Annotated in this window: 102 protein-coding genes and 17 pseudogenes (1 of these 119 running past the window's edge); 48 read left to right on the top strand and 71 right to left on the bottom strand. The window is 58.2% G+C overall.

The window, feature by feature from the left end; all coding sequences use genetic code 11:
* The 6 genes from OKW38_RS02030 to OKW38_RS02005 all read left to right on the top strand — a co-directional run.
* A protein-coding gene (locus OKW38_RS02030) for an amidohydrolase family protein (RefSeq protein WP_429359754.1) crosses the window boundary here: on the top strand, nt 1–78 show its end. Its footprint begins 1275 nt before the window's first position; only the last 78 of its 1353 coding nucleotides appear in the window; its start codon lies off the left edge, out of view; its stop codon occupies nt 76–78.
* Nucleotides 75–1271 carry an ABC transporter ATP-binding protein gene (locus OKW38_RS02025; RefSeq protein WP_429359753.1) on the top strand — a complete coding sequence of 399 codons (1197 nt, stop codon included), beginning with the start codon at nt 75–77 and terminating at the stop codon, nt 1269–1271. Before OKW38_RS02030 ends, OKW38_RS02025 begins: the two co-directional genes overlap by 4 nt.
* A gap of 140 nt (nt 1272–1411) precedes the next feature.
* On the top strand, nt 1412–2371 hold the full coding sequence (locus OKW38_RS02020) for an extracellular solute-binding protein (RefSeq protein ID WP_429359752.1): 960 nt from the start codon (nt 1412–1414) through the stop codon (nt 2369–2371).
* 145 nt (nt 2372–2516) lie between these two features.
* Nucleotides 2517–3329: an ABC transporter permease gene (locus tag OKW38_RS02015; protein WP_429359750.1), complete on the top strand. Its 813-nt coding sequence runs from the start codon at nt 2517–2519 to the stop codon at nt 3327–3329.
* Between the two features lie 25 nt (nt 3330–3354).
* Nucleotides 3355–4170 carry an ABC transporter permease gene (locus tag OKW38_RS02010; protein ID WP_187630302.1) on the top strand — a complete coding sequence of 272 codons (816 nt, stop codon included), beginning with the start codon at nt 3355–3357 and terminating at the stop codon, nt 4168–4170.
* A gap of 37 nt (nt 4171–4207) precedes the next feature.
* Nucleotides 4208–5707: an amidohydrolase family protein gene (locus OKW38_RS02005; RefSeq protein WP_429359748.1), complete on the top strand. Its 1500-nt coding sequence runs from the start codon at nt 4208–4210 to the stop codon at nt 5705–5707.
* Between the two features lie 423 nt (nt 5708–6130).
* Here OKW38_RS02005 and OKW38_RS02000 read toward each other — a convergent pair.
* Nucleotides 6131–6619: pseudogene (locus tag OKW38_RS02000) on the bottom strand (transposase); the annotation flags it as partial.
* A gap of 54 nt (nt 6620–6673) precedes the next feature.
* On the opposite strand from OKW38_RS02000, the gene OKW38_RS01995 reads away from it, so the two are divergent.
* The 4 genes and pseudogenes from OKW38_RS01995 to OKW38_RS01980 all read left to right on the top strand — a co-directional run bounded on the left by OKW38_RS01995 (nt 6674) and on the right by OKW38_RS01980 (nt 11557).
* Nucleotides 6674–7394 (top strand): IS6 family transposase gene (locus OKW38_RS01995; protein ID WP_429359747.1). Its coding sequence is split into 2 segments (ribosomal slippage): nt 6674–6856 and nt 6858–7394, totalling 720 coding nucleotides; the frame shifts between segments, so codons are not numbered across the junction.
* 369 nt (nt 7395–7763) lie between these two features.
* A pseudogene (locus OKW38_RS01990) lies at nt 7764–9189 on the top strand (hydantoinase/oxoprolinase family protein); the annotation flags it as partial.
* Between the two features lie 99 nt (nt 9190–9288).
* Nucleotides 9289–9876 carry a hypothetical protein gene (locus OKW38_RS01985; protein WP_429360666.1) on the top strand — a complete coding sequence of 196 codons (588 nt, stop codon included), beginning with the start codon at nt 9289–9291 and terminating at the stop codon, nt 9874–9876.
* A 1-nt stretch (nt 9877) separates the two neighbouring features.
* On the top strand, nt 9878–11557 hold the full coding sequence (locus tag OKW38_RS01980) for a hydantoinase B/oxoprolinase family protein (protein ID WP_187630298.1): 1680 nt from the start codon (nt 9878–9880) through the stop codon (nt 11555–11557).
* A 23-nt stretch (nt 11558–11580) separates the two neighbouring features.
* Here the strand turns inward: OKW38_RS01980 and OKW38_RS01975 are convergent, their stop codons facing one another.
* Complete coding sequence (locus OKW38_RS01975; RefSeq protein WP_429359745.1) at nt 11581–12516, bottom strand: LysR substrate-binding domain-containing protein; 936 nt, start codon at nt 12514–12516, stop codon at nt 11581–11583.
* Nucleotides 12517–13053: 537 nt separating this feature from the next.
* Between OKW38_RS01975 and OKW38_RS01970 the strand changes: the two genes are divergently transcribed.
* A complete protein-coding gene (locus OKW38_RS01970) occupies nt 13054–14199 on the top strand; it encodes a branched-chain amino acid ABC transporter substrate-binding protein (protein ID WP_429359743.1) in 1146 nt (381 codons plus the stop codon).
* A gap of 51 nt (nt 14200–14250) precedes the next feature.
* Here the strand turns inward: OKW38_RS01970 and OKW38_RS01965 are convergent.
* Nucleotides 14251–14382 (bottom strand): annotated as a pseudogene (locus OKW38_RS01965) (serine hydrolase); the annotation flags it as partial.
* Nucleotides 14383–14397: 15 nt separating this feature from the next.
* Between OKW38_RS01965 and OKW38_RS01960 the strand changes: the two are divergent.
* The 5 genes and pseudogenes from OKW38_RS01960 to OKW38_RS01940 form a co-directional block, all read left to right on the top strand.
* Nucleotides 14398–14559: pseudogene (locus OKW38_RS01960) on the top strand (M20/M25/M40 family metallo-hydrolase); the annotation flags it as partial.
* Nucleotides 14560–14760: 201 nt separating this feature from the next.
* A pseudogene (locus tag OKW38_RS01955) lies at nt 14761–15426 on the top strand (IS66 family transposase); the annotation flags it as partial.
* 66 nt (nt 15427–15492) lie between these two features.
* Nucleotides 15493–16209, top strand: coding sequence for an IS6 family transposase (locus OKW38_RS01950; RefSeq protein ID WP_429359741.1), 717 nt, complete (start codon nt 15493–15495; stop codon nt 16207–16209).
* 889 nt (nt 16210–17098) lie between these two features.
* Nucleotides 17099–17260 carry a hypothetical protein gene (locus OKW38_RS01945; RefSeq protein WP_429360664.1) on the top strand — a complete coding sequence of 54 codons (162 nt, stop codon included), beginning with the start codon at nt 17099–17101 and terminating at the stop codon, nt 17258–17260.
* Between the two features lie 259 nt (nt 17261–17519).
* A complete protein-coding gene (locus OKW38_RS01940) occupies nt 17520–17783 on the top strand; it encodes a hypothetical protein (protein WP_429359740.1) in 264 nt (87 codons plus the stop codon).
* A 7-nt stretch (nt 17784–17790) separates the two neighbouring features.
* Here OKW38_RS01940 and OKW38_RS01935 read toward each other — a convergent pair whose 3' ends face one another.
* The 15 genes and pseudogenes from OKW38_RS01935 to OKW38_RS01865 form a co-directional block, all read right to left on the bottom strand.
* Complete coding sequence (locus OKW38_RS01935; RefSeq protein WP_429359739.1) at nt 17791–18375, bottom strand: AraC family transcriptional regulator ligand-binding domain-containing protein; 585 nt, start codon at nt 18373–18375, stop codon at nt 17791–17793.
* A 156-nt stretch (nt 18376–18531) separates the two neighbouring features.
* Nucleotides 18532–19170: a GntR family transcriptional regulator gene (locus OKW38_RS01930; protein WP_275426078.1), complete on the bottom strand. Its 639-nt coding sequence runs from the start codon at nt 19168–19170 to the stop codon at nt 18532–18534.
* Between the two features lie 228 nt (nt 19171–19398).
* Nucleotides 19399–22971, bottom strand: coding sequence for an indolepyruvate ferredoxin oxidoreductase family protein (locus OKW38_RS01925; RefSeq protein WP_429359738.1), 3573 nt, complete (start codon nt 22969–22971; stop codon nt 19399–19401).
* 147 nt (nt 22972–23118) lie between these two features.
* Nucleotides 23119–24351: a porin gene (locus OKW38_RS01920; RefSeq protein ID WP_429359737.1), complete on the bottom strand. Its 1233-nt coding sequence runs from the start codon at nt 24349–24351 to the stop codon at nt 23119–23121.
* A gap of 169 nt (nt 24352–24520) precedes the next feature.
* Nucleotides 24521–25189 carry an RraA family protein gene (locus OKW38_RS01915; protein WP_429359735.1) on the bottom strand — a complete coding sequence of 223 codons (669 nt, stop codon included), beginning with the start codon at nt 25187–25189 and terminating at the stop codon, nt 24521–24523.
* A gap of 33 nt (nt 25190–25222) precedes the next feature.
* Nucleotides 25223–25525, bottom strand: a complete 303-nt coding sequence (locus OKW38_RS01910; RefSeq protein WP_429359733.1) for a hypothetical protein — start codon at nt 25523–25525, stop codon at nt 25223–25225.
* 2 nt (nt 25526–25527) lie between these two features.
* Complete coding sequence (locus OKW38_RS01905) at nt 25528–26040, bottom strand: hypothetical protein (protein WP_429360719.1); 513 nt, start codon at nt 26038–26040, stop codon at nt 25528–25530.
* A 94-nt stretch (nt 26041–26134) separates the two neighbouring features.
* A pseudogene (locus tag OKW38_RS01900) lies at nt 26135–26560 on the bottom strand (LLM class flavin-dependent oxidoreductase); the annotation flags it as partial.
* Between the two features lie 96 nt (nt 26561–26656).
* A complete protein-coding gene (locus OKW38_RS01895; protein ID WP_429359732.1) occupies nt 26657–27172 on the bottom strand; it encodes a flavin reductase family protein in 516 nt (171 codons plus the stop codon).
* 70 nt (nt 27173–27242) lie between these two features.
* On the bottom strand, nt 27243–28091 hold the full coding sequence (locus OKW38_RS01890) for a fumarylacetoacetate hydrolase family protein (RefSeq protein ID WP_429359730.1): 849 nt from the start codon (nt 28089–28091) through the stop codon (nt 27243–27245).
* 67 nt (nt 28092–28158) lie between these two features.
* Entirely contained in the window at nt 28159–28815 is a 657-nt protein-coding gene (locus OKW38_RS01885) for a polysaccharide deacetylase family protein (RefSeq protein WP_429359728.1), read from the bottom strand.
* Between the two features lie 2 nt (nt 28816–28817).
* Nucleotides 28818–29381: a carboxymuconolactone decarboxylase family protein gene (locus OKW38_RS01880; protein ID WP_429359726.1), complete on the bottom strand. Its 564-nt coding sequence runs from the start codon at nt 29379–29381 to the stop codon at nt 28818–28820.
* 21 nt (nt 29382–29402) lie between these two features.
* Nucleotides 29403–29912: a flavin reductase family protein gene (locus tag OKW38_RS01875; RefSeq protein ID WP_429359724.1), complete on the bottom strand. Its 510-nt coding sequence runs from the start codon at nt 29910–29912 to the stop codon at nt 29403–29405.
* Nucleotides 29902–31278, bottom strand: a complete 1377-nt coding sequence (locus OKW38_RS01870; protein ID WP_429359722.1) for an MFS transporter — start codon at nt 31276–31278, stop codon at nt 29902–29904. The genes OKW38_RS01875 and OKW38_RS01870 overlap by 11 nt, the downstream gene beginning before the upstream one ends.
* A 1148-nt stretch (nt 31279–32426) precedes the next feature.
* A pseudogene (locus tag OKW38_RS01865) lies at nt 32427–32943 on the bottom strand (IS3 family transposase); the annotation flags it as partial.
* A gap of 361 nt (nt 32944–33304) precedes the next feature.
* Here OKW38_RS01865 and OKW38_RS01860 point away from each other — a divergent pair.
* The 7 genes and pseudogenes from OKW38_RS01860 to OKW38_RS01830 all read left to right on the top strand — a co-directional run.
* Nucleotides 33305–34123, top strand: a complete 819-nt coding sequence (locus OKW38_RS01860; protein ID WP_018420249.1) for a LuxR C-terminal-related transcriptional regulator — start codon at nt 33305–33307, stop codon at nt 34121–34123.
* Nucleotides 34124–34351: 228 nt separating this feature from the next.
* Nucleotides 34352–35743 (top strand): MFS transporter, encoded by a 1392-nt coding sequence (locus OKW38_RS01855; RefSeq protein WP_429359720.1) that lies wholly within the window; start codon nt 34352–34354, stop codon nt 35741–35743.
* Nucleotides 35744–35848: 105 nt separating this feature from the next.
* Nucleotides 35849–37546 carry an FAD-dependent oxidoreductase gene (locus OKW38_RS01850; protein ID WP_429359718.1) on the top strand — a complete coding sequence of 566 codons (1698 nt, stop codon included), beginning with the start codon at nt 35849–35851 and terminating at the stop codon, nt 37544–37546.
* Nucleotides 37547–37572: 26 nt separating this feature from the next.
* Nucleotides 37573–37764: a hypothetical protein gene (locus OKW38_RS01845; RefSeq protein WP_429359716.1), complete on the top strand. Its 192-nt coding sequence runs from the start codon at nt 37573–37575 to the stop codon at nt 37762–37764.
* Nucleotides 37765–37835: 71 nt separating this feature from the next.
* Nucleotides 37836–39131: a homogentisate 1,2-dioxygenase gene (hmgA, locus tag OKW38_RS01840; RefSeq protein ID WP_429359714.1), complete on the top strand. Its 1296-nt coding sequence runs from the start codon at nt 37836–37838 to the stop codon at nt 39129–39131.
* A 20-nt stretch (nt 39132–39151) separates the two neighbouring features.
* Nucleotides 39152–40420, top strand: a complete 1269-nt coding sequence (fahA, locus tag OKW38_RS01835; protein WP_429359712.1) for a fumarylacetoacetase — start codon at nt 39152–39154, stop codon at nt 40418–40420.
* Between the two features lie 13 nt (nt 40421–40433).
* Nucleotides 40434–40580: pseudogene (locus tag OKW38_RS01830) on the top strand (maleylacetoacetate isomerase); the annotation flags it as partial.
* 183 nt (nt 40581–40763) lie between these two features.
* Here the strand turns inward: OKW38_RS01830 and OKW38_RS01825 are convergent.
* The 4 genes and pseudogenes from OKW38_RS01825 to OKW38_RS01810 all read right to left on the bottom strand — a co-directional run.
* A pseudogene (locus OKW38_RS01825) lies at nt 40764–41015 on the bottom strand (transposase); the annotation flags it as partial.
* Nucleotides 41016–41057: 42 nt separating this feature from the next.
* The gene (locus tag OKW38_RS01820; RefSeq protein WP_429359710.1) at nt 41058–42431 is read right to left on the bottom strand and encodes an IS30 family transposase; all 1374 of its coding nucleotides are present in this window, start codon (nt 42429–42431) and stop codon (nt 41058–41060) included.
* Between the two features lie 15 nt (nt 42432–42446).
* Complete coding sequence (locus OKW38_RS01815) at nt 42447–43052, bottom strand: IS3 family transposase (protein ID WP_429359708.1); 606 nt, start codon at nt 43050–43052, stop codon at nt 42447–42449.
* Nucleotides 43049–43366 (bottom strand): transposase, encoded by a 318-nt coding sequence (locus OKW38_RS01810; protein WP_429332140.1) that lies wholly within the window; start codon nt 43364–43366, stop codon nt 43049–43051. Before OKW38_RS01810 ends, OKW38_RS01815 begins: the two co-directional genes overlap by 4 nt.
* Nucleotides 43367–43421: 55 nt before the next feature.
* Between OKW38_RS01810 and OKW38_RS01805 the strand changes: the two are divergent.
* The 7 genes and pseudogenes from OKW38_RS01805 to OKW38_RS01775 all read left to right on the top strand — a co-directional run.
* Nucleotides 43422–44180: pseudogene (locus OKW38_RS01805) on the top strand (transposase); the annotation flags it as partial.
* Between the two features lie 113 nt (nt 44181–44293).
* A pseudogene (locus OKW38_RS01800) lies at nt 44294–44431 on the top strand (transposase domain-containing protein); the annotation flags it as partial.
* A 112-nt stretch (nt 44432–44543) separates the two neighbouring features.
* A complete protein-coding gene (locus tag OKW38_RS01795) occupies nt 44544–44705 on the top strand; it encodes a hypothetical protein (RefSeq protein ID WP_429359706.1) in 162 nt (53 codons plus the stop codon).
* Nucleotides 44706–44807: 102 nt separating this feature from the next.
* Nucleotides 44808–45833 (top strand): IS630 family transposase, encoded by a 1026-nt coding sequence (locus tag OKW38_RS01790; RefSeq protein ID WP_429359560.1) that lies wholly within the window; start codon nt 44808–44810, stop codon nt 45831–45833.
* A gap of 442 nt (nt 45834–46275) precedes the next feature.
* Nucleotides 46276–47459, top strand: a protein-coding gene (locus tag OKW38_RS01785) for an IS3 family transposase (RefSeq protein WP_429359704.1) whose coding sequence is annotated in 2 segments (ribosomal slippage) — nt 46276–46531 and nt 46531–47459 — 1185 coding nt in all. Because the reading frame shifts where the segments join, the coding sequence is not laid out codon by codon here.
* Nucleotides 47460–47555: 96 nt separating this feature from the next.
* Nucleotides 47556–47966: a transposase gene (locus OKW38_RS01780; RefSeq protein WP_429359702.1), complete on the top strand. Its 411-nt coding sequence runs from the start codon at nt 47556–47558 to the stop codon at nt 47964–47966.
* 92 nt (nt 47967–48058) lie between these two features.
* Nucleotides 48059–48475, top strand: a pseudogene (locus OKW38_RS01775) (integrase core domain-containing protein); the annotation flags it as partial.
* 121 nt (nt 48476–48596) lie between these two features.
* Here the strand turns inward: OKW38_RS01775 and OKW38_RS01770 are convergent.
* Together OKW38_RS01770 and OKW38_RS01765 are read right to left on the bottom strand one after the other, a co-directional pair.
* Nucleotides 48597–49118: a DoxX family membrane protein gene (locus tag OKW38_RS01770; protein ID WP_027197785.1), complete on the bottom strand. Its 522-nt coding sequence runs from the start codon at nt 49116–49118 to the stop codon at nt 48597–48599.
* Between the two features lie 31 nt (nt 49119–49149).
* Nucleotides 49150–49680: a hypothetical protein gene (locus OKW38_RS01765; protein ID WP_051374403.1), complete on the bottom strand. Its 531-nt coding sequence runs from the start codon at nt 49678–49680 to the stop codon at nt 49150–49152.
* Between the two features lie 372 nt (nt 49681–50052).
* Between OKW38_RS01765 and OKW38_RS01760 the strand changes: the two genes are divergently transcribed.
* Nucleotides 50053–51165 carry a porin gene (locus OKW38_RS01760; RefSeq protein ID WP_429332272.1) on the top strand — a complete coding sequence of 371 codons (1113 nt, stop codon included), beginning with the start codon at nt 50053–50055 and terminating at the stop codon, nt 51163–51165.
* A 1005-nt stretch (nt 51166–52170) separates the two neighbouring features.
* Here the strand turns inward: OKW38_RS01760 and OKW38_RS01755 are convergent.
* The 19 genes and pseudogenes from OKW38_RS01755 to OKW38_RS01665 all read right to left on the bottom strand — a co-directional run bounded on the left by OKW38_RS01755 (nt 52171) and on the right by OKW38_RS01665 (nt 71178).
* Nucleotides 52171–52434 (bottom strand): DUF4148 domain-containing protein, encoded by a 264-nt coding sequence (locus tag OKW38_RS01755; protein WP_429359700.1) that lies wholly within the window; start codon nt 52432–52434, stop codon nt 52171–52173.
* A 772-nt stretch (nt 52435–53206) separates the two neighbouring features.
* Nucleotides 53207–53483 (bottom strand): annotated as a pseudogene (locus tag OKW38_RS01750) (IS66 family transposase); the annotation flags it as partial.
* A 268-nt stretch (nt 53484–53751) separates the two neighbouring features.
* Nucleotides 53752–55107, bottom strand: coding sequence for a DHA2 family efflux MFS transporter permease subunit (locus OKW38_RS01745; protein WP_429359698.1), 1356 nt, complete (start codon nt 55105–55107; stop codon nt 53752–53754).
* A gap of 89 nt (nt 55108–55196) precedes the next feature.
* The gene (gene dctP, locus OKW38_RS01740) at nt 55197–56258 is read right to left on the bottom strand and encodes a TRAP transporter substrate-binding protein DctP (RefSeq protein ID WP_429359696.1); all 1062 of its coding nucleotides are present in this window, start codon (nt 56256–56258) and stop codon (nt 55197–55199) included.
* 240 nt (nt 56259–56498) lie between these two features.
* Nucleotides 56499–56969, bottom strand: a complete 471-nt coding sequence (locus OKW38_RS01735; protein WP_429359694.1) for a hypothetical protein — start codon at nt 56967–56969, stop codon at nt 56499–56501.
* A gap of 214 nt (nt 56970–57183) precedes the next feature.
* The gene (locus tag OKW38_RS01730; protein ID WP_429332276.1) at nt 57184–57375 is read right to left on the bottom strand and encodes a hypothetical protein; all 192 of its coding nucleotides are present in this window, start codon (nt 57373–57375) and stop codon (nt 57184–57186) included.
* Nucleotides 57376–57386: 11 nt separating this feature from the next.
* Nucleotides 57387–57905 carry a hypothetical protein gene (locus OKW38_RS01725; protein WP_429332277.1) on the bottom strand — a complete coding sequence of 173 codons (519 nt, stop codon included), beginning with the start codon at nt 57903–57905 and terminating at the stop codon, nt 57387–57389.
* Between the two features lie 307 nt (nt 57906–58212).
* Nucleotides 58213–58725 carry a hypothetical protein gene (locus tag OKW38_RS01720; RefSeq protein ID WP_429332278.1) on the bottom strand — a complete coding sequence of 171 codons (513 nt, stop codon included), beginning with the start codon at nt 58723–58725 and terminating at the stop codon, nt 58213–58215.
* 71 nt (nt 58726–58796) lie between these two features.
* Complete coding sequence (locus OKW38_RS01715; RefSeq protein ID WP_429359692.1) at nt 58797–59969, bottom strand: mandelate racemase/muconate lactonizing enzyme family protein; 1173 nt, start codon at nt 59967–59969, stop codon at nt 58797–58799.
* A gap of 66 nt (nt 59970–60035) precedes the next feature.
* Nucleotides 60036–61373 (bottom strand): MFS transporter, encoded by a 1338-nt coding sequence (locus tag OKW38_RS01710; protein ID WP_429359690.1) that lies wholly within the window; start codon nt 61371–61373, stop codon nt 60036–60038.
* Between the two features lie 31 nt (nt 61374–61404).
* Nucleotides 61405–62970: an FAD-dependent oxidoreductase gene (locus tag OKW38_RS01705; protein WP_429359688.1), complete on the bottom strand. Its 1566-nt coding sequence runs from the start codon at nt 62968–62970 to the stop codon at nt 61405–61407.
* A 50-nt stretch (nt 62971–63020) separates the two neighbouring features.
* Complete coding sequence (locus tag OKW38_RS01700; protein WP_429359686.1) at nt 63021–64085, bottom strand: Rieske 2Fe-2S domain-containing protein; 1065 nt, start codon at nt 64083–64085, stop codon at nt 63021–63023.
* Nucleotides 64086–64322: 237 nt separating this feature from the next.
* The gene (locus OKW38_RS01695) at nt 64323–65168 is read right to left on the bottom strand and encodes an amidohydrolase family protein (protein ID WP_429359684.1); all 846 of its coding nucleotides are present in this window, start codon (nt 65166–65168) and stop codon (nt 64323–64325) included.
* A gap of 44 nt (nt 65169–65212) precedes the next feature.
* The gene (locus OKW38_RS01690; RefSeq protein ID WP_429359682.1) at nt 65213–66316 is read right to left on the bottom strand and encodes a zinc-dependent alcohol dehydrogenase; all 1104 of its coding nucleotides are present in this window, start codon (nt 66314–66316) and stop codon (nt 65213–65215) included.
* Between the two features lie 27 nt (nt 66317–66343).
* Nucleotides 66344–67138, bottom strand: a complete 795-nt coding sequence (locus OKW38_RS01685; RefSeq protein WP_429332282.1) for an amidohydrolase family protein — start codon at nt 67136–67138, stop codon at nt 66344–66346.
* A 7-nt stretch (nt 67139–67145) separates the two neighbouring features.
* Nucleotides 67146–68399 carry a Rieske 2Fe-2S domain-containing protein gene (locus OKW38_RS01680; protein ID WP_429359681.1) on the bottom strand — a complete coding sequence of 418 codons (1254 nt, stop codon included), beginning with the start codon at nt 68397–68399 and terminating at the stop codon, nt 67146–67148.
* 65 nt (nt 68400–68464) lie between these two features.
* Nucleotides 68465–68770 carry a hypothetical protein gene (locus OKW38_RS01675; protein ID WP_429332284.1) on the bottom strand — a complete coding sequence of 102 codons (306 nt, stop codon included), beginning with the start codon at nt 68768–68770 and terminating at the stop codon, nt 68465–68467.
* A 9-nt stretch (nt 68771–68779) separates the two neighbouring features.
* The gene (locus OKW38_RS01670; protein ID WP_429359679.1) at nt 68780–69964 is read right to left on the bottom strand and encodes an acyl-CoA dehydrogenase family protein; all 1185 of its coding nucleotides are present in this window, start codon (nt 69962–69964) and stop codon (nt 68780–68782) included.
* Between the two features lie 71 nt (nt 69965–70035).
* On the bottom strand, nt 70036–71178 hold the full coding sequence (locus OKW38_RS01665; protein WP_429359678.1) for a glycosyl hydrolase: 1143 nt from the start codon (nt 71176–71178) through the stop codon (nt 70036–70038).
* A gap of 216 nt (nt 71179–71394) precedes the next feature.
* Here OKW38_RS01665 and OKW38_RS01660 point away from each other — a divergent pair, with 216 nt between their 5' ends.
* From OKW38_RS01660 to OKW38_RS01615, 10 genes are all read left to right on the top strand, one after another.
* Entirely contained in the window at nt 71395–72351 is a 957-nt protein-coding gene (locus tag OKW38_RS01660) for a PDR/VanB family oxidoreductase (protein ID WP_429360662.1), read from the top strand.
* Nucleotides 72352–72407: 56 nt separating this feature from the next.
* A complete protein-coding gene (locus OKW38_RS01655) occupies nt 72408–73421 on the top strand; it encodes an amidohydrolase family protein (protein ID WP_429332288.1) in 1014 nt (337 codons plus the stop codon).
* Between the two features lie 26 nt (nt 73422–73447).
* A complete protein-coding gene (locus OKW38_RS01650; protein WP_429359676.1) occupies nt 73448–74449 on the top strand; it encodes a protocatechuate 3,4-dioxygenase in 1002 nt (333 codons plus the stop codon).
* A gap of 15 nt (nt 74450–74464) precedes the next feature.
* On the top strand, nt 74465–75127 hold the full coding sequence (locus OKW38_RS01645; RefSeq protein WP_429359674.1) for an RraA family protein: 663 nt from the start codon (nt 74465–74467) through the stop codon (nt 75125–75127).
* 2 nt (nt 75128–75129) lie between these two features.
* Nucleotides 75130–75807 carry an RraA family protein gene (locus OKW38_RS01640; RefSeq protein ID WP_429359672.1) on the top strand — a complete coding sequence of 226 codons (678 nt, stop codon included), beginning with the start codon at nt 75130–75132 and terminating at the stop codon, nt 75805–75807.
* The gene (locus OKW38_RS01635) at nt 75804–76475 is read left to right on the top strand and encodes a 4-carboxy-4-hydroxy-2-oxoadipate aldolase/oxaloacetate decarboxylase (protein WP_429359670.1); all 672 of its coding nucleotides are present in this window, start codon (nt 75804–75806) and stop codon (nt 76473–76475) included. Before OKW38_RS01640 ends, OKW38_RS01635 begins: the two co-directional genes overlap by 4 nt.
* Before the next feature lie 93 nt (nt 76476–76568).
* Nucleotides 76569–77114 carry a flavin reductase family protein gene (locus tag OKW38_RS01630; protein WP_429359668.1) on the top strand — a complete coding sequence of 182 codons (546 nt, stop codon included), beginning with the start codon at nt 76569–76571 and terminating at the stop codon, nt 77112–77114.
* A 133-nt stretch (nt 77115–77247) separates the two neighbouring features.
* A complete protein-coding gene (locus OKW38_RS01625) occupies nt 77248–77793 on the top strand; it encodes a tripartite tricarboxylate transporter substrate-binding protein (RefSeq protein WP_429332294.1) in 546 nt (181 codons plus the stop codon).
* Nucleotides 77794–78850: 1057 nt separating this feature from the next.
* Nucleotides 78851–79549: a GntR family transcriptional regulator gene (locus tag OKW38_RS01620; protein WP_429359666.1), complete on the top strand. Its 699-nt coding sequence runs from the start codon at nt 78851–78853 to the stop codon at nt 79547–79549.
* 143 nt (nt 79550–79692) lie between these two features.
* The gene (locus OKW38_RS01615; RefSeq protein ID WP_429332295.1) at nt 79693–80364 is read left to right on the top strand and encodes a GntR family transcriptional regulator; all 672 of its coding nucleotides are present in this window, start codon (nt 79693–79695) and stop codon (nt 80362–80364) included.
* A gap of 184 nt (nt 80365–80548) precedes the next feature.
* Here the strand turns inward: OKW38_RS01615 and OKW38_RS01610 are convergent, their stop codons facing one another.
* From OKW38_RS01610 to OKW38_RS01585, 6 genes are all read right to left on the bottom strand, one after another.
* The gene (locus OKW38_RS01610; protein ID WP_429359664.1) at nt 80549–80764 is read right to left on the bottom strand and encodes a hypothetical protein; all 216 of its coding nucleotides are present in this window, start codon (nt 80762–80764) and stop codon (nt 80549–80551) included.
* Nucleotides 80765–80790: 26 nt separating this feature from the next.
* Complete coding sequence (locus OKW38_RS01605; protein WP_429360661.1) at nt 80791–81072, bottom strand: helix-turn-helix domain-containing protein; 282 nt, start codon at nt 81070–81072, stop codon at nt 80791–80793.
* A gap of 218 nt (nt 81073–81290) precedes the next feature.
* Nucleotides 81291–82856 (bottom strand): methyl-accepting chemotaxis protein, encoded by a 1566-nt coding sequence (locus OKW38_RS01600; protein WP_429359662.1) that lies wholly within the window; start codon nt 82854–82856, stop codon nt 81291–81293.
* Nucleotides 82857–83228: 372 nt separating this feature from the next.
* Nucleotides 83229–83768, bottom strand: coding sequence for a MarR family winged helix-turn-helix transcriptional regulator (locus OKW38_RS01595; protein WP_429359660.1), 540 nt, complete (start codon nt 83766–83768; stop codon nt 83229–83231).
* 454 nt (nt 83769–84222) lie between these two features.
* Nucleotides 84223–85410: a porin gene (locus OKW38_RS01590; protein WP_429359658.1), complete on the bottom strand. Its 1188-nt coding sequence runs from the start codon at nt 85408–85410 to the stop codon at nt 84223–84225.
* A gap of 532 nt (nt 85411–85942) precedes the next feature.
* Nucleotides 85943–86203, bottom strand: coding sequence for a hypothetical protein (locus OKW38_RS01585; protein ID WP_429359656.1), 261 nt, complete (start codon nt 86201–86203; stop codon nt 85943–85945).
* A gap of 380 nt (nt 86204–86583) precedes the next feature.
* Here OKW38_RS01585 and OKW38_RS01580 point away from each other — a divergent pair.
* Nucleotides 86584–86804: pseudogene (locus tag OKW38_RS01580) on the top strand (DDE-type integrase/transposase/recombinase); the annotation flags it as partial.
* A 405-nt stretch (nt 86805–87209) separates the two neighbouring features.
* Here the strand turns inward: OKW38_RS01580 and OKW38_RS01575 are convergent.
* From OKW38_RS01575 to OKW38_RS01565, 3 genes and pseudogenes are all read right to left on the bottom strand, one after another.
* A complete protein-coding gene (locus OKW38_RS01575; protein ID WP_429359654.1) occupies nt 87210–87746 on the bottom strand; it encodes an IclR family transcriptional regulator domain-containing protein in 537 nt (178 codons plus the stop codon).
* A gap of 37 nt (nt 87747–87783) precedes the next feature.
* A complete protein-coding gene (locus OKW38_RS01570; protein WP_429359652.1) occupies nt 87784–87990 on the bottom strand; it encodes a hypothetical protein in 207 nt (68 codons plus the stop codon).
* 683 nt (nt 87991–88673) lie between these two features.
* Nucleotides 88674–88835: pseudogene (locus OKW38_RS01565) on the bottom strand (ABC transporter substrate-binding protein); the annotation flags it as partial.
* A 43-nt stretch (nt 88836–88878) separates the two neighbouring features.
* On the opposite strand from OKW38_RS01565, the pseudogene OKW38_RS01560 reads away from it, so the two are divergent.
* Nucleotides 88879–89608: pseudogene (locus OKW38_RS01560) on the top strand (IS6 family transposase).
* A 35-nt stretch (nt 89609–89643) separates the two neighbouring features.
* Nucleotides 89644–90009 carry a bacteriohemerythrin gene (locus OKW38_RS01555; protein WP_429332302.1) on the top strand — a complete coding sequence of 122 codons (366 nt, stop codon included), beginning with the start codon at nt 89644–89646 and terminating at the stop codon, nt 90007–90009.
* Between the two features lie 197 nt (nt 90010–90206).
* Here the strand turns inward: OKW38_RS01555 and OKW38_RS01550 are convergent, their stop codons facing one another.
* The 3 genes from OKW38_RS01550 to OKW38_RS01540 form a co-directional block, all read right to left on the bottom strand.
* Complete coding sequence (locus OKW38_RS01550) at nt 90207–90455, bottom strand: hypothetical protein (protein WP_429332303.1); 249 nt, start codon at nt 90453–90455, stop codon at nt 90207–90209.
* 292 nt (nt 90456–90747) lie between these two features.
* Nucleotides 90748–90936: a hypothetical protein gene (locus OKW38_RS01545; protein WP_429332304.1), complete on the bottom strand. Its 189-nt coding sequence runs from the start codon at nt 90934–90936 to the stop codon at nt 90748–90750.
* Nucleotides 90937–90950: 14 nt separating this feature from the next.
* Entirely contained in the window at nt 90951–91418 is a 468-nt protein-coding gene (locus tag OKW38_RS01540; protein ID WP_429332305.1) for a hypothetical protein, read from the bottom strand.
* A 409-nt stretch (nt 91419–91827) separates the two neighbouring features.
* Between OKW38_RS01540 and OKW38_RS01535 the strand changes: the two genes are divergently transcribed.
* The gene (locus OKW38_RS01535; protein ID WP_429359650.1) at nt 91828–92544 is read left to right on the top strand and encodes an IS6 family transposase; all 717 of its coding nucleotides are present in this window, start codon (nt 91828–91830) and stop codon (nt 92542–92544) included.
* 76 nt (nt 92545–92620) lie between these two features.
* On the opposite strand, the gene OKW38_RS01530 is transcribed toward OKW38_RS01535, so the two are convergent.
* The 15 genes and pseudogenes from OKW38_RS01530 to OKW38_RS01460 all read right to left on the bottom strand — a co-directional run bounded on the left by OKW38_RS01530 (nt 92621) and on the right by OKW38_RS01460 (nt 109009).
* On the bottom strand, nt 92621–93214 hold the full coding sequence (locus OKW38_RS01530; RefSeq protein ID WP_429332306.1) for a plasmid pRiA4b ORF-3 family protein: 594 nt from the start codon (nt 93212–93214) through the stop codon (nt 92621–92623).
* 2 nt (nt 93215–93216) lie between these two features.
* Complete coding sequence (gene tnpC, locus OKW38_RS01525; protein ID WP_429334996.1) at nt 93217–94758, bottom strand: IS66 family transposase; 1542 nt, start codon at nt 94756–94758, stop codon at nt 93217–93219.
* 41 nt (nt 94759–94799) lie between these two features.
* Nucleotides 94800–95147 (bottom strand): IS66 family insertion sequence element accessory protein TnpB, encoded by a 348-nt coding sequence (gene tnpB / locus OKW38_RS01520; RefSeq protein WP_090801994.1) that lies wholly within the window; start codon nt 95145–95147, stop codon nt 94800–94802.
* On the bottom strand, nt 95144–95557 hold the full coding sequence (tnpA, locus tag OKW38_RS01515; RefSeq protein WP_090801995.1) for an IS66-like element accessory protein TnpA: 414 nt from the start codon (nt 95555–95557) through the stop codon (nt 95144–95146). The genes tnpB and tnpA overlap by 4 nt, the downstream gene beginning before the upstream one ends.
* A 391-nt stretch (nt 95558–95948) precedes the next feature.
* Nucleotides 95949–96193: pseudogene (locus tag OKW38_RS01510) on the bottom strand (dihydrolipoyl dehydrogenase); the annotation flags it as partial.
* A gap of 128 nt (nt 96194–96321) precedes the next feature.
* Nucleotides 96322–97743: an NAD(P)/FAD-dependent oxidoreductase gene (locus tag OKW38_RS01505; RefSeq protein WP_090811247.1), complete on the bottom strand. Its 1422-nt coding sequence runs from the start codon at nt 97741–97743 to the stop codon at nt 96322–96324.
* On the bottom strand, nt 97743–98099 hold the full coding sequence (locus OKW38_RS01500) for a (2Fe-2S)-binding protein (protein ID WP_429332313.1): 357 nt from the start codon (nt 98097–98099) through the stop codon (nt 97743–97745). The genes OKW38_RS01505 and OKW38_RS01500 overlap by 1 nt, the downstream gene beginning before the upstream one ends.
* On the bottom strand, nt 98080–99222 hold the full coding sequence (locus OKW38_RS01495) for an NAD(P)/FAD-dependent oxidoreductase (RefSeq protein WP_429359648.1): 1143 nt from the start codon (nt 99220–99222) through the stop codon (nt 98080–98082). The genes OKW38_RS01500 and OKW38_RS01495 overlap by 20 nt, the downstream gene beginning before the upstream one ends.
* Nucleotides 99223–100228: 1006 nt before the next feature.
* The gene (locus tag OKW38_RS01490; RefSeq protein WP_090811254.1) at nt 100229–101161 is read right to left on the bottom strand and encodes a LysR substrate-binding domain-containing protein; all 933 of its coding nucleotides are present in this window, start codon (nt 101159–101161) and stop codon (nt 100229–100231) included.
* Nucleotides 101162–101624: 463 nt separating this feature from the next.
* A complete protein-coding gene (locus tag OKW38_RS01485; RefSeq protein WP_429359646.1) occupies nt 101625–102995 on the bottom strand; it encodes an MmgE/PrpD family protein in 1371 nt (456 codons plus the stop codon).
* 311 nt (nt 102996–103306) lie between these two features.
* Complete coding sequence (locus OKW38_RS01480) at nt 103307–104032, bottom strand: ABC transporter permease (RefSeq protein ID WP_090811259.1); 726 nt, start codon at nt 104030–104032, stop codon at nt 103307–103309.
* Nucleotides 104032–104748, bottom strand: coding sequence for an ABC transporter permease (locus OKW38_RS01475; protein WP_429332317.1), 717 nt, complete (start codon nt 104746–104748; stop codon nt 104032–104034). The genes OKW38_RS01480 and OKW38_RS01475 overlap by 1 nt, the downstream gene beginning before the upstream one ends.
* Before the next feature lie 49 nt (nt 104749–104797).
* Nucleotides 104798–105649: a transporter substrate-binding domain-containing protein gene (locus OKW38_RS01470; RefSeq protein ID WP_184010321.1), complete on the bottom strand. Its 852-nt coding sequence runs from the start codon at nt 105647–105649 to the stop codon at nt 104798–104800.
* 74 nt (nt 105650–105723) lie between these two features.
* The gene (locus OKW38_RS01465) at nt 105724–106500 is read right to left on the bottom strand and encodes an ABC transporter ATP-binding protein (protein WP_429332824.1); all 777 of its coding nucleotides are present in this window, start codon (nt 106498–106500) and stop codon (nt 105724–105726) included.
* A 1108-nt stretch (nt 106501–107608) separates the two neighbouring features.
* On the bottom strand, nt 107609–109009 hold the full coding sequence (locus tag OKW38_RS01460) for an MmgE/PrpD family protein (protein ID WP_429332318.1): 1401 nt from the start codon (nt 109007–109009) through the stop codon (nt 107609–107611).
* Between the two features lie 1110 nt (nt 109010–110119).
* Here OKW38_RS01460 and OKW38_RS01455 point away from each other — a divergent pair.
* From OKW38_RS01455 to OKW38_RS01445, 3 genes are all read left to right on the top strand, one after another.
* A complete protein-coding gene (locus OKW38_RS01455) occupies nt 110120–111193 on the top strand; it encodes an NAD/NADP octopine/nopaline dehydrogenase family protein (RefSeq protein WP_429332319.1) in 1074 nt (357 codons plus the stop codon).
* 114 nt (nt 111194–111307) lie between these two features.
* Nucleotides 111308–111970 carry a transporter substrate-binding domain-containing protein gene (locus OKW38_RS01450; protein ID WP_429332320.1) on the top strand — a complete coding sequence of 221 codons (663 nt, stop codon included), beginning with the start codon at nt 111308–111310 and terminating at the stop codon, nt 111968–111970.
* A 96-nt stretch (nt 111971–112066) separates the two neighbouring features.
* Complete coding sequence (locus tag OKW38_RS01445; RefSeq protein ID WP_429359645.1) at nt 112067–113218, top strand: porin; 1152 nt, start codon at nt 112067–112069, stop codon at nt 113216–113218.
* Nucleotides 113219–113608: 390 nt separating this feature from the next.
* Here OKW38_RS01445 and OKW38_RS01440 read toward each other — a convergent pair whose 3' ends face one another.
* Nucleotides 113609–114721, bottom strand: a complete 1113-nt coding sequence (locus tag OKW38_RS01440; protein WP_167368798.1) for an NAD/NADP-dependent octopine/nopaline dehydrogenase family protein — start codon at nt 114719–114721, stop codon at nt 113609–113611.
* Nucleotides 114722–115343: the final 622 nt, after the last annotated feature.

Raw genomic sequence — 115343 nt, 5'->3', positions numbered from 1 at the left:
ACCCGTTGCGACGCCGATGCGGTCATCGCCGCCGCACAACACGCCGCCGCGCAATTATGGAAAAGGGCCAGCGCATGAGCACCCCGCACAGTATCGGTTCGCAGGCGAAGCACGGCGGCACAGGCGTCGCGGCCGCCGCATTTGCGCCTCCACGCGCCAGCACTTCACAAGCTGGTGCTGCCGTGCAGATGCGCGGCATCAGACACCGCTTCGCAGCGGTGCCCGTCATCGAAGACGTCACCCTCGAGGTTGCGGCCGGCGAACTGGTTGCGTTGCTTGGCCCCTCGGGGTGCGGCAAAAGTACCCTGCTGCGTATCCTCGCCGGTCTGCAGGTGCAGTCCGAGGGCGAAGTCCATATTGGCGGACAACGCGTGGATAGCCTCGCGCCGCGCCAGCGCGGTGTGGGCATCGTCTTCCAGAACTACGCGCTGTTTCCGCACATGACGGTGGCCGCGAACGTGGCCTACGGTCTGGAAGCCAACGGTGCGGCCCGTCGCGACGCCGCGCACAAGGCCATGCAGATGCTCGAGATGGTCCGCATGGATGCGTTTGCGAAGCGCTATCCCCGCGAGTTGTCGGGCGGCCAGCAACAACGCGTTGCACTGGCCCGCACACTCGCCGTCGAACCCCGCATCCTGCTGCTCGACGAACCGTTTGCGGCCCTCGACAAAAACCTGCGACTCGACATGCAGATCGAAATCCGACGTCTGCAGCGCGAACTGAACATCACGACCGTGATGGTGACGCACGACCAGGAAGAGGCGATGAGCATGGCCGACCGGGTCGCGGTTCTCAATCGCGGGCGTCTCGAACAATACGACACGTCGGTCGCGATCTACGACCAGCCCGCCACCTCGTTCGTCGCCACCTTCGTCGGCACCGCAAACCTGCTGCCGGTGACGCTGCGCCTGGATGGCAACCAGTGCCTGGCAGAGTTCGCCGATGGCGCCGTGCTGTCCGTTCCCCAGCCGGGCCCGTGGCGCGATCCCGGCGCGGCGTTGCTGGCGGTTCGACCCGAACAATGGGACTGGCAGTTGCCACAGCCTGGCGCCAACGCGCGGCAGTTGCTTGCTACCGTTCAACTGGCCATGCCGATCGGCCCAACGCTGGTTGTCGATCTGCAGACCGATGCTGGGCAGCCCGTGAAGATATCGCTCCCACGTGCCGAGGGTGCCGCCTTGCAGCCACGCCTGCGCGTGGCGCTCGATTTCAAACCGGATGCGCGGGTGCGCACCTTCAGTGCGCCGACGCACGGCGCCGCCGGCGTTTAGCGGATGCTCACGTCTGTCTTTATCCAACCGAGCGCGCGCGGCAGCGACGCCGTACGGCGCCGATCCTGTCCGCGGCGCGTGCACGTCGCCCTCTTCCCTATCACCCGTCTATCCACTTCAATCGTTCATCCGGAGGTCCTATGTCGCTGATCGATCACCAACGTCGCAAGCTCCTGCAACTGATGGGAGCGGCTGGGGCCGTTGGCCTGTCGCTCGGCAGCCCGCTTGCCATGGCTGCCTCGGAGTCCCTCGCGGCCACCACCTTTCCTGGCGCGTGGGAAGAGTCACAACGCAAGATCCTGTTGCCCGCGTTTCGCAAGGCTGCGGGTGTCAACGCCGTGCTCACTGCCTCCCAGGCGCTCGACACCCTGACCAAACTGGTGGCCGCGCGCAACAATCCGCCATTCGACGTGGTCATGATGGACGAGGGACCCTACCTGCAGGGCATCGCGCAAGGCGTGTTCGAACCCATTCCGGCGGCCCGCGTGCCGAACCTCGCGAATCTGCCCGCTCACTTCATCGACCCGAAGGGCCTCGGCGCGTATGTGTCCGCGCAGGTGTATGGCATTGCGTACAACACCGAGCGCGTGAAGAGCACGCCGAAATCCTGGAACGATCTGCTTAAGCCGGAATTCAAGGGCCGCGTCGGCCTCGTGAGTCTCGACTCGACCTTGGGCACGGTATGGATGGTGGCGCTCGCCAAGATGCTCGGCGGCGACGAAGACCACATGGACCTGGCATTCGATTACATCAAGCGCCTGATGCCCAACGTCGGCGCGGTCGCTGCCAATCCCGGCGCACTGGGGCACGCTGTTCCAGCAAGGTCAGGTGGATATTGCGTGCCACTACATCAACAACGTCGAGTCACTCAAGGCCAAGGGCGTACCGATCGCGCTCGCGCGACCGGAGAGCAACTGGGGAATGGTGCGCAGCACGATGAATATCGTGAAGAACACCCAGGCGCTGGATCTCGCCGCGACCTATATCAACACCGCGCTGAGTGTAGAAGTGCAGCAGCAGATGACGGCTGCGCCTTACTATGTTGCGCCAACCAACACGAAAGTGCCGTTCGGCGCAGCGCTCGCCGCCATCGCCCATAACGCAAATGAAATGGCCTCGTTCGTACAGGTGGACTGGGCACGGATCAACCCGCGCCGTGCCGAGTATATTGACCGTTTCAACCGTCTGGTCAAGGCCTGACGCATCATGAACGCGAACCACCGGATGTCACGCGACTGGCTCCTCGTGCTGCCGCTGGGCCTGTTCTTCGTCGCGTTTGTGGGCGTGCCGCTCGCACTCGTCGCGTTGATCAGCCTGCACAGCGACACCGCCATGACGCATTTCGGCATGCGCCAATACCTGCTGTTTTTTGGCGACAGTTATAACCGGGGCATCCTCTGGCAAACGCTCATGCTGGGCGTGGCAACCACGCTTGCGACGATCGTACTTGGCTATCCCGTCGCCCATCTGTACGTGGTGAGCCGGCCGCGGTGGAGGCGTCTGCTGATGGTGCTGATTCTTCTGCCGCTTCTGACCAGCTCGGTGGTCCGCACGTTTGCATGGGTCGTGATCCTCGGCAATGAAGGGCTGGTCAACGCGCTACTCGTGGCGTTCGGGCGAACGGGCGAACCGGTGCGGCTCTTGTATACACCGCTGGCTGTTATCCTGTCGCTCGCGCAGATTGAATTGCCGTTGATGGTGTTACCGCTCGTCACCACGCTCATGTCGCTCGACACGCGCCTGCCCGAGGCATCGCACGCGTTGGGGGCGAGCAGTTGGTGCACCTGGTGGAAGATCACGGTGCCGCTCGCCATGCCGGGCCTGCTCAGCGGCACCTTGCTGGTATTTACCGGCGCGGTCAGCGCGTTCGTAGTTCAGACGCTGGTCGGGGGCGGCCAGTTGATGTACATGCCGTTCTACATCTACGAGCAGGCGATCCAGACGCAGAATTATCCATTTGCCGCCACACTCGCTGTGATTTTGCTGTTGAGCGTGCTCCTGGTCGTGACCTTGCTCAACTATTTCGGCCGCAAGACCCGGGGATTTGTCCATGGCTAAATACACCGCCGCCGCGGCGCAGGTCATGCCGACGCGCCGCACCCGGCCTGGGCGCTTGTCGTTCAATGCCGTGATGGGAGCGATCGGCGGCATCGGACTCCTGATGCTGATCGGGCCCACGCTGATCGTGCTGATAACCTCGCTCACGTCGGGCTACTCGCTGAAGTTTCCGCCGCCGGGGTTCTCGCTGCGGTGGTATCACGCACTGATCTTCGATTCGCCCGAGATCATCGACGACCTGCTGCTAAGCCTGAGGCTCGCCGCCGCCGCGACCGCCTGTGCGACCGTGCTGGCGGTGGCGGCCGCGGTCACTCTGGCACGCCGCCGCACGCTCGCTGCGCGACTGCTCGACTCTTTTTTCATGGCACCGCTGACCATCCCGTCACTCGCGCTCGGTTTGGGTATCCTGATCTTGTTCAACCTGGAAAGTGCCGGCCTGTCGTTCTACAGCCTGCTCGCCGGACACATCGCCCTGTGCGCGCCCTATGTGCTGTACACCACGTCGGCCAGTTACGCGCAGCTCGATCCAGCGCTACTCGACAGCTCGAAATGCCTCGGGGCAGGCGGCTGGTTCACGTTTCGCCGCGTCGTGCTGCCGGCGCTGGTACCCGGCATCGCGTCGGGGGCGTTCATTGCGTTCATGAACTCGTTCGACAATGTCGCGCTGTCGCTGTTCCTGTCGGACGCCCGCTCAGAAGTGCTGCCCATCCACCTATGGCACATCATCGAGGACAGCCTCGACGTGCGGGCGGCTGCGGCCTCCGGCGTGCTGATTGTCGTCACCTTGATCTCCATGCTGCTGATGGAGCGGCTCGCCGGATTGTCGCGGCAGTTCCGCTAGCCCCTGCAGCTAACGTTCCTTCAACCGGGTGAAATCCTTGCGCAAGATCCTCTCCAACGTCAGAGCATTACACGGCGCCGGGCAGCGTTATGAGCCTCGGCGCGTCGACGTCGTGATCGAAGGCGAGCACATCGCCGCAGTCGTGCCGGGCGGCAGCGCGACCGACGGAGAGTGCGTGCCCCTTGACGACTGCCTGCTGGTGCCGGGGCTCATCAACGGCCATCAACATTCGCACGAGCATTTTCATAAGGGTCGGCTCGAAAACCTCCCGCTCGAATTGTGGATGCACTACGTGCGCGCCCCCCGCCCGGTCAAGCTGACGCCGCGCCAGGTTTACCTGCGGACCCTGATCGGTGCGCTCGAGTCGCTGCGCAGCGGCGCGACCACCCTGGTCGACGACGTGAGCCTTGGGCAGGCCATCGACCCCGCCATCGTCGAAGCGATTTTCCAGGCTTACGAAGACGCGGGTATTCGCGCGCTCGTCGGGTTCTCGATGATGGATCGCGCGATCGTCGATAACTTCCCTGACGTCGACACAATTTTCCCGCCCGCTCTGCTCGCGCAACTACGCGCCCAGCCGCGGCCCTCGCCCGATGCGTTCTTCGCGCTGCTGCAAAGCCAGTTGGCGCGGCACCATCCTCTGCATGACCGGGTCGGCATGCTGATCGCACCTTCGGCGCCGCAGCGCTGCACGTCTGAATTTCTCGCGCGTTGCCGCGCGTTCGCCGACACGCACGCGCTGCCGGTCATCATCCACGTTCAGGAAACGCGGCTGCAGGTGGTAACGGCACAAGCGTTCTATGGAAAGCCCATGGTGATGCGCCTCGCCGAATTGGGATTTTTGCAACCGGGCACCTCGCTGATCCACGCGGTCTGGCTGTCGGACGCGGAGATCGACTGCCTGGCGCAGTCTGGCGTCAGCGTCCAGCACAATCCGTGGAGCAACCTGATGCTCGGCTCCGGCGTGCAACCGGTACGTGAGCTGCTCGACGCGGGCGTCAACGTGAGTCTCGGGTCAGACGGCTGCGCGTCGACCGTCACCTGCAATATGCTCAACGTGCTTGGCAGCGCCGCGGCTTTGTCGAAGATACGCGGCGACGATTATTCGCGCTGGTTGTCGGCCGCCGAAGCGCTACATGCAGGGACGATCGGCGGCGCGACGGCGCTCGGACTAGGCGGGCAACTAGGCGCGATCGCTCCGGGTTATCGCGCCGACCTGGTCGCCTACCGGACCGACACCGTAGGCTTCACTCCCTTGACCGATCCGGTGCGGCAACTCGTGTATGCCGAGCGCGGCGCCGCCATCGACAGCGTGTTTGTCGCGGGCGAGGCAGTCATACGACAAGGCCGGCTCACGCGCGTCGATGAAGCCGCGCTAATGCGGGAAATTAGTGCGGCCTACGAGGCGCTCAGCGCGGAGTTTGGCCTCGCCGATGAATCAGTCGCACCACTGCGAGCGGAAATGGAGAAGGTCTACGCGCGAGCCCAGACGCTGCACGCCGATTGGCAGACCTGCGTGGCAAAGCTGCCCGGTTGACGGTGCGGCCAAGGGTGCGGTAGCCGTACGCCCCGATCCGTGGAGACAAATCACGAATCACCGGTGCAAGATAATCGCCGGTTCAGCAGAAACTCGCCGCTCGAAATCGCCAGTCATCAAGCCGCCCATACCATTATTCTTGGCGTTAGCTCTCCCTGCAAATGGCGGCTTCCCGCGTCCCAAGGACCCGGACCGAACCCTGCCGGCGGTATGGCAAGATGCCCCGGACAGATATTTAACGTCGTTTGTGTGTCCACCTTCGGTCATTCGATCGGGCGACATGGATGTCCCTTGATGGCCCAGACTGTGTCAAAACGAGCAGCCGCTGGGAATCGACGAAGCCTGTCTCGGCGCACCTCGCGGCTTGTCGGTTACGGCAACCCGAACGTCAAATCGGAGCACAACAACCCCGTGCGGGCGGCACGCCCTCATCGCGTTCATAACCGCTTCTGAACCGAGTATCTTGATCACCCGCTTCATGTTGTACGCCAGCACGTGCAAGCTCTTTTCCGTGCCCACCCGCCCGAGGGTCCGTGTCAGGAAATGAGTGGCGCCCATCCATGCCTTGATCGTGCCGAACGGGTGCTCGACAGTCTGTCGCCGGATGCGCATCATCTCAGGTGCATGATCAAGTCGCGCCTACATGTCATCAAGAACAGCTTCGTGCTCCCGGCGTGTCACGCGACGTTGAGGTCTTGGCGTGCAGCCCCCTTTTTGCGGACATTGCTGGCAATTCGAACTCCAGTACTTACTGATCTTCAGGCCGCGCTCAACGGTTGAGAACTGCCAGATGAGCCTCTCGCCTGCTGGGCACCGGTATTCGTTCGTCGTTGCGTTGTATATGATGTCTTCCTTGCCGAAGCGACCATGGGTCGTTGCACTCGATGTCACCGTCTTCGGAACGGTTGTGGTGCAATTCCGGCGCATCGGTCTGTTACTCTTGAGCTTTTGACGACCACGAGCCAAATGAGCAAGCTGAAAGATCTCGAACGGTTGTTCAACGGGCGTCATTTCGACCGCGAAGTCATCGTCCTTTGCGTGCGTTGGTATCTGCGCTACAAGCTCAGTCTGCGTGATCTTGTCGAGATGATGGCTGAGCGCGGCCTGTCCCTCGCCCACACTACGATCCTGCGTTGGGTGAAGCGGCTACACGCCGGAGTTCGTCAAACGCTGGAATCGGTTGGCTACGACAGCCGGTCAGTCGTGGCGAGTCGACGAGACCTACGTGAAGATTCGCGGCAAATGGGCCTATCTCTACCGCGCCGTTGACCGAGCGGGAAAGACGATCGATTTTCGCCTCAGCGCGAGGCGCGACGTGGCGGCAGCAAAGGCGTTCTTCGCGAAGGCAATCAGAACTCAGGGACGCGCTCCTGAGACGATTACGCTGGACGGCTACGCGGCATCTCATCGGGCGGTCCGCGAGATGAGGACCGACGAGTCGCTACCCAGGCGAACGAAATTGCGATCCTCGAAGTACCTGAATAATCTCATTGAGCAGGATCACCGCCACATCAAATCGCGGGTAAACGTGATGCTTGGGTTCAAGCGGTTCCACAGCGCCGCCGTTACCCTCTCCGGTATCGAACTGATGCATCGCATTCGCAAAGGCCAGTTCGATCTCACCAGCATGCACCTCAAAGATACCACTTCGCCCTCGATTCGGATGGCGGTTCTTTCAGCTCGTTGAGGTCTCCGAAACATGGGCGATTTCTCGCCCGCCTACCCAGTTTGCACCACAGCCGTACACCGCGCCGGTCTTGCCCAGTCTTCGCATCTCGTCGATGTGTGCGCCCCGCGCGCTCTGATGCCGGGCGATTGCTTCGCCCAACTTCGGCGCGAGCCTGCGCCTGCGCGCTTTTTGTTCTGGCGCGAAACGGGCGAATAACCGAATCCACACGTTAATACGGGTTTACCCGCAACAAGCTTGGCTTGTCCTGGCGGAATTGTTTTCTTGTTTGTCTTTCGATTCCCGAATAGCGAAGATCAATCGAACCAGTGACAGGCCGCGACGCGCTTCCTGTCGCACCCCCGCGTATTCACAGTAAGAGAGCCGCGCATGCATAACGGAAAACAGACGATTCGGGCGGGTGTCGACATTGGCGGCACGTTTACGGACGTCGCACTGGAGTACGGCGACCGACTCTACTCGGCCAAGGTTCTGACTGATTACGAAAAGCCTGAACGCGCGATTGTCGAAGCTCTGCGGCGTGCGGCGGCCCAGGCGTCGATCGAACCCGCGCAGATCGGAGCGATCGTTCACGGCACCACGCTCGCCACCAATGCCCTGATCGAACGGCGCGGCGCGCGCACCGCCTTCATCACGAGCGAAGGCTTTCGCGACGTCATCGAGATGCGCACCGAAAGCCGCTTTGAGCAATACGACCTGAGCATCGCACTGCCCAAGCCGCTCGTGCCGCGCTGCGACCGCTTCGCCGTGGGCGGCCGCATGGACGCGCAAGGCAACGAGCTCGTGCCGCTCGACCTCGATGGCCTCGAGCGGATCATTGCGGCGATTCGCATTGCTGAATTCCCGAGTGTGGCAGTGGGCCTGTTGCACAGTTATCGCAATCCAACCCACGAACGCGCGGTGCGCGAGCATCTACAGCAGCACTTGCCCGGCGTCGCCATATCGCTGTCCAGCGAGGTTTCGCCACAAATTCGCGAGTACGAGCGTTTCAACACCGTCTGCGCCAACGCCTATGTCAAGCCGCTGATGTCGTCTTATCTCAACCGGCTGGCCACGGCGCTCGAAAGCGAAGGCATGCGCTGTCCGCTCTACATGATTCACTCGGGCGGCGGCCTGATGTCGCTGAAAAGCGCCGCTGAGTTTCCGGTGCGTCTGCTCGAATCCGGCCCCGCCGGTGGTGCGCATTTACGCGAGCGACGTTGCGGCCCGCTTCGGGCTCGACAAGGTGCTTTCCTTCGACATGGGCGGCACGACCGCGAAAATCTGTCTGATCGAGGAACAGCATCCAAAGACCGCGCGCACTTTCGAAGTGGCGCGCACCTATCGTTTCAAGAAAGGCAGCGGCATGCCGATCTCGATTCCCGTCATCGAGATGGTCGAGATCGGTGCAGGCGGCGGGTCGATTGCGCATGTCGACGATTTGCGCCAGGTGCGCGTCGGCCCTGAAAGCGCCGGCTCGGAGCCGGGGCCGGCCTGCTACGGCCGCGGTGGCCGACGGCCGACCGTCACCGATGCCGATCTTCTGCTGGGCAAGCTCGATGCGAACCGCTTCGCAGGCGGCAAGATCCAGTTGGACACCGCTGCGGCGAACGGCGCTGTCGAGCGCGATATCGCGCAGCCGCTGCAAGGCGATCCAGTGCAGGGCGCCTTCGCGGTGGCGGAGATGGTCGACGAAAACATGGCCAATGCCGCCCGCGTGCATGCGGTCGAAAACGGCTGCGAGCTGGCCGAATACACGATGATCGCTTATGGCGGCGCGGCGCCTCTGCATGCAGCGCGCCTGTGCGAGAAGCTCGGTATCGCGCAACTGTTGATACCGCCCGGCGCGGGCGTGGGCTCCGCAATCGGTTTTCTGCGCACGCCATTCGGCTACGAGTCGCTGCGCAGTGCGGTGATGCGCCTGAGCGAATTCGACAGCGGCATGGTCAACACGCTGATAGATGAAATGAACGTCGAAGTTGCCGCGTTTTTGCGCGAGACTGGCCACACAGGCGAACTGCGACGCGAGTTACGCGCCTATATGCGTTACACCGGACAGGGCTGGGAGATTCCCGTCAGCGTCGCGGCTGAGCGTTTCACGGCATTCGACGTGGCCGCCTTGCGCCACAGTTTCATCGAGGCCTATACGCAGCTGTTTGGACACGAGGTGGCAGGGCTCGACGTGGAAGTGGTCAGTTGGGCGCTTTCCTTATGCACTGTAGAGGCGCGTCCCAAGCGCATCGAGCCGAGCGCCGGCTCGGCAGCGCCAGACCACGGCGGTATTGCCGCGCTCGAACACCGGCCGGTATTCGATGCGAGGAGCGGCCGCTTTCACGATTGCGCGGTCTATGCGCGCGCAAGCTTGCCGCGCGACATACGTATCGATGGCCCTGCGATCATCGTCGAGGACGAAACGTCGACGCTCGTCACCCCGGGTTTTTGCGTCGTCCTGCAACAGGACGATTGCCTGCTCATTCAACGTCGTCGTGAAGGAGATGCATAACATGAACACCACTAACGCCACTATTCATGTTCGTGAGCAGATCATGTGGAACCGGCTCATTTCGGTGGTCGAAGAGCAGGCCGTTACGCTGATCCGCACTGCGTTCTGCACTAGCGTACGTGAAGCCGGCGATCTCTCGGCCGGCGTGTTCGACGCGCAGGGGCGCATGATCGCCCAGGCAGTGACCGGCACGCCCGGGCACGTCAATTCGATGGCGGAATCGGTCGGCCATTTCCTTGCGCGTTTCCGCCCGGATCAACTTGCGCCCGGCGACGTGCTGGTCACCAACGACCCTTGGCTCGGCACCGGCCATCTGCACGACATCACCACGGTGACGCCGGTATTTCGTGGCGCGGGACACCCGATTGGCTTTTTCGCAGCGACTGCGCACGTGGTCGACATCGGTGGGCGCGGCTTTGGGCCGGACGCCGGCGAAGTCTACGAGGAAGGGCTGTGCATTCCGCCGATGAAGCTGTTCCGGTGCGGCGAGCTGAATGCCGATCTCATCGGGATTCTGCAAAGCAACGTGCGCGAGCAGGATCAGGTGATCGGCGACTTCCATTCGCTTGCGGCATGCAATGAAACCGGCCGCAAACGGCTGACAGCGATGATGGACGAGTTCGGTCTCGATAATCTGGCAGAGCTCGCGAATTTCATCTTCGAGCATAGCGAACGCGCGACCCGCGAACGCATTGCGGCGCTGCCACGCGGTCAGCATCGCTATGCGATGACGGTGGACGGTTACGAGCATCCGGTCGAACTGGCAGTCACGCTCGAAGCACGCGACGACGCGATGCTCGCCGACTTCGCCGGTACGTCGGGACCGAGCACATATGGCATCAACGTGCCGCTGACTTACACCAAGGCCTATGCGTGCTACGCGCTCAAATGCGCGATTGCGCCGGACATCCCGAATAACTGGGCCTCGCTGCGGCCGTTCGAAATCATTGCGCCACAGGACTGCATTCTCAATGCACCACGGCCGCTGCCGGTTTCCGTGCGGCATGTGATCGGGCATCTGATTCCCGATGTGGTGCTGGGTGCGCTGCAGGATATGTGTCCCGGCATCGTCCCCGCCGAAGGCGCGAGCGCCTTGTGGAACCTGCAGATGAAGTTTCAGGGCGCGCGCGACGATAACCGCGAGACACGCAACGAACTGCTCGTCTTCAACAGTGGCGGCACCGGGGCCCGGCCGGCGAGCGACGGCCTCAGCGCGACGGCATTCCCAAGCGGCGTGCATACGATGTCAGTCGAGGTCACGGAGAGCATTGGCCCTATCGTGATCTGGCGCAAGGAACTGCGGCCGGATTCGGGTGGCGCGGGCAGATGGCGTGGCGGTCTCGGTCAGAACATCGAGATCGGCGCTCGCGAGGGCTTTCAGTTCAGCCTGAATGCGATGTTCGACCGTGTCGCGTTTCCCGCACGCGGCCATCGGGGGGGCGGTAACGGGGCGGCGGGCAAGGTGCACCTGGATGACGGCACGGCGCTGCGCGCCAAGGGCCGCCAGGCGATTCCCGAAGGCCGCCGGCTGGTGCTCGAGCTGCCGGGCGGCGGCGGCTATGGCCGGGCGGAGGAGCGTCCCGCTGAGCAGGTGGAGCGCGACGTCGCATACGGTTATCTGAGCCCGGAGCAGGCCGAGCATGATTATCCCGGGGTCTTCACGCAGCGGCCCCGCACCTGAGCATGCTGCGTTTCGCTATGGGATCAGCGGCACCTGGACGGATAGCCGATGATTTCCTCGCGACATACATCTTCCAGCAGCCACTCGGCGAAATTCATCAGGGTGTCGGAGTTCTTGCGGTCGTTTTTGTAGAGCAGGAAAAATTTTGGTGTTTTTTCGAGTGGAAGCCTGCTCAGCAGATCGACGCCGAACGGCGCGATCAGCCGGCCGGAACGGATTTCAGTGAGTGCATCGAGATACGAAATGAAGCCGACGCCGAGACCCGCGAGCGTCGCTTCGAGCATTGCGCTGTGCGTGTGCAACAGTAATGTCGGTTGAGCATGTCTTTCTTCGATACCGAGCAGCGCGAGCGTGTCGTGCCACAGGCTGTTACCGCCAAGTGGTGAGATCAGCGTATGCCTCAGCAGGTCTTCGGGTTTCTCCACGGGATTCTGCTTGAGCAGCGCCGGGGCCGCGGCAAGTACCTTCAGGTCCTCGATCAACGGCACTTCCGTGAAATCGCTGTTGCCGCCATAACCCCAGTGAATCGCGGCATCGAGGCCGAGATCGTCGAAGTCCACCAGGTCCACACCGATCGACATTCTGAAATCGAACTCGGGAAACTGACGGGTGAAATGACCAAGGTGGCGGATCAGGCATGCGGTTGCGAAGTACGGGCTGACATGCAGAAACAGCTTGGGTGTGGCGCGTGCCCTCTTGATCAACGTCACGCCTTCGGAGATCTGGTCGAGTCCCCGCCGCACATATTCCACCAGCATTTCAGCGGATTCCGTGGCTGCCACGCTGCGCACGTGACGATCGAATAGCGGCCTGTCAAGCGATTCTTCGAGCAGTTTCAACTGGTGACTGACCGCTTGCGGGGTAATGCAGAGTTCGTCGGCAGCCTGTCGTATCGAGCCGCGGCGCATGACCGCTTCAAAGATCCGGAACGTGTTCAGCGGCGGAAGCCTATAGCGCATGGGCAGCAGATGTTCGTGTTCAGAGTGAGGGCTGGCGAGACGGTCGGGTGCACGACGCAACAGTCGAAGAAACTGACCAGCGCGGCCGCCGGTACGTGAGTATAGGTGGAACAAAAAACGGCCGCAGAACCCGGCGATTTATGTGCAGGTATGCGGATTCAGCTCCATTGTCTCGACGGCGTTGTCGCGTCGCGGCGTTACCGATGGATAAGGGTTTACCCGTAACAAACCTGGCTTGGCCTGGCTGAATTGTTTTCTTGTTTGTCTTTCGATTTCCGGATCGCGAAGATCAATCGGACCAGCAACAGAGAACGCGCCGCGCTTCCCGTTGCCCATCTTTCGCGGGCCATTTATTCGGCTTGTAGATACCGTAACCACAATACGGTTAACCAATGAAACAGAATTCACGCTCAGGCAAGTATTCCGTGAACAACGGATTTTGAAAAGATACCCTTCCAGTCGACGCTGTGCTGGCAGGACGTCCCCGCGAAGTGAACTCCGTTTATCGCGGACACTTAACCTTTAAAGGATTGCAAAATGGCTAGATTTGAGACGGCTTTGCGAATGGTGCTGAAAAGCCTGACGACGCTAAGTCTCGCAGCAATTGCACACGCAGCGTTCGCGCAAGACAGCTCCGTCAAGATCGGCTTCGCGGGTCCTTTAACTGGTCCATCCGCCAGCTATGGCAAGGATCTGGAAATGGGCGCGCGTTTGGCTATCGACGAGGCCAATGCCGCCAACATCATGATCCATGGCAAGCAGTTGCAGCTCACGCTCGATTCCGAGGACGACCAGGCCGATCCCAAGATGGCGGTGCAAGCCGCCCAACGGTTGATCGATTCGAACGTCGTCGCGGTTGTCGGGCATTTCAATTCGGGTACCACGCTGGCGGCGTCTTCGGTTTACGACCGAAGCGGGATGGTGCAGATTGTCCCGTCGTCGTCCAACCCCACGATCACCCACCAAGGCTTCAAACTCCTGTTTCGTCCGTACGGCACCGATAACACGGTTGCTGAAGCGGCCGCGGCGCTGGCAGTACAGACCCTCCACGCCAAGCGGATTGCGATCATCGATGATCGCACCGCGTACGGCGCGGGTTTGGCCGACGAATTCGACGCAGCAGTGAAAGCCCAGGGGGGGCAGGTCACAGCCCGCGAATTCACCTCAGACCAAGCCACCGACTTTAAGGCGGTCCTGACTCACATCATCGGTCAGCAGGCGGATCTGGTGTTCGTCGCGTGCCTCGGCGCAGAAGGCGCGTTGATCGTCAAGCAAGCTCGTCAGTTGGATTACCGCGGGGCGTTCGTGGCTGGGGCGACATATGCCAACAAGAATTTTCTTGCCCGTACCGGCAAGGCCGCTGAAGGAATGTACGCCTTCGAGCAGGGCGCCATCCTGGACCAACTTCCGCAAGGCAAGATGTTTCTCGCGAGCTTCCGTGCCAAGTATGGGGCTGACCCGATTGGCTTTGCTCCGTTTGCATATAACGACATCTGGGTGATCGTGAATGCCATGAAGGCGGCCAATTCGACTGACCCAAAGGTGTTTGCCCCGGCCATCTCGACGCTGTCCTTTCAAGGTGTGTTCGGCACGGTGGAGTTTAACCAGTTCGGCGATTTAAAGAATCCAAAGACCACCCTGTTCAAGGTTGAGCAGGGCAAGTGGGTGCCGGTGAAGTCCTGATGCGCGTCAAGCTGGCGAGGCAATCCATTACTCCTGCCAAAGGTGCGGACCTCAGGGTCCAGACGCCGTGATCGCGCTGTAGACCAGCGTGCGCAACGGACGACGCACCGGGTGTGCGCTCGACGGCAGGAATTGGGTGAGGAACAGCACGATCAGGTCCTCGCGTGGATCGACCCAGAAGAACGGAATCCGAGCATCGGCCGGGTGATGCGTTTGTTCGCGACGTTGCCAGCGATGCACGGCGAGACGAATGGCGGCGTCGTGCTGTCCGGACACACCGATGTCGTTCCCGTAACCGGCCAGAACTGGTCAAGTGATCCCTTCGATCCGGTCATCCGCGGCGATCGAATCTACGGCCGCCGGCAACAGGCGGTAATCGAGCTGACGACCGAGCAGCTACGCTGGCTGCTCGAGGGCATCGACATCGATGCAATGCACCGTCATCCGGCGCGGCGGTACCGCCACGCCAGCTAACGACCGGCATGCAGGTCAACACGCAACGGGGGACGGTTACAAATCTCCGTAAACCTGTAGCGCGTTGCATTCGGCTATCCTGGGAGCATGAATGAAGATGACTTCTCCCGGTTGCCGCCGGCCGCCCAGGCCTATATCCGTGAACTTGAGTCAAGCAATCGTCAACTGGGCGAACGTATTGCCCAGCTGGAGGAGCAGTTCCGCCTGGCGCAGAGCAAACGCTTCGCCCCGAGCAGTGAGAAGCTACGCGATCGTGTGTTCGACGAGGCTGCGCAGATCGCTGCCACCGAAGCGCATGACGAGGACGTCGCTGACAACACCTTCACACTGCCCGATACTGGCCTTCCGGATGCGCCGGAACCGGTACGGCGCAGTCCTGGACGCAAACCGCTGCCGGCGGATCTGCCACGTCAGCGCATCGAATACGACCTGCCTGATGACCAGAAGATATGTCCGTGCTGCGCACACGAGCTTCACCGTATGGGAGAAGAGATCAGCGAGCAGCTGCATATCGAGGCGAAGGCGTCGGTGTTGCAGCACGTGCGTTTCAAGTACCAGCCGGGGCGCGGGCAGGAATATCCGCAGGCGTTCCTCGCGGGCTATCAAGGCCTGCTGATGACGGATGGATATGCCGCCTGGCGCACGCTCGAAGGCCCCACCCACTTCGGCTGCCTGGCTCACGCCCGTCGCGCCTTCGTTGATGCGCTCAAGGGGATGAAGAAACCGGGCGGCCGTGCCGCGCAGGCGCTCGAAGGTTGTGTCGCGCTAAGGATGCGGGAGTAAAATTCAGGCGGACATTTTCCTGAAGGGAAGCGTGATATGAAGAATGCGACTGCGAGAAAAGCCCTGCCTGCCGGCGTAGCGAATGTACTCAAACGCCTGCACTATCCGCTGGACGTGATCCTGCTGTGTGTGCGGTGGTATGTGGCCTACTCGCTGAGCTTGCGAAATCTCGAGGAAATGATGGCCGAAAGGGGTTTCGAGGTCGACCATTCGAGCGTGCATCGCTGGGTGATCAAACTCGTACCGTTGTTCGAGAAGGCCTTTCGCAAGCACAAACGTCCGGTCGGCAAGAGCTGGAGGATGGATGAGACCTACGTCAAGGTGGGCGGCCAGTGGAAGTACTTGTATCGCGCGGTGGACAAGGCCGGTAATACGGTGGATTTCCTGTTGCGGGCGTATCGCGACAAAGCTGCCGCGCGCCGTTACTTCGAGAAAGCCATCGATCGGAACGGGACGCCCGAGACCGTGACCATGGATAAAAGCGGGGCGAATCTGGCCGCCCTCCAGGCCATCAACGCCGAGCGGGAAACGCCGATCAAGGTCCGGCAGGTCAAATATCTGAACAACATCGTCGAGCAGGATCATCGGGCGATCAAACGACGAACCAGGCCCATGATGGGCTTCAAGGATTTCCGGTGTGCCCGCATCATCCTGTCAGGCATTGAGACGATGCATATGATCAGGAAAGGCGAAATGAAGGACAGCGGCGTCGCCCGAACCGCCGCCGATCAGTTCTATTCGCTGGTGGCGTAAGGACTCCTTGTCATTGCGGAACTTTCTTGCCTTGCCAATCTTATCGCGACACAACCGTCCAGCCTGCTCATTCGCCCAGCCGTATCAGCCTTCCCCGATAGGGTTGTCGGGTCGGCCTGCGCATCGACCTTTTCGAGGTTTGCTCGGCGTTCACTCGCGTTACGGCCTGCACACTCGCGCTGTCACCAATTTGTGACACGCATCACCGAAGGCTTCAGCCATTTCGTTACCTCCATAGCTGCTCCGGTTGCTTCCGGCTGGAGCGGTTGCCGGGCGGGGCTTACACCCGCTGGAAAGCGCCACCTTTTCACGGCGCACACCCGATCCGGCCACTCGGTCCGGGGTTACTTCATTGGCAGCTTCCAGCGGCACAACGGCCATTGAAACCCGTCTGCCGTAGGTATTGCAGGCTCACCCCAAGGGCGAAGAGCGACATAACCGGTATCCCGAGGCCAAATCCCGCTGGCCACATCGCAAAGTTGCGCTTCATGTATTGGACGGCCGATAACCGCGCGTCCGATTTTTCGCTCAAGAATCACTGGTTGTTGCCGTTAGACAATCTGCCGTTCCTTCTGCGGCGTATGTGCAGTGCCGTGCGAGCTCGCGCGCCTGCGCATGATTTTATGCGGCCGTGAAACGAAGTTGTTGATAGCTACCAACGCACTGGCGGCGGCAGTTGTAGAGAGATCATTTGTGAAAGGAATTGCAAGGCGCATAAGCTCGCGTCACGCATTCGAAAAAATAAAAAGGAAGAAAGAGGGATGCGCGCTCGCCAGATCACATTGTTCGCTGCAACGGCGTCTATGCTGTTGTCGCTCGCTGGTTGTGGCGATGATTTCATCTCGGGCATGGAAGACTCAAGAGGAAAGACTACGCAGCAGCTAGGCGTATCTGGGAGCCAATCTCAAACAACGGTGACCCCCGGGCGCAATACGCCCTCGGGCAGTTGTATTACGACGGCTTGGGTGTTCCAAAGGATCGTGCTTTGGCAACATCTCTTTATGCGCGAGCGGCGAAAGGGTACACGGACGCCCAGAACGATCTGGGCTAGGCGCTAGCGACAGGAGATGGCGGGCAGCAGCCCGATCTCCCGCGTGGAGCGTCTCTCGTCAAGGCAGCCGCCGAAAAGGGATTGGTTCGCGCGGAGGTCAATCAGATTTTCGCGCTTTTCGTCAGACAGCACTCAACGTTAGATTCAAGTCGCATGTTTTGAGGACTGCTATCCAGCCGCGATTGGCTTGAATTGCCCGGTTGAGGAAGTCGAAGGGGTTACAGGTCAACAGCCTGTAACCGCGGAGCAGCATCGTTGGATGTTGTCCAAGGCGCGAAAAGACTATCGGACCTCACCACTCTATCTCGCACTGTTGGCTGCAAAAGCCGCATTACGGGATGAGACCGCTCGCCTCAAAGAGGGATGCAATCCGGCCAAGACTAGACGCTCCAAACCTGGCAAAGCGCAGCGGGAAGTAATGGTTCAGCGTAAGGAAGCGCGCCAGTCACAATTGCCGCTGAAGCCAGAGCCGGAAGATGTCGCAGGCACGGATCCGAGTCTCGACGAACTAGATTCTGATTAAGTTTGGACTAGGCCGGTCTTCCGGCCTGCAAAGGAGACTTTGCCGTGAACACCAAAAACTTCATGGAGAACGAAGGCGACTGCGTTGAAGTGGGTTCGCGACCCGTGCGCTCGCGGCCGAAACGGATCGGCCCAGGAAACAGATACAGCAGATCGCTGGACCGGGAGGGGCGCGGATACTCGAACGTCGCCTCCACGATCAGGATCTTTTGACGAATCAGCCATGACGCCACCCCATGCACGAGCTCCAGCATCAGCTCGCGCGCAAGCCCGCTGACCGGAGGGCCGTTCGAGGTTGCGGCGAATTCTATCGTCGCATGCGGCCCGTCCCGCGTCGACTCGAGCCGGAAGTCGTCGAGAATCAGGTGCAAGAACTGCCGGAAGCGATGAAGCGCGACCTCGAGCCGCGGTGCATCGAGGAGGCCCAGGCACAGGAACTTCCGGGTGCCGCTGCGCAGCGGGCGCGAGAAGATGCCGGGCATCTCGTCGTCGAGTTCCGTGTAGAGCGTCGAAAACTGCTCCTCGGTCACGCGGGCCGCGGCCTTGCGGAGCAATTCGTGCGGAATGCCCGAGGGTTCGGCGAGGCGCGCCACCGCCGCCCGGTCGGCGCCGCAAAGGAAGCCGTTGACGACGGAGATCGAAACGGTCGAGGAAGGAAACCTCATGACGGTTATGGCCGCCTATGTTATACCCTTGCCGCCCGCGAGCCGACCGCCGTGCGATTCAAGGTTCGGCTACCGCACGGGCCATCAGGAAGCGGCCGGCTCGTCTTCGCCATAACGGCGCTCGACGCAATCGAACATTTCCGTAATGGAAAACTGCAGCGCCACTTTTGCCATCAGACTGTCTCGCTGACGAAGTGCCCGCATCAGCATCGTGCTGGCCGCTTCGCTAACGACGGTCGGCGAGCTGAGTTCGGCATGCACGAGCGGTCCGGCCTGAATCCACAGGTTTTCGATGCAGTTCGTCAACGTCGGACGCCGCGCCTTCTCGTAGAGGTGGAAATGAAAGCGATGGCGCACCGACATCGCGGTTGCCGCGTCGGCTTGAGACTTCGCATCATTCAACTGCCTCGATAGCGAACCGGCCAGCGTCACGTCGTCTTCGGTCAAGTGGGGCACCGCCATTTCGATCGCCTGTCCTTCGAGCTCGATGCGCAAATCCCGGATCTCGCGTAAGCGCCCGCGATCGGCCAAGGGAACCGCCACGCTGCGGTCGCTCAAACTGACCAGCGCCTGCTCGGACACCAATTGCAAAAGCGCTTCGCGCACTGGCGTAATGCTCACGCCGAGCGCCTCCGCGAGCGGCTTCAATAGCAGCTTCTCGCCTGGCGCGAAGTGCCCCCGCATCAACCCCAGCCGCAGAGACCGGTACGCTCGCGAACTCAAGCTCCCCTTATCGAACGCATGCAGACTGGGAAGCTCCAACGCATGAGAGAGCTTATCCGTGGGATCGGTACTTTCTTTAGGTGGAAACGACAAGTCGGAACTCCGGTCTTTTGATCCGAACTACTCGAGAAGCATTGATTATACTGTTCAAAGGTCCCCCGTAAGCCGGCGCAAGGAGAGTGAGGCGCGGCTTTCCCCGCCGCGCCGATACGCGTTCGATGCCGGCGCTCATGCGCTCATGCTCACGGCGGCGTCGCGGTACCGTTTCAGCCATTGCTCGCGCCTCGTTGCCACCGCCGCCATGTTGCGTGTCTTCACGTGGCCGAACCCGCGAATATCTCCGGGCAGTCCGGCGAGTTGCAGCGCCGCGCCGAACCGTTCGGCATTGAGCGACACGCAGAACTCGTCGACCATCGCGCGGTATTCATCGATCAGCGCACGCTCGCCACGACGCTCCTCTGTCTTGCCGAACGGATCGAACACGCTGCCGCGCAAACCCTTCATCTTCGCGAGAACGCGGAACACCGGCAACACCCACGGTCCGAACGGCCGCTTGACCAGTTCGCCGTGTGTATCGCGCTTCGCCAGCAGCGGCGGCGCGAGGTAGAACCGCAGCCGGTAGTCACGCCCGGGTTCGCCTTCGAACTGCTCCCGCAGCTTGTCGAGATAGGCCGGATCCGCATAGAGACGCGCTACTTCGTATTCGTCCTTGTACATCATCAGCTTCGCGAGGTTCATCGCGACCGCGCGCGTGAGCGGCAGCGTCGCGTCGAGGCGAAGATCCGTCTCAACGGTACGCACGCTCTCGACGGCTTCACGATACGTGCAAGCATAGGCGGCGTTCTGATACGCGGTCAGCATGGTTTCGCGCGAAGCGATCAAGCGGTCGAGCGATTCGGGCATCCTCACGACGACGGCGCGCGGCGACGGTTTCCCGACGCTCGTCCGAAGCATGGCTTCGACCGCCTTCGCGCCGTGCTGCGCAACATAGCGTCCCCAGTTGAATGCCTGCTGATTCTTCGCCACCGCCACGCCATTCAACTCGATTGCGCGCATCAGACTCGACAGCGCGAGCGGTAGCCAGCCCTTCTGCCAGACGAAGCCCAGCAGCAACGGGTTCGCATAGATCGTGTCGCCGAGCAGGGCGAGCGCGAGTGCATTCGCGTCGACGAACGCGCAATCGTCGCCCACGGCATCGCGCAAGTCGCTTTCGATCTGCGTACCGGGAAACCGCCAGCCGGGGTTGTGGACGAACTCGGCAGTCGGCGTGGCGCCGCTATTGATCGCCGCGCGCGTCGTGCCGCAGCCCACGCGCGACAGCACGTCGGCGGCGGCCGACACGATCGCATCACAACCGACGACGAGGCGCGCATCGCCGACCCCGATGCGCGTGGCGTGCAGCACCTCGGGCGAAGCGGCCAGCTGCACGTGGCTCAGCACCGCGCCGCCCTTCTGCGCCAGCCCCGCCATGTCCAGCACCGACACACCCTTCCCTTCAAGATGGGCGGACATGCCGATCAACGCGCCGACCGTCACGACGCCCGTCCCCCCGACGCCCGTAACGAGCACACCGTACGGCCGCGCAAGATCGGGAAGAATCGGTTGTGGCAACGCAGCGAAATCCGGGCTTGCCGCGTTTCGCCCCGCGTGCGCGCCGGGCCGGCGCAACTGCGCACCCTGCGCCACCACGAAACTCGGGCAAAAGCCCTTCACGCACGAGAAATCCTTGTTGCACGAACTCTGGTTGATCTTGCGTTTGGTTCCGAGCGGCGTTTCGAGCGGCTCCACGGACAGACAGTTCGACTGTACGGAGCAGTCCCCGCAGCCTTCGCAAACCGCATCGTTGATGAACGCACGATGCGCGGGGTCCGGGTAGGTGCCGCGCTTGCGACGGCGACGCTTCTCCGTCGCGCATACCTGATCGTAAATCAGTACCGTGGTGCCCGACGTGTCGCGCAGCATGCGCTGCACGTCGTCGAGCCGGTCGCGATGGAATACGTGAACGCCTGCCGGCCGGTTCGCCGCGTTGCGATACTTGTCCGGCTCGTCGGTCACGATCACGATGCGTGCCGCGCCTTCGGCGTGTACCTGATGACAGATCTGCGGCACGGTGAGCTGCCCGTCCACCGGCTGGCCGCCGGTCATCGCCACCGCATCGTTATAGAGAATCTTGTACGTGATGTTGGCCTTTGCCGCAATGGCCGCACGAATCGCCAGCAGTCCGGAATGGAAATAGGTCCCATCACCGAGATTCGCGAACACGTGCTTGTCGCCGGCAAAATGCATCTGGCCGATCCACGTCGCCCCCTCGCCCCCCATCTGGCTGAGGGTTTCGGTGCGGCGGTCCATCCACGTCGACATCGTATGGCACCCGATGCCCGCGATGGCGCGCGACCCTTCCGGCACGTGGGTCGACGTATTGTGCGGACAACCGGAGCAGAACCACGGCTTGCGTTCGACCACGATGCGCGGTCGTGCCGCCCTGCGCTCGTTCGCTTCGATCGCGGCGACGCGCGCCAGCATGCGGGCGCGCCCGTCTGCGTCGATTTCGGCATCGGTCAGAAAGTCCGCGATCGTCTTCGCAATGACCGCCGGCGAAAGCTCGGCGTGCTCCGGCAATAAGCGCTCCTTGCGCGAATGGCCACTCGCATCGCTGCGTTCCGTATACTTACCGACGATCGTCGGGCGCACGGGCAAATCATAGAGCGCCTCCTTCAACGCCTGTTCGAGAAGTTGGCGCTTTTCCTCGATCACGAAGATCCGTTCGAGACCGGCGGCGAAAGAGAGCGCCGTTTGCGGGTCGAACGGCCACACGCATCCCACCTTCAGCACGCGCAGCCCAATCCGCGCGCAGGCCGCGTCGTCGAGCCCCAGATCCCCGAGCGCCTGGCGTACGTCGCTATAGGCCTTGCCCGATGCGACGATGCCATATCGTGCTTTCGGCGGGTCGATCACGACCTCGTTCAATCGATTAGCACGCAAGTAAGCAAGCGCTGCCTGCCACTTCTGCTCAACGAGCCGGGCCTCCTGTTCGAGCGGCGGATCCGGCCAGCGGATCCCGAGACCTGCGGCCGGCGCCACGTAATCCTCCGGCACGACGATGCGCACGCGGTCCGGATCCACATCGACCGATGCGCTCGATTCGACGACATCCGTCACGCATTTCATCGCCACCCACAGGCCGGTGTAACGACTCATGGCCCAGCCATGCAGGCCGAAATCCAGGTATTCCTGCACATTGGACGGATAGAGGACCGGGATGCCTGCCGCGATCAACGCGTGCTCGGACTGGTGCGCGATCGTCGACGACTTGGCCGCATGGTCGTCGCCCGCCAGTACCAGCACGCCGCCGCGCGGGTCCGTTCCCGCATGGTTGGCATGCTTGAACACGTCTCCCGTTCTATCGACGCCCGGCCCCTTGCCGTACCACATGCCGAACACACCGTCCCGACGAGCATTGGGCCACAGGTTCACCTGCTGGGTACCCCATACCGCAGTAGCGGCCAGATCCTCGTTGACCCCCGGTTGAAACACGATGTCATGCGCTTCGAGATGACGCTTTGCATTCCACAGAGCCTGATCGACCGCGCCGAGGGGCGAGCCGCGATAGCCGGAAATAAACCCGGCGGTATTCAAACCGGCGCGCCGGTCGCGCGCCTTTTGCAGCATCGGAAGACGAACCAGCGCCTGCGTGCCGCTCATATACGCGCGGCCTTTCTCCAACGTGTATTTATCGTCGATGGATACCGCGCGATTCGCATCGCCGGCCGCTTGTGTCCGGGTTGGGATGGAAGAATTCATTACAGACAATCTCCAATAACACGCAGTTCAGTCATTTCCACAGTCCCTCGCATAACACCTCGATCGCAACGGGTCCGGGCGCCGATATGCCATTCCGGAAGCCGGACCCGTGCACCTTTCCTGTTTGACAGTCGTGACTCCAGGCACTCAAAACTTATGTCGCAAGCCGATCTGGAACGTCGCTTCGTTCTGTCCGGAGGCAGCGGTCACATTGGCAATAGACGCCACTGCTGGACGCCCGAACGAGTCGAGTCCGCTTGCATGCTGATAGCCCGCGAGCCCATACACGTCAGTACGTTTGGACAGGAAATAGTCCACGCCGATATTGATCTGGCGGTAGATCGCGCCGATGTGACCTCCAACCGAACTGCCACGTGTGTAATTTCCAGCCAGTCCTGCAAGAAAGTCCGGCGCGAAGTGGTAGACATAGTTCAACTCGACGTTGGAAAATCCAGCCGATCCCGAGTAGCCCATCGGATTGGGGCCGGACGTTGCGACGTCTCCCAGATGGCTGAACATGGTTCTCGTGTAGATCGCAGCGACCGTCGATTTTCCGAGCGTGTACGAGACCGCGGCGGCGCCCACGTTGAGAGAGCCTGCTGACGCGAATCCCGCATAGACGGGATTCAATGTAGCAGCCGTCGCCGAGCCGGCCGATCCAAGATTGTTTCCGCTGGCGCCTGCAGCGTTTGCATTGGTCCCAAAGTAAGAGAGGTTGGGATTGCGCGCATTCAGATACGCGAGCGCCGCCTGAAAACCGCTGGCCGTATAGGACGCGGCCGCCGACCAAAGCGATTGCCGTGCAACGCTCCCCGATACGCCTCCAAGGCTGTACATCCCTTCGACCGTCAGATTGGGCGTCGCACTGAAAACCGCCTTGATCGAGTTGTTCACCCTTCGCGTGCCCATCGTGTTGTCGAGGTCGTCTGGATGCGCTGCCACGTAGCCAGCCCAGGAGCGGCCGGCGACGAATGACCCGACGGTGTCGGATAGCGGGTCATACTGTCTGCCCATTGTCAGCGTACCCATTCGATTAGACAGCCCCACCCACGCCTGCCGCCCAAACATCGCACCGCCATTTGAAAGCATTCCGTTGTTCACCAGGAACCCGTTTTCCAACTGGAAAACCGCTTGTACCCCGCCCCCGAGATCCTCCTTTCCGAGGAAACCAAATCGGTCTCCGGACAGACCGGTGATGCTATTGAGCGTTATCTGCGTCCCACCTCGCACCGGTATGCCGTTGACCACCGCCGTCTGCGCATTCGTGACGACGTTGATGCCAGTGTCCACGACGCCGTAAAGCGTGACGGAGCTTTGCGCATACGCGCTCGGCGCGCCCACCGCAGCGGCGGCTAGCCAGATGATTGACCCTTTCCTCATTCCATTTGTCTCCATTGAATGGTTATTTACCCGTTTTTTATTGCGAACTACATGGTTGACGCGAGGTGCTCACGCCGGTCGAACGATCAAACGTCGATCCTTCGACCGGGGTCATTTCCTGATCCGGGTGGTGGTCCTGTTTCGTTTTTCCGGTGCGCGGCTGCAGACATCAGGCGGACTGGCTGCGCTCCCTGATTGCTTTCAACACCCATGAACGGTCGATCGTGCCTGCCTCGATCGCCGCGAGTTGGGCCGCCTCGGCGGACATTTTCGTCAGTGCGCGTTCGATAACGCTTTGCGCGTCGTCCCTCGGAATCGCGACGACGCCGTCGGCGTCGCCGACGACTATGTCGCCAGGGTTCACGACCATTCCGGCCACGGAGACCGTTACGTTGATCTGCCCGGGACCGTCCTTGTACGGACCACGGTGCGTATGGCCACGCGCGAAGCACGGGAAATCCAGCCTCGACAACGCGTCGACGTCGCGGACCGCGCCGTCGATCACGAATCCCGCCAGGCCGCGACGCTTCGCGTAGGACACCATGATCTCGCCGATCAGCGCCCGGCCGAGGTCGCCGCCGCCGTCCACGACGATCATGTGTCCGGGCTCCGCGATGTCGAGCGCGTGGTGCAGCAGCAGGTTGTCGCCCGAACGCGCCCTCACGGTGAGCGCCGTGCCCACCACGGCTTTCGTTCCGTGATAGGGCCGCAGCCCGACCGCTCCCGGCAGCCTCGCCATCACATCGCTGAGAATCGGCGTTGGAATCGCTTCAAACGCACGCACCAGCCGACCATCCACGCACGAAATCGACGGCTCAATCAGGAAACTATCGCTCATGGGAATCACCTGTCCTGTTGAACGGATGCTTCGTCACGCCTGGGTCCACTCGACGTGCGCACGGACGCATCCTTCCTTCACCCATCCGTGGCGGGCGGCCCAATCCAGCATTTCCCGAAACCGCGCGTCCCAGTCCGGTTCGACACGCCCGGATGCAGTGGCACGCACGAACGACTCGCTGATCCATGCGTGGTCGTTTCCGTCGAACGCGAGGATTTGCGGCTGATAGCGCTCGACGAGGCGATCCTTCTGCAACGTGCTCACGAGTTTGAACGTCTTGAAATTCGCGCCGTCTTCGAGGGTGCAGTCGCCATCTCCGGAAAACAGAAGCCACATGATCAGGCCTCCTTTAGCGCGGGCGATGCCACGTCGGCCTCGCCCGCCTCCTCGGCCTCGTCGGTCACAGCGTTCAGATGGGGCGTCACGCTCTTGCCGAACAACTCCATCGATACAAGCGTTTCAGCGGAACTCATGCCCGGCAGCCCCATAATGAAGCTCATCTGTACGGGTCGAAGCGCTCGACGCTGGCGCACCAGCCGTTCCGCGACCGTTTCTGGATCACCGATCGCGAGGCGCCCGAGCAGTTCGTCGACGGTCGGCTCGTTTGGCGCGGGCTCGTTCTTCATCAACGATCCGTCGAGTTGCGCTTCCTTGTTCTTCATCGCCGCGTGCACGCGCATCACGTAGATGACTGCCTCCGCCGCCTTGCGCGCCGCCTTCGGATCTTGCGTCACGTACAGATACTGGTTCAGCGCGAACGGCATGACAGGCGCTGCCCCGCCACACGCGCGGTAGACTTCCTCGATCTGTCCACGCTTCTCGATGACCCAGTCCGTGGAATTGGCCACCATGGATACGATCGACGCGTACTGGCCCGACACCATGCGCCTTTTGCACCGCCGCGTCGGTGGTGCCGCTTGCGATATAGACCTGCGGCGCGCGTTGCTTCGGCCGCAACGTAAACAGCGTTTTGGGGATGCTCGCGAGCGTACCGTCGAACTCGATGGCACCGGTACTCATGTACTGGTTGAATATCTCGAGAAAGTCGGAAAAGTACGCCCTGTTCTTGGCGATTTCGAGGCCGAACTTGTGAAACTCGAACTCCTGGTATCCGCCCCCCAGACCGATGGCCAGGCGGCCGTCGCTCAACTGATCGAGCAGCGCGAGTTCCTCGACGACGCGAATCGGATGATGCAGCGGAACCACCACCACGGCCGGTCCCACCTTGATGCGCGACGTGCGTGCGGCGGCGTACGCGGCCAGCATCGTCGGATTCGGACAAATGGAGTAATTCGTGAAGTGATGCTCCGGAAACCATGCGGTCCCGAATCCGAGCTGCTCCGCGAGACCCACCTGATCGCAGGCTTCCATGAAAATGCTGTTTTGCGATTTGGCCGGGTCACGTTGTGACACCGTACTGAAGAGCGCCAGTTCCATCTCACCCATCCTGATTGAAAGTAAAGACTGTTAAGCGAAGCTCAATGGCGTGGCGGACGTCAACGCGCTGAACTCCCGATTGCAATACATGAGCGGCGATCCCGTCCCGTTCACACACGAACGCACCATGCCGACGACGACCAGATGCGTGCCGAAGCGGCTCGCCTTTTCCACCGAGCATTCGAATATCGTGATCGCGTGTCGCATCACCATGATTCCCGACGCAGAACGGCGCCATTCGGCCGGATCGAATTCATCGGTGCCGCGCCCGGGCCTTGCGAACGACTTCGCGATCGGCACGTCGTCAGCACCCAGCACGCTGACGCCGAGCAGCCCGGAGGTTTCCATCGCCGCAATCAAACGCGATCGCGTATTGACACATGCGAGGAGGAGCGCCGGAGAATCCGAGACTGCCTGCACTGAGGTCACCGTAATGCCGACGTCGTCGTCCCCATTCCTCGCGGTGAGAACGCACACGGTCGACGCCATCCGGCTCATCGCGTCCCGGAATTCCAGTTCGCCGATGATGGAATTTCTGTCAGTCATATGCAGTCCTATTCATATACGAAACGAAAACAGCCTCGTTGCGGCGGGAATCAAACTGTGAAAGGGATGATCAGGCTGCCGGATCAACCACGCGCTGCACCTGTTCGCCGAGGCGCTCCACGCCGAGGCGCATCGTCTGGCCATGACTCAGAAAAATATTCGGCCGCTTGCCCAGGCCGACGCCCGGCGGAGTGCCCGTGGTGATGATGTCGCCGGGCTCCAGTGTCAGACATTGACTGCAATAGCTGACGAGCTCGGGAACGGAGAAAATCATCTTCCGGGTGTTGCCCGTCTGCATGCGCTTTCCGTCGAGATCCAGAAAGAGGTCGAGGTTGCTCACGTCCGGGATTTCGTCCGGCGTGACGAGCCACGGCCCGACCGGCCCGAATGTATCGAAGCTTTTCCCCTTGTCCCAGGTTCCACCGCGTTCGAGTTGCCATTCGCGCTCGGAAAGGTCATTGCAAACCGTATAGCCGGCGATGTACTGGTGAGCGTCATCGGCCGAGACCCGTTGCGCACGCTTACCGATCACGATTGCCAGTTCAACCTCCCAGTCTGCCTTGCACGCACCGGGCGGAAGCATCACGTCGTCATTCGGGCCGCACAGCGAGCCGACCGACTTCAGAAACACCACGGGCATGTCGGGAGCCTTGACGCCGGCTTCTTCGGCGTGATCGGAATAGTTCAGACCGATACCGACGAAATTGCGCGTGCCGGCCACCGGCGGCCCAAGTCGCGTCGTCGACGGGACGACCGGAAAGCGTTCGAGGTCGAGTGATCGAAGCGCGTCGATCGAGGCCGCGCCGAGTGCACTACCGGCCAGATCCTCGATGACGGAGGAAAGATCGCGGATATTGCCTTGCGCATCCAGAGCGCCGGGCTTCTCAAATCCGGGCAGACCAAAGCGGAGCAGTTTCATGAACGAGTACTCGGGTTAGTTTGGAGTGTGTGTCGAAGGTGATGCAATCGGTACCGCGGCAATGCCGTCAAGCGTCCGGCGGCCCGACCAGATTGTCGATGTTCGTCATCGCAACCCCTTCCCAGATGGGGGTACAGGAGACCGGGAAATCCTGCCGGAACCGGCCGCCCTCAGCCAGAACCGCATCGAGAAAGTGCGGCAGACGCTTGATCGATCCTTCGATCGGCAGGTCGTGCACCACGACGACGGACCAGGGTTGCGACCGGCACTGGTGGAGTGCGATCTTGTCCCACGTATCGCGGTTTTCCCAGTCGCGTGGCAACGCGTTCCACAATACGCAGGTGTACTGCTGCTCGAACAGATAGTCCCGCACCGACGGACTGAGCAGATGCCTGCCGATGGAGCCGCCGTATCCGAACGGGCGGAATAGCCGCTTATGCCCGATGAACGGGCGGATGAGCTTGTGCGTGCGGATGATCTCGTCGGCAACGACGGTGTCGTCGAGACGCTCACCCAATGGCGTCGAGTGCGTGTAGGTATGGTTGCCGATCCAATGCCCGTCGTCGTACGCGCGTTCGCACGCGTCCATCGCCCCGCTCGTCTCGAACTGCTGTCCAACCACAAAAAAACTGGCGGCAATGCCCCGCTCTTTCAGGACATCCAGTACGTACGGCGTGATGCGCGGATCAGGACCGTTATCAAAGGTCATGGTTACATCGAACATTTTCAGTTCCTTGATGAATGCTGAAGGGAGCCGGAGCCGTCCGTCTCAAACGCAATGCAGGAGGGCACATAGTCCGGCCCGTCGGTGTTCACTAGCTGAAACAGCATTCTGTAAATCCCGACAAAGGTGATTACCTCGACAAGCAAAGCGTCATCCAGAACATCGGTCCGTTCGACTGGCCGGTTGTCCAGCACGCCACGGGTAATGCGCGCCACCGCGTCGATCGTGTCGTCTCCGTAGCTGGCGTGAACCGCGACGGCAAGCTTCTCCAACGCGCGGGCGTTGACGCCGGCCGAAAGCGCGAGCGGCACGTGCGCATGCCATCCATACGGGCAGTTCAACGCCCTGGCAACGGTGAGTACCACGACCTCTCGCGCAGCGAGCGATAGCCGGCTCGCGCTTTTGTAATAGAGCAGCATGTCGTACATGCATAGCCCGACTTCAGCTGCGCGGGCAAGCGCGTTGAACGGTCCAGGCCATGGCGCGCCCGGTTTCGCGACCGCGGCCGACAGGCGCCGCTGCGTGTCACTGAGTCGAGCTGCATCAAGTTGCGGAAAGTAGGACATGGTGCCTCTGGCGCTTCGTCGTCAAGCCGCCGCGAGGCGCCTGTATCCGGCGCCGAAGATGACGAGCGGATCCCCGTCGTGCACTTCGGCAGCTGTGACGTCGCCGATCAGAAGCCGGTGGTCGCCGCTGCTGATCGCGTGCGCGACGCGGCATTCGATCACCGCGGCCGCGCCCTCGATGGCCAGACAGCCGGAGTTCAACCGACGTGTTTTCACGTTGGCGAACTTGTCGTCGATCCGGCTCGCGAACTGGTCAGAAAGCGCCTGCTGGTCCGCGGTCAAATAGTTGATGCAAAAAACCTGCGACGCCAGAATCGCTTTCAGCGAACGCGATTGTTCGCCCACGCAGATCATGTATCGCAACGGATCGGACGAGACAGGGCTCACCGCCCGCATCGTCAAACCGGACGGACTGCCGGACGCATCGATCGTCGTGACAACCGCCACGCCGCGAGGCCATGCGTTGGAAAGCTGCCGAAACAGGTCCATGTTGGACTGCCCTTGCACGGGCGGGTGTGCTTCAGTGGTCATGAACTTCTCCATTCAAAGGATCGAGCCGGGACGAGTGGCGCATCGCCGAAACCGCATGATCGGTGGCGTCAGGTCGAGGACGCGTTTCAGAACGTCCCGCGGGAAATCTGTTAGGCAGGACCAGCGGCACGATTGCAGCTACTGCAAAGAACGCGGAAAACCATGCGAGCCCGGCGCTGAAACTGCCGGTTGCACCGCGCATGAGACCGAACGTGTACGGGCCGAGAAAGCCGCCGATATTGCCGACACTGTTGATCAGCGCGAATCCGCCGGCGGCTGCCGCGCCGCTGAGCGCGGCAGCGGGCCCGTTCCAGAAAATCGCCATGTAGCAGAACGACGACCCCACGGCAACCACGATGGCGGCATACGCCAGCACGGGATTCGCGGCGATAGTGGATGCATACAGGGATGCGCCCGCCAATGCGGCCAGCACGACCAGGTGCCAGCGGCGATCGCCGGTACGATCGGAGAATCGCGGGACCGTCAGCAACAGCACCACGCCGAATAAAAAGGGTAAAGCGCTGATCCAGCCGATGGACGCATTGGACAGATGCGCCGCGCTAGCCTTGACGATTTGCGGAAGCCAGAAAAAGAGCGCGTAAACACCCGAGAGAAGCGCGAAGTAGGTCAACGCATAGACCCAGACCTTGAAAGACTTCAGACTGCGCAGGAATTGGGTTTCCTGCGGACGCGAGGTCGTGCTTCTCTCGTGCGCAAGTTCGGCCATCAGAAACTGACGGCTGGCGTCCGGCAGCCACGATGCGTGCTCCACGCCGCGCGGCAGCATCCAGTACAGAAAGCAACCGAAAACGACGGTCGGCACGCCTTCAACAACGAACATCCATCGCCACCCTTCGATGCCCAGCATGTGCACACTCAGCAACAATCCCGATACCGGACCGACCAGCACCCCGGCCAGCGGCGACGCCGCCGACCAGACGCCGTTGGCGCTACTAAGACTACGGCGCGTGAACCACAGCGACACGTAATACAGCACGCCAGGCGTAAAGCCCGCTTCGGCGACCCCGAGGAAGAAGCGCAGCAGATAGAAGGTAGTCGCGTTGGATACGAATGCCATCGCGCACGACAGCAATCCCCACGTCACCATGATCCGGGCGATCCAGAGCGGCGCGCCCATTCGATGCAGCAGCAGATTGCTGGGAATTTCGAACAATGCATAGCCGACGAAAAAGATGCCTACGCCCAGTCCAAAGGTTTCCGGTCCGAAGCGAAGGGCGGTGTTCATCTGCAGCGCGGCGAATCCGACGTTGATACGATCGAACTGCAGGAGGAAGTGTGCAATGAATAAAACGGGAAGGATGCGCACTGCCACCAGTCGATATGTCCTTTGCTCCTCTGCGTTCATACGTTGTCTCCTCGTTGGGCGGAGGTTCGTCCGAAATCCAGCACGACCTCTTGTTTATAAGTTATAAAAGATTCCACAAGTTCGAAATTGGGGTAAACCTGTGTCGGATCGCTGCGGCTCGAATGCGTCAAACATACAAAAACCCGACTTTCCCGCTTTTTCAAGGGGTTAATGGTACTCGCGAACCGTGAAGATGTCTGTTTCAGTTGTGGTGACGCTTCCGCCAGCCGGGAAAATTCCGCCGTCCTCCTGGCTTCACTTATAAAAGAAGGCGCCGAGGCGGATTCCGCTCGTCAACCCCGCGCCGTAAGACGCTTTTAGAGGAGGACTGTGACCGTGGCAAGCAGAGGACTTGCGCCGAGTCCGGACATCGCGTTGCGGCGCCGGCCGAAGCAGGACCGTGGACGCGTCGCAGGCCGCTCAGCCGCTAAGGTTGTTGTGACTCGCCGGGCGGCACTGCCGGAAACTGGGGGCGGTGGCGCTACTCCGGGCGTTCCCTTTTCACGAAAACTAGCGATTGCACTCGCGAGGGGCGGGGCGCGCACACTGTCATTGCCAATCGTCCGGTTTGCGGGCGAGCCACGCTGAATGCATCCGCTATTTGGTTCTCGGCGCCGTTGGGATCGCTGGCGCCGCATCAAGCCCGGCGATATTCGCGATGTGCTCCACGCCGAAAATGGTTCATGTTCTCGTATACGTTTTCCAACCTGTATCGACGCATCAAGTGCGTGCCTGCATTCGGCGTGCAATCCATACAGTCCAACAGTCCAACTAACTCGTGACACAAATCCGGCTAATCTAACTATTTCGTTCGGGTCTCGCGCCCAGTGTGTCCGAAAAAGTTAGCAAGTCATTGATTAATAAGAAGCCGCAGTCTAACTAATTCGATCTCCCTGCAGGAGTGTCGGGAAGCCGAATTCGTTGGACTAAGGAACGGTTGGCTAGACTCGAAAGCACGAAATTGACTGGACTGCCCGGAACCCGCGGATCGAAGGATCACCGGGCGGCGTAGTTCGCCGCCCCGGTACTGTGCTGATCGACGCTTCCTGCGGGAGGGCGAGAGACGCTTTACGTTAAGGGTTAATCGACGCCTGCCCTCATTCACATGGCTGCGCGCGTGCTGCGGCGCGTGCGGGCCGGTGTAGTGGTCAACTAATTTCGGAAAGGCAGATAGGTTCTTTCGCTGTCGGTTTCGCCTCGTAGGCGGCGGGCGACAGATAGCCCAGCGTGGAGTGCAAGCGCACCGGATTGTAGAAAGCGACGATGTACTGGTTGATATCGCGCCGAGCCTCATCGTGGTTGGCGTACCGACGCTGCCACACGCGCTCCTTTTTCAGGTTCAGGAAGAATCTTTCCATCACCGAATTGTCCCAACAATTTCCCTTGCGGCTCATGCTGCAAACCACGTGATGCTGCTTCAGCAAGGCCTGGTACTCATCGCTTGCATACCTGGCTGCCCCTATCCGAATGCAAAACCAGTCCCGGCGCTGGCCTACGCTGCTCCAGCGCCCTCGTCAATGCCGATATGACCAGTCCAGCCGGCATGGTCGGGGCCATTGACCAGCCGACGACCCTGCGCGAGTACAAGTCCAGCACGACAGCCAGATAGAGCCAGCCCTGCGCCGTGCGGATATACGTGATGGCTACGACCATGACGCTGGCCGGCGGTGGGCAACTCGCCGGGCCAGCAACGCGCAGGTCAAACCGGAGGGCTTCGGAGGAACAGGCTCCCGTTCAAAAAAACTTGACGGACCACCTCAGGGCGTCACTTGGCCGTACACCCAAGCAAAATGATTGTCTGTATCCAGTCCTGCAACGGTCACCGGATCTGCTAATCTCCCGACGAATTTTTCCGGAAATCAACCACGACGCTCGGTCAGTGCTACGAACGCGAAGGCTAGTATTTTGGCCATCGCGTTGCGTCGCCTTCTCCTCTTTGCCGCAAGTTCCGATGGGAACAAAAGCGAGCGATCTTCCGCCGCAGAGTCGCTTAAAATCATCTTTTCGGCACTCTCCGAGGCCAATCATGCGCTCATGGCGGCTTGATCGTCCCAACCTCTCCGGCCATCTGGATCTGTCACGGGCAACGAGCCTGGTCTCGGCCATCGGGTCTAACGATGCGAACGCCTTCGCCGCGGAAGTTCTGAAACTCCTAGGGGACGCCGCAGGCATATCGCAGTGCACCGTCTTTGCTTACGAGTTCAACAATCGTCCTCGGACGGTCTCGGTCGCAGACCACCGTGGCGGTCGATATCTGAGCAACGTCGCGGATACCTACGCCAGGACTTTCTATGCGTTGGACGGAAATCAGACGATTATCTCCTCTGCCCGTCCTCAGAAGCTCGACTCGGCCGTCCTGCTCCACCAGCAGGCCATCGAAGACATCTCGCATGAAGGGTATCGAGCCGCTTGCTATCACCAGCCGGACGTTTCGGGCCGACTCTCCCTTTTGCTGCAGCCCTCGCAGGACATCTGGCTCTCCGTCAATCTCTACCGCGACCGCAGGCGCGGCCATTTCCACGCGAACGAGATCGCGCTGATTGAGGCCTTTGCGCCGCTCATCGCCCAGACCGCCAAGCATCATTACGTGCTATGCGGCCAGATTCAGACCGGCATTCCGCAACTGATGCTGGTGCGTATTCGAGGGATCTGCCCCGAGTTGTCGAAGCGCGAACTCGATGTCCTATGCGGCGTTCTGGAGGGCCGTACCGCGAAAGACATTGGAGAACTTATGGGCGTCAAAGCCTCCAGCGTCGTGACCTATCAAAAGCGGGCCTTTCGCCGCCTCGGCATTTCGAGCCAGCGTCAGTTGTTTGCCTTGTGCCTGGCTACCAGCCGAGAATGATCACGCACTGCGTCATCTCTCTGACCGTGCCCGATCTTCCGCTTGCCTGGCACTGAGGGTTTTTCCTAATCCATTTCACCCGTCAAGTCGTACCCATTTTGGGGACAGCGCGCGCGGGCGAATCTCCATACTCCACTCATCGCCATACCTCGCCGCCCTGACGAGCCTGACGCGATTGCATTGAGTGCTGTGGCGCTCGACATAGAGCTGAGTTTGGAGACGACCCGTATGGAAACGACCCCATTGGCTGACCGCAGTCCGCTTCCTGGCGGTCCGGCAAACGGTGCTGGATCTGGTGAATCGATGCGAGAGCAGCGTGTCATCGCCAAGGTCTCCCGGCACCTTCTTTGGTTTCTCTTCGTCCTGTTCTTCTTCTCGTTCATGGACCGGATCAATATCGGATTTGCCGGCCTTACCATGATGAAGGATCTCGGCCTCTCCGGCGTCCAGTTCGGTCTGGCGACCACGTTGTTTTATATTGCATATATCGCGTTCGGCATTCCCAGCAACATCGTCCTGGCGCGCATCGGCGCGCGGAAATGCATCGGGACTATCATGATCGCCTGGGGTCTGGCCTCTACAGCGACGATGTTCGCATCGAGTCCGGGAACGCTTTACCTGTTGCGAATCCTCGTCGGCGTGACCGAGGCGGGCTTTCTACCAGGCATCCTGCTTTACATGACATATTGGTTTCCGAGCGCATATCGCGCGAGGGCCAACGCTTTGTTCATGATCGCGATGCCCGTCACGGCCGCGGTCGGCTCCGCACTCTCGGGATACATTCTGGCGCTGGATGGAACGCTTGGCCTCAAAGGATGGCAGTGGCTCTTCTGTCTGGAGGGCCTGCCTTCGGCGATCTTGGGTCTGGTCGTATTCGGCTATCTGCGCGATGTTCCCGAGAAGGCGCACTGGCTCACTGCCGATGAGAAGCGCACGCTTTCGAAGACCCTCGCGGCCGAGCACAACGCCGACCCCGTGCCGCATTCGCCCGCCACCGACGAAAGAAGCCTTCTGAGCGAGCTCTTCTCGCCAACGGTCCTCAAATTTGCGCTCGCTTATTTCTGTCTGGTCAACACGCTAGCAATGGTTGCCGTCTGGACGCCCCTGATCGTCAAAAGCTTCAGCGCTGACGCGAGCAACCGGACCGTCGGCCTGCTGGCCGCGATCCCGCAAATCTGCACGATCGTTGCAATGATCTGGTGGGGAAGACGCTCTGATCGCAAACAGGAGCGCAAATGGCACCTGATGTTGCCGATGCTGTTTTCCGCTGCTGGCTGGCTTTGCACCGCCTATTCCACCAACCCCGTGATTCAGATGTTAGGCATCTGCCTCGCGTCGGCGGGATCGTACACCGCCATGTCGATCTTCTGGACAACCCCTGATCACGCATTGAGCCTCCGGGCCCGTGCCGTTGGGATCGCAGTGATCAACGCGACCGGCAACATCGGGTCGGCGCTGAACCCCCTGGTCGTGGGATGGCTGAAGGATCTCACCCATAGCTTCTCGGCCGGATTGCTCTATGCAGCGGCATTGCTCGTGATCGGCGCCATCGTGGTGGCAGTGCTGCCCGTTCAGCCCAAGCGCTCCCGCGACGCGGAACTATCTAGCAACGCACGTTAGTGCGGATAGCCCTAGTTGGGCGAATACGCCGATGGCGTTACGGCAGCATCGAGGCGCAGCTCATGCGTGGCCTCCCGCTTACCAGAATTCGTTAAGGAGCAACCGATGGAATTCAAAGCTTATCCCTTCACTGCAAAAAAGTACGCTGGCCAGATGCCGAATCTTGACAACGGCATCGAGACAAAGCGACATGCAGTGACGATCGTCGGCGGTGGCCCTGTCGGACTCGCCGTGGCACTTGGCCTCGCCAATCACGGCGTTCCTTCCGTATTGATCGAAGCCGATGATTCCGTATGCTATGGCAGCCGGGCCATCTGTATCTCGCGTCGAAGCCTGGAAATCATCGAGCGCCTGGGTGCAGTGGACGGGTTTCTGAAGACCGGACTGCCGTGGGCCGGTGGGCGCAGTTTTTATCGCGACACCGAAGTGCTGCACTTCAAGATGCCGCAGGACGACAACCAGAAACTGCCTCCGATGGTGAACGTCGCGCAATATCACATCGAACAGTTTCTCCTGGACGCCGCGCAACGGAAGTCTGATCTGATCGACATCCGCTGGCAGACCAAGGTGACCGCCATCGATTCGCGTACGGACGGCGCCATGCTTCGCCTCGCGACTCCCGAAGGCGACTATTCGCTCAATACGGACTGGGTGGTCGCCTGCGATGGTGGGCGCAGCACGATCCGCGAGGCATTGGCCTTGCAGCTCAATGGGACGAGCTACGAGGGCCGTTATGTCATCGTCGATATCGAGCTCGAGAGCGAGCGGCCGACCGAGCGTCTTGCCTACTTCGATCCATCGTCGAACCCGGGCTCCACTGTGCTGGTCCACAAACAGCCTGACAATGTCTGGCGCATCGATTACCAATTGCGGGACGGCGAGGACGCCGAACAGGCAGTCAAGCCTGAAAATGTCATGCCACGGGTGCAAAGCCTGTTGGACATGATGGGCGAACGTGGCGCCTGGGCACCCATCTGGATCACGATCTACAAGGCCAATGCCTTGACCCTGGAAAGCTATCGTCACGATCGCGTGCTGTTTGGCGGCGATGCAGCCCATCTGGTGCCGATTTTTGGCGTGCGCGGCGCGAATTCAGGAATCGATGACGCGGACAACCTCGCGTGGAAACTGGCGTTCGTCGTCCGTGGCCTTGCGTCCGAAGGATTGCTCGACAGCTATTCAGACGAGCGCGTCTTTGCGGCCCACGAAAACCTTAGCTACGGTACCAAGAGCACCGAATTCATGGCGCCGCCCTCATTCGCCTTCGAGTTGATGCGCAAGGCCGTATTGAGTCTGGCGATCAAGCATGAACGCGTGCGTTCTCTGATTAACCCGCGGCAGACTTCGGCCATCAGTTATACGGAGTCGCCGCTCAACACGCCTGAAGCACAGTCGGGCGCGTTTGAGGCTGGTCCTGCGCCGGGGGCCGTGTTGACCGAATGCCCACTGACGATCGTCGAGGGCGGCAGCGCGAGAGAGGCTCATCTGACGGAATTGATCACTCCAAGGTTCACCGCTCTGTACTTCAGCGAAGACGGACGCGTACCGGTGGAATTTGCCGAACTCGAAGCAACGCTTCAAGAGGAAAAGCTGCCTTTCAAGCTGATCCCCGTGACTTCGCATCTTCACCCCGAGACGAAAAACAATCACAACTGGGACCACACAGGTCGGCTGTTCGCCATGTACACCGCCAGACCCGGTACCGTATACCTGGTTCGCCCGGACGGCCATGTACTGGGACGCTGGCATGCGGCAGCGGCTGCAGATGTTGAGGCCGCCATCCACCACGCCCTTCAAATGTGATCACCAAACCGGTAAAGGAGAACGCCATGACCGACAGCGACCTCGACATCATTTATACCCGGCTGTGCAAGACCATGACTCAACTGGGTCGGCCGAACACTTCGCTTTTCCTCGCGCGCTTCGCCATGCTCGCGATCGACAGGATCGACGACCCCGCCGTCGCACTGAATTTAATCGACGACGCAAGCGAAGGAATGACTGAATCAGCGCCGCGGTAGGGTTCCAATCCACAAGCCCACCTCGTAGCACTTTTTCTGGCTTCCCATATCCTTCGCAGGAACGCGAAACAATGACCGTCAATTATCAAACCGGCTTCGCCAATGAGTTTGCCACCGAGGCGCTGCCGGGCGCCCTTCCCGTGGGGCGTAACTCTCCGCAACGCGTGCCTTATGGCCTATACGCAGAACAACTCTCAGGGACTGCATTCACGGCGCCGCGTCATAACAATCGGCGTTCGTGGTTGTACCGGATCCGGCCAGCGGCCATGCACTCGCCATTCCAGCATATCGAGAACTCGCGCCTGTTGAGCCGCTTCGACGAAGTACCGACGCCACCGGATCAGTTGCGCTGGGATCCCCTTCCGATGCCCGATGCACCGACCGATTTCGTGGCGGGCCTTGTAACCATGGCGGGCAACGGTGCGCCCGATGTAGGGCGAGGATGCGGTATCCACCTGTATGCCGCGAACTGTTCCATGACCGACCGGTTTTTCTACAACGCCGACGGTGAGTTGCTTGTCGTGCCGCAACAAGGACGGCTGCGCGTGGCAACCGAAATGGGACTGCTGGACGTCGAACCGCAGGAGATCGTCGTCATCCCGCGAGGCGTGCGTTTCCGGGTTGAACTGCCCGATGGCGAGGCGCGCGGCTACGTGTGCGAGAACTATGGCGCGCTGTTCAAGCTGCCCGACCTTGGCGTCATTGGCTCCAACGGCCTGGCGAATCCGCGTGATTTTCTGACGCCGGTCGCGTCGTATGAAGACCGGGAAGGCGACTTCGAACTGATCGCGAAGTTCGAAGGCAATCTCTGGCGCGCCCGGATCGACCACTCGCCGCTCGACGTCGTCGCATGGCACGGAAACTATGCGCCGTACAAGTACGACCTGCGGCGCTTCAACACGATTGGTTCAATAAGCTTCGACCATCCCGACCCCTCGATTTTCCTGGTGCTCCAGTCCCCCACTGATACCCCCGGCGTCGATTCGATCGACTTTGTCATTTTCCCGCCGCGTTGGTTGCCGATGGAAAACACATTCCGTCCGCCATGGTTCCACCGAAATTTCGCAAGCGAGTTCATGGGACTGATTCATGGCGCGTATGACGCGAAGGCTGAAGGTTTTGCGCCCGGCGGTGCGTCGCTTCACAACTGCATGAGTGGTCATGGCCCAGATGCCGAAACCTTCGCCAGGGCGAGCACCGCAGACACGACCCGGCCTGATCACATCACGAACACGCTGGCGTTCATGTTCGAAACGCCCGCCGTCATCCGGCCGACGCGCCATGCGCTCGAATCGTCGCAGCTCCAAGGCGAGTATTACCGGTGCTGGCAGGGCCTCAAGAAGCATTTCAACCCGGCACAAGCCTGATAGGACGTTGGAGAAATCACATGTCGTTGATCGACGAGACGCACAGCCCGGCTCTGAAAAGTTGGGTGGAACAGGCAAACCGACCGGGGAGCGATTTTCCGATCCAGAACCTTCCATTTGGTCGTTATCGACCGATGGGCACGGACGAGGACTTCAAGATTGGGGTAGCCATTGGCGACCAGATTTTAGATCTGCAGGGCACAGGCCTGATCGACGATCCGGACATGAACGCGTTGATGGCACTTGATTCAACAACTCGACTGGAGTTGCGTCGCGCCATTTCCCGAGGCCTTGCGCACGGCAGCGAGCAGCAACAAGCATGGTCGACGCTGCTTATCAACCAGAGCGCGGCGCAGATGGCAACGCCTTGCCGAATCGGAGACTACACAGATTTTTATACGGGCATTCACCACGCCATGTCTGTCGGCAAGCTGTTCAGGCCCGACCAGCCGCTGATGCCGAATTACAAATGGGTGCCGATTGGTTATCACGGTCGGTCTTCATCCATTCGCGTGAGCGGCCAGATGTTTCGGCGTCCGCGTGGGCAAACCAAAACGCCGGAGGCCGCGCAACCCACCTTTGGTCCCAGCCGACGACTGGACTACGAACTCGAACTTGGCTACTTCGTCGGTCGCGGCAACGATTTGGGGCAACCCGTCTCCATCGAAGACGCGGAGAATCATCTTTTCGGTGTGACACTGCTCAACGACTGGTCCGCGCGCGACATCCAGGCGTGGGAGTACCAGCCGCTCGGCCCGTTCCTGTCCAAGAACTTCGCGACAACCGTCTCTCCGTGGTTAATCACGACCGAGGCACTGGCACCCTTCCGCGCGCCGTTGACGCGTCCCGACGGTGACCCGCAGCCGCTCCCTTACCTCGACGCCGCCTGTAATCGCAAGGAAGGCGCATTCGACGTCACACTTGAGGTGTTGATCCTAACGGAGCGCATGGTCGGGTCAGGCTTCCCACCTCAGCGCTTGACGCTGGGCAACGCTGGCACAGCGGCCTACTGGACAGCGGCACAACTGGTGACCCACCACACGGTCAACGGCTGCAATCTCCAGCCCGGCGATCTGCTTGGTTCCGGTACATTGTCGGGCCCCGCCGCCAATGAGGCTGGCTCGCTACTCGAATTGACCGAGGGCGGCAGGCAGCCCGTCGTGCTGGCCAATGGCGAGCAGCGGACCTTCCTGGAGGACGGCGACACGCTGATTCTGCGTGGATGGTGCGAACGTCCCGGCGCGGTTCGCATGGGACTCGGCGAAGTCCGTGGCACCGTCCTGGCCTAAAAAGGAACCACCGATGACAGTTTCGAACAAGCCGGAAGCTGCGGTCTCAGATCGCGTCCTTTACACATATTTCCGCGGTTCTGCGGCGTACCGGGTGCGCATTGCGCTCAACCTGAAGGGTCTCGATTACCGTACAGTGCCCGTCCACTTGCTTCGTGGAGATAAAGTCAGTGAGGTTGACCCGGTTCGACGGATAGATTTGCAGTTGAGTCTAATGCGGTGTGGCACCTCCCGATAAGGTTGAATCGCGGGTTGTCCACGGCCGGGCGGCGGGTCGCCTGTCACGACCACGACGCTGCCCGGCGGTGGGCAACCCGCGCGACGATAAGCTTTGATCTTGCGCATGCAGGTTTTCGAATTCGAGCGGCGAACAGTAGCCGATGCTGCTGTGGAGGCGGCGTATGTTGTACCAGCTCTCCAGAAACGAGAACAGACGCCGCCTTGCCTGTTCGTGGGTCGCGAAGTGTTCGCGACAGAGCAGTTCGGCTTCGAGCGTGCCGAAGAATGACTCGCACATCGCGTTGTCGTAAGCGTCGCCGGTGGTCCCCATCGACGGTTGTACGCCGGCTTCTCGGCAGCGCCGCCCGAAGGCAATGAGGTGTATTGGGCGGATTCAACCGGTCGTCGCAACACTAGATTATTGAACAGATTTTAGGTATTCGTCCAAGGCCTCCGCAGGCGTCTTCCAGCCGAGTGTTTTCCGGGGCCTGGTATTCAATGTGTTAGCAACGGCCTGGATCTCGCGAGCACTCCACCGGGACAGGTCTGTGCCCTTTGGAAAGTATTGTCGTAGAAGGCCATTGGTGTTTTCGTTCGTACCACGCTGCCATGGGCTGTGCGGGTCAGCGAAGAACACCTTCACGCCGGACTCGATCGTGAAGCGGGCGTGATCGGACAGTTCCTTGCCACGATCCCAGGTCAATGATCGCCACAACTGAGCAGGCAAGTCCGCCACGGTCTTCTTGAGTGCGTTGGCCATCGTAACAGCTCCGTAGCCGGCCAGCGCAGGCCCGTTTTTCGTGCGTGGAATTAGCCCATAGCCTTTCTCGCGAGGTAAGTGCACGAGCATCGTAAAGCGGCTTGATCTTTCCACCAACGTCCCGATGGCTGATCGGTTTAAGCCGATAATCAGGTCGCCCTCCCAATGGCCTGGCACAGCACGATCTTGCACCTCTGCAGGCCGGCTGGAAATCATCACCTCCTCGCTGACGTGCGCCCACGCCTTGGCACGCGCTCTCGCTCGGGGAACGCGCAACGCGCGCCCGGTGCGAAGGCAACCCACCAGCTCGCGCTTGAGCGCACCGCGCCCTTGAATATAGAGCGCTTGATAAATGGCTTCGTGAGAGATGCGCATAGATTCATCATCCGGGAAATCAGCTTGCAATCGATTGGCAATCTGTTCAGGTGACCAGCCGTTGACCCACTTTCGGTCACCGCGATGTGGTTTATTGCGCCCCTTGAACGGTGCCTGCCTGGGCCCCGCAATTTCACGACCATCAGCGTCATGTACCTTGCCCTCAAGGCGCTCCTGTACGTATTGGCGCAGCCGTGCGTTCGTCGCCAGCTTCGCTGGCTTTGGTCGTTTGGCGAACCGTTCCGCCTTCCACTGCGCGACCGAAGCACGATACTCGAGGCACCCACCACGGGTTGCCGCATTGCGTGTGAGTTCCCGCGAAACGGTTGACGGACTGCGTCCAGGACGCCGGGCAATTTCGCGTACCCCAAGACCTTGTACCGAGAGCAACGCTATATCTTCCCGCTCAGCGAACGACAAGTATCGACCAGCGATAGGTTTCGACATGAATAGTGGCATGCCGCCACGATAGCGGAACCAGCGCGAGCCTACCGCTTGAGATACGCCTACCGCCTCCGCTGCTTTCTCGCTTGTAATGCCCGTTGCGATCTGTTGCCAATACCGACGCTCCATCACATGTCCAAGTGATGGCGCACCCGGCGAGTACATCGCTTCTCGCCCTGTCAACCGATACACCTGCTTTGCACTTCGTCCCATGCAACACCTCCTCGATCAAAGGTGTTGCAACGACCGGTTGAATCCGCCTTGACAGCCTTGATCGGAATGTAGAATCACACCGTCATGGCGTCGCTGCTGCAACGCCATGTCAAACGCCCGCAACATCAGTTCGGTGTACAGATGGCTGGACATCGCCCAGCCGACGACGCGACGGCTGAATACATCCAGCACAACCGCCAGATAGAGGAATCCTTCGCCCGTGGGTACATAGGTCGCATCTGCGACCCACAGCACGTTTGTCGCGTCGGCACTGAAGTGCCGGCGCACCAGATCAGGCGCACGCCGGGCGCCTGCGCGTGGCCGCGTGGTGCGCGGCCAGCGCCGCCGGCTTGCCCCGCACAGACCCGCCATACGCATGAGGCGCGCCACCCGCTTGCGCCCCACGTGTATGCCTTCGCGCGCGAGTTGCGCATGAATACGCGGTGCCCCATACGTGCCGCGCGAGCTTGCATGGAGCGTGCGGATATGCGCGAGCAGTTGCGCATCGCTACGCGTGCGCATCGCGGGCTCCCGCACCAGCCATGTGTAATAGCCGCTCGTCGAGACGCCGAGCAGCCGTGCCATCATCGCGATGGGCCAGCGGGCCCGGTTCGCTTTCATGAATCCGTACCGCCCTTCGGTGGAATGGATCCCGTCTCCCTCGCGAACCAGGCTGCCGCGTGAGAGAGTATGTCGCGCTCCATCTTCAGTTGCCGGACTTCGCGACGCAACCGTGTGAGCTCCTGGCGTTCGGCTGTGGTCAGACCGTCATGCCGCACACCTGTGTCGCGATCAGCCTGCGCCACCCAGTTGTAGATGGTCTGTGCAGTCGGCTCGAACTCCTTTTCCAGTTCCTCCGGCCTGCGTCCGGCCTTCACCAGCCCGACCATTTGCGCCCGAAATTCCGCCGGGTACGGGGTACGATGCTTGCCCATAATCGGCACCTCCTTCTCCAAAGGATAGATGTGCGTTTTTCTGGGTCAACTTCAGCGCGAGCACGGACAAACCGCACATCGGGGCCGGGCGAAAGCGCCCAAGGCTGGCCGGCCGCCGACCACGCACATCGCTTGCGCACCACGGGAAGTCTGGTGCTGGGATATGACGTATTTGCCCGCCGAGGTTGCCGGTCAATGGTTTTACCTGTACCTGATCCTCGACCTGTACAGCCGCAAAATCGTGGGATGGGAGGTACACGAGCGCGACGATGCCAGCCATGCTGCCCATCTGGTGCGGCGCACAGCGCTGGCCGAGGGCATCGCCACTCTGGCAGACAAGCCGGTGCTGCACGGAGACAACGGCTCCACGCTCAAGGCCACGACCGTGCTGGCCATGCTTCACTGGCTTGGCGTGAAGCCATCGTACTCGCGCCCACGCGTCAGTGACGACAACGCCTATGCCGAGGCACTGTTCCGCACGGCCAAGTACCGCCCGGAGTTCCCCAACACGGGCTTCACCGATCTCAATGCTGCACGCGACTGGGCGAGCGAGTTCGTGCATTGGTACAACTTCGACCACCGCCACAGCAGCATCCGCTACGTCAGCCCGGCGCAGCGCCATGACGGCGACGATCACGTGATCCTCGCGGCGCGTCACGAGGTATATGTCCAGGCGCGGGAACGCAACCCCGCACGCTGGTCAGGCTGCACGCGAGACTGGACGCCGATCGGCGCCGTCACTCTCAATCCGGAGCGCGAGTCAGTCGTCACGATGGCTTCGCATGCCACACTTAAACAGCCTTTGGCTGCATGACTGAGGCGACAAGTACCTTGACACGCGCCGTAGGTCAGAAAGCTATTTTCCGTGGAGAAATGCTCGATCGCGGCACGGCACATTTTGCAGGGCTTGAGCGTTGAGTAGATTCGACATGCCAAGCCTGCAACGTCGAACCCTACGCCTACTTCGTGCACGTACTCACCGAACTACCGCAGCGCGAACCGCATGCCGACGTGACTGACCTCCTGCCGTTCAACTACGCAAAGCTCACCGCAGCCGCTCGTTGAGCTTGATCTGGCCGACGCATTCGAAGCGCCTTGCCGATCGATGCGCTGCCGTATTGCATGTCGCCTTCCGTATTTCCCTATGAACTCGGTGTGCTAAATCGCGCGCTTACCATTGATCACGCGCGAGCGTGAACTTTACGCCCTGTTCGATTTCTCGCGCTTCACCTCGCGGCGTCTCCTGCAGTTCGGTTTCTTGATGGGCCACGCGCCGGTCGTAAAATTCCAGGTCGAAACCACCGAAGTGATTTGCAAGGTCTTGACCGTAGTCATTTGAACCGGGATGTGTGTTGGACTGTGATTTACTAACCAGTGCGTAAGTAAGCGAACATAAATCGACGCCATGGTCTAAGCTTTAAGGGGTTTAGGGAGAGGCGAGATGCGAGAGGACGACGGCCGGCAGCTTTCACATGCAACGCTTGAAGAGATCCGTATTCGTGCGGTCAAGCGCGTCGAAGCTGGCGAGTCGCCGGAGGACGTGATCCGCACGCTCGGATTCTCGAGGGCGCGTATTTACGAGTGGTTGGCGGCCTGGCGCGAAGGGGGCATCGAGGCGTTACGAGCCAAGGCAATCCCTGGTCGACCGATGAAGCTGTCGTCCGAGGCTATCCGCTTCGTCTATCAGACGGTCACAACGAAGAACCCCATGCAGATGAAGTTCGAGTTTGCATTGTGGACGCGAGACATGGTGCGGGAGTTGATTCGCGAACATTTCAACGTCAGGCTCTCCGAGGTGTCGGTCGGTCGACTGCTGCGCAAGCTCGGGCTTTCGCCCCAGCGACCGCTTGCGCGTGCGTACCAACGCGACCCTGAACTGGTCGAGTCGTGGATGCGGGACGAATACCCGGCCATTGTCGGGCAGGCCAAACACGTCGGGGCACAGATCTTCTTCGTCGACGAATCGACGGTACGATCGGACTATCACAGCGGCACGACCTGGGCGCCGGTCGGTCAAACTCCGGTAGTCGAAGTCACTGGCGCGCGCTTCAAGGTGAACCTGATCTCAGCGATCAGCCCGCGTGGCCAACTTCGCTTCATGTGTTTCGAAGGCAGCTTCAAGATCTCCGTATACGTCGACTTCGTCAAACGGCTGATGCTCACCGCCGATGCGCCTGTCTTCCTGATTGCCGATGGTCATCCGGTACATCGTTGCAAAGCGATCCGGCAGCTTGCCGCGGAATCAGATGGGCGCCTTTGTCTGTTCTTCCTTCCTGCTTACTCGCCAGACCTGAACCCGGACGAGTTGGTATGGGGTTATCTCAAACATCACAAGATCGGCAAGCTTGCCATCAAAGGTCCCGGGCATCTCAAGCAGCGTGTTCGAGCGGTTCTGCGCTCGTTGCAAAAGATTCCGGCTTTGGTCCGATCCATGTTTCAACATCCGTCAGTCCGCTACGCGGCTTGACCCATGTCCGGTTACTTTGTTTCGGCTTAGTAAAAGAATAGCTCATATCATTTACCGTAACTGAGTGCGCCCTCTTCGTCAGACACTTGAAGAAATGCCTGCAATCGCGCGAAGTCGCCCAAGTCCCGACGCTGCGCCGATATCGCCTGCACAGACGCGGACAGGACCATGATCGGCTTGAATGCGAACTTCGTTATTGCACGATCAACAGCATGGCAAATAATGCACCCCGAATGTCGCTACAAACTCGGCTGAATGACAAACCGATTTAAGACATAGTAACCTTTTTGTCGTTCCCCCCGCGTCACAATGGTTGTCGCCTGGATAAAATTGGAATCTGGGGGCGATAAAGAGAGAACAAGTTGGCGCGTTACGGAATGAGCTTGCCCCCGAAAAACGAATCCCTTGCTGAGTGTGTAAGCTCAAGCAAGGAGAGGAAACGATGACGGTCAAGGCAAAGCGGGCGCAGTACACGCTCGAATTTAAACTGGAAGCGGTCCGACTGGTAAAGAACGGCCAGAGTTTGGCTGCGGTGTCGGCGACGCTGGGCGTGGTGCAGCAGACCCTTCACAACTGGGTCAAGGCGGACAGGGAAGGCAAACTGGTCGGAGCCGGGGCGAAGCCGGTCAGTCCCGAGCAGATGGAACTGGCGCGGTTGAGGGCGGAAGTGTCTCGCCTGAAGATGGAGCTCGACATCACAAAAAAAGCGGCGGCGTACTTCGCAAGGGAATTGATGTGAAGTGCGCGTTCATCGACCGGAATCGACGCCACTGGCCAGTCTCGATGCTGTGCGAAGTACTGGGAATCAGTCCCAGTGGATATCATCAGCGTCAGCAGCGCAGCGGTGATGACAAGCCGCACAGATGCCGTATCAGCAACGATGCCCTGCTCGCGCACATCAAGGCAATTCACGTGCAGGTCAAGGGCGAATATGGCTGGCCGCGCATGTGGAAAGAGCTCGTTGCGCGCGGCGTGCGCGTGGGCAAGGAGCGTGTTCGCAAGCTGATGGCGCAGCATGGCATCCGTGCCCGACACAAGCGCAAGTACATCGCGACGACGAACTCGAATCACAACCTGCCGGTGGCGCCGAACTTGTTGGAGCGTAACTTCACAGCAACGGCGCCGAACCAGGTCTGGACGAGCGACATCACGTACTGTGCGACGGCTGAAGGCTGGGTTTATCTGGCGGTCATCATTGACCTGTTCAGCAGGCAGGTGGTGGGCTGGTCGATGCAGCCACACATGAAAGCGGAACTGGTCACCGATGCGCTGCGTATGGCGTGGTTCCGGCGCCGTCCAGAGGCTGGCGTCATCGTCCATAGCGACCGGGGTAGCCAGTATTGCAGCGGGCTGTTCCAGGACACGCTGAAGGCCTACGGCATGCGCTCGTCGATGAGTCGGCGCGGCGACTGCTGGGACAATGCACCGACCGAAAGCCTGTGGGGTTCGTTGAAAGTTGCACGCCTGCATGGCCGGCACTTTGCGACCCGGCGTGCGGCAATGGATGAAATCGTCGACTGGCTTGGCTTTTATAATTCGCGCCGGCTACACTCGACGCTCGATTACGTCAGCCCCATGACGTTCGAGAAAAACTGGTTCGCCGCTCAACAGGGGCGAGCCGCATAAATCTCTCAGCTATGGGATTCGCGAAACAGGGGCAAGGTCAGAAAGACATTCAAGGACAGAGCGGTGGCGCGGTTGCTGCCGCCGGAGAGCGCATCAGTGGAAGAGGTTGCGCGAGAGATCGGTGTGGGCGCGCAGACGCTGGTGCGCTGGCGCAGTGATGCGCTGTCCATGCCCGCTCGCGAGCGGGCATGGACAGCGGCCGCGCGTTTCGAAGCGGTGTTGAGCACGGCAGCGATGGACGAGACGGCCCGCAATGCGTGGTGCCGCGAGCATGGCGTGTATCCGCAGGAACTGGCGCAGTGGCGGCAAGCGGCCACGCAGGCGCTGGCCGAGCCCGAAGAGGCCCGTGCGAGTCCACAGCAAACGAAGCAGGACCAGCGTCGCATCAAGGAACTGGAACGCGAACTGCGGCGCAAGGAGAAAGCACTGGCCGAGGCGGCCGCATTGCTGGTTCTTTCAAAAAAACTCGGGGCGATCTTCAACACGGACAAGGGCGAGGACGAATGATCGGCCTCGAAGATCGCCAGCTCCTGGCCCGGGAAATCGATTCGGCAAGACTGGCTGGCGCACGGTTGCGCCTGGCCTGCGAGGTGGCCATGCTGCACTGGCTGGGTGTCAAGCCGTCGTACTCGCGCCCCCGGGTCAGCGACGACAACGCCTACGCCGAGGCGCTGTTCCGAACCGCGAAGTACCGGCCGGAGTTTCCGGTCACAGGCTTCGAGGACCTGAACGCTGCTCGCACCTGGGCTGCCGGCTTCGTGCAGTGGTACAACTTCGAGCATCGTCATAGCGGCATCCGCTACGTGACGCCTGCGCAGCGTCATGCCGGCGACGATCGTGCGCTTCTCGTGGCACGTCACGCACTGTACGCGAAGGCGCGCGCGTGCAATCCGGCCCGCTGGTCGCTTCACACGCGCAACTGGACACCGGTTGGTGCCGTGACGCTTAACCCCGAACGCGACTCAGTCGTCGAGATGGCGTCGATCAGCGCAAATAAACAGCCTCTGGCTGCATGAGTGAGGCGACAACTTGCTTGACGCGCGCCGCGTTTGTTCGGGAATATCGCGAGATACTTACACAAAAAAGAGCTACGTTGCCGAAGCAGCGTAGCTAAATCCCTCACTTCAAAAGCCGAATTCAGACCAGATCAGCAGCATCTGGTTTGAAAATTTTGGACAACTTCTTCCAGTCGCTGATGCGGCCAATCGTCGTCTTGAACGTCATCATCGGAAGGTAGTAGCGGATATACCAGACCAACAGCACCAGGTTGATGTAGAGACACCCGACACCCATGTATGGCGTGAACATCTTATCGAAACGATGGTTCAGGATGATTGCGTTGTACCAGACCACAAACGACACCGGCAGCAGGACCAGTAGGCCGATCGGCACGAAGAGGCCAAGCACGAGAGACAGGCCGCCCAAGATCTCAAGCGTCTTCACGATGTGGAAGAAGTGCGTGTGAACCATCGTGACAAGCAATTCATTCGACGCATGGAGCGTGCCGAACGGCTGCGGAAAGATTGGTCCCATCCCGAGTACGGTGCGCCAATAGCTGGTGCCGCTCACCACCATCCAACCGCCGAGATACAGGCGACAGAAGGTCAGAATAATTTTGCCGACGAGTTGAGCCGTCGTCCTACGATCATCGTTAGACATATATGCTTTCACCGTTTTGTTTACGACCCGCTTATTTGGAAGCCTGCTTTTGCGCGGCAACCTCAGTGTTCGCCGCCTGTTCTTGCACCGGAGCCGTGAGACGATCACGTCGAATGATCCAGCCCGACCCGTCGAGCTGGAATACATCAACGACGTCTTGTGCGGCCTGACCGCGCGCGGCGCCAATCGTGTGGTAGACAGCGACGTCAAAGCCTTCAACGATAACCTTCTTCACGTGATCGGGGATCGGCTCGCCATCCCGGTGATCGACGGTCTGGGGCGCGGTATCAATCGCTTTAGCCGAAAAGTATTCCTTGTAGGCCTCGCTCCCATGGCCCTGCGCATAGGCCATGTCCATAAATTCGTGAACGACCTCATGGGGAAGTTTGCCGGTGCCTGCGTGCCACTTCCAACGGGGATCCGAATGGAGATCGTGCGCAATCCAGCCGACGAAAATGAATCCGACAAGCATTGCTGCTACACGTCCCGTCCAACTATCGAGCCATCCATCTGCTTGCGCGATGAACTCGGGCGACGAAAGACCACCCTGAATGTTTGACATCCTTTCTCCTTGGCACATTGCAATAGGAACCTTGGGCCCGCTGCCCCGGTCCGGGTTTTGTATTCAATTTAGCATATCTAATGCTATAGGCAAACAAGAAGCCTTGTAAACGTGGGGAAAACCCGATTTTGACTTACGACCCTAAGAAATGATCCTTATTGCACATTACTTTGGATCGCTAAGTAACAAAGTCATGCCAAATGGATCACGCGACTGTCATCTAGTGGATACCCTTAAGCAACATTTTTGTGTTTTTCCACACAACTTATGCAACAAAGAATATCATTTTGAATTCGTACACCCCATATCTCGGCGTGTCACGGTGGGTCGGCAGCCCGCCCTACGACCAATATCAAATTTTTGGAGGCTCCAGTGCGTAAACTTATTACCTGCGGCGCAATTGCCGCAGCAGCATTCGCGCCGATGATGGTTCAAGCGCAGCAGAGCAGTGTCACACTGTATGGCGTGGCCGATGTGTTCATGGGTTATTTTGCCAACTCCAATGGGCAGCACGTCATCAGCATGAACAGCGGTGGTGCAGGTGGTTCGCGCTGGGGCTTGAGGGGCCAGGAAGATCTCGGTAACGGTCTATCGGCAATCTTCACCCTCGAAAGTGGCTTCAATATCAACAACGGCACCTCAGGCCAAAGCGGCCGTCTGTTCGGTCGTCGTGCGTTTGTCGGCCTGCATAGCGCACAGTACGGCGAGTTGATCGCCGGTCGCCTCCAGACGATGGGTTACGATTGGGGTGGCACGTTCGACCCGATCCTGCTCGCGCCGGGATCCCCGCTGGGTTCGATCGGCGGTGAGAATCCGCGTCCGTGGCTGTTCAACATGCTGCAAGACCCGGCACGGTCGGACAATACGATTCAGTACACGAGCCCGACATTTCGCGGCTTGACCGGCACGCTAACCTATTCTTGGGGTGATCCCTCCGATCCACTGACGGCTCAAGCCTACCAGCGGCACTTCGAGCTCGCGACGCTGCGGTATGAAAACGGCCCCCTGATCACGGAATACGGTTTCGGCCATAGCCTTCAGAACCAAGCTGCCGTGGCTCGCAATACGTACGAAAATGTCCTTGGCATCCGCTACAACCTGAATTTCATGGAATTGTATGCCTCGGGCCAAATCCGTACCAACGATCCAGGCTTCGTTGACAAGGGGTGGCAGGTTGGCTTCACGGTCCCGACCAGCCCTTTCGGCACGGTCCGCGTCTCGTATGGCGAGCTGAGCGACCAGAATCTCACTGCGAGCGGCACACAAATCACGACGCCGGTTAAAGTCGGAGACTGGTTCATCCGTTCCGCTGCTATCGGCTACACCTACTCGGTTTCGAAATCCACTATGTTCTATGGCTTCGTCAAGAAGCTCTGGAATAGCGGTATCGCAAGTCAGTCGATTTACCCCCCGGGGGGCTTGGCTACTACCGGTCAGCACTCGAATGTGACGGCTATCGGTCTGGGCATGTCGACGCGCTTCTGAGCGTAGTTGCTGTTGCAATTGAAAACCCGCCGAACGAACTGACCCCGCGAAGTCGGACAGTTAAAATCTGGCGGGCCATCAAGGCCTGAGTCCTTTTCTGAATAGGACTTAGGCCATTAGTTTTTCCTGACGCGTTCGTGGTTGTTGTAGTGGATGTATCTATCCAGCGCGCGTGCAATTGACCGGCGCACGCAAAACGTTCGAGCCCGGCGGATTCAGACTGAGCGCGCCGAAGAGGCTTTCCATGACCGCCTTATCGAGGCAATCGCCCTTGCGGGACATGCTTTGCACGTGGCTGCGGCGGTCCTGCAGTTGACGATAGGCTGACGTGCAGCGGTGTCAGCACTGGTCTGAACGCTGCAGTGGCCACTCCTTGCGTGGGAGTGCGGTCTGTGCGTTCTTCAACCTCCGCTGGCCAGTTCGTAGCTGAGTCGCTGATCCATCCGGAAGCAACGATTTCTCCGTTGTATGAATCCATCACCGGCGACACATAGAAGCTTCGGCCCGTCGACGTTAAAGCCTGCTACATCGGAACCCACTTCTGGACGGGCCACCGGCGCGGTACTTGATCAACTGTCCAGCCTGCCGGATCGCCTCCATGACATGCACATCGCCGTAACGCGCCCGTGATGATCATAGACGCTCCGGAGCTCGACTCTGAGGTCCGCGTACCGGACGCTCATCCCCAGAGTAGCGCCCCTGAAAAGGCTCGGTGCGCTGCTGCAGGCAAAGCACCGACGGCCTAAACCGGGCATCGTGGCCAATGACCTTAGTGCACTGGCCGGCCAGACGATGTTCCCGGTAGCTCGCCCCCGGGTCGGATCGCCCTGCCACCCATGCCATAACGCGCGGCCGACGTTCGTGTGCTCGCGCCCGGCTCCAGATACCACTGAACTATCTGCCGCCGAAACTGCTCGTTGTACTTTGCATCCAAAGGTCGGATCAATATCCAACTATAGGGGCGCGGTTCACGCGAGCGGTCTTTCCAGTCGAGGATCGCCGCGGTCAATGGCGCGCGCCACCCGCAGGAGCGGCAGTCTCTGCACGCCGTTGTGCGACGATCGCGCCTGCGCGTAACGCGCTTTCAGGGTAGTGGGACCAATCGTCGGACTGATCGTAGCCCGCCTGCTGCCATTCGATCACCTCGGCGCGCACCTGGGCGCGCGTCAGCGGCGCTGTGGAATCGTACGGTTGGGCGAGCGCCGCAACGGACGCAAAGCAGCACGCTGCAGCAAGGGCGCCGAGCGCTATACGCGGAAGAGAGGTCATGGCAAGGCCTTTTTTATCGGGGATATCCCTGAGAGTATAGGCGCTGTCTTGACAAAAAAAAGGCAGATCGAAACAACATTCATTCTGCCTGATGGGTACCGGCGAGACCCTCGAAATGTGGCTCCAGCAAGCGGCGCGCCGACTTGGTGCCCTACTTCCTGCGCCGCCGAGGCAAGCTTCGACAGACCGCCGGCTTCGCCGCAGTCCTGCGTCCAGGCGCGAATTTGGACCTTGCGGCCATGGCCGGCCCGAGGTGTTTGATGGATCGCCTAGCATCGAGCCACGCCGCAATTGTCAAAGGAATACGCGGCGCAATCTTCTGGCTGCCGTCCATCACAAAGGGACGTGAAGGGCGGGAAGCCCGCGTCGCGTCTTCAATGCGGCGGAGTGGATGTCGGGCACCGTCGTCGCTTCTTCACGACATGCGACGCTATGGAAAACGTCGGGACGCTTGAAATCTGCTTCGCCAGTTTCGCATTCCGGCAATACTGCTTCTCGATGACCGTCAGCGAGATGATCCGCACCGTTCATCCCCCTGCAATTCGGAAAGGCGAACGAGGTCAAACTGAATCCGTGAAAACAGATCTTCTGCTTTCGCGTTTGTAATGTCTCTTGCGACTTGCTTCCAGAGTCGCCGCTCGATCTCACGCCGACGCGACGGTGCACCTGACGAGCGCATCGCCCCTCGCCCGGTCAGCTTATGCATCCATCCCGCTGGTCGCCCCATAAACACCAACATGATCAAAGATTGCGACGACCGGTTGAATCCGCCTTTCCTTTCCTGCTCTACCGCTCTCAGGGCGCGTTCAGCGGCATGGTTGTCGATCTCGACTATCCCCCTCGTCGACGTACATTGTAAGCGCGGGCCACTGGTTGAGCGCGTAGTTGATGGCTTTGTCGGTATCGCCCTTTCTGCGAAATATGACTCAATGTCGAGCGCAGCCAGGTCTCGAGGGCGTCGAGTAGCGGACGCGCCTGCTCCTGACAGACACGTCTTCGCACGTCCGTGGCTTGCCGCGGATCGCGGGCTCAATTGCATACAGCTCGCCTCCGGTGTAGCGCCCAGCCCTTCGGTATTCCGCCTCCTTGCACCATCCGGTTCTCCGGGCTCAGTTCAGTGCCTGGGCTTTTTCTCTTAACGGTTAGGCCCGACGGTATCGTCCGCAAAGTCTAGTCGACAAGCAGATCGGGCCGAATGTGAAGCATGCGAAGCGCACATCGCGATCGTGGCCATCATAATGGCTAGCCTAAACTCCGCCCGAAATTGTCGCTGACTGCGGGTGCGCATCCGGCGCTCATCGTTTTAACCGAGGTCACTTACCGCAGCTCGGCACCTTCATCGTTCGGAAGACGGAGGAACGCAGGCATTGACAGACAACTCAACGCCCCGACGATAAAGAACATCATCGGAAAATCGCTCATCGTCAAATGCTCCGCACTATGCCCGTGAGCCCGCGCACTAAACGTCAAGCAGGAAGCGCATAGTGCGACACCAATACTCATCGACGTCTGCTGCATCATAGTTGAAAGTGCTGTTGCCTTGCTCATGATGGCCTTCGGGACGCCGGAATATCCGACCGTATTCATCGTGATCATTCCAAGCGAATTGAAGATGCCAGCCGCGAAGAGCACGGCGCACATGAAATAAATCGACGTTCCGGGCGAGAACAAACCATAAGCAGCAAATGCGGCACCTGACAGTACCGTCGCTGCAATCATAAGAGGTTTGAATCCGAATCTATTAATCGCCCGTCGCATAATTGGCCGAATCCCAAAGGCTCCAACCGAAAGCCAGGCACTCGTCAATCCGGCCTGAATAGGCGTGAATTCCAAACCGACTTGCAAAAGCAGCGGAACGAAAATCGGAGACGATCCGACCGCTATTCTTAATGGCATACCGCCGATATTTGTGATACTGAATGCTTTATATCGGAATAGGCTGGGCGGAATGATCACGTCAGCACGATCTCGACTATAGATCCAATAGGCGATTGATGCCACGATGCCAATGCTTGTAACAAAAATTGTAGCGCTCAGTGAAACAAAATTGTGCCCGATAGTTTCCAGGCCGCAGACCACTCCAGAAAGTCCGATCGCCATCAAAACAAAGCCGGTGACATCAAACGGTTCCCTTTTTTCTGATCGCGAATCCGGCACAAACTTTAGTGCCAACAAGATCCCCAGCACGCCGAAAGGGATGTTGAGCAGGAATATCCAGCGCCATGACGCCACCGTGACGATGAAGCCTCCGAGGAGCGGTCCCAAGACACGACCGATGGTCCCAGGCACGGTAAACCAGACCATCGCCATTACCAAATGTGCAGGCGGAATGCTGCGCAAGAGAATCAACCGGCCGACTGGCACCATCATTGCGCCGCCAAGGCCCTGCAATACCCGGAACAGAACTATTTGAGTGATAGAAGTTGCGGCTCCGCACAGTGCCGACGCTACCGAGAATATCGCAACTGCCGAACAGAAGACACGGCGGGTACCGAAGCGATCCGTGAGCCAACCGCTCGCGGGCAGAAACAGCGCCAAACTTAAAAGATACGCGGTGATGGCGAAGTTGAGGTGAAGTATCTCGACGTTCAACGACGTAGCAATCGATTGAAGTGCCGTGCCCAATATCGACGTATCGATTGCCTGCAAAAACATCGGCACAGCGACGATCATAGGAATCAGTCGCGTCTGCCGAGAGGGCGACGCCGCTTTGGCGTCCTGCTTTGCCCCGAGGATTATATTTTCGTCACTCACCGAATTATCTAACGCTTTGCTATCTGACGCCGGTAGGTATCGAGAATTATGGGATCGTAGTTCCGGAAGAATTGCTCTCTGACGGACTCCGTCATAGATTCCATCCTTGCAATTTCCTTTGGCGAGAGGCTCTGAACGATCATTCCATGATGTGCAAGTGTGGCTCTATCTGCCTCGGCCTGTTCTCGAATCAGGTCGCGTTCATAGCGCCCTGCTTCCACCGCTGAGTGTTGCAGAACATTCCGGTCCCCAACCGACAACTTTTGCCATATTGCGGAGTTAGCAACGACTGCAATCGCGCTATAGGAATGATTCGTCACCGTCACGCTCGACTGAACATCATACAGATGGCCAACCACGATTTGGGAGTAAAAGTTGTCTTCGGCCTCCACTCGTCCCGACTTCAGAGCCGGATATAGATCGGGATACGGAAGACCAACGACCTTGGCACCTAAGGCCTTAAACGTCTCCACAAACGCCGGTTCCGGAATCACACGAACCGGACGGTCAGTCAGATCATTAGCGTCTTTGAACGGCCGCCCCGACGTCGTGATCTGCCGGAATCCGTTTTCCCACCAAGCGAGACCCGTCAGTCCATGGCCTTGGAGACGCGACAGCAATTCCCGGCCAAAGGGACCGTCCAGCAGTTCATGCGCCTGGCGATCGCTGTTGACCACGAACGGAAGGTCCATGATTTCGAATTCGCGTTCGAGATGACGCAGCGCCGGCGTAACCAGCAGCATCATATCGGGAGCACCAGGTCCCCCCTTTTGCAACGCCTTGATCTGGTCTTCGGGCGATCCAGGAACCGTCGCTCGACTTACTGTCACTGCCAGGCGTCCGTTGGACTCTTCGTTGACGAGGTCCGCGAACCGGATCATGCCGCGCACTGTCGGTTGATCCGAATTCAGGGGCGACCGATAATCCATGATCGTAAGCGTTTGCAGCCGCTGTGCATGTACCCATATCGGCTGTGCAATCAAAAGCGTTCCGAGCAGCGCCCCGGTAATGTGATTGCAAATATGATTTATCGACCATATCGACTTGAAACGTGTAAATCGCTTCGTCATGTTTCCAGCGTCCTTCAAGACGGTGAAGTGAAGGTATGGGTGCGCGGTGGACGGCGCGTCAATCTTTCTATCGCTTTGATACCGCGGCCCGGACCATCATCGCCAAAACAATGATCCCGGCGCCCAGGGGCGGACCATAATCATAAAGACGTAGATGACGCACGAAGAAAATTGTCGAAGTGGAAATTACAATCAGCGTGACCGCCACTACAACCATAAAAACAACGGCGAAATCCCTCTTCACGACTCACCCCTCGGCTCAAGTCCTTCGCGTTTCATCCCGTCCCAAAACCAAAACGGCTGCGCCTTTATACGGCAAAAATTTGCGTAGTATCCACCGTATGCCAGCAAGAGTGCGCCGTTCAGGAACAACTCCTGAAGGCCAGTGAACAATTCACGCGGATCAGGCGAGACGAAGAGATTCAGAAAGACGATCGTCGTACTGATACCCGCCATGACGACCAGCGCAAGCGGCACCCCTATATCGAGTAGCAGCGACGTACCGAGTATGACCTCAACATACTTGATCATTTGATAGAACCCGACGTCCGCCATCGCACCGATATACGCACCAACTTTGCCCGCGTGGCTGAAATCCGGCACGTATCTAAAAATTACGTAATAAAGTCCTGACTCAAGATAGTGGAACGCGAAATACAACCTCCCCCACATGACTAGGTATTTCCACGGTGATTCATGTGCCATCTTCATCGTACTTTCCTTTGATACAGATAAAAAGACTACGTCACCTATGCGAGGCAGCCAACCCTCACTTGGGGTAATCAGTTGCAATTTCGTATATCCGATTTACAGACTTACGCGACGTCCGGCCAGCAAATGCTCGACAACGCCTTCCAGTCGACGATACGGCCGATCACCGGCTTGAACATCACCATCAGGAAGCAGTACCTGGTGTGCCACACCATCATGTACAGGCACCTTTGATCTTGTCGCGGATGAGCACGCCGATAAAAAGCAGCCAGGAGATGCCGAGACCGAAGTAATCGAAGTTACGCAGCGGACGGTAGTCCGCCCAACCCCAACCCGTTGAGCCGTCGATGGCCAGCAGCGTCAGCGCGATACAGATGGCGATTGCGATCCAGGTATTTTTTTTCATGCGAGTGCTCCTTAAGCCGATACTTTTTCTTCGACAGACACACCGACCAAAGTCGGGTCGGTTTGCAATAGACCACCTTTACCCTTCAGGTTGAAGCCATTCCAACCGTCCCACAGCCACATAGGGTTCAGGGTCGGGCGGAAGCATGCAGCCATATAACCGCTATACGCAAGCAGCAGCAAACCGTTCATCAGCAGTTCTTGCGGGCCCGAGAACAATTGACGCGGCGTTGCGGAAATGAACGTATTCAGCCAGAAAATCGTAACCGTCGTCGGCATTTCGAGAATCAGCGTCAGTAAGACAAAACGGTTCGTCAGAAGCAGGAAGCCGTAAATCGCCTCCATATACTTGACCCAATGATACATACCGATTGCATCGGCACCGGCCAAATACTGACCGGCAAGACCAGGAACCATCGGTACGTAACCGTCGATCACGAATCGAATGCCTGAGAAGAAAAGGTGTGCGCCGAAATACAGCCGAAGCCACGTAATGACGTACTTCCACGGGAAAGAATTAGCGCTTTGCATAGGGAAATATTTCCGAAAAGTTAGTGCAGTACAGCGACGAAATATGCCTGCGGCAGGCATACCCCAAAGGCGGTGGTCTAGACCCCCGCCTGAGAGCCCGTTAAATGATGCCTTTGCGTCGATCCCGAATTAAGACGGTGATGACGCAGATCCATGGAATTGCCAGGCCAAACATATCGCGTGCGCGCAATTCTCGATATTCTGTATAGCCCAGTCCTGTGGATCCGAAGAATACCCAGCACGTCATGATGACGCAGCATGCAAGGCCAATATAAAGATTCCGGTTACTTTTCATCTTCGATCTCCCTTATGCGAAATCGCTTGATTTCTTAATAGTGGACGTCGATTCGGCGCCTTTACTCAGCCTCAAATGCTCTTTCCAGACGTCGACCTTGAAGCCCTCCCATAGCGCGAGCGGCTTGTTTGGCTTAAACACACTTGCCATATAGCCGCCATACGCCACCAGAATGAGGCCATTTATTAGCAGTTGATTCGGACCCGAGAACAATTGACGTGGAGTCGCAACGATAAAGGTATTAATCCAGAAAATCGAGATAGATGTCGGGAACTCGAGAATTGCGCCGAGCAACACGTATCGGTTCGTCAGCAACAGGATGCCGGCCAGCATTTCCACTGCTTTAACGGCATAAAACATGTGAATGGCATCGAGCGCCTGCACGTATTGGCCTCCGATGCCTGGAATAAACGGAACCCAGCCTGTCGAAAGATAGCGGAAACCCGACCACAAAAGATCGGCGCCGAAATAAACCCGGAGCCAAAGTACAGCATATTTCCACGGTGGCGAATTAAGTCCGTGCATCGAATATCTCCTATATTGGATTATGGTTATGCAACGCGCCGGAATCGAGCCCGCCGCCTTGTGTTCCGCTATTACGCTTCGACAACCCGATGCTGCTGTCCCGGCGTATGAATCTTGGCCAGTAATTCCTGATTCAATGCAAATCCGAATCCGACGCCTTCACTCGGATACGCAAAGCCGCCGCTAAAGCGCTGGCCGCCGATAGCCAAGTCCTGATCGACGGCGATATCACCACTGTTCCATGCTGCGTGGATCGCGAGCGGGCCCATGCTTTCGCTCATGAACTGGCATGCCCACTCGTTTGCGACCATGAGATGCGTGCTCGGCCCGGATTCGACACCCGATCCGATCAGCGTGCTGCAAAAGACAGGAATGTCGTACATGCGACATGCGGCCAGGAATCGCTGTGCCTTGACCAGCCCGCCGACCTTCTGAATCTTGAGAACGACGCCATCGGCCGAACGGCGTTCGGCGATTTCGCGGAGATCGCCCAACTCTTGCGCTCCCTCGTCTGCGTATATCGGTGTGGTGATACGCTCGCGCAGTTTCGACAGGCTGTCGCGGTATTGATGCGCCAGTGGCTGTTCCATGAATGAGAGGTTGTATTGATCGAGGCGCTTCATCGTCGCCAACGCCTGCTCGTAGTTCCATGAGCCATTCGCGTCCAGGATGATCTTGGCATCCGGACCGAGCGCGGCTCGCACTTCGCGGACCGTAGCCACGTCGTTATTGAACGTATGACGGCCGACTTTGAGCTTGAACGCCGAGAAGCCATTCTCGCGGACCTGGATCGCGAGCTCGGCCACCTTTTCGGGCTCACCCGCCGACAATACCCAGCCGAGCGGAATCTTCTCGCGAGTGCGGCCACCCAACAGGCTGTAGACTGGCACGCCCAAAGACTTGCCCTTCAGATCATGCAGAGCACAGTCGACCAACGCCTTCGCCTGATTGTTGTCGCGTGCGAGTTGATCCATCATGCCGACGATCTTTTCGATATTGCTCGCATCTTCACCAAGCAAAATTCGTGGCGCGAAAATATCGGAAATCATCGCCGTCATCGACGCTTGGCTTTCACCGCGATACCACGATGAAGTGTCCCCCGACTCCGCATAGCCGACGAGACCGTTGTCGGCTGTAATAGCCAAGAAAAGCGTATTCAGGCATGTGATTGTGACATTCGGAAGCTTAATCGGCTTCTTCAGCGGCATCGAAATCGGAATGCACTCAACGCGGGTTATCTTCACTTGATTTAAACCTATAGATATTCGTGGGAAGGGACGTCAGAAATGACGCCCCGACGCGACGACGAGTTATTGCACAACTGGCCGACGCAATGCACCGCTGACACGGATCAGCAGAATCACTGCCAATGCCACGGAGACCACGTAGCAGATGACGAACGAGGCGCCAAGTGCATTCGGACCGTCGAAGAATTTAGCAACGAGCGCCACCACGGTAGGGCCGAGTGCCAATCCGACGAGATTCGTGATCAAGTAATAGAGGGCGGTGATCTTGCCCATCATGTTACCCGGCGTGAACTCGGCATTCGTTGCACCGCCTGCCACCGCGAACATCGCAAACATGAACATTTGGACGAAGTAGAGGACGATACCCGCGCTCATCGTATGGACGAGCGGGAAGCATGCCGTAACGACTGCGGCGATTGCCGTTGTGAGTGCCGCTACCCGAACAGGCGCATCGACCATGCCGCGCTTGCGCAGCCGGTCCGCGATTCCGCCGCAAATCAGGAGACCGAGCGGGGAAGCGAGCAGTGCAACGCCGCCTATCGCCTTACCGATTTCCGGACGGGCAACATGTAGCGTGCGAGCGATGATTTCCGGAAGCCATGCCATCTGGGAACCAATGGCAATACCGTATAGGCAAATCGCAGCCCAGAGTTGAACATACACGCCACGATTCTTCCAGACGAAGCACATGGTCTGCTTGTACGTCACATCGGAAATATCGGTCTGGAAACGACGGGGCGGCTCACGCAGCAGCCAAAGCAGAATCGCGAACGGAACCCCAATGATGCCCGGCACCAGCAGTACAAAGTGCCAGGGCTTCATGCCGCCGACGACAGGTAGTGTATCGAATGCGCCTGCAGAAGCTGCCTTCAACAGGACGCCACCGAGAGCCATGGACAAACCAGTACCCAACATCGGACCGATATTGTAGATACCGAAAGCAATACTGCGACGATGCGGCGGAAATGCGTCACGAATCATCGACTGCGATCCGGGTGCCAGCGCCGATTCACCAACACCGAGACCAACACGTGTGAAGAACAACTGGAGATAGGTCGTACTCAGACCACAAAGCATCTGAACCACCGACCATGCCATGATCGCGCCGCCGAGGAGCGTCTTCCGTTGGTATTTGTCGACCAGAATGCCCATCGGAATACTGAGCATGCTATACAGCAACATAAAGGAAAGGCCAAGCAACAAACTGACCTGAAGATCGGAAATTCCGAGGTCTTCCTTAATCGGTCCGACAACGAGAGCAAGCGCGCCCCGATCGATAAACGAGATGACGTAGGTGGACGTCAAAACGATAAGCATCCACCATGCACCTTTGGTCGTCTTTGAATCTTCCACGTTGTCGGCGGGGGCCAACTTCGTTTGTACATCTGCGATCTCACTCACTACGGTGTCTCCTTGCTAATTATCCGTACAACTATTTAGCGCCCTTCTCCCGCCCACTATCGGCGAGTGCGGTCTTTGCCGCCGTCACGCCAGATACGATGAACTCGGCGATATCGCCCATCGAGTTGTAATACGGTCCCCATAGCGATCCGCATTCTCCGATTGCATAAAGACCGGCAATCGGCTTGTTCTGATGATCGAGAACACGCTGACCTGCGTCGTGTTTCGGACCGCCGTGCGTGTTCAAATATGTCGGGAGCATTGGCCCGATCGCGTAGTACGGGCCTTCATCGTTGAGCGGCACGAGGAACGTTTCGCGCCCGCAATCGCGATCAAGGTTGTTGCGGCACTGATCGTTGTAACGCTCAACCGTCTCGCGAAGTGCGGCCGGATCGAGGCGGCCGGCCTTGCACACACCCTGGATCTCCGGCCACTGGCACTTCAACGCCAGTTCTTCAAGCGAATCGGCCTTGATGACGAGGCCTTCTTCGATTTCCTTGAGGTTGTCTTGCGACCACGGCGGCACACGCGAATTCAGCGTCGTCATTGCCGCACCGCCCGCACGCACCTTTTCATCGAAAATGTGGAATGCCGGCACGTTCTTGAATTCCGGGGTGCCCGGCGTCGTTGCCAACCAGGTATCGCGATTGGCCAATCCATGTTGGACAACCGACGTGTCCACCGTTTCGTTATGGAAGCGCTTCGCCTGGCGGTTGACCCACAACAGACTGCCGCCGTCCTTGAAGGCGCCGCTTTTATAGCCGAAGCCTGCGACCTTGTTCAGGTCGTAAGTCACATAGACGTAGCCTTCCTTCGTCTTGATGCCCATGTTCAGGGGGCCCGCTACGGCGTTCATGTGCCAGAGTTGCGCGCCAACCTCCTGCGCCATTCGAATGCCGTCGCCGGTCAGATTCGGGCTACCAAGGAAGTAGATCGGGCAAGCAGTCAGGAATTGTTTGCACATGGCGTCGTTCGCCTCGAAGCCGCCACTGGCCAACACGACTGCCTTGCGAGCACGCACCGCGATCGTCTTGCCGTCATGTTCGGCTTCAACACCGAGAATCCGTTTCGTGACCGGGTGCTGAACCAACCTGGTGACGCGAGTGTTGCACTGGACGCGGCCACCCGCCTTCTCCGCTTGTGCGGAGATCGCATTCCAGAGGCCAGCTCCGCCCGGTGCGGCGACGACGCTCATACCTTTGATGCTTTCCCCGCCGGGAGCCCCCGGGAATTCGGGAAAAAATCCCGGTGCCGAGAACGGCTGCGGGTTGTCCTTGAGCGGCAATTCGAGTTTGTGCTGCCAGGCGGGTATGTTTTTGAGGCTCGACACGAAATGGCGAAGAACGCTTTCATCAGTTTGGCCTCCACACAGCCAATCCAGGTATTTGAACGACTCTTCTTCGTCGACAGAGGTCATGATCAGACCGCCCGCGACGCAGACCGAGTTGCCGCCGCCCTGCACACCCTTTTCGAGAATGAGCACGTCGGCGCCCTGCTCAGCAGCTTCAAGCGCAAACACCGCGCCGGCGCCGCCGTAGCCGACAACAACCATATCGGCCTGGTCATCCCATCGGGGCTCGGTCCAATTCAATTCCATTTTCGTTATTCCTCGTGTCTCAGAAAACATACCAGCGCGGTTCGATCTACCTAGGCTGCGGGGGCAGCAGCGGCTCGCTCAGCCTCTTCCGCCGAGCGAAGACCGTTGTAGATTTCGTTGTAACGCAGCACCGGTTGATCCATCACCAACATGATCATCTTGCGCCCCGGCGTTTTCGAGATCGTTGCCTGCTGCGTCTCGATGATTGCCTTGTCTTCAGCGAATGCGGCTTCGGCGATCGCGAAAGCGTGATCTGCCAGATCGGCATGCTCGTGATCCGGACCGAAGTTATAGAAGAACATCGATTCCGTATCGTTGATCGGCGTGATCATCTGGCATGTGCAACGGCGGAAGATCGGCTCTTCTGTGGGCCTGCCATCGACGAGACGATCCTGAACGCCCGGGGCGAACGAATGGATCTTGAGGATGAAGACGCCCGGCACGAGGAACGTGCTGACGACGTTATCGTCGGAAGGGATTTCACCGAAGTATGGATTCGACTGACGTCCCAGGTGCCAGCGGTCAGCAACGACGCCACGCTCGACCGTATCGATGCCGCGCTTTGCTTCGCCATCTTTCTGAATCTTGAGCGACACTTTGTTGTTGGCACCGAACGTCGCTTCGTGAACATACGGTGCGTGCGAAAGGTCGAGCAAGTTGTCAGCGACAATTTCCGCGTTCCCCTTCCATACCTTCTTCGAGCATTTCATCGCGAAGACAGCGCTGTCCGGACCTTCGATCGGCGGAATCAGCGCGGGATCAGCCTTTGCAGCGTCACCCATCCAAACCCATGCAGCACCATGTTTTTCTTCGATCGGGTAGCTACGAACGCAGACCTTCGACGAGATACGATCGGTGCCCGGGATTTCGGTGCAGCGTCCGTCGGCGGCGAATTTCAGACCATGGTACATACAGCGCAGTTCATCACCCTCCTTACGGCCGACCGACAGCGGAACCAGGCGGTGCGGACACAGATCTTCGAGTGCTACGAGCGTGCCGTCTTCCTTGCGGTAGAGCGCCAGTGCCTCGTTCATCACCGTGAACGGGACGATATCAGTAGCCGAGAACTCGCTCGACCATCCAACCATATACCAGCAGTTCCGGAGGAATTTCATTGTCAGTCTCCTGAGAAAGGAATCGAGAACGGATAAATCGGAACAAAGTGCGACACAATAGACCTGCCAGTTTGCGCATGCGACCTCTGTGACTCAACCGGACTGACATCCTAAATAGTATTCAATTCAGTATTCATGGCATCTTATCGCGTTGCTTCGCGCGACATGACTCGGGATAACCCTGAAATGCACGTAAACGGCGTTCCAGTCAGAACGCCGTTTATGTTTGCAACTTCATTAGCTGAAGTAGACGCGCTCAGCCGTCGTATGCAGCACCTTGCGCTGATGTTCAGCCGACAGGGTGGAGACGGAGTCCTTCGCCAGCTGGACCATGTCCTTGTAGTCGCCCTTCGATTGAGCGATGTCGGAACCCCACATCACACGATCGGCACCGAACGAGCGCACCACACGCTCGACAACCGGCGCGGACGGCAGCTCGAGCGCTTTCAACTTGCCGAGGTTGATCATGGAATAAAGCAAGAAGACGTTCGGACTGTCGACGAATTTCAGCAGTGCTTCATCCACGCCGTAATCCGGTCCCGGGCCCTCGCCGATAATATTTGAAAAGTGGTCAAGAATAACCGGCGTATCAGGGAACTCCCTCACCACGTCTTGAAGCGCTTCGAGTGCTGCCAAACGATTCCAGCGGTAGAAGTGCAGACGCACGCTGCCGCCGAGATCCGTCACTGCTGCCCATGCACGACGCGCTTGCGTCGAAGCGAACCAGCTGCTGTCTGCACCTTTCTTCGGTTCCGTCAGACGGATGCCGACCGAGCCGCGCTCGCCGACCCAGTATTTCACCGTTTCTTCGACGTTCGGTGCCAGTGCGTCGAGCATGCACAGCGAACGCAGACGATCCGGATATTTCTGTGCGGAATCCACGACGTAGTCGTTGTGGAAGCCGTAGAGGTGCGCGCGTTGGACCGCGAGCGCCTTATCGATACCGAATGTGTCGAGCAAGTCGATCAAGCGCTCAGCCGTTACCGGATTGTCGAATGCGTTTTCTTCCAGAACGCCGCTCAGCGGCGACGGCGGATATTTCTCGCGGTCGGTCGAAATAAGGTGTGCGTGGCTGTCAATCATGACGTTACCTCTATTAAATTCAATTTAACCAATGATCTGCGGCATTATTTCCACGGGTCCACGCACACGTGGATCGCACCTTGAATGCCCCGACCTGCGGTGGCCAGAATTGCGTCGTGCACCTGCGTCAGGTTGAACGTGTGCGAGCACACTTCATCGATCGGATAGCGGCCTGAGCCTACATAGCGCAGTGCCAATTCGACCGCTGCGTAGCTACGGCCACGCGGTGCACGAACCGTCAGATAGCGCTTCTTGATCTCGCCGATCGGTACGTTCTGCTCAAGGCCGTTCAGGCTCAGATAGGCGCCTTTTGCCGCCAGTGCGATCGACTGCTTGACGATCTCGCCCTTGGGGTCGCCGGTCGTATCAACCACGACGTCCACGCCCCGTCCCTTGGTGATACGCATCACTTCGGCTTCGAGGTCTTGCGTTTCGATGTTGATTGCATAGTCGGCGCCCAGGCGCAGCGACAGATCGAGACGACTTTGATCGCGCGTCATGCCGGCCAGAATCACCGTATATGAGCCTGCGGCCTTTGCCGCCAGCACGCAGCCCAAGCCCTGCTGGCCCGGTCCCCACACGAGTATGACCTTAGCGGGACCTGCGCCGCCGTCGAGACACGCCCACTGCACGCCGTTACCGAACGGCACTGCCAGTGTTGCGTGCGTGGCCGGCATGTCTTGCGGAATTTTGTGCAACACCGTGTTGAGCGGCAGATGCATGTACTGCGCGTAGCCACCCCACAGGTGGGGTGCCTTGTTGGCGGTGGACATGCCGAACCGATCGGTATTGAGGCGATCCTTCACATTGAAGAAATCGACTTCCATACACAGACGGAAATCTCCCTTCATGCACCATTCGCAGTGCCAGCACGGAAGATATTCGTGCAGAGCAACGCGATCGCCGGGCTTCACGCCCCAACGCTTGGCCGCGACTTCACCGACTTCTTCGATGGTTCCGACGTTTTCGTGGCCCATGATGACCGGAAAGTGGCCGGCCTTGCGATAGAGCTCGGGATCGCTGCCACCTACGCCACTGGCTTCGATGCGCAGGATTCCGGTTTCAGGCTTGACAGTCGGATAATCGAATTCACGGATTTCCGTGGTTTCGACATCCGTCTTGACCGCTGCAAGTACCTTCTTCGTCATGTGTTTGTCTCCTGCTCGTTTTCGAGCTCAGAGTTTCCCAAATACGCGAAGTGCGTTAGCACCGAAGATCGCGTTGAGATCCTCATCAGGTAATCCATTGAGTGCAATACGGGTGAGATCCAATGCATTCCCGTAGCCTTCGCGAGAACTCACGACTGGGAAATCGGAACCCCACATCAGGCGATTCGCGCCGAATGCGGCTACCGCCTCGTGGACAAGTGGCGACGTCGCGTCCCCGAAGGGACGGCCCAGATGCCAGGTTTTCGGGTCGCGAGGCATCAATTCGCCGAGCCCCGGAACCTTGAGCATGACATTCGGAAAGGCGGCGAGCTTGAACACCTGGCGACGAATAGCTAACTGCTCGTCTGTCGTGACGGGCGTGCTGGTGCCACCCAGATGTTCGAGGACGATGGTCGTCCCTGCCAACCTCGCAACCAGTTCGATAAACCCCGGCGCGTTGAATGCTTCCGCCGACCCCACGCAACTGACGGGTAATCCAGTTTCCTGGACTGCACGCCATGCTTCCGGAAGACGACCATCCGGAAGACACGAGGAGGGGCGAAGCCGAATACCCGACACGCCATCGGCTGCGAGGTTTTCGATCGTCATTGCAACGTCCGGGGCTTCGACATCAACCCAAGCCACGCTCGACAGACGGCCCGGATATCGCTTGACGCAGTCTTGCTGATATCGGTTATCCGTCTGTCCGATCATCTGAGTGAGGATGGCCAGATGAATGCCATGTTCAATCATTTGATCGAGCAACGTCTCGACAGGCTCATACCAATGAGGCGAAACATGCGCGTGACTATCGACGATCATGTGGACCTCAGGCCTTCAGAGCGACTTCCGGATTGAGGGGTACCTCTTCTTTCCACGTACGATCGTTCGGGAAAATCACCGTCGAAGCGTGAATCTCATTCCACGGAATCGTGGTCGTCAGCACGCTGGGCAATTCGCCGCTTTCCGAGTAAGCACGAGCCGCACGGATCATCTGACGACGCCATGCAACGACCGCGACATCCGATGTGCCGAGGTGTTCCTTCGTGCGGTCGAGGATACGGCCCTGAGTTTCGCTGACTGCGTGGTCCTGCGTCAGGATGCCCTTGATGCCCGACATCGACGTCGTCTTCATCGCCTCGCGATCCTGCTTGTACCAGTTGTCGATGTTGAGCTCCTTGCGGAAGTTTTCATCGAGCCAGTGACCGCCTTCCTGAATACGATATTCGATATCGACAGGCTGCGTTTCGTCGAAGAACCACTGGATATGCCACGTCGATTCGTCATCGCGCGGAACAAATGCATTTGCCATGCGACGGTTCTTGCGCACGCCGAATCCATCGGGCGGAATCAGAGTGAAAAACGGCAGAATCACTTGCGTGACCCGGGCGTGCAACTTGCCTTCTTCACGGAAATTGCGCACGCCTGCATAGCGCAGGCCGTACTGCGTGTACTCGACTTCGATCTTCGGACGCAGATCGCGTTCGTGTTCGTACTTGGCCGGCGCGGCCCACGGTTGTTCACGGTGCAGGACGCCTGCGTGTGCAGAGTCGATCGTACCTTCGACGGCTTGGGCGTAGTTGCAGTCTTCGAGTACCTTGAACGCAGCAACCTTTTCTGCGGGGTACGAAAGGAAGTCGAAGTCGGGGAATTGCGGAACCTTCGCGGGATCGCCCATATACGTCCAGATCACGCCAGCGACTTCTCGAACCGGATACGCCACTGCCTTGATACGCGAGCACAGCTTCGAATCTTCCGGCTCCGTCGGGGTGTCCATGCACTGACCATCGACACGGAACTTCCAACCGTGATACAGACAACGCAGGCCGCCTTCCGAGTTGTCGCCCAGCGCGAGCGACGCACGACGGTGCGGGCACTGTTCTTCGAGCAGACCAACCTTGCCGTCGCTATCGCGGAACGCCACAAGGTCTTCGCCCAACAGACGCACACGCACGGGCTTGCCGCCCGGCTCGCTGATTTCCGACGCCAGCATCATCGGAATCCAGAATTGACGGATCATGTCGCCGTTCGGCGTGCCTTTACCAACCTCGGTCAGAACGTCGTTATCTTCGCGGGAAAGCATGGTTTGCTCCTAGATTTTGTTTTATCTGTGAATATGCGCGGGAGATAGGTGCTCTCCCACTAGCGTTAAACGAGTTCGACGGCCTTCAGCAATCGATCACGCGCGTCTACGGTGTTGCTGTCGTTGCCAATGAAATCGTGCGCTTCGACAATCAGGTTGCGCAGAGCAGCAAGGTTCTGCACTTCCCGCACATTCGAGCCCTGCCGTGCAGCAGCGACGATATCGTTATCGAGCAGCCGCCAGACTTCATCGAGCTCGGATTCGCGGTAAATCATGTGCTCGAACGTACTCGACTTCTCCACGCGCCCGATCAGTTCACGCAGCGTTTCTGGTGAGTAATCTTCGATCGAGTGAATATCATTCACGTTCATGGCTCATCCTTATTTCTTGGGACCTGGACCGAACTGCGAAGGTGGGAGGCCGAGCGCATGGCGACCAAATGCCGTCAGCGCCGAATCCCACGTGAAAGCGAAGTGCTGGGCGGCGGAATTGACGTCGCGCCAGATACGTTGGAGCTCCGAAGCGTTGTAAATGCTGGTGCCGCCGGCAGCTTCGAAGACACTGTTGGCCGCGCGACGAGCGGTTTGAGCGGAATACGCCCAGTCGCGCGGTATACGCGTCCATTCGAGCGCCGTCAGTGACTCCGCACTTTCTGCCGTATCGACGCGGCGCGTGTCTTCGAGAATCAATGCGTAGGCCGCGTCGAGATCTGCCGTCGCGTGTGCTAGGCGTTCGATCGTAGCCGACTGTTCCGCCATTTGAGCGGCCGGCATTGCCTGAAGACGCGGCGCCAAACCCTCAGCGAACGAACGGAGTGCTGCGCGTGCCATGCCCAGCGGCGCGCCGATGAGCGAGAACGGCGTGACGTTCTGGAAAGGCATCCGGTAGATCGGGGCACGCATTGCGTCAGCGCCTTCGACGTTGCCCGTCATCATGTCTTTGACCGACACCGAACGATGTTTCGGGATGAACGCTTCCGCGACCTTGATCGTGCGGCTACCGGTGCCACGCAGGCCAGCCGTGTGCCAGTCATCGACAATTTCGATATCCGAACGCGGGATCACGAAAAAGCGCGGTTCAGGCGGCCCATCGGGACGCTGCACGGCGTTTCCGATGATGACCCATTGCACGTGGTCGATACCCGAACAGAAGCGACCGTCGCCGTTCACGAGTTTGTAGCCGCCGTCGACTTCGGTAATCGTGCCGCCCAAGCGGAACACGGTTGCCGTCAATACGTGGCCTTTGCCAAGCACGTCTTGCTGTGCTTGCAACGGGAACAGGTTCAACATCCAGCTATGACCCGCCAGAACGCCGAAAACCCAACCCGTCGAGCCACAGGCCGATGCGATTTCTGCCGTAACTTCGACGAGCGTAGTGAAACCTAGTTCGGAACCGCCAAACGTCTTCGGTGTGATGATGTTGAAAAGACCCGTGTGGCGCAGTGCATCGATCGTTTCTTTGGGCACCACGCGGTCGCTTTCGGTCTGTTTGACGCGTGAACGAATCGCATCATGCAAATCACGGGCAATATCGAGGGCTTCCTCGCGGCTGTTAATACGGCTCAAGACATTCTCCTGGGAGGACCTGGTGCGCCGGAACGTGGCCGGCGTGCAGAATAGTTTTGTTTAAATATCGCTCAGTGTTCGTTGCGACCGTAACGATCTTCGACGGTCATACGCTCCTTGGAGTCGAGGAACCAGCGATAGTGACCGCCCTTCGAGATCGGTGGAACGTCTTCGGAGACGATGTACCAGCTTTCCCCATCGTTTTCCGTCGCATAGATTTCGCCCGTTGCCGTACCGGCGATGAGCATGATCTTGTCATCCCAACGGTACATACCCATACCCTCGATGTTGCCGATAATTTCCTCGGGCAGACCGTTACGCATATGTTTCCAGGTAACACCACCATCGGTGCTCTTGAGAACAGTTGCGTTCGCCGACTTACGGGCGCCCCAATCGCGCGGTGCGTTACCCGGTCCACCGAGATACAGAATGTTTTCGTTGCGCGGGTCGATAAACATGGCGTCGGGATAACCGATAAGGTCTTGACGCGTCATCAGGTGAACCCAGGTCTCGCCAGCGTCTGCGCTGTAGTGCAGGCCTTCGCCGCCGCACATGAAGATCTGTTTCGGATTCGACGGGCGGATCAGCACGCGGTGGTTGTCGTGGTAGAACTTGTCGTTTTCCGATTCATACGACCGCGGCTCGTTCCACGTCTTGCCGTCGTCGGTAGTCTTCAGAAGCGCGCCCTGTTCAATACAGACATAAAGCGTTTCGGGTTCGGCTGGGTGAAACGAAATGTTCTTGACGTGTGCAATATGCGGGGGCGGCGGAAACGTCCACCTGTCCTGGTCCGGCACCGTCATCATTTCGGGAATTTCGACCCACGAAGCACCCAGATCGTCGCTGCGATAAAGCGCGGACGGCTCAGTGCCCAGGAACAGGACGGTCTTCCCGTCGCGCTCCTGCTGCGCCATCGTATAGATATGCGTGCTCTGCAGGCCATTGTTGGCCGGTTCCCACGTCAGGCCCAGGTCCTTCGACACCACGAGACTGCCCTGGCCGTGTGCGCCCGCGAACAGCAGGCCCGCGCCCGGAACATAGAGCAACGCGCTCACGTGGCGATCTTCCAGCGTCGTGCGCATGAGCTCCCACGGGGCACTGGCGTCTTCGCGCTGGAATACGAGCATGCCGCGAATCGTAGCAACCAGTAGCGTCGTTGCCGCGCCATCACCGTGCGTAACGGTTCCACCGTTGGTGGTCAGAACTGCAATCATTTCTCCTCCCTTGGGGAATACCCCATGTGATGTCGCCTGTTTCGCTCCGAAGAGTCTTTGACTTTTTCCTGCGCAGACGAAATAATATGCAAAAAAGAATTACGAGTCAAACGGCTGAGCGAGAAACTTTCGATGATGGGTAACTGAGGAAGCGTGATGTGTGATGCCTGCCCCCCATTCGCGGGGTTCCGCGCGTTCTGCGATTTTGGAGGTGAGATGACTGAACTTAATGAAGTGATGACTCTGCGCTTGACCGCGAGTCAATATTTAGCGCGCAACACGCTGGCTCTGACGTTTGAAGACCCCGAGGGCGAGCGTCTGCCCGCCGCCGACGCGGGTTCGCACGTCGCACTGATCCTGCCGAACGGATTGACCCGTCAGTACTCCCTGCTCGAGTCCAGCGATAGCCTGACGCAACGCTCTTACGTGATTGGCGTCAAACTCGACCCGCAGTCGCGAGGGGGTTCCCGCTACATTCACGAAACGATGCGTGTCGGTGACCTCGTGCAGGTCGAAACCCCGCGCAACAACTTCCCGCTCGACGAAGACGTTGAGCACACGGTTCTGGTTGCCGGTGGTATCGGGATCACGCCTATTCTGTGTATGGCTCGTCGCCTGAAGGAAATCGGAAAATCGCCGCGGATCTATTATTCGTGTCGAGACCGGGTCGACGTCGCGTACGCTGAAGAATTGAAGACGTTCGAAGGTTCGCTCGTTCACGTCGACGCAGAAGTCGGCACGTTTCTGAATATCGAAGACGTGGTGAAGCGGGCGCCGGCGTCGGCCCATTTCTATTGCTGCGGCCCCGGCCCGATGCTCGAAGCATTCGAAAAGGCTTGCTCGACTTTGCCCCCGGAACAAGTCCACGTCGAGTACTTCAGTGCCAAACACGAAGCTGCACTCGATGGCAACTACGTAGTTGAACTGCGTAAGAGCGGCAAGACGCTCACCGTCCCTCAAGGCAAGACGATTCTCAACGTCGTGCGCGAAGCCGGTGTACCGATCTCGTACTCGTGCGAAGAAGGCGTATGCGGTGCATGTGAAGTCCGCGTGCTGGAAGGTGAGCCGGATCACCGCGACGCCATTCTGTCGGAGCCCGAAAAGGCTTCGAACAAGACGATGATTATCTGCTGTTCTGGCTGCAAGGGCGATCGTCTCGTCCTCGATCTGTAACGAACCCCCGTGTGCCTACGGGCACTCACCATCACGTTAATTCAGGAGACAAGTAAGTGATTATCGATTGCCACGGTCACGTCAGCGCACCCGCGGAATTGTGGGTCTACAAGGCACACATTCTGTCGCATCGCGGCGAACACGGTCGCAAGATGCCCGAAGTGACCGACGAAGAAATCCTGCACTACGCCAACAAGAAGGAAATGGCACCGGTCGGCCATCTCGACATGCTCGACCGCGTAGGCACGACCGTCCAGCTGATGTCGCCGCGTCCGTTCCAGATGATGCACAGCCAGAAGCCGGGCAAGCTCGTGCACTGGTTCACGGAAGAAACCAACAACATCATCTCGCGCACTGTCAAGCTGCTGCCGAAGCGTTTCATCGGAGTCGGCGGCCTGCCGCAGGTGTCGGGCGACCCGATCGAGGTCGTGCTGCCGGAACTGGAGCGCTGCGTCAAGGAACTCGGCTTCAAGGGCGTACTGCTGAATCCCGACCCATTCGAAAACAGCGGCGTCGAAGCCCCCGGTCTCGGTGATCGTTACTGGTACCCGCTGTACGAGAAACTGTGCGAACTCGACGTACCGGCGCACATCCACGCTACTGGCTCGCAGTCGGCACGTTCGCCGTACACCGTTCACTTCATTAACGAAGAAACGATCGCGGTGTTCAACCTGGTCAATTCGAACGTCTTCAAGGACTTCCCGAATCTGAAGATCATGGTGTCGCACGGAGGCGGTTCGATCCCCTACCAGATCGGCCGTTTCCAGTCGGGCGCCTCGCGTGCCGGCCACAACTTCCTCGAGGGCATGCGAAATCTGTACTACGACACCGTGCTCTACTCCGAAGAATCGCTGCGTCTACTGATCAAGACGGTTGGCGCTGACCGCTGCATGTTCGGCGCTGAGTGCCCGGGCGTGGGTTCGGCTATCAACCCCGACACCGGCCGCACTTTCGACGACATCAAGCCGTATATCGAAAGCTTCGACTGGCTGTCGAAAGCAGAGAAGGATGCAATCTTCTTCGGGAACGCTCGCGACTTCTTTAAGCTCAACCTCGCGGATTACGAATAATCCAGACGCCCACAGGACTCGAAATCATGGCAAAAATCGTATTGGGAATGGGAACTTCGCATGGCCCCATGCTCATCACGCCACCGGAGACCTGGGGCGCTCGCGTACCTGATGATCGACTGAGCAAGCATGATTTCGAAGGCCGCGAATGGGCCTTCGATGAACTCGTCGAATATCGCCGTAGCGAGAACCTCGCGGATCAGATCACGCCGGAGAAGTGGAAGGAGCGCCATGCCCAGTGCCGGGCGGCTATCGAGGAAATGGCGCGGGTGCTGGCTGAGGCCAAAGCTGACGTCGTTGTCATTGTCGGCAACGATCAGATGGAAATTTTCACCACTGATTGCATTCCCGCATTCGGCGTCATGCACGGCCCGACGATCGTGAACAACATGATCAGTCACGATAAATTGATGCAAATGCCTCCGGGGGTGCGCCATTCGATGCCGGGTTACAAGCCGGAAACTGCCACGCATGAAGGCGTTCCAGAGCTTGCAAAGCACATTATCAAGAACGCGATCGCCGACAACTTTGACGTGGCCGCTCTTGGCCGCTTGTCAGAAACGGAAACGCCGCATGCATACGGCTTCGTGTTCCGCCAACTGATGAAAGACCAGGTCGTTCCGACCGTGCCGGTGTTTGTCAATACGTTCTATCCGCCGAATCAACCGACAGTCGCACGCTGCCACGCTTTCGGTGCATCGATTGCTCGCGCCATCGAATCGTGGGATTCGGACGCACGTGTAGCTGTCATCGCTTCCGGCGGTCTGACGCACTTCGTCATTGACGAGCGCGTCGACAATCTGATTCTCGACGCGATGAAGAACCACGACCTCACGCCGGTATTCACGTTGGGCGAAGAAATCTTCCAGGCGGGTACATCGGAAATCAAGAACTGGATTCCCGTCGCCGGCATGATGGATGAACTCGGCTTCGACATGACAGTGGTCGATTATGTGCCCTGCTATCGCAGCGAAGCCGGTACCGGCAACGCCATGGGCTTTGTGTACTGGAAGCCGCAGTCCGAATAAGGAAACATCAAATATATGGCAACCAAAGACGAATTGGTCCACCGCCTTCGTCGGCTGGACTGCTGCGCAGTCTCGGACGCACTCGATAAACTCGGCTTGTCCGGCGTCGTGAGCGGCGTCGCCCAAGCCTCAGGCACGAAGCGCATCGCAGGTCGCGTTATCACGATGAAACTCGGTGTTGGTGATCCGCCTCCCGGCCCGCCGCGTCATCTGGGCACCACCGCGATCGAACTCGGCAACTCCGACGATGTGATCGTTGTCGAGCAGCGCACCGGTATTGAAGCCGGTTCGTGGGGCGGCATCCTGTCGCTGGGTGCCAAGGTTCGCGGTATCGCGGGCGTGATCGCTGACGGTCCGGTTCGCGATATCGACGAATCCCGCGAGATGGGCCTGCCGGTGTTCACAAACAAGTTCACGGCGCTCACCGCTCGTGGCCGTATCGTCGAAAAGGGCGTGAACGTCCCCATTGAAGTCTTCGGGGCCGCAGTGGAAGGCGGCGACTACGTGATCGCCGACAGCAGCGCCGTGATTTTCATCAGCAAGGCAAACATCGCCAGGGTGGTCGAGACTGCTGAATCGATCGTCGCACGCGAAGCCTTGATGGCGAAGACACTACTGGCGGACACGCCGATCCATGAAGTCATGGGTGGCAACTACGAATTTATGCTTAAGGATTAACCATGTCCGACATCGAACAAGACAAGAATGTTGCCCGCGCAGCGAAACTCGAAACGGCGACCCTGAGCGACGCACTGGACCGATTGGGCCTGAACGGTCAGTGCTACAAGATCAAGCCGCGTGATTCGTCGTTCCGAATGGCCGGTCGGGCATTCACGATTCTCTACGGCCCCGCCGCTTCGCCCGCAGGCACCGTGGGTGACTTCATCGACGACGTTCCGCCGGGCTCGGTCATCGTCCTCGACAACGGTGGTCGCGAAGACGCAACGGTATGGGGCGACATCCTGACCGAGATCGCTCATCGCCGTGGTATCGCTGGTACCGTAATCGACGGCATAAATCGTGACGTACACCTGTGCCTGTCGCTCGGTTACCCGGTTTTCTCCAAGGATAACTGGATGCGCACGGGCAAGGATCGCGTGCAGGTCGAAGCCACCAACGTTCCGGTGAATATCGGTAACGTGCGCGTTGCTCCGGGCGATCTGCTGCGCGGTGACGCGGACGGCGTGATCTCGATTCCGAAGGAACACGAAGAACGCGTGCTTGCTGCTGCTGAAGAAATCGATGCCGCGGAAAATGCAATCCGACGGTCTGTGGCAACGGGTATGCGGCTAGACGAGGCTCGCAAACAGTTCAAGTACCATCAACTGCAAACGCGTCGGACTGGAGAAGAGGCATGACGGGCCCGGTTTTCAATCGTCATGAGACCACGCGTCTCGCTATCGAGCGACCGGACGTCAATTTGCTTGACGCCGCCGCGAAATTGCCGGCAGCAACGCTTCACGAGGCTGCCGGAAAGATCGGCGTCCTGCCTTATGAAATTAAGCCTGTCGCGCCCGGCTTCAAGATTTGCGGCCCAGCTGTGACCGTCCATTCGCCCGGTGGCGATAACCTTTGGCTTCACCGTGCGATTTACGGAGCACAACCAGGTGATGTCCTGGTCGTCTCCGTAAGCGAAGCATATGAACACGGGTACTGGGGCGAGATCATGTCAACGGCCGCAAAGGTTCGGGGGCTTGCCGGTCTCGTCATTAACGGCTGTGTTCGTGATCAGCGACTGCTGTCCGAGATCGGGTTTCCCGTTTTCGCTCGCGGTCTTTGTATCCGTGGCACAGGAAAAGATTTCGGCGCCAGAGGTTGGATCAACGCCCCGATTCGATTCGACGATGTCACTATAAATGCAGGTGACCTGATCGTTGGTGATGAAGACGGCGTCGTGTGCATCCCGCGTGAGCGAATCGCCGAGGTGATCATTGCATCCGAAGCACGCGAAGCAGCAGAAGCACAGCAGATGAAGCGACTGGAAGCGGGCGAGAGCACGCTCAGTATCTTCGGTTGGGATCAATAAACCGGCTGAGACTCGCGTCTATAGCATGGGTGGCGCCCCGAAAAAACGCCACCCCTCCATTTTCTCCGTCTGGTTTTTTGATTGGAGGGTGAGGTGAGCATAGAAGAATCCGAATTCAAACGCGCCATGCGCTGTTTGACCGGGCACGTATGTTTGATCACTACCGGTTCGGACACGGACGGACCGCTAGCCGGCATGACCGCAACCGCTGTGACGTCTGTTAGTGCAGCGCCTCCTATTTTGCTGGTCTGTATCAATCGTGCAAACTCGTCTCTGGCGCACGTGCAGGCCACTGGCAACTTCGTCGTCAACGTTCTGGCGCGCAGTGAGCAGGAATTGGCGCAGCGGTTCTCGCGATCCATTTCGCCGCAAGAAAAGTTTCAGGCAGGGACGTGGAATCGTATTAAGACGGGGGCTCCGGCTTTGGCCAATACTATGGTCAATTTCGATTGCAGCGTCGAACGCATCATTGAGATTGGTACCCACGCCGTGATCTTTGGGCATGTCGAAGGCACTGCCATTAATGGCGACGCAACGACGCCGCTGCTGTATTCCCACGGCTCTTACGGCGAATTTCAGGCGAATAGAGCCGTCGATTTCCATGATTTACTGTGGATCTCCAACTGGGGGTCCGACTAATCCAAAAATTTCAGACGGAGGTACGGCCAGCATTATTCCGCACGCAAGATATGATGCGATTTTGTTAATCACAAAATGCATTGTCGTTAGCCGCCTTTCAGGCATCCTTTAGAATACTTGGAGACAATTGATCTTGAAACTGAACCGGAAACTCTTCCTCTCGGCAGTCCTCTCAGCGGGCGCACTGATCTCGGGCGTCGCCCTCGCGAGTACACCTGCCAAACCGGCACCTGCACCTATTGCTGCACCTGCGGCTAAGCCGGCAGCGGCAGCCCCGGTTGGCGCGCCCACGGGTGTTGTTCTGGTCGCTGAAATCGGCAAAGGCGTGTCCGGAACCGACATCAAGGACTACGCGGATCTGATTAGTCGTCTGAAGGATAATCCGGATTGCTACACCTTCGGTACGACGGCTGACGGTGCGCGCGACCTGACCGCGATGACCACATTGCAAAAGCGTAACGGTGTTCGCATGGTCAAGTTATCCTACAAGGATACCGCAGAGGAAATCGACGGTTTGATGAAAGCGAAGGTGCAGGTGATCCCGGTTCCGTACGATGTCGCAGCCCCGTACATCAAGAAAGGTCAGATGCGTCCCCTGGTGGTCTTTGGTTCGGCGCGTATCCCCGAGATCAAGGATGTTCCCACTGCGAGCGAAGTGATGCCCGGCTTCGTGTACTGATCTGAAACCACGGTGCAACATAGAAAACCCCTATCGTTGCGCTGAACCCCAAGAGTTGGAGACAAATCCGACCCTTGGGGTTTTTCATGGCGAAGCAGGATAAGACGCTTAAACCCAAGGTCGTAATGAGCTGGCTTTTGCGTGACCAGGTTGCAGTGAAAGCGTGCTCTTGGCGGCGTTTGGCATTCGGATCACGCATGCGCCACCGGTGCCGTGGAAGAATGTTTCGCACTTCGCCAGCAGGAGATTTCGACACACTTGAACATGTCGCGCAGTACCAGCCTACCGATACATTTGCAGCCTACGAAGCACCGGATCGGTGGTGCAGGACGAACGGGGAAGTTTCTGTTTGCGGCCTCGACTGCTACATCTGGCACTGGCCGAAACGTCTCTGAACAGACGTACTCTCATCTATGCGGACATAAAGTCCTTCACGCTTCTCCACATTGACAGTGCAGCGTGGCGAGTTTGCGGGCGGTGGTAACCAGGTTTTTTGCGCAAGCCAATTCTGGGGTATAAATGACTGCGCGTCTGGCTCAGCCGGCGGACGCAGTTGAGCCAGCAAAGCTGCGTTCGCGTGGACCTCGCCGCCGCATTTTCGTTTGTAGCCGTCGTGACCCGCACGTGGCGCTCTCTCGGAGGTCGACCGTCCACAAAGACCGCGCTCGATTTACCACTGCGCTCCTGCGCGACCCGGACGATCGAACACAGGTCATTGTCTATGGCATCGAGACAGCCTCCTCAACCCAGCGCTGCGTCTGCTGTTCGACGACTCCCACGCTCGAAAGTCATTGGGCAAGCAACAAGCGTCACGATGCACCAGCCCACAACCCAGCAAGGAGTTGAACATCTCGCGCGGGGCATAGCGACGCTGTGGCGCGTTCTCGTTCATCAACGTCAGCTATACGGCGCGCAGAAGTACCAGTCCTCATCCGATTATCTCCGTTGGCCAGGCTCTGCGTTTTTCCTGGCCGGGAGTTTATAAGACCTTCTAACGGTCGATCACCGAATCGCCTGACAACGTTGTCAGGCGAAGATTCTCAGATATAATACTAAAATGAATGCGATTCCGACATCAGGCCGAACTCCTATCGCTACCGTCCCGGAAGTGGATGGCATTGACTTTCCAGCTCAGGTGGCGTCAGAGACGCGAAAACTGATCAATAGGGGAACGCTCGCGCCCGGCTTTCAACTACGACAGTCGGACCTCGCGGAACGTTTCGGCATCAGCCGTGTGCCGGTGCGTGAGGCATTGAAACTACTGGCGGCGGAAGGCATCATCGAACACGATCCGAATCGTGGATTTTTCGTCGCTCAGTTGTCGAGCGGTGAGGCCCGACAGTTATATTGGATGCGCCAACTCCTCGAAGCAGAGTTGCTCATGACGGTTGAATGGCCCACATCCGCGCAGATCAGGGAATTCAAGGACTTACTGTCCCGGCTTGAAGAATTGATTCAAGCCGGTAATCGTGAGGGGTGGATCGAATTACACCGCACACTTCACGATAAGATTTTCAACCTCTCGCCTAATAAAGTGATTAAACGGGAAGTCCTACGATTGTTGCGACTCACCGATCGTTATCGGGCGCTGGCTGCTGATATTTCAGCGCATCCGCAAAATCGTAACGCTAATATCGAAGCAAAACTCGTGAACGCTTTGGAAAGCAAAGACCGGGAATTGCTGCTCTCAACTTATGAGAAAGGGCGAACGGTGGTTCTTGACGGGTTGATGATAGTGCTTGCGGCCCGGGAATAAACGAAAAAAACGGCACCGTGAGTGATCTGCTGTCGGAATCCTGAACAGAAAAGGGCTTTTCTTCATTTTGCCAACGAGAGATACCCGGAAGTTCAAATCTTGATATATAATACCAAAATGTATTTCGTTTTGGTGGGGAGTAGATGGTCACCGCACTTCGCGAAACGGACACCGTTGATTTTCCGGCTCACGTGGCCGCAGAGACGCGCAAGCTGATTAATCGAGGGGTGTTAGCACCGGGCCTCCAAGTGCGGCAGTCGGAACTTGCTGATCGATTCGGGATCAGCCGCGTTCCGATCCGGGAAGCACTGAAGCTCTTGGCGGCAGAAGGCATCATTGAGCACGATCCGAATCGTGGATTCTTTGTCGCACAGTTGTCAAGTGATGAGGCCCGACAACTATATCGGATGCGTCAACTGCTTGAGGCAGAACTGCTGAGCACGATCGAGTGGCCTACGCCCGAGCAGCTGACGCTGCTCAAGCGAATGCTTACAGATCTCACGGAGTTGCTGGCGGCGGGTAATCGCGATGGCTGGATCGAAAAGCACCGTGCTTTCCACGACACGATTTTCGAACTGTCTCCACACAAGGTGATCAAGCTAGAAATCCTGCGTTTGATGCGTTTGTCGGATCGCTATCGTGCGCTGGCCGCGGATGTCTCGGCAAGTCCGGAACATCGCCGGGCAGATATCGAAGCGCGATTGGTGCAGGCACTGGAAAGTCGGGACAGAGTTCATCTGCTTGCAGCCTATGATCAAGGGCGTTCAGTGGTTTTGGAAGGACTGGTGAGGGTGCTGGCCGCTAGAGGGGCCTAAAAACGAAAGGAGGGCCGCAATCTGTGCCCCCTTACGCTCATTTGATCGGAATGTCGTGTACAGGAGGTGTTCGGCCCCACGGTACCTTGCCGCTGGACACGATGTTGGCATTCATGGTGGCATTCATGGCGTTGTCAGCACCATCCGTGCGGTGATACGCGCTCACCGCCCAGTCCCACGATTTTCAGTAGTGCGGCAAGCGGATGCCGAGTCCGCAGCCCTTCACGATTTGCGTGTTTTTCTTTTGTGCTGTTTGGTTTTTTTCCCTAGACAGCGCATCGAGCTTTTTCAGATACGCCGCCTCCATCCGCAGATACACGAGTTCCCTGAGTTGTTCTTCGCGTGATCGCGTATCGGCAGCTTTCTCTTCAACAGGCAGGTCACGCCGGGTCTTGGGCATTTTTTGACGCCATCGTCGGCGGGGCATCAGAGCATCTGCAGCGCCCTCATCATATAGGCGCACCCATTGCGAGACCCTGGCAGGATCGTGGATGTCCTACAGAGCCGTGACTTCGCGCAGGGAAAGCCCCTCACGCGACGTGAGCCTGAGCACCTTCGGCCCGCGAAGTGAACGTCGTATCGGCTGCGCTTAGGGCATAGCGTTGCGTCGCCGTGCAAACGATAGGCATCAACCCAGCGACGCAACATCGAGTAGCCGATCTCGTGGCGGGCTGCCAATACTGGCCGCCCAACTCCCCTCGCGCAAATGCGTGTTGCTTAACTTCAGTTTGAACCGCTTATCGTACTTCGCCATGAAAGACACCCCAAAGGTTGGATCCGTGTCGAACTTTTGGGATGCAGTTAATTAACATCGAAGGCTTTTTCTCGGTTCTGTTGCAATAAGTTGTCCGCAGTACCGCAGTCTTCGTCGATATCAAGGAAACCATCCCTCATCGATGGCTTTTTTTGTGCCTGGAGACTCTGATTTAGATGGCGCGTGCGATCTTGAAGTTAGTAACCAGTGTCTGTAGGCGCTCTGCTTCTGCATGAACGCCACGGGCTGCAGCAGCGGCCTCTTCGACCAAGGCTGCGTTGTGCTGGGTCACTGTATCGATTTCACCGATCGCCTTATTTATCTCCATGATGCCGCGGTGGCCGTCATCGGATGCGTGGGTGATCTCCTCCATCAGAGTCGAGACCCGGGTGAACTCACTCACCACGTCGTTGATTTTGGACCCGGCATCGTTCACCAGTTGAGATCCTTGGACAACGCGGGTGACCGAATTGCTGACCAATTCCTTGATCTCTTTGGCCGCCGTTGCCGAGCGTTGAGCCAGCGTGCGGACTTCCTGGGCCACGACGGCGAAGCCACGGCCTTCGTTGCCAGCACGTGCGGCTTCGACCGCCGCGTTAAGGGCTAGGATATTGGTCTGAAAAGCGATGCCCTCGATAGTCGCAATGATGTCGGCGACTTTCCTCGATTGATCGGCAATGCCGCTCTTGGTGGTCACAACGTGTTTCATGACCTCTCCACCGCTGTTTGCCAGATCGGACGTAGTCTGTGCGAGTTTGAGGCCTTGTTTGGCATTCGCCGCGTTGTTCTGCACCGTCGCCGTCAACTGCTGGATCGAAGCTACCGTCTGCTCGAGAGACGCCGCCTGTTCCTCGGTGCGCTGGCTCAGATTCTCGTTCCCCGCGGCGATTTCGGATGCGCCGGTCAATACCGCCTCACTGCCGGACCGGACCTGCTTTACGATATCCACGAGACTCTCATTCATGCTGCGAAGCGCGCGCATCAATTGGCCAAGTTCAGTATCGGAATGTACCCTGACTTCTGACGTCAAATCCCCTGACGCAACTGCCTCAGCAATCTTTACGGCGTCATTCAACGGGAAGACGATCGACGTCGCAACCGTGTTGCAGACATATACCGTAGCAACGATAGCGATACATATTACGGTGAACGTCAGCATCAAGGCCACATCATAGTCATGAATGGCCTTTTCCGCAGCCTGATCTGCCTGCTTCTGAATGAAGTCCATATGGGCGGTGAGCGTCTCCTCCGTGGATTTGAAAACAGCAAAGATCTTGGTGTTGGCGAGCACACGCTCGGTAGCAAGATCCGGATTATCAGACATTGCAAGCGTGTAGAGTTCTTTGTTGATCATCGCGTACGCAGCGATTGCTTTCTTATCGTTCTCGAAATACTGACGATCCTCGCCCGGGCGCGCGTGTTTCTCATAGCGATCGACACTTTTTCTCAGCTGATACAAGGCTTCGGCTCGAATCGCAGCATTGGTATCTTTGGCATTCTTGGTATCAGACAAGACAAGACCCAGCGTGGAACGACGATCTGTACTGAGCGCCAGACGAAGATCCGCAATCGTTTTGACTGACTCCATCCAATTCTGTTTGATGTCCATTAGATGTGATTGAATCTGATGCGCCTGGAAGAGCGCAAATCCCGCGGCACTGCATAGCAGCACGATAACGATTGCGAAACTTACAAACAGCCGGTTGCGTATTTTGAGATTGCAAAGAAGCAGGAGCATGTTTTATTGCCTACATTAATTGTATACTTTGTATTTCGGCATGAGCCCTATGAGTATGGATAGGTGACAACGTTAATTGTGTAATCTGGCCTGATGCGTTATAGCCGCGCCCCGCAAGATCGATAACCGCCCTGTACGCGTGCGCACTGGAAACTCTGAACTCGAGCAGGACCAGCGTGCCGCGCATGCGGCATCCGGACAGTCGCGTCGACTGGGCGAAAGCCGTGCATGGCGCGCAATGCTGGCGTTTGTTCAGACCGTTGCTCGCGGCCGCGGCGGCGAGAAGACGTCGTGGGTAAAGGGCAACGCAAAGACGCGCTGGATTAGATCATCCGCTGGCCACGTTTTAGGGCGGAGAAGGGAGGTTGCCGTTCACGCCGGTGCGCCAACGACGCTGGAGGGTCTTGGACTGCCCGTCACGGCAAATCTCGAGACATCGATTGAGCCGTGGGCTGGGGAATTAGCAAGCAGGCGCTTAAGCAACGCAATAAAAATATCGGCTTCATCCTCGGTTAAGAGGCCAATCAATTTATTGTCAGCTGCGCCGAGAATGGCTGTAATGTTCGCAGCCATCGCAACTCCGCTTCCCGTAAGCTGAACACACCAGCAGCGACAGTCGTTTGGATGCCGAGACCTCATTACAACTCCAGCATCCATGAGACGCGGAATGATTCTGGATAGCGCCCCCATATCGAAATGCAGCCGGTGCGCGAGTTGAACCTGCGTCATGAATTGGTGCCCAGCCAGGCATGCGACGACCTTCGCCTGTGCAAACGAAATCCCAAGCGATGACTTCAAATGTTGATCAGCAGACTCGGAGATCGCTTTGTCAATCTCAACAATACGGGTGAGCCAACTTAAAGCCGGGACTTCCGCCTCATAACCTAGGTGTAGCCCCTCCTCGCTCTTCATTTCTTGCTGCTTTTCCTGCAAAGGTGGTCGGAACCAGTGGTTGGGCGTGCTCTATACGTCCTAAAACCACCTCGTACTATGGTTGATCATTCGCTCCTGCGCTGCTACTGCTTGCCCGGCGCACCGAATTGCTCTCATCCGCGGGTCGAACGTTTCCGAAGACGTTGGACTTTATTATAGCATTCAAATGTGAATATTATAATTACTTCGGACGAGGGGAAATTGGGGCACTTTCTGAGCTTGACGGGGCGGACTTTCCTACCCAAATCGCAGCGGAAAGGCAAAACTGATCAATCGAGGCACGCTGGCACTGAGTTCGAATTGCGCCGCGCTAACCTTGGCGACCGCTTGGAACGGACGGATGGCAGTATTTGCGGCCCCCGGTGCATGACCCAAGAAGGCCACGACAGCGATGACGAAAACATGATCATCGCTGCCGTTCCTCAATGAAGCATCAGAATCGATGCATCATGCCAAGCTGGAAAACAGTCTGGATATTGCCGCTTGCCACGATGTTCCCGATTTCTGCAGCGTATGCGCCGTTGGTGCGTTGATATACGCCGGCGGCATAGACCGCGGTGCGTCTCGACAACGTGTACGTCAACTGCAACGCGGCCTGGTTGATCACCACGTTCTTCAGCAACGCGTTACCATTTTCGTAGGTATAAGCGCCGCCGAGGTTCCAAGCCGGTGAGAAGTCATATCCGACGCCACCAGCCAGGGCGTAAATCTTGGCCCCCGTATGGGTGTTGCGCGCGTCGCTATACATCCCTGAGACAGTGAAATGGCCGAACTTCGTCCTTGCTCCGGCGAGCAGGTTGGCGATGCCACTATGTCCATTGTTGACCGGCGCATAGCTCTGCTCAGTGTAAACAACAGCAGCACGCGTTTCACCATTCCGGAAGCTGATCGCCGCGCTTTTTCCGGCCCCGTTGTTGAAGTCGCCCGCTGTGCCGCCGAAGCTATACATGACGCCAGCCGACAGCCCGGCATATTCCTCCGACACAACCTTGATGGCATTCGCCATCCGCTTGCCGCCGACACGATCCCAGTTGATGGCCGCTAATCCAGAAATTTGGCCGTTCGTCGTGATAGGCGCGAACGGGCCGCCCGAGACGGCGCCAGCAATCTGCGCCGGCCCTGAAACGCCGAGCAGGTCGGCACCGAAGCTACCGGTCCGGAAGTTGAGCATACCGCCAGCGATGCCCGTTGCCGGATCGATACCACCGATCAGGTAGTAGTCGAAGGCGAAGTCGTTCTGGCGCCCGAGGCGGAAGCTGCCAATCCCTGCTTGACTGAGTCCGACCCACGACGAGTTCTCGAACATCGCGCCGCGCGACTGCGGATCAAGTCCCCCTGTGCTCAGGCTGATCATCGAGTCGAGGCTGAAGTTTGCGCGCAGGCCCCCTCCCATGTCCTCGCTCCCGCGGAAGAAAAACTTGGTGGGAAAGATGGCGGAATCCTGCATTTGATACAAACGGGCCCCACCTGAATCACGATAGGTGGCGACACCTTCGTCAAGAAATCCTCCAAGCATGACGCTACTTTGCGCACGGGCGGCCGTAACGCTCATGCAAACTGATGCACATGCAAGCGGCACCGCGGCCCACCGGTGTTTCCTCCACGTCCCCTGGTGATTCATACATTCTCCTGATTGTTATATGTGATCTCTGAAACCGACTGCTATTGAATTACAAACGCGAGTAGGTCATTTTGTTACGCCGGTCCGTTGCCCTCCTGGAGATGTGCAGCATCCAATGCGACGTCGGGACCCGGCGGGACGCCCGAAGCAATTCTTGAATGGCGAGCGGCTGGGGCGGTGCCAGTTGCCCGTAGGCACCGACCAAATAGAGAAAGGGGCCGGCGTCGGCCCAGTTGTCGACCACCCCTAGTAGCCATGAGCTTGACCACACCGTCTTCCGACTTCCCACGGCCATCAATCACCTTCTAATCCGTCACTCCGTGAGAGTCCGCGGATCAGCCTTCAGCATCATGTTCGGCTTCGGATTCGCATGATCTCGATAACGCTTTTCTAATGCATCCTGATACCACCTAATGCGCACCAATAATGCCGATCGCAACCGCCGCCCCGACGGAAACGTAAGCAGCAACCGACGTCTTGATTGCCAATCCGGCGGTCGATACCGCGCTAATCGCACCGACATGGGAAAGAGTCACCATTTATCCCACACCGGATCCCCGGAACGTGTTGGATAGATATGGGTCGACAGAGGATATTCGCCAAGCTGTATGCCTGCGATCGAAATGCCTTTCAGTATCATCCTCCCGAGCAAAGCCACGTTTTCGGCCGTCGTAATTGCCCCGCCACCATGACCCGGTGACAAAAGAAGAAGAAGCGCGCTCGCAGCCGTGACCCCGCGGACCGCGAAGAGCCGCGTGTCACGAAGATACGTGGCGGAAAGCAGGGCGCGCATGCCAACGTCTTCCACTGGAAGCGCGCACCTAAAAGCAGGCACAATAGAATTCGTTGTCCTCAGTCAAAATAGTATTTATAGTGGCCTACAATGTCAATGAGCCATATTCTGGTGAAAACCCTTGGCTTCCCCAACTGGCGCAATTTGCCATTCAATGGTGGCGGTTCGCGACTATTGAGTTGCGCGTTATAACCTTGCGCACGTATCACGACCTTGTGCTGTGATGCCGCGCGATGTCGCAGCAGCTAAGGCCTTTTTCACCAAGGCAGTCAAGCATCAGGGCGACCACGGGAGACGGCCACGCCATATGGGTATGCAGCGTCGCACCGGGCTGGGCGTGAGATGAAGTCCTATGGACTGCTTCCAAGGATACGAAGGTGCGCTCCTCGAAGTACCTCAATAACCTGATCGAACAAGACCATCGTCACATCAAGTCCAGGGCGAATGTGATGCGCGGGCTCAAGAGGTTCATAAATGCCCAGACTACGATTTCAGGCATCGAGTTGATGCATCGCATTCGCAAGGGGCAGTTTGACCTGTCCGCTCTTGCGCTTGAGGACATCACTGCCCCTCCGTCTGGAATGCCGTCATTTTCAATTGATAAGGCATCCATATCTCAAGGCATAACGGACCCACTATCCACTACCTATTTGCACCAGATCCTCCTCGATCACCAGAGCACATTCGATGCGTTTGTCTGGCAGTTTGACTGCCTCAAGCTGCAACGGATCATTCCGATACGAGGCGGGTGGTCACTCTCGGTACACATTCCGCAAGCTCCCCAGTAAAGCCAGCGACCTGCGTAGTGGTCGGCTTCCGCGCGAAGGCGCTTGCCGATTAAAGTCCCGGCTTCTGATGTGTCACGCGACTCCGGTCACGGCGTGCCGGAGATAGGGGTTCGACCAAAGGGCGCAAGCCCCGTCGGCTGGACGGCGTAAGCCCCGATTTTCTCATCCCTTGCCGAGCGGCGGCCGACTTGGGAACCCCGCCAGGTTGCTCAACTGGACTAGCTCATTGGCCGCCTCGCCCAGCAGTACCGAATACTCGTGTATTTTTCCCCACGGTCAGCCGTCCTCTCGGACCGGCCGGGCTGATGACGCCAACGCAGCGCGAGCCGCACGGGCGTGGTAACCGCCGACATGCGCGGCGCGAACACCTCGTCGATCATCGCATAGCCACGGACCCGTGCCGCGTGCAGAAAACCGAGCAGCGCCCTGAGCGTCGTCGGCGCATTGGGTCCGAATTCATTCGGCTGTCCGAAGCCCTGTTTCAAGACCAGCGCGGCCGCCTGTTCATCGGTCATCGTCATGAGCCATGCGTGTCCGGTCGACGTGCATAAAAGTCGTGCTGCCTGGCCCACGTCGGGATCGTAGCAAAAGGCCGTCCGCTGCCCGTCCGCCTTCCCCACCCAGATGATCGCTATCATCGCGTCCGCGCATTTGACGATGTTGGCGATGACGTCGATCGTCCAGATAGACTGGCCGCCGAAGCTCGCGATTGTCTCGTCCTGCATGGCCATCGCGAGCGCGAGCAGCGGAAGCATAGGCCAGAGGTGCCGATGCATGCCATGCGAGCGCGTGTCAGTCGGCCGGGCCGAGGTAACCCTGGAACCCCGAGCGCAGTTCTGCTCTCTTTGCGAGCTTCACCGCCCGCTTGACCAGCGACGCGTATACAGCGTCGCTCTTGGGTACAGGCAGAGGCAATTGCGCTTGCGCTTCGACTATGGAGTACTGCTGCCGCTCGCCGAAAAAGTCGGCGATACCATCGAAGCGTGCATCCGACAGCACCGGATCGTGCTGCGCGCCGTTTCATGTACCAGAGAAGCATTCATTCGCAAACGCGGGAGATGCGCGACGCGCATCCACGGTGTACGCCGAACAGCTTATTGACCGCAGCGCGCTCGGCCAGTTGACGCCGCTCGAGCAATGACCCTAAGCGATCTTCCTTACACGATCAAAGTCGGAGAACCGCGCCCGGGCATGGTTACGAATCGTCGGTAACTGCATGCCATCACGCATCGGCCTCCTACCTCAAGCCCGTTCCGAACCGATTGAGCAGTACCAACGCACAGCACACCCGCTCAAATTAAACTTCGTTACCGCGTAAATAATCTGGAAAGTCTGCGGAGCTTCAATCACTACGTGGTCTACCAATGCCATAGCTGCGCATTCTGTTGCGTTCGGAACGTAATCCTTATTTAGAACCTTTTGACAAGCAACACGTAGCTTCGCGCATGTAGGCGATGCGGTCGGAAGTGTTCGATTCATCTTCGACACTGATTGCCCGTGGTAAGAGGCGGCACCCCAAAAAGGAAAGTAACCATCTCGAATGGCAACGTGACGGCGACGGCCGACGGCCGACGGCCGACGGCAGCTCACCTTCAGCCGTGACCGTCTACGGTCACCCGAGCCGCAGTGGCGTCACGCAACGGTCATCCAGCGGACCGCGCTTCTACACCCTTCCCTGCTATTTACTCGAGCGGCGCGACAGAGGCACCTGCAATACGGTGGCGTTCAAGCGCTTGCGCGACGAAACCGTTTCGTTTCATGTCCTCAACGAACTCACGCAACATCTTCGCAGCCATTTCGCGCCGACTCCTGGCGACACCCATCGCCTGCCGGATGACCATGAAGGGCACTGTCAGGTTGGTGGGGAGGCGGCGGTAGAATGAAGTGATGAAAGAAACGAAATCGCCTTATCACGGCCACCGCTTCCCTGCGGTCATCATCAGTTGCGCGGTTCGCTGGTATTTCCGGTTCAGCCTGAGTTTGCGCGACATCGAGGAGTTGATGCTCGAGCGTGGTGTCGTGGTCACGTACGAAACGATCCGTTGCTGGTGCGACAAGTTCGGCGCTCGATTCGCCCAGTGCGCGAAAGCGGCGCGGCGCAAGCCGGGCAGCACCTGGCATCTGGACGAGCTGTTCGTGACGCTGCGCGGCGAGCCGTATTTGTTGTGGCGTGCAGTGGACGAGCATGGCGCCGATCTCGATGTGCTGGTGCAAAAGCGGCGCAACAAGGCCGCGGCAAAGCGCTTCTTCAAGCGCCTGCTGCGCTCAAACCCGGTGCCGCGCCGGATCGTTACCGACCAGCTTCGCAGCTATCCGGCGGAAGGCCGAGATTCCCGAGCTCGCTCATGTGAAGCACGTTTTCGTCAAAGCAGCTGCACGCGTGAACAACCGCGCCGAGAACAGCCACCAGCCGACCCGCAGGCGCGAACGCCAGATGTGCGGCTTTCGCGATCCGCGTCGCACGCAGCCGTTTCTCTCATCCTTCGGCCCGATCCGGCAGCACTTCGCGTTGCCCAGACATCGGATGACCGCGGCCTGTCATCGTGCCGTACTCAGAGAACGCTTCGCCGCATGGCATGCTTGGACTGTCTCTGCCGCAGTCGAGAAAATTATTTGATAAGGATAACTACTCTTGAGCGACACAGGTAGTCTGTGCCCAAGTTGACAGAGCCGTTCAAACTCGTGACCTGCAACGATACCACCGCCGTGGCGGCCGTCGAGGCATTCGAGCAACACGCGGTCAGTCATTTCGATCAGGCAGACGAATGGATGCGCACCACGAACTTTCCGCCGCGAGACTGCCACATCGACGAACATGCGGCAGTGCTGAAGTCGGTCGGCGAGGTGAAGGCCGCGGTCGCGGAAGGACGGGCCGGCGCCGAACTGGCGCACGACCTCGGCCTGCATCTGTTCGAGTGGTTTCCCGGTCATGCGGACTACCTGGACTCGGCGCTGGCGGCATGGATGACGAAGCGGACGATGGGCGGCAAGCCGGTCGTGTTCAGAAGTTCGAACTGAACTGTCGTCCCCGCTCTCGAGCCCGTCTGCGCACGGACGCGGGAACCCGGAAAAGCACTACTTCGCGGCCGATGTATTACGGTCCGCGACGACTGGCCCTGCCTCGATTATGCGTACAGCAGGAATTTTGATAATTTCCTGCTTGTACGGAGGGTTGTATGCCTCGAACACGAAATTACTGACAGGCCCGATTTAGGCTACGCAAACAGACGCTCCAAAGCCATCTCTGGCAACGCCGGAGCAGGAGGAAAGACCTTCCAGCATCCGTCGTCGTGCCGAAAGAAGAACAGCGCGAGTCTTTCGCTGCCGTGTACAGTCTCGACGCACACGAAACGCCCTTTGCCCGAGCGCGGACGGCCCAGTGCCGTCACCCTTGCGCTCTCTGGAGGTTGCAACCCGAGCCACTTTTCAACTACGAAACGTAAAGATTGCTCTCCGGTCTTCATCACTTTATCCTCTCTGTCCCGCGAAAAGGCGCCTGTCGATGCACTGTGCCGATGTTGGGTGCCCGTGCGATGCGTATGCCAGTGCTCCAGCGCAAACCATCGACAAGCGTGCTATTTCCACATTCTGTGAACCGCAAGAATTGACGGACGGAAAGGCGGATGATCGCCCGTCAAGGTAATCGTGTCGAGCGACCAACCCAAAGACCCGGATCCACGTCGTCGGCAAACCGTATCGTGTCGGTGCCGCATCACCTTGAGCCGCCTGCTCCTGCATCAGCCCCGGGTCATACCTCTACGCGCTTACCGATCGCTGGTCACGGATGAGGTTTGCAACAAAGACCAGCCAAGCCACACCCAACCCGAAGTAGTCGAAATTGCGCAGCGGACGGTAATCGGCATACCCCAAACCCGTCGAGCCAATACACGCCGCCACGGTGATCAACAAACAGATTCCTACTGCTATCCAGGTATCCTTCTTCATATCAGCCTCCAGGGTTATGCGTTGCCTTGATGTGGGGATGACAGCGCATGTTTCGCTGTTGAACTGTTGGTTTCGTTCTGGAGACACCTTTTCCAGCCGTCCCAAAGCCACATCGGTTCGAGTTTGAGTCGAAACACCGCCGCCATGTATCCGCTGTAGGCCAGCACGAGCACGCCGTTCATAAACAATTCCTGCGGCCCGGTAAAGAGCTGGCGCGGCGTGGCGACAATGAACGTGTTGAGCCAGAAGATCGTTGCGGTGATTGGCATCTCGAGGATTAGCGCGAGCAGTACGCCCCGGTTCGTCAAGAGCATTAGGCCGTAAAAGAACTCCATATACTTGACCGCTGGATACATATGAATCGTTGTGGCCGCCGCAACGTAAGCTCCGCTAATATCGGGGATTTCCGGCACGTAACCGCTCAGGATGTATCGAATCCCCGAGTAGAAAAGATGAGCTCCGAAGTAGAGCCGCAACCACATGACGACGTACTTTCAGGATGATGCGTTGGCGCAATTCATTCAAGTTTCCTAATCTCAATGCTCGTGATCGATTTGCACGACCATCCAGCCACAGCATTTGCATTTACCGTGACAGCCAGCGCTAGTCTAGCGCGCGGTGTGACGCAAACTGCGCCATCGGTTGACTGTAAAAACTGCTACATATTATGCAATAGTGTATTCACTATATTATGCGACATGACCATGAGATACAAGGGTTGCGATTGGCGGGTATACCCGAGATGGTTCGAGAACGTGCTTCAACTCATACGGCGTCTGAACGACCGGAGGCCGGATGTTCAACGTCACGCTTTGGGTGAGGGTTGGTTGTGTCGCGCTAAGGATGCGGGAGTAAAATTCAGGCGGACATTTTCCTGAAGGGAAGCGTGATATGAAGAATGCGACTGCGAGAAAAGCCCTGCCTGCCGGCGTAGCGAATGTACTCAAACGCCTGCACTATCCGCTGGACGTGATCCTGCTGTGTGTGCGGTGGTATGTGGCCTACTCGCTGAGCTTGCGAAATCTCGAGGAAATGATGGCCGAAAGGGGTTTCGAGGTCGACCATTCGAGCGTGCATCGCTGGGTGATCAAACTCGTACCGTTGTTCGAGAAGGCCTTTCGCAAGCACAAACGTCCGGTCGGCAAGAGCTGGAGGATGGATGAGACCTACGTCAAGGTGGGCGGCCAGTGGAAGTACTTGTATCGCGCGGTGGACAAGGCCGGTAATACGGTGGATTTCCTGTTGCGGGCGTATCGCGACAAAGCTGCCGCGCGCCGTTACTTCGAGAAAGCCATCGATCGGAACGGGACGCCCGAGACCGTGACCATGGATAAAAGCGGGGCGAATCTGGCCGCCCTCCAGGCCATCAACGCCGAGCGGGAAACGCCGATCAAGGTCCGGCAGGTCAAATATCTGAACAACATCGTCGAGCAGGATCATCGGGCGATCAAACGACGAACCAGGCCCATGATGGGCTTCAAGGATTTCCGGTGTGCCCGCATCATCCTGTCAGGCATTGAGACGATGCATATGATCAGGAAAGGCCAGATGAAGGACAGCGGCGTCGCCCGAACCGCCGCCGATCAGTTCTATTCGCTGGTGGCGTAAGGACTCCTTGTCATTGCGGAACTTTCTTGCCTTGCCAATCTTATCGGTAAGCGACATTTGAAGGCCGCCTTGACGATCAGAATTTGATTTCGAAGAGGCGTTCGTTGACGCTCTGGAGGTCAAAGGCAACAGGATCGAAACTACCGCCGCACCAGTCGAGCAACCGCTGGTGTTCGTCATGAGCCGGATCGATGATCGCGTCGAGGAACTCGATGTAGCCGGGTACGCCGCCAACATCTTCCGGTGGACAGGCATTGCGGCCGTCCAGGCAGAGGGGCGAGCGCAGCTGAGGGTCAGGTGGCAAGACCTTCTCGACCTTCACACGATGCTGCCAGTTGTCACCGTAATCGTAGATGTAGGTGAATGACTTCAGTGCACCGAGCGCCTTGCCCAGGCTCACCCGCGCTTCGTTGAGCATCGGTGGGTCACTCGGGAAGTCCGGATCGGGCACCCCGTAGTTGATGTCGCCGAACACGAATTCGTGCAGGTGGCCGCCATCCCAGCCCATCGCCCACAGCAGCACGACGTGCAGCTTCGGCAGCCTGATCGAGGCAGGGACCAGTACCCGTCTCCAGACCGCCGGCTTCAGATACTTCAGCTCGATGCGCAGCTGGTAGACCGGTACCTGTGAATTGACCGCGCGTAACGCGGGTTTGCGAGTCGATGCCATCGTCATGCAGCCTGACGGACCGGCTGCTCCACCGGCATCAAATGCCACGGCAGCAACGCGTCGATCCGGTTGATGGGATGATCGGCGATGCGCTCGAACACCATACGCAGATACGCATACGGTTCGATGCCATTCAGGCGTGCCGTTCCGATCAGGCTGTAGATGACCGCCGCACTCTGTCCACCGCCATCAGAACCTGCGAACAGATAGTTGCGCCTGCCGAGAACCAGCGGCCTGATCGATCGCTCCGCGGTGTTGTTATCTATCTCGATGCGCCCGTCTTCACAGTAGCGCACCAGCGCGTGCCAGTTCCCCAGCGCATACCGGATGGCCTTGCCAAGGCCCGACTTCGCCGAGACCTGCGCGAACGTATGTTCCAGCCAGTCCTTCAGTGTGCCTGCGAGCGGCAATGCCCGCGCCATGCGCACGGACTGCCGGACCTCCGGCTTGCGGCCGCGCACCTCGCGCTCGATGGCATACAGGGCCGCGATACGGCTGAGTGCCTCCTGCGCCACTGGCGAACGCTCCAGTTCGTACAGGTCGTAGAACTTGCGCCGCACATGCGCCCAGCACGCTGCCTCGATGATCGTGCCATCGCGGTACAGCGCATCGTAGCCACTAAAGGCATCTGCCTGCAGGATGCCCGACCAGCCCTGCAGATGCGTACGAGGTCGCTCTCCCTTGCGGTCGGGCGAGTACTGGTACCAGACTGCCGGGGGTGCCCGGCTGCCCGCCGGCCGGTCATCGCGTACATACGTCCACAAGCGTGCCGTACGTGTCTTGCCGCGTCCGGGTTCCAGCACCGGGACGGGCGTGTCATCCGTATGGATTTTCTGCGCCTCACGCACATACCGGCCAACGGCATCCGCCAGCGGCTGCAGCAGTGCGGCGCACTCGCGAACCCACGAGGCCAGCGTGGCACGATCGAGTTCAATGCCGGCACGGCGATAGATTCCTACCTGCCGGTATAACGGCATATGGTCAGCGTACTTGGCGACCATCACCTGTGCCAGCAGACCCGCACCGGCCATGCCACGTGCGATCGGGCGCGACGGCGCCGCTTCCTGGACGACCTTCGCACAACGGCTGCAGCTCAGCCGGGGGCGCACGTGGCGGATCACCCGGAAGTACCCCGGCACGTAGTCCAGCATCTCGGAGGCGTCTTCACCCAGCTTGCGCAGCCGGCCACCGCATTCGGGGCAGTCGCAGCCCTGTGGCCGGTGCTCCACCACCTCGCGTGGCAGGTGCGCAGGGAATTCGCGCGAGCGGCGGCGCAGTGGAACCACCGGCGCTGCCGTGTCTACGGGTTCATCCGACGCCGCTTCTGGCGCCGATGCGGGCACGGCACCTTGTTGCGGCAGTGTCCCGTCACCCAGTGCGAGCTGCAATTGTCCCGTCAGTTCTGCCATGCGTTCCGACGAGCGCCCGTACTGCCAGCGCTTCAGACGCGAGATCTCGGCGAGCAGGCGCGCGATGGTTTCTTCGCGCGAAACAAGCATGCGCTTGAGTGTGTCGATGTCGTCGGGGAGTCGGTTGACTGGCATGTCTGGGAGTTTACCAGGCACGTTCAGAAGTGGGGGCAAATTTACGCGGCGCATGTGGGCTTCCACGTCCGTTCGGGGCGTCGCCAGTCGATGCCTTCGAGCAGCATCGACAGTTGTGCCGCCGACAGATGGATGCATCCCGCGTCGGCCTGCGGCCAGATAAAACGGCCTCGCTCCAGGCGCTTGACGTACAGGTTCATTCCATCGCCACTCCACCACAGCAGTTTCACCAGATCGCCCCGGCGACCACGGAAGGCAAACACGTGGCCCGAGAACGGGTCTTGCTCAAGGGCCACCTGCGCCAGTGCAGCCAGACCATCCATGCCACGGCGCATGTCGGTGACGCCTGCGGCGAGCCAGATGCGGGTGCCGGTCGGCAGCGCGATCATGCCGGCCTCAGGCAATGCAGCACCAGTCGCAGCTGGGCTGGGTCTACCTTCCCGCTCACTCGCACGCGTGCGCCATTGAGCTCGATCTCGATACCTGAAGTCGCGGCTTCCTGTGCGCGCAATGGCAATTGCGCTGTCGGCACCGGTAGCGACGAAACCGCCATCGAATCATCCGGCGACATCGCCACCGGAACGAACACTGCCGTCTCGCTCACCGTCCTGTTGTCCAGCAGACCAGCACGGTACTGCCTGCGCCACTTGAACACCATGTTCGGATTCAGACCGTGCGACTGCGCGAGCTTTGCCACCGAGATGCCCGGCTCGCACGCTGCCATCGCAACTTCACGCCTGAATTGAGGCGCGTAATTCGGCCGCCCCTTGCGGCTCCCGGCACAGTCGATCTCTGTCATCAAAGTGGTCCCCACTACTCGAAGTGATGGGCATCACTTTGGACACTCTCAACGTCGACGTCGATACGGCCTTCAAATGACGCTTACTCTTATCGCGACACAACCCGTTTTTGTGCCATCAGCATAGAAACCGCATAGCTATGCTCCGTTCTCAGGCGTTCAAATTCTCTTAGGTACCGTCCTTCGGCTCTCGCCGTAGTGCATACCCCGACTGCGCCGTCGTCTTGCGTACGAGTGCGGCAGACGGCAACGTCGATATTTTCTGCGGCAACTTGAACCGGACGTCCTGAGCCGCAGTCCGAGCGGTAAAGCAACTCCGTGTGCCATTCATCCGTGAGATCGATCGCGACTGACGGGTACCGGCTCCGACAGGCGTGCCAGATGTGATACACGGATCGACGAACGCGCCGACGCCCGTCACGACTTCGACCTTGTGCGCCTTCGCCATCCCGGCGAACCCGCCCGTCAGCTTCTTAAGGTGACTTCCAAGTTAGCGTCACGCGACACCTCGGCAACTTCGACGACGAGCGCGGTGTGCAGCGGCGCCCTCCGATCGACTACATCAACGTTCAGGCACACGCGGCGCAACGCCGAATATCGTTCGACTAGCACTATCTTCATGCCAGGATCGGCGGCGCACGCTTCTCAGAAAGGGGGAAATCCGATTAGTCTCGCGACACGCTCCACCTTCCCGGGACCTGAAACATCCGCACCCACACTCTCTTATTGCCATGCCGTGAGCTCCGAGGCATGCCCACGCGCCCTCATGACGACTCTTCAAGTGCACTGAGCTCCGCGAGCGTTATCGGCTTTAGTGGGGGCCGCACGCGTTGGAAACCAACCGCAGCAACGGAGCGACATTGCGCAGATGCAAGCAAATTAGCAACGGTGTAGCCGCATTGACGACCCTGACACGGGCCCATGCCCGCGCGCGTGAACGCTTTTAGCTGGTTCGGCCCCGGCTGGCCGAGCTGCGCGGCCAGCCGTACATCGCCAGCGGTTACCTCTTCGCAGCGACAGACAATCGTCTCATCGGGCGGCGTGAAAATCTCCGTACGCGGCCGATAGATCGAATCAAGCAGAGGCCGCATCGCCAGCTCATGTCCGAGCCGCCGATGCAGCGGCGCTGCAAGCTCGCTTGCGCGCTCGACTGAGAGTGCGCCCGAGGAAAGCGCGACGCCGGTAGCAGCAAGTTCACCGCGTGTGCACGCGGCTTTCGCGCCGCCGATGCCGGCGCCGTCGCCTGCGACATAGAGACCAGTCATGCTGGTTTCACCCCACGTATCAACTTCGGGCTCAAAGCAAAGTTGTGCTTCGTTCCATCGATGGCTGCATCCCATCGCCTGAGTGAAGTGGATAGACGGCACGACGCCTTCATGAACCAGAAGAATGTCGGCAGCCACATCGCCCGACAGCCCGTTCTCGGTGCGATAGACAATCTGTTCAAGACGGCCGATACCGAAAGCGCGAAGGCTACTGACGTTTCGAACAATGGGGAACCCCCTCCCGCGCAATCTTGCCGACCACAGTAGCCCCTTAAGGAGATCATGCCAGCCGTCAACTGCACCACGTAGAGTCGGAAGGCCCCGACGGAGGGCGCCGCGGGGAGTCGTGTCAAGCCAACCTGCAATCCTACCGCCGGCGTCGAGCAGCTGGGTCATGTAGAGCAGTGGCAATGGACCACTACCGGCTATCCAGACGGGTTGATCGGGTATCTGGTGAGCGCTTTTATGCAGAATCTGCGCGGCGCCGACTGTCATTACACCCGGAAGCGTCCAACCTGGGAAAGGCATGGGCCGTTCCTGTGCGCCCGTCGCTAGTAACACATGGCGCGCGCGAATACTTTCGGCGCCATCCGCGCGGCTCAAAAAGACAATCCACTCCCCGGAACCGGCCGGTTTCCCTGGGCTAGGCGCTCGCTCGATCTGCCATACACGGGTCTCCGGCAGGTAGTGCGCACCGCATTCGCGAAAGTTCTGTACCACTGCCGCGCCTGCGCTGTACGCAGCGCCTAACCCTTGATGAACACCGCGTCGGACGTTTTCTTCGATGGCGCGCCATATCTGACCGCCAGGTGCCTGCTGTTCGTCTACGAGGATCGTGGTCATTCCAAGACGAGCAGAACGTATTGCGGCACTCATGCCGGCAGGTCCTGCACCTACAATCAGAATATCGAACGTTCGCATCACGAATGCACCTCACCACTCCGAAGATCGCCACTACCGTCTTCTGACTCAGCGATCGCCTGACTGAGATTGCGGCGACCGTGTTGGCGTTGGATGCGCATCCCGTCGCGCACGATCGTCAGACAGGTCTGCGTGGACGCTACACCGTCAACGACAGCAAGACATTCGAAGCACACACCCATCATGCAAAAAGGTCCGCGTGGACTGCCGCTTCGCGGCGTGGTGCGAGCGACGGGGTTGTCCTCGCGCACGAGGACTGCCGCCACGGATTCGCCTCGCTCGGCGTTCACACGCCTGCCGTCGATCGATACCGTGACCACGGCGTCCTCGGCGGGATTAGATAACTTGCGAAACATCAAAGCGCCTATGATGGAAGAACTCGAAGTTTTCTGGCAGTACGTTGCGCGCGAGAGCATCCGCAACTGGTCCAGCATGAACCGCCGCGAGGGTGATGCCGGAATGACAGAGAGCGATCCAAGCACCAGGGTACGTTGAAGATTGTGCGTATACCGGATGCTCGTCCGGGGTGATGATGCGCAGACATGCCCAATGCCTAACAAGGCGAGCCATAGCAAGGTCCGGCAAAATTCGTAGGGCTCGCTTTGTCATCCTGGCAGCGGTGAAGGTAGTAGTACCGAGATCCATACCGACTTCCTCATGACTTACACCTATCATTACTGTACCGTCGCGAGTCTGGCGAATGCCGCTAGCGGGGAGGCGCAGAATTGGCTCGAGCCGTTCAGTGACCAGCAACTGGCCACGCAGGGGACGCAACGGGACGTCGAGCGCCACCATTGCCCCCAGAGCTGTGGAACCAAGCCCGGCCGCAATGATCAACTGTCCCGTTTCGAAACAACGCGGACCTGTCGAGGTTTGCACATGAACACGAAAACTACCGTCAGGACATGGCTCAATCTTCGACACCGTGTGATTGCCAGCTAGAGTGCCGCCACGTAACTCAATGGCTTGCTGCAGCGCCCGCAACAGCTTAAGCGGATTGCAATGGCCATCGGCAACGCCAATTCCAGCCCCCACCACTTCCCGCCCGAGCCGTGTACCAGGCAGCAGCCTTTCTAATACCGATCGATCGATCATGCGCGAACACGGGTCGATTTTCGGGCTTTGCGCATTCCAGCTCGCGAGGAATTCGGCTTCCTCTTCAAAATCCGCTTCGCTTAGGCAAAAGCGCAAGCAGCCATCGTTTTCATACTCGACATCAATGCCAGTTTCATCGTGCAGCGCTGTTGCGAAAGCGGACCAAAGTGCGACGCTCTCGCGTGACAGCTGCTGGTAGCGGGGCGCGCCATATCCCTTCCCGTATGCGCCGACAAGACCGAAATTCGCTTTCGACGCGCGCGGGTCGCAATCACCCCCGTCGAGCACAAGCGCACGCTTCCCTCGCCCTAGCATCCCGTGCGCCAATGCGCAGCCGACAACACCGCCGCCAACTATGACGACGTCATGGTTTTCGCGTATCAAGCCCGCCTCTTTTCCTGAATGATTTTGGTTAACTCTATGATCGTCGCAGCAAGGCGTCAAAGTCGAATTTCAGGTACGAGGTATTCTCAGCGGTTATGGTCCAAAACGCGGGCGCCCCCGGTAGGCGATAGAGCTCGCGTGCCCATGGACGACCGCTTCCATCGCGACAACAATCTCGGCAGCACGAACGCTCGCAAAAGCCCCAAACCCAGCAACGAGACGCCACACTCCATGATTGGTCCCAACGCATAACTTCATTGCCAAGGCGATACGATCAATGGACCGTGTTAGGCGGCCGTAGCTGACCGCGAATTTAGTCAGCCAACGAAACTTCTGTGGCGGCGTTCGGCTGTGGTCGAGACAAACGCCCCAGTTGGGTTACGCCATCCCGCAGAAAAAAAGGCAACTCAATCGAGCAAGGCTTTGGTTGGTGAGCATCGCGGGAGCATTCGGCAAGCAACGGTACGCACGCTGAAGAAGGTGACGGGATGTTCGCGCGCTCAACGTAAGCCCCTACGATCCCGTGTACATGCTATCCCAAACACAGGTCAGCATGCAGTAGTGGCAAATGACAACTGAAACCGACGCGGAATCAAGGCCGTTCTGTAGTGGCCAAGTTATTTCGGACAGGCAGATAGGTTCTTTCACTGTCGGTTTCGCCTCGTAGGCAACGGGCGATAGATACCCCAAAGTCGAATGCAAGCGTACGGCGTTGTATAATTCGCGCCGACCACACTCGACGCTCGACTACGTCAGCCCCATGACGTTCGAGAAAAACTGGTTCGCCGCCCAAGAGGGGCGAGCCGCGCAAATCTCTCAGCTATGGGATTCGCCAAACAGGGGCAAGGTCATGATTCAATCAGCCACTGCCCGGCCGGCAGTCATGTTTGCCAGGTCTGAGCGCCCTCAATCCGTCTTCTCGCGAACGCTTCGTCTTCATGCCCGCATAAGGCATCCCGCACTATTTAGTGCACTCATCAGTACGATGATCAATTTCAGCGTTCTGCTAGGTTTGCTTTGTCGCCGACTCACCGAATATCTCCGTCCACGCCTCTTCCGCAACCTGTTTAGCGCATCGTTCATACTCCTGAACACGCTCGATGTTTTTCGCCAATCTCGCATGACAGAAATGAAAATACTCGGGAATATCGGGCTTGAACCGCCTGATATCTAAGCGACAGCTCATGTCGATGACAGATAGGGGATGTACCAAGGAAATCCCCAGTCCCGCCGAGACGAATTCACACAGAGTGGGCGTAGTTTCGCTTTCTAACACGACGTTGAGGTCGACGCCGTAAGAACGGATAGCGTCATTGAAAGCACTGGTCGTCCGGTTGTCTGCCGCATATCCGATAAAAGGGATTCCCTCAATATGCTCGGGGGTGATAAATTCAAGTTGGCTCAGCGGGTGTCCTTTTGGCATGATGCAAACTAACGGGCTCTCCATGATAGGCGTCACCACCGAATTTGGGCTGCTCATCAAGCTCGTTGTGAATCCAACGTCCATCTGACGCGTGGCGACGCGATCCGACACAATGTTGGACGCTCGCATATGGATCGTCGGACGAACGTCTGGACACCGAGAGAGGAACATCATCGTCGCCCGCCTGATGAATGATCCGGATAATTCTGGAAGCACTCCGATAGCAAAGTGACTCATGTCCTTCCGCCGGATGATTGCGATCGCCTCTTCAATTTGTCTTAGACCCGCAAATACTCGATCGACTTCACCGTACAAGCGCATGCCTTGTGCCGTCGCAGTTAGTCGGCCTTTAACTCGTTCGAACAGTAGAAGACCTGTCTCCTCCTCAAGGTGGACTAGCAGTTTGCTCACGGCAGGTTGGGTCACGTGAAGAACCTCGGCTGCTCGACTCACCGTGCCTTGCTCGATGAGAGCTTTAAATGCCTCTATCTGCCGTAGTTGAATTTGTCTTTTCATATGCCGGCTGCTTTTTCTAATGTCATTCCTAGACTAGGAAAATGCTGATTAATGTGCGGCCCGTTCGGCATGCAGAAGAACAGGCGTCGAAATTTCCGGATAACGAATCGAATCGGCGCTCATTTCGGGGAATTCGGCTCGTAAACGAGCCTCTTGGTTTCCTCGCGCTTGTCTACGCCGATGTAGCCCGCGTCGCCGATCTGTCCTTTTGAAGCTGTGAAGAACGCTTGTTCTGACGGTCGCAGCGTTTACCCGGCACCGCTGAGCGTCCCGGCTAGCAGTCACTTCCATATGCAACCCATTTTCAGCTCCTTGGATGCCGGGTAGACAATGCAACTCGCTCGCTGTATGCACCGGTAGCCACAGCTTGCGGACGATCCTCAACAAGCGGAGACATTTTTGTCATTTCTTACATCGATGACCGATGAGTTTCCGAACTACGCGGGCTACACAAATACCGTTCTTAAACGAACTGGATCTCCGACAAGCTTTCCGTCAAACCACGCATGTCGCCTCGTCTGGCGTCCGAAATGGCCCTGACCACAATGTTCTGCTGCTCGGGAGTGGCAACGAAACGCGTGGCCTGTCGAAACTTATCCTCGAGTTTATCCCACGGAAGACCGTTGTCCTTCGGGAAGGTTACAGGTGAAACAAAGCGCTGATCCCCGCATGTGACCGTGACACGGGCTGGCAGCATGCCGCTTTCCGCATAGATCTTGTCCAGCTCCGGACTTAGCGAAAGCTCCACCTTGTGTGAAAGCGCAGTGACAGAGGGATTGTTTAGGACATCGCCAGTCAGTGGCAACAGAGCCTCGTGACCGTAGTGCGCGACCAACGCGAGACAATATGGATGACTATACTGAACATCCATTATATCTCTAGGTTCTTTCCAGTTCGAAATGCGTAAGGCCGGCCCGTATGTTTCGACCTCAATCCTGTCGATACTTCGACCCACTAACCGATGTTCTTTGATCAGCTCGATTAATGCATCAAGCGCACCGTGTAGATGCCTGCAACAGCAATACGGCTTAAAGCCCGTCGTGCGAATGTACTGGTAAGAACCGAGGTCTAGATCGTTCGGAAAATTGTAGTAACGCGTTGCGTCCAAGATATTGCGGGCGCCGTGAAATCCGTTCTGCGCTGATGCAAGCGACTCCAAGCCGGTCACGACAGCCCACGTGATGCCTTCCTTGACATGGTTTGGCTCGGGATGCGGTTTTCGGGGAGCGGGAGCGCTCGCCAACGACTGATTGGGTGCACTTTCCCCAGCAATCGCCAAAGCGTGTTCCATCACCTCGCGGGAGGACCGGCGAAGCGCCGCAGCCGTAGCGACGACTGCATAAGGCGCCCAAGTACCACTACTTCCGTAGGCGCGCGCAGCGCTAATCGCTGTACCCACTTCATAACCGATGACAATCGCATTTAATAGCTCTCCCAAGGTGGCTTTCGTCTCTTTGGCAACGGCAATGGCTGTTGGAATGACGGCGGCGCCAGGATGGCCCCGAGATGCCGGCGTGTCATCGTCGAGGTCTAGCGCAGAACCGGCGGCACTGTTTGCCCAAGCAGCTCCAATGACGGAACTGGTCTCTCCCGTAAACCAAATAGGAATGTCGCCAGGAGGTCGCGTTTCGTGAGCCGTCTTTCGGATCGCAAGGGCCGCCGCCTGCCCAACTCCAGCGCCAACAGCACTGAGCAGATCCAGGATACATTTGAGCGCGAATTCCAGCGACTCTTCTGGAGCTCGATTTTCCCGCGCCTCCACGATATAAGCGGAAAATTTTTGGACGATCCCGCCTTGGGGATAACGCTCGTCCTCGATCACATTAGTCGTCATGGTGCCTCGATAACATCAATTGAACATTTCGAACTTGATAGTTGGCTGCAAGTGACACTTTAATGCGCAACACCGCGATGTCCACCCACGATCCCGTTTTGCTGTCGGCCTGCCATAATCGAGGCAGCCGGACACTCTTCAAACATCAAGCCGTCGGCCATGAGAAAAAAGCTGTACACAAGGGCCAATTGCCCTCGTGTACCCGGACGGAGCCGCCCGTAACGGGACAATGTTGGTTCGTGCCGTCAGGCCACTTCTACGTCGTCGAACTGTTGACGCGTTCATGGGCGACCGACACCGTACCGAAGTGCTTAATGCATGGCCGCTGCAGCAGAAGATCCGAACGTGCCGCGATCGCGTCTCTTCGGACTAATCCGCCTTTCGATCATGAATATAACTCTGCTGATAAGAAAGTTCATGCTGAGATATATGCAGCCAGCTATCAAAAATACCTCTAGGGGGCGGTAGCTCTCAGAGATGATTTGCTTAGCCACTCCTGTCACTTCGACTATGGTGATTGTCGACGCAAGTGACGTTGACTTGATCATAATCATAAGTTCGCTTCCATAAGCTGGGAGTGCTTGCCGCATTGCGATCGGGAAGACAATTCTGCGGAATAAAAGGACGCTCGACATGCCAATTGACCGCGCCGCTTCAATTTGTCCCCATGGTACTGACTGAACACCACCACGAATGATTTCGCTGGTGTATGCCGCAGTGTTCAGCGACAGAGCTAAAATCGCACAAAACCACGCATCGCGAAATAGCGCCCACAGGCCGAGGTGTTCCAAGACAATTCTAAACTGCCCCGATCCGTAATAAATCAGGAACATTTGCACCAGAAGCGGCGTGGACCGCACTACATATACGTAACCATAACCGAGAGAAGCCAAAAGTCTACTGTGTGAAAGCCGAGCCAATGCAACTGGGACCGCAAGCAGGAAACCAACAAAAAGCGACACGGAAGCCAATGCGACGGTCGCGGGAACCGCCGCAAGAAGCTTGGGAAACGACTCATATATCAGCTGAAAATCCATCACCGACTCCTTACGCCGCGGTTAGCCCACTTCTCTGCTCTCAGAAATCCCTGGTTAGAAATCGAAGAAAGCAAAAGGAAAATCACGAAGGCGACCAGATAAAACGTAAACGGTTCTTTGAAAGATCCAGCTCCGATGGCAGCTGTGCGCATGATTTCAACCAACCCAACAACGGAAATGAGCGAGGTATCCTTTAACGCCAGTTGCCAGACATTCCCCAGACCGGGCAAGGCGAATCTCGCGGCCTGTGGGATAAGAATCCGACGAAGTAGCACTGTCCGCTCCAATCCCATTGCCACTGCCGCTTCAATTTGTCCTGTTGGAATGGCTATGACCGCCGCCCGTATGACCTCTGTCGCATAGGCGCCGGCACTGATGCCGATGCAGAGCACACCGACTGCGAAGACGGGCAGTTCTATATAACCTTCGAAGCCGAAAACAGCGTTCGCGACATAGCGGAGCAACGTATCCCCACCAAAGAACACCAGAAAAATTATCAGCAGCTCGGGAATTCCGCGTATGACCGTCGTATAGACGTCAGCTAGAAAACGCAGCAAACTGAAGCGAGAGAGTTTTGCCGCGGCAAAAACCGAGCCGAGCAAAATGCCGACGGGAAATGAACATACCGCGACGGCAACGGTCATAAGGGTGCCACGCGCAAATTCATCAACCCACGCTGTGCTTCCCCATGCGAGCACTGAAATATTCACATTCATTCCCCATCAAATTGAGTTCGGCTATGCATAAACGACCGTATTCACTTACCTATTCCTTCGGCGAATTGTCGAAGCCGAACCACTTGATGGCAAGTCTGCGCAGGCTGCCATCCGAAATTGCTTCCCCGATCGCCTTGTCGAACATCGCACGTAGCTGATCGTCATTTTTGCGAAATCCAGCGGCCACTCGGCTGCCGAACGGCCCGTTCGTCATACTAGGGCCAAATGTCCGCAGGTTTTTGCCGTCGGGCTTGTCCATCAACGGCTTGAGGAAATTGAACGAAACCATTCCCGCATCAATTCTCCCAGCCGTCAAGTCGAGCATCATGTTATCCGTGGTGTCATATGTCGAAACTCTCACGGTCGGCATGAACTTCTTCATGAATGTCTCGAAGTTGCTGCCCACCTGTACCCCAACGGTTTTTCCCTTGAGAGCGGAGGTGATTTTTTTTATCGCTGACTCCTCATCAGCATCAAATTTGTCCAAATTCAGATTTGATGGCGATATTTTGAGAGCGGTTAGATCGCTCGCCGATGTGGTGACGAAAACCATCGGAGTGGTTACGTACGGCCTGGAAAATGAGATAACTTTTTCTCGGGCGGGTGTGATCCCTATTGCAGCCATAATTGAATCAAACCGACCGGACAAGAGAGAGGGAATTAGGCTGTCATAGGCCTGATCGACGATTTCGCACTGCAATCCCATCCGTCGGCACAAGTCGCTAGCTACATCGATCTCAAAGCCAACCATCTTGCCGCTCTTGTCCTTGAAGGCATACGGAGCATACGAAGCTTCGGTACCAATCGTGATTCTCTTGTACTCCTTGGCCATAACAGGGTCGCAGAGCATCAATGCAGCAGACAGCATTCCAATAAGCGCACCGATTTTCAGGAACTTCATGAGCATCTCCTGGACTATGTCCTATCTTCTTCGTTTTACGATTCTCGGAATTTCAATATCGCGTTTTAAGTCAGTCAAAGTACACGCGAGAGAAATTCACGACATCTCGGCGATGCTGGATTTTTGAAAACCTCTTCTGGCGTCCCTTCTTCCTCAATGCGTCCCCTTTCAAGAAAGATCATCTTGTTGGAGACATCACGAGCAAAACCCATCTCATGAGTAACGACTATCATAGTGCGCCCCTCTTCCGCCAACTTCCTGATGACTTTCAGCACTTCTCCCACTAATTCGGGATCGAGTGCGGAGGTCGGCTCGTCGAAAAGGAGCGCAGCCGGTTGCATCGCGAGCGCACGCGCGATGCTTACCCGTTGCTGCTGCCCACCAGACAACTCGGATGGGTAACACGCGTGCTTGTCCGCAACGCCAACTTTCCCAAGGAAATCCATTGCCCTATCGCGCGCTTCGTTCTTTGGCAGCTTCAGCACATGGACTGGCCCTTCCATCACATTTTGCAGCACGGTCATATGGGACCACAAATTGAAGCCCTGGAAGACCATACCGAGTTGCGTGCGCATCTGGTCAACTTTCTTGCGATCCATCCCGACGACGCGACCGGTTGCGTCGGTTTCCACGCTGATCTCGCGCTGCCCCACCGCGATGCGGCCTTTGGTAGGGACCTCAAGGAGATTCATGCATCGCAAAAACGTACTTTTTCCCGACCCAGAACTACCAATTAACGAGATCACGTCGCCCCGCTCAGCCTGAAGCGAGACCCCTTTGAGCACTTCGTGAACGCCGTAACTTTTGTATATGCCATCGGCTACGAGAGCCGGTGTTTTATGGCCCACCATGCCGATCGTGGTCCCGCCCGCCTCTGGGGTCATTGACAAGGCGTAACTCGCAGATTGGTACGCCGATCGAAGTGCATTAACCACCTTCATCTCATCTCCTCATGACTGAACATCTCAGGTTTGACATTTACGTCAACCTGAGAAGGATTATCGTTATAGATATTAATTAAACGTTGTACTGCCTTGCGCTGTCGGACCTGCAATGAACGCGGTGGAAGCGCCAAGCACCCTCGACGGACGAAAAAAGGCGGCCGCCGGTCGTTCGCTCGATTTACGCCCGTCTCAGCGCCGAGCGATTGCGGATAAGCTCAGAATACGTATGCCCAAATTGGGTGTCAAAGTCGAGTTGAGACACGATGGTATTCCTCCGGGTTATACCTGCCTTCCGTTACATCGGGCACGTTTGCGGGTCGCACGAGCGCATGTTGAGGTTGCGTCCCAAGACTTCGGTCGCGTGCCCGTTCTGGATTTGGTACGATTTGCACCACGTACGCAATGCGAGCATTCTGATGTCAAGGAGACCGCCGCACGCCTCGGAAAATGGCCATCTCCAGGAGCCAACCCATCACAGAACCTCCCGTGATTGAGCCCCTTTTACTCTTCGATCCAATTTAACGCTCGTTTGAGGTCGAAATTGTTCCAAGGTTTTCGTTTGCCTTCGGCCGATCGGCAGAGCGCCCGCAATTTGACTACCAATGTCATCAGCGACCAATGATCTCTTGAAGGGCGAGGTAGGCGCTGGCTTGCCTCGGGCTGCCAGCGATGCGGCAATAATGCGACGATGGGCTTGGCCCTCGTGGGCAGGCGGGTGAGGATGTCCTTGAGATTGCGTGCGGGTCTTGCCTATTGAGTTGCGCGAAGCGTAGTAAGCCACCGGCCGATACGCGCGTCTTCGCCGGCGGCAAAGCGCACGAAGCTCACACGGCTGTAGCCGAGGCGGCATACCACTTGTCCCCGATATGTCCCTCTAACGTAAATACACCCGGTGCGTAGTCGAGCTTCTCCTGGATGTCCTCGCCGATTCGCACGCATTTCATCACCGAAACGGTGATGAGGCTAACCTCAATCCTTGAAGTTATCCCCCCAAAAATCGTATTATTAGAGCTTCTTAGGCATTCGGACGCGCAATACTCTTTTCGAACGAAGTACTCATACAGGCCTTTAACGGCTCCAAGTCAGCTTTTGAGCGCAGTTCTTCAACCGCGGCGAGCAGTTGCTTTTGCTGCGCACCAGTGGCGTGAAACCGCGTCGCCGCAACGTATTTTGCCTTGAGTTCTTCCCAAGAGAGGGAGTCACCGGCTTCGCCGCGTGGCTCGGTAACCTCCGATACATACCGACGTCCCCCACACACGATTGTGACTCGCGCGAGTGTTCTGGCAGGGAATTGTTTATCAATTTCGGCGTCGACCGTTAGCGAGACCTTGTTGGCGAGTGCGCTCACTCCCTCGTAAGTTAAGCAGTCTATCGTGAGGGGCAAAAGCGACTCTCGTCCCGCGAGGGCGGCGAGGGCCACGCAATAAGGGATGCTGTACTGAACGTCAACAAGGGTAGCTGGGCAGGTCTGGTTCGCGATGCGCAGCGCCCCGCCGTACGTCTCGATGTCGATCGCCTCAATCGCCTTCGCATCGAGTTGATATTGCTCGATCAGCTTCAGGGTGGCTTCCAAGGGCGGGTGAACGTGCCGACAGCAGCAATAGAGCTTGTAGTAGGCATTGCAGATATGCAGAGACTCCCCGAGGGGCGATACGTCGGCAAACCTATAGAGCAGACCGCTGTCAAGTATGTTCCGGGGACCGGTGAACCCGCCTTCTGCGAGATCGAGCGCGAGCATCCCGGTCACTACGGACCATGGTATGCCCTCCTTAATGTCGCTGCTCTCCGGTGTTGGGAAGGAGAGCGGTGGCGCGCTCATGAACAACGAATTGGGCGCGCTTTCGCCTGCGATAGCCAACGCATGCTCGACTACACTACACGAGGCACACCTCAATGCCGCGGCTGTTGCGACAACTGCGTAGGATGACCACGTACCTGTCGTACCGTATGTTGTACGGGCCGCAGCGATCGATACGCCGACTTCATAACCGATGACGATTGACGCAATCAAATCTTCCAGCCCGGCTCCCATTTCAGCCGCAACCGCAAAGGCCACCGGAATGACCGCCGCGCCTGGGTGCCCGCGCGCGCGTCGATGCCCGTCGTCGAGATCCAGCATCGACGCAGCCGCGCTATTCGCCCACGCAGCACCGACGACCGAACTGCCCGTTCCCGTGAACCACATCGGTATATCGCCCGATCCCAGATATTTACATGCTGTCGCGCGAATCGCGACAGCACCTGGTTCGCTAGCCCCTGCCCCCACCGCGCATAAGAGGTCGAGGATGCGTTTTAGCGCAGATTCCCTGGCAACCCCGGACACCCGCCTACCGCGAGCTTCGACGACATAAGATGCAATACGATGAATCGTGCTTTGCTGCAGAGAAAGCTCGTCATCAGGCGGAGGATTGTTCATGACGTTCCAGAATTATGTGACCCGACCAAATGTGCGTAACGCACAAATCTATGTTCAAAATGATTGCACCGGCGTGCGACCGCCCAGGGATCCGATGGAAGCCCTTGGTCGTCGCCACGGATACGACGGACGGGTCGTAACGTCTCCAAGGGGACTCGAAGCTTTGTCAATGAGCATGCGAGTACTTGCCCTGAAAAATCGGAATGCCCCTTTTCGCAAGTAACCCGAACCCGACCACCTTTGGCAACATCTACGCCGATCTGCGACGCCCGACCGTCCTTAATAACAATTGTGCGCTGATGCTACTGCCAACCCACCCGATGCTCACTCGAGTGACGAGACATGTTAGGCGCGTCTCGTCGAAAAATCAAAGTCTGATTTTCAAACGTCAACATTCCAGAAGGTTATAGCGCTGCATTGTTTTATCCCGAGCATTTAACGAAATGCAGGGTCTATTGGCGAGTACATCGTCTCTGCATAAACACCAGAAAGAGGCGGGGATATGTCGTTGCACTACGGACGGGATGCCGTTTTTGGCCGGGACCGAAGCCCCTTTCATGCGCAGCGTACCGAATGATGCACTGATCTCGACGTCCAGCGCGGGAGATCACGAAGCTGCAGACGTTGCTGAAACGATGAAGACAAATGGCTTGGAGCAAAGGTGCGAGGCGAACTGGGCCTGAGTTGCTCGCTTTCCTAAAGGCAACTCCGCACCCATAACCTTCCAGAATACATCCACGATCAAACCGGACTTTGACACGAGATATTTGCCTCTCTATTCTGAGCCCCATTAGCTTTGCTTCTCACTGGATAAGACGGAACGTGCCTTTTCTGCCGCAGTTTGATGCAGCCAATAAAAGTTTTTACAAGGACAAACGCTTGTCTTGCAACCGCTAGTGTTTTCGCACGTAAGAGCATCGCATTGAGCACCAAAACCCACCACACTCAATGTAGTTTTGCAGATCGATGCTATCTCATATGCGAAAAACGTGTAGGTGACGTTTCGTTTGCCCTCTCCAAAAAGCGATGGGTTTTGGCTTGGCTGAGAAACTTAATACATAACCGCCTAGGTCGTGCACGGCCAGTAAACTATTTCAAGGTATAAGGCACATGCAAGTGACAATCGTGGGAGCCGGCGCAATCGCTTTGGGTTATGCGGCGTATCTCATACAGAATGGACATAAACCGAAAGTTTGGTCTCCATCTGGAGCCCGGACTGCAGACTTCGTTGCTGGACTTCCCCTTCACGTGAAGGGAGCGGTCGAGGGAGAGTTCTACTTGGAAGTCTGCGGGAAAGCGGAAGATGTCGGCGACGCCGATGTCATTATTTTGGCATTGCCGGCCTACGGATACCGATTCGTCCTCGACAGCATCATCCCTCATATCCGCGCACACCATAGCGTAATTATCAGCGCTCATCTTTCATTTGCCGCTCTCTACATTTCCCAGCGCCTTGCGGCGCGGAGGCTCGTCATCCCCATAGCAGCTTGGAGCACCACGGTGCTAACGTGCAAGACTCAGTCTGCGAGAGCTATCACGGTAGGCACGATCCGCGCCAAGGTCGACATGGCCGCATTTCCAACCCGCCACATCCACCGGATTCATACCACTTGCGTTTCACTCTTCGGAGACCGGTTCGCACTGAAGGACGACATGCTGACGCTGACGCTCAGCAACATTAATCCGCAAGATCACATGGGTATTGCGCTAGCCAACTTGACCCGTATTGAGAAGGGCGAAAGCTGGAGGCAAAACTCCAATCTGACACCAACAGTCGGGAGGCTCCTTGAGGCTCTAGACCAAGAGAGACTTACCATTGCAGCAGCATTCGGAAAGTCAGTGAGAACGACCTTTGATCATTGCAGGCTGTCTTTTGGCGTGGTTGGTGACTCACTTTCGGCAATATCGGAGCAACTGGTCCGGCAAGGGAGTGATCCGCTCGGCCCGAGAGACATCGCGACACGCTACGTGCTCGAAGACGTGCCATTCGGGTTGGTACCGACGCTTCGACTCGCCGAGCTGGCTGGGGTGAGAGCACCCTTGCACGAGGGCGGCGTGGTAATTCTCGGCGCTTGTTACGGTCGGGACTTTGTGGCGGACAACGACATTCTTCCCGAGATTGGACCGCTTCAAATCGACACCCTCAAGAGGCTTGTGGTCGACGGCTATGCCGTTCCAACCTAGATGCCATTACATCCGGCGCGGCGCTCGATGGGCGTCCGAGTCCGACGCCACCGACGCAATAAAAGCAGAAGTACTATGCCGCAAATCCAGACTTGGAGTTTATGAGAAACCAAAATGAAGATGAAAACGCTACTAGTCGCCTTGTGCGCAATGTGCATTCCATTTGCGGCATTCGCGTACGATGGAAAGGAACTTAAGTTCGGAGTCGACAGCGCTTACCCGCCATTTGAGTCGAAAACCCCAAGTGGCGAGCTCGTTGGATTTGACATTGATCTGGGTAATGCAATTTGCGCGAAGGCAATCGGTTTCAGCCACAAGATATACGCCAACTTCGAAGCGCTGGTTGTAAGGGGCGGCTCGGCTCTGGTGGCAATGCCCGAATCGCTCAACGAAAAGCATATCGGAGTCTTGCAGGGAAGCACACAGGAAGCCTATGCACGGAAGCATTGGACGAATGGAGTTGACATTGTGCCCTACCCTTCGCAAGACCAGGTGTGGAATGACCTCGCGGGTGGGCGGCTCGATGCGGCACTGGTTTCGGGGCCGACGGCTGAGTCGGGATTCCTGAATACTGCGCGGGGTCGTGATTTCGGTTTCGCGCGAGGTCCGGCCGTGCACGACGCCGCCATCTTCAGTCCCGGCGTTAGCATCGGTGTGAGAAAGGGTGACAGAGCCCTGCTCGAAGCAATCAACGGTGCGATCGACAGTCTCCGCAAGGACGGGACGTATGACCGAATTGCAAAGAAGTACTTCACGTTCGACGTTTACGGCGGTTAATCGACGTCAACTGCCCAGCAAAACAGACCGCGTGCCCGACCCAGGGTTGCGCATAAAAAAGCATCGAGACACAGAATATAAGGTTTGGAGACCTCAATGAAAATCAAACTTCTTGCAGCTTTCGTGATATCAGCCGCCGCAGCTCCCGCAATGGCCCAAAGTACGGTGACGCTCTACGGTCTGATCGATGAAGGAATCAACTATACGAATAACGTCGGTGGCGACAAGCTGTTCGAGCTCCAGAGCGGTACGGTCCAAGGGAGTCGTTGGGGCTTGAGGGGAGCGGAGGATCTCGGCGGCGGTCTTAAGGCAGTTTTCCAGTTGGAGAGCGGCTTTAATGTCAATAATGGCAAGCTCGGTCAGGGTGGCCTGATGTTTGGGCGACAGGCGTGGGTCGGCGTCGCATCCAACCAATACGGGACGGTTACTCTCGGTCGACAGTACGACTCCGTCGTCAACTATCTGGCTCAAACGACGGCGAATGGCACATGGGGCGGGGGCATGTTCTCCCATCCGTACGACAACGACAACACGGACAACACCTTCCGTGTCAACAATACTGTCAAGTACACAAGTTCCGAGATTGCTGGCTTTAAATTTGGCGGCACGTACAGCTTTAGCAACGACACTAACTTCGCCAACAATCGCGCGTACAGCATGGGCGTCCAATACGTCATAGGCGGCTTGCTGCTGGAAGCCGCCTATCTGCAGGCGAACAACCAGTCGTCCACCGCCGGTGGTGCAATCGGGAACAATCCCGCTGCGGATGAAAATTTTCTGGGGAACAAGTTGCGCATCTTCGGCGCGGGGGCAACCTACACGTTTGGTTCGGCCAACGTGGGCATTTCGTATTCGAATACCTTCGTCGCCAATCCGGTGTCTTCGGGATACGTCGGCAAGATTACGCCAGCCTCGGGCACGCTTTCCAACCTGCGTTACCAGAATTTCGAAATCAACGGCAAGTACCAGTTCACGCCAGCCTTCTTCGTCGGGGCGATGTATACGTACACCCTGAGCGGTTTCAACGCCACCACTGGAAAGCTAAAGCCGAATTACGAAACTGCGGGGCTGATGGCTGATTACTCACTGTCAAAGCGCACGGACGTCTATGTACAGAGTGCGTATCAGCACGTCGGTGGTGACCGTACTGGCAGCGTTCTCGACTTTGCCTTTGTGCCGGTGGCCGATGACGTATCGTCGAATCGCAATCAGGTGGTTGCACGCGTCGGCCTGCGTCATAAATTCTAAACCGGGCCAGATATCGCTCGATTGACGTTCGTCCACGTTCCGAGCGAACCTGTTGGGCGGCGCCTTGCGCCAGCCCAGTTGCTACAGAAGCGGAGAGCGTCCTCACCAGCGCACCCACATGCCGGGCCTCCGCGGTGATCTCCTGCGAGTGATGTTTGCGCTTGCACATGTAGGCGCGCGTTCGTCGCATCAGCGCGTGCCTGCGTCGGCCCTTTCTTCGGCGCCCAACTGCCATAGGGTGATGGAACTGCTCAACCATATCCCGCCCCGCCTGACGATGCTGAAGCAAACTACTACCGGCAATTCAACAATACTGTTGCAGCCGGTATCGACTTAAACCAAGCGGCCTCCAGAATTCCGAAAGCGATTCAAGTTACCCGATGGATCCGGTCACTTCTTAGTAGCCGAAGCTAACGGCAATTGGAAAGTCGCGCTATCTACGAATCGCAAAAGCTCCGCCTTCGACATGTGGTCTACACCGAGGCGCTTCAGATTACGGCCAGTTTGAAAATAGTTAACGCCGTTGATGGAGGAAGCGATTTCGATCACGGCTTTGATTGCCCGAGACTCTATGCCCACTCTGGCGCCGAGTTCGTACCAAGGGACCAAGATATATGGAATATCCTCACATATATATCTATGTTGCATACGATCAGGCGTTTTGACCTTCGTGGAGTTATGAGTTTTGGATTGGAAAGCGAAATCGGAGAAGTTGGAACAATCTCCGCCGTAAAAGCCGATCATTTCCTCGAGGACTGTCGGCAGTCGAAAACCGAAAGCCTCTCCGATTCTCAATCGCTCATTGTCCAACGCCTCTACGACCCTTCCGACAGAGGGTGAGATCCCGTCACGATAGAAGAAAAAATCTCCTTTTGTGCTTTCTATCCATCCCGTATTTAAAATACCTCCGACAGGATGAATGACACCATTATTCGACTGCATTCCAATTGCGAAAATGTTATCCCACCACAAGAGCCTTTCCGGAAAGATCGCGGTGATTTGCGATAACTGTTTCTCATCCATGGCGTTCGAAAAGGCAGCAATCGGCAAACAATTCTTAATTCCAGTGATCCGGACTTCGCCGTCCCTGACCGACGACGCATAGGGCGAGGAATTTGTCTCTAGAACTGCCTGCGGGTTTAGCTCTCTTGAACCCATTGGGGAAAAAAAATTGGCATTATTGACTATGATGACATGTCGACTCAAATCGAAATTTTTTAGATCACCAATGAGATTGTCATGCGCGTATGCTGGAACAGCAATCACGAGAAAACGCGAGAAGTTTACGGCCTCATCCATATCAGTAGTTACAGTCGGATAAAACTCACCCGTGATAGCCATGCTAGCCAACAAGCGACCGTTCGCTCGGATCGCATCAATATTACGACGATGATCTGGATTCCCGTAAAGGAGAACCTCGAATCCACGACTCGCCAAATCGGCCGCGAAAGCGCATCCACAATTTCCGGCGCCGATGATTGAAACTGGAAACCTTAATGACATGTCATCTCCGCATAAACAAACAGAAGTTTTCTGTGACGCCACCCAATATTGCGACGTCATGCAAGGCTGAACGTCGATCAGTAGTTGTGCGTTAGCGCGACGACGGCACGCAACGAACGTGCCACCGCGGAACGAGGCCACCTCTTTAAACGGCTCATGTACCGGTTAATGTGGTGAGGAGAACAAGATGCGATTCCTCGTCCAGTGCAGATCATGTCGCGAACGTTACAAATCCAGCATCTTGAGTTAGATCTGTCCGAATCTCGACGTATTTGTAAGGCAATGCGTATTAACCACCGCTGAACAATCATCTGTGCGGAAAGGTTATAAGGCCAAAACGATGTTTTGGCACTCGGATCGCGTAGGTATGTTGGTGCGAGCTTCTTACAACACGGGTTCCGCTGACGGATACATCTCAATGATCTTCAATTTGGCGCCCTAGTGCCGTAGGCCCGCGAACACCTCCAATAGAGCCTCCCAATCTGTACGTAGGGGCGTTCATTCCATTTGTCGTCGCGTAGTAGCCGACGCTGCGCGACTGGGTCATCCGTCGTGAAGTGTGACAGACCCAATCGCGCGCCAGGACGGGACACGAAGGCACCGCTTGCGACAAACCGCGCGC

The sequence above is a fragment of the Paraburkholderia sp. MM5496-R1 genome, from assembly GCF_050436205.1.
Lineage (GTDB): Bacteria > Pseudomonadota > Gammaproteobacteria > Burkholderiales > Burkholderiaceae > Paraburkholderia > Paraburkholderia tuberum.
Note: the sequence above shows the minus strand (reverse complement) of the source record. Positions and strands in the feature narration are given on the sequence as shown.

Excerpts from the sequence above, each read along its gene's own strand:
- OKW38_RS01540 (WP_429332305.1), bottom strand. The coding sequence starts at position 91,418 with ATGTGGTTGCGGCTCTACTTCGGAGCTCATCTTTTCTACTCGGGGATT.
- OKW38_RS01615 (WP_429332295.1), top strand. The coding sequence starts at position 79,693 with ATGGTCACCGCACTTCGCGAAACGGACACCGTTGATTTTCCGGCTCAC.
- tnpA (WP_090801995.1), bottom strand. The coding sequence starts at position 95,557 with ATGACAGAGATCGACTGTGCCGGGAGCCGCAAGGGGCGGCCGAATTAC.
- hmgA (WP_429359714.1), top strand. The coding sequence starts at position 37,836 with ATGACCGTCAATTATCAAACCGGCTTCGCCAATGAGTTTGCCACCGAG.
- OKW38_RS01455 (WP_429332319.1), top strand. The coding sequence starts at position 110,120 with ATGCAAGTGACAATCGTGGGAGCCGGCGCAATCGCTTTGGGTTATGCG.
- OKW38_RS01470 (WP_184010321.1), bottom strand. The coding sequence starts at position 105,649 with ATGAAGTTCCTGAAAATCGGTGCGCTTATTGGAATGCTGTCTGCTGCA.
- OKW38_RS01720 (WP_429332278.1), bottom strand. The coding sequence starts at position 58,725 with ATGCACGGACTTAATTCGCCACCGTGGAAATATGCTGTACTTTGGCTC.
- OKW38_RS01705 (WP_429359688.1), bottom strand. The coding sequence starts at position 62,970 with ATGGAATTGAATTGGACCGAGCCCCGATGGGATGACCAGGCCGATATG.
- OKW38_RS01600 (WP_429359662.1), bottom strand. The coding sequence starts at position 82,856 with ATGCTCCTGCTTCTTTGCAATCTCAAAATACGCAACCGGCTGTTTGTA.
- OKW38_RS01815 (WP_429359708.1), bottom strand. The coding sequence starts at position 43,052 with ATGAAAGCGAACCGGGCCCGCTGGCCCATCGCGATGATGGCACGGCTG.
- OKW38_RS01940 (WP_429359740.1), top strand. The coding sequence starts at position 17,520 with ATGTTGTCCAAGGCGCGAAAAGACTATCGGACCTCACCACTCTATCTC.
- OKW38_RS01770 (WP_027197785.1), bottom strand. The coding sequence starts at position 49,118 with ATGTCTAACGATGATCGTAGGACGACGGCTCAACTCGTCGGCAAAATT.
- OKW38_RS01680 (WP_429359681.1), bottom strand. The coding sequence starts at position 68,399 with ATGCTTTCCCGCGAAGATAACGACGTTCTGACCGAGGTTGGTAAAGGC.
- OKW38_RS01460 (WP_429332318.1), bottom strand. The coding sequence starts at position 109,009 with ATGAACAATCCTCCGCCTGATGACGAGCTTTCTCTGCAGCAAAGCACG.
- OKW38_RS01745 (WP_429359698.1), bottom strand. The coding sequence starts at position 55,107 with ATGATCGTCGCTGTGCCGATGTTTTTGCAGGCAATCGATACGTCGATA.
- OKW38_RS01550 (WP_429332303.1), bottom strand. The coding sequence starts at position 90,455 with ATGAAGACCGGAGAGCAATCTTTACGTTTCGTAGTTGAAAAGTGGCTC.
- OKW38_RS01860 (WP_018420249.1), top strand. The coding sequence starts at position 33,305 with ATGCGCTCATGGCGGCTTGATCGTCCCAACCTCTCCGGCCATCTGGAT.
- OKW38_RS01880 (WP_429359726.1), bottom strand. The coding sequence starts at position 29,381 with ATGTCCTACTTTCCGCAACTTGATGCAGCTCGACTCAGTGACACGCAG.
- OKW38_RS01730 (WP_429332276.1), bottom strand. The coding sequence starts at position 57,375 with ATGAAAAAAAATACCTGGATCGCAATCGCCATCTGTATCGCGCTGACG.
- OKW38_RS01595 (WP_429359660.1), bottom strand. The coding sequence starts at position 83,768 with ATGAAGAGCGAGGAGGGGCTACACCTAGGTTATGAGGCGGAAGTCCCG.
- OKW38_RS02025 (WP_429359753.1), top strand. The coding sequence starts at position 75 with ATGAGCACCCCGCACAGTATCGGTTCGCAGGCGAAGCACGGCGGCACA.
- OKW38_RS01640 (WP_429359672.1), top strand. The coding sequence starts at position 75,130 with ATGTCCGACATCGAACAAGACAAGAATGTTGCCCGCGCAGCGAAACTC.
- OKW38_RS01725 (WP_429332277.1), bottom strand. The coding sequence starts at position 57,905 with ATGCAAAGCGCTAATTCTTTCCCGTGGAAGTACGTCATTACGTGGCTT.
- OKW38_RS01450 (WP_429332320.1), top strand. The coding sequence starts at position 111,308 with ATGAAGATGAAAACGCTACTAGTCGCCTTGTGCGCAATGTGCATTCCA.
- OKW38_RS01970 (WP_429359743.1), top strand. The coding sequence starts at position 13,054 with ATGGCTAGATTTGAGACGGCTTTGCGAATGGTGCTGAAAAGCCTGACG.
- OKW38_RS01755 (WP_429359700.1), bottom strand. The coding sequence starts at position 52,434 with ATGACCTCTCTTCCGCGTATAGCGCTCGGCGCCCTTGCTGCAGCGTGC.
- OKW38_RS01920 (WP_429359737.1), bottom strand. The coding sequence starts at position 24,351 with ATGAGGAAAGGGTCAATCATCTGGCTAGCCGCCGCTGCGGTGGGCGCG.
- OKW38_RS01535 (WP_429359650.1), top strand. The coding sequence starts at position 91,828 with ATGAAGAATGCGACTGCGAGAAAAGCCCTGCCTGCCGGCGTAGCGAAT.
- OKW38_RS01975 (WP_429359745.1), bottom strand. The coding sequence starts at position 12,516 with ATGCGCTATAGGCTTCCGCCGCTGAACACGTTCCGGATCTTTGAAGCG.
- dctP (WP_429359696.1), bottom strand. The coding sequence starts at position 56,258 with ATGACGAAGCGATTTACACGTTTCAAGTCGATATGGTCGATAAATCAT.
- fahA (WP_429359712.1), top strand. The coding sequence starts at position 39,152 with ATGTCGTTGATCGACGAGACGCACAGCCCGGCTCTGAAAAGTTGGGTG.
- OKW38_RS01475 (WP_429332317.1), bottom strand. The coding sequence starts at position 104,748 with ATGAATGTGAATATTTCAGTGCTCGCATGGGGAAGCACAGCGTGGGTT.
- OKW38_RS01910 (WP_429359733.1), bottom strand. The coding sequence starts at position 25,525 with ATGTGGCTTCTGTTTTCCGGAGATGGCGACTGCACCCTCGAAGACGGC.
- OKW38_RS01980 (WP_187630298.1), top strand. The coding sequence starts at position 9,878 with ATGAACACCACTAACGCCACTATTCATGTTCGTGAGCAGATCATGTGG.
- tnpC (WP_429334996.1), bottom strand. The coding sequence starts at position 94,758 with ATGCCAGTCAACCGACTCCCCGACGACATCGACACACTCAAGCGCATG.
- OKW38_RS01810 (WP_429332140.1), bottom strand. The coding sequence starts at position 43,366 with ATGGGCAAGCATCGTACCCCGTACCCGGCGGAATTTCGGGCGCAAATG.
- OKW38_RS01915 (WP_429359735.1), bottom strand. The coding sequence starts at position 25,189 with ATGAGCGATAGTTTCCTGATTGAGCCGTCGATTTCGTGCGTGGATGGT.
- OKW38_RS01890 (WP_429359730.1), bottom strand. The coding sequence starts at position 28,091 with ATGAAACTGCTCCGCTTTGGTCTGCCCGGATTTGAGAAGCCCGGCGCT.
- OKW38_RS01695 (WP_429359684.1), bottom strand. The coding sequence starts at position 65,168 with ATGATTGACAGCCACGCACACCTTATTTCGACCGACCGCGAGAAATAT.
- OKW38_RS01490 (WP_090811254.1), bottom strand. The coding sequence starts at position 101,161 with ATGAAAAGACAAATTCAACTACGGCAGATAGAGGCATTTAAAGCTCTC.
- OKW38_RS01645 (WP_429359674.1), top strand. The coding sequence starts at position 74,465 with ATGGCAACCAAAGACGAATTGGTCCACCGCCTTCGTCGGCTGGACTGC.
- OKW38_RS01870 (WP_429359722.1), bottom strand. The coding sequence starts at position 31,278 with ATGAACGCAGAGGAGCAAAGGACATATCGACTGGTGGCAGTGCGCATC.
- OKW38_RS01440 (WP_167368798.1), bottom strand. The coding sequence starts at position 114,721 with ATGTCATTAAGGTTTCCAGTTTCAATCATCGGCGCCGGAAATTGTGGA.
- OKW38_RS01465 (WP_429332824.1), bottom strand. The coding sequence starts at position 106,500 with ATGGTGGGCCATAAAACACCGGCTCTCGTAGCCGATGGCATATACAAA.
- OKW38_RS01610 (WP_429359664.1), bottom strand. The coding sequence starts at position 80,764 with ATGCCCAAGACCCGGCGTGACCTGCCTGTTGAAGAGAAAGCTGCCGAT.
- OKW38_RS01660 (WP_429360662.1), top strand. The coding sequence starts at position 71,395 with ATGACTGAACTTAATGAAGTGATGACTCTGCGCTTGACCGCGAGTCAA.
- OKW38_RS01905 (WP_429360719.1), bottom strand. The coding sequence starts at position 26,040 with ATGGTGGCCAATTCCACGGACTGGGTCATCGAGAAGCGTGGACAGATC.
- OKW38_RS01985 (WP_429360666.1), top strand. The coding sequence starts at position 9,289 with ATGCGCCTGAGCGAATTCGACAGCGGCATGGTCAACACGCTGATAGAT.
- OKW38_RS01855 (WP_429359720.1), top strand. The coding sequence starts at position 34,352 with ATGGAAACGACCCCATTGGCTGACCGCAGTCCGCTTCCTGGCGGTCCG.
- OKW38_RS01885 (WP_429359728.1), bottom strand. The coding sequence starts at position 28,815 with ATGTTCGATGTAACCATGACCTTTGATAACGGTCCTGATCCGCGCATC.
- OKW38_RS01765 (WP_051374403.1), bottom strand. The coding sequence starts at position 49,680 with ATGTCAAACATTCAGGGTGGTCTTTCGTCGCCCGAGTTCATCGCGCAA.
- OKW38_RS01585 (WP_429359656.1), bottom strand. The coding sequence starts at position 86,203 with ATGCGCGCCCTGCTTTCCGCCACGTATCTTCGTGACACGCGGCTCTTC.
- OKW38_RS01665 (WP_429359678.1), bottom strand. The coding sequence starts at position 71,178 with ATGATTGCAGTTCTGACCACCAACGGTGGAACCGTTACGCACGGTGAT.
- OKW38_RS01850 (WP_429359718.1), top strand. The coding sequence starts at position 35,849 with ATGGAATTCAAAGCTTATCCCTTCACTGCAAAAAAGTACGCTGGCCAG.
- OKW38_RS01635 (WP_429359670.1), top strand. The coding sequence starts at position 75,804 with ATGACGGGCCCGGTTTTCAATCGTCATGAGACCACGCGTCTCGCTATC.
- OKW38_RS01500 (WP_429332313.1), bottom strand. The coding sequence starts at position 98,099 with ATGTTTCGCAAGTTATCTAATCCCGCCGAGGACGCCGTGGTCACGGTA.
- OKW38_RS01590 (WP_429359658.1), bottom strand. The coding sequence starts at position 85,410 with ATGAATCACCAGGGGACGTGGAGGAAACACCGGTGGGCCGCGGTGCCG.
- OKW38_RS01790 (WP_429359560.1), top strand. The coding sequence starts at position 44,808 with ATGCGAGAGGACGACGGCCGGCAGCTTTCACATGCAACGCTTGAAGAG.
- OKW38_RS01690 (WP_429359682.1), bottom strand. The coding sequence starts at position 66,316 with ATGACGAAGAAGGTACTTGCAGCGGTCAAGACGGATGTCGAAACCACG.
- OKW38_RS01620 (WP_429359666.1), top strand. The coding sequence starts at position 78,851 with ATGAATGCGATTCCGACATCAGGCCGAACTCCTATCGCTACCGTCCCG.
- OKW38_RS01735 (WP_429359694.1), bottom strand. The coding sequence starts at position 56,969 with ATGAAGATGGCACATGAATCACCGTGGAAATACCTAGTCATGTGGGGG.
- OKW38_RS01650 (WP_429359676.1), top strand. The coding sequence starts at position 73,448 with ATGGCAAAAATCGTATTGGGAATGGGAACTTCGCATGGCCCCATGCTC.
- OKW38_RS01480 (WP_090811259.1), bottom strand. The coding sequence starts at position 104,032 with ATGGATTTTCAGCTGATATATGAGTCGTTTCCCAAGCTTCTTGCGGCG.
- OKW38_RS01485 (WP_429359646.1), bottom strand. The coding sequence starts at position 102,995 with ATGACGACTAATGTGATCGAGGACGAGCGTTATCCCCAAGGCGGGATC.
- OKW38_RS02010 (WP_187630302.1), top strand. The coding sequence starts at position 3,355 with ATGCCGACGCGCCGCACCCGGCCTGGGCGCTTGTCGTTCAATGCCGTG.
- OKW38_RS01845 (WP_429359716.1), top strand. The coding sequence starts at position 37,573 with ATGACCGACAGCGACCTCGACATCATTTATACCCGGCTGTGCAAGACC.
- OKW38_RS01820 (WP_429359710.1), bottom strand. The coding sequence starts at position 42,431 with ATGGGACGAAGTGCAAAGCAGGTGTATCGGTTGACAGGGCGAGAAGCG.
- OKW38_RS01895 (WP_429359732.1), bottom strand. The coding sequence starts at position 27,172 with ATGACTGACAGAAATTCCATCATCGGCGAACTGGAATTCCGGGACGCG.
- OKW38_RS01530 (WP_429332306.1), bottom strand. The coding sequence starts at position 93,214 with ATGGCATCGACTCGCAAACCCGCGTTACGCGCGGTCAATTCACAGGTA.
- OKW38_RS02020 (WP_429359752.1), top strand. The coding sequence starts at position 1,412 with ATGTCGCTGATCGATCACCAACGTCGCAAGCTCCTGCAACTGATGGGA.
- OKW38_RS01950 (WP_429359741.1), top strand. The coding sequence starts at position 15,493 with ATGAAGAATGCGACTGCGAGAAAAGCCCTGCCTGCCGGCGTAGCGAAT.
- tnpB (WP_090801994.1), bottom strand. The coding sequence starts at position 95,147 with ATGATCGCGCTGCCGACCGGCACCCGCATCTGGCTCGCCGCAGGCGTC.
- OKW38_RS01700 (WP_429359686.1), bottom strand. The coding sequence starts at position 64,085 with ATGAAATTCCTCCGGAACTGCTGGTATATGGTTGGATGGTCGAGCGAG.
- OKW38_RS01875 (WP_429359724.1), bottom strand. The coding sequence starts at position 29,912 with ATGACCACTGAAGCACACCCGCCCGTGCAAGGGCAGTCCAACATGGAC.
- OKW38_RS01685 (WP_429332282.1), bottom strand. The coding sequence starts at position 67,138 with ATGATCGTCGATAGTCACGCGCATGTTTCGCCTCATTGGTATGAGCCT.
- OKW38_RS01445 (WP_429359645.1), top strand. The coding sequence starts at position 112,067 with ATGAAAATCAAACTTCTTGCAGCTTTCGTGATATCAGCCGCCGCAGCT.
- OKW38_RS01545 (WP_429332304.1), bottom strand. The coding sequence starts at position 90,936 with ATGAAGAAGGATACCTGGATAGCAGTAGGAATCTGTTTGTTGATCACC.
- OKW38_RS01675 (WP_429332284.1), bottom strand. The coding sequence starts at position 68,770 with ATGAACGTGAATGATATTCACTCGATCGAAGATTACTCACCAGAAACG.
- OKW38_RS01505 (WP_090811247.1), bottom strand. The coding sequence starts at position 97,743 with ATGCGAACGTTCGATATTCTGATTGTAGGTGCAGGACCTGCCGGCATG.
- OKW38_RS01575 (WP_429359654.1), bottom strand. The coding sequence starts at position 87,746 with ATGCTTCCGCTGCTCGCGCTCGCGATGGCCATGCAGGACGAGACAATC.
- OKW38_RS01925 (WP_429359738.1), bottom strand. The coding sequence starts at position 22,971 with ATGAATTCTTCCATCCCAACCCGGACACAAGCGGCCGGCGATGCGAAT.